The sequence below is a fragment of the Aliiroseovarius sediminis genome (genome assembly GCF_022678485.1).
Taxonomy (GTDB): Bacteria; Pseudomonadota; Alphaproteobacteria; order Rhodobacterales; family Rhodobacteraceae; genus Aliiroseovarius; species Aliiroseovarius sediminis.
This window is the reverse complement of sequence record NZ_JALBYP010000032.1, coordinates 56,621-170,348: the sequence shown is the minus strand read 5'-3', so window position 1 is coordinate 170,348 and position 113,728 is coordinate 56,621. Positions and strand designations below refer to the sequence as shown.

The following is a 113,728-nucleotide window of genomic DNA, read 5'->3' as shown; positions in this document are numbered from 1 at the left end:
ACCCTGTTCGGCAAGGCGCGTCTCTGCCTCGGCCAAGGCGCCGAGCTCCAGCCCTTCGCGCGTCATCAACCGGTCGGCACCGACCAGAATATCGCACCCCGCAACCCGCGCGCTCACGCCATGACCGGTGATCGATTCGAAGCTTTCCACGCCATGCCGCGCCACATTCTCGGTGCGCGCCGCGCGCACAATGGCATCGGCAATGGGATGTTCCGATTGCTCCTCGACCGCCGCGACCAGTGCCAGCACCTCGGCCCGGTCGAATCCATCAGCCAGAACCAGATCCGTCAGTTCAGGCCGGCCTTCGGTCACGGTGCCGGTCTTGTCGACAGCCACAACGGCGACGCCGGACAATTGTTGCAACGCATCGCCCTTGCGAAACAGAACGCCCATCTGCGCCGCACGCCCGGTGCCAACCATGATCGAGGTTGGCGTGGCCAGTCCCATCGCGCAGGGGCAGGCGATGATCAGCACGGACACGCCCGCCACCAGCGCATAGGACAGCACGGGTGAAGGGCCGATGAGCAGCCAGACCAGAACCGTCAGCGCCGCAAATGCCATCACGGCAGGCACGAACCACAGCGTGATCCGGTCCACCATGCCCTGGATGGGCAGCTTGGCGCCCTGCGCCTCTTCCACCATTCGGATAATCTGCGCCAATGTGGTGTCGGCGCCGACGCGGGTCGCACGGAACTGAAAGGATCCAGTGCCATTGACCGTGCCGCCGGTGACCGGATCGCCCGCGGACTTTGCCACCGGGACCGGTTCGCCAGTAATCATGCTTTCATCGACATGGGCGCTGCCATCGGTCACTTCGCCGTCAACGGCAATCCGTTCGCCGGGGCGAACGACCAAGATGTCGCCCGTGCGGATACGTTCGATGGCAACATCCTGCGGCTCCCCATCGACCAAAACCCGGGCGGTGCGCGCCTGAAGCCCCAGCAGTTTCTGGATCGCCGCACCGGTGCGGCCCTTGGCCCGCGCCTCCATCCAGCGGCCCAGCAGGATCAGCACGACGATCACCGCCGCCGCCTCGAAATAGACCGCGCGCGCCGATTGGGGCAGTAAGTCAGGGGCAAAAAGTGCCACCACCGAAAAGAGATAGGCGGCCGAGGTGCCGACCGCGACAAGACTGTTCATGTCTGGCGCGCCCTTGAACAGCGCCGGGAAGCCCTTGGTATAGAAGGCGCGACCAGGCCAGGCCAAAACAACCGTGGTCAGCACAAACTGGATCAGCCAGCTTGTCTCATGCCCGATTGTACGCCCGATCAGATCATGCACCCCCGGCACCATATGTGCGCCCATCTCCAGCAAAAAAACCGGTATGGCAAAGATGGCAGCCAGCGCGGTTTTGCGGGCCATCGCGCGGGCCTCGTCGTATTTTCGGGCACTGCGATCCTCGGTAGCGGTCTCCTCTGCCGGTTCGGCCGGATAGCCCGCCTGCTCGGCTGCCGTTAGCAGATCGGCCAGCGCCAATGCGCCCTCAACATAGGTGACGGTAGCGGTTTCCGAGGCGAGGTTGACATTGACATCTAGAACGCCCGGCAGTGCCGCCAGCGCCTTGTCCACACGCCCCACGCAAGAGGCGCAAGACATCGACGCCACATTCAGACGCACGCTTTGGGTTCGCGCTGGATAGCCTGCCTCGTCAAGCGCCACCATGATGTCGGAAATTCGCTTGGGCTCATCGACCCTCGCCTGCACGGTTTCGCTGGCAAGGTTCACGTTGATGTCATCGACACCTGGCAGTGCAGACAGGGTCCGCTCGACCCGTCCAACACAGGACGCGCAAGACATATTTTGCACCGAAAGCCGAAGGGTGTATGGGGCTGACATGACGGACTCCTTACTGTTGTTAACATGTAGATAGAGGTTCCACCAACTGGAAGGTCAATAATTATCGAAAGATTTTCTTCCTCGCCCCGGAACCTTCCCGCAGGGCGGCCTTACCCAAGGGAGCATTCAAAGAAGACAGACACGACAAAATTGAGCCTTCCTGACATTAACTTAGGTGCATCGCGCGAACACACATCGGATTGTCCGACCCTGACCCCACATAGCGCGGCAGCGTCGGATCGCGCTTGATCATCAAGGACGTCGGGGCGAGTTGGGGCCTGAACCTTGAAAACCACTTCCATATATGCGCGTTCTTGCTTCGATATAACCGCTGTCTGTGTGCGTCTCGTGGTCGACAAGCGGCGCTTCTGATACGTCAAGGCGCACCCGTGATGAATTGGCCGCCCGCAGAATGGCTGGTTCAAGCGTAGCAGGCGCTTTATGCAGGGCAATTCCGTCATTATTGGTGGATCGGTACTGACTTTCCGCTGCTTTGACGGAGCCGGGCCTTATGGGCTAGGAAATCATGACCGTCTGGCTGACTATCGCAACAACGGCTATCCTGCGCGGACGGTTTGAGCTGATCAAGCAGCCGCTTGAATAATTGAAGGAGAAGGAAATGACTTATACCTATGATCGCTCACTCAAAGGTGTGAACATCAACGACGCAGAAACGCGCATTCGTTCCGCTTTGGCGGATCGGGGTTTCGGTGTCCTGACCGAAATCGACGTCACGACAACGATGAAGCAAAAAATCGACGTCGACATGGACGGCTATCGCATCCTTGGCGCCTGCAGCCCGCAAATGGCTTACAAGGCGATTGGGATCGAACCGCGCGTGGGTGCGATGCTGCCGTGCAACGTTATCTTGCGCGAAGTGGACGGCGGCACCGAGATCAGCGCCATCGACCCCGTGGCGTCAATGCAGGCCATTGACAATGACCAACTCCACAAGGTTGCAGGAGAGGTTCGTGACATGCTGTGCCAGGCCGTCGACGCGGCTTGATTTGAGCCCCCTGTTCTTACAATTTCTAAAGGACGAATGCGGCCGGCGCGGCCCTTTTTATGGCTCTTAGCATGGTGATCTTGCTCTATGCACTTGGCGGCACCGCGACTGCCTTCACCTTCAAGCGGCTATACCTGTCGCGCTGGCTGGCCCGGCAGGTCGCGGCGCGGTCACAGATCGCAGTGCTGTATGACGATCTTGGCAAATCAAGCGCATGAGGCAGGCAAGCCGGGAAACTTCCGTCAATGCGCCTGCCACCAGATCAGCAGTGCAGCAAATGCGGTCAGAGCCAAGACGGTGAATGCGAAGAAAGCTACCGCGAACACCAGCGGCCCAGATCTGCCTGGCAGCCTGCGGGAAAGCCCGCCAAGCGTCCCGGAATTCTTGATGGCGGTGACATAGAGCGGCAACGCGCTGACCAACGTCGCGTAGAGATAGGCGCCGGAAATATTTTCGAAAAGAATCGAGCGGGCCAAAGTTGGCGCAACAACACGAAGGGCAGTCGCGCGGCTTCCACCGAAGGATCCAAACAGATCGGCGGAGAGGACGTAAATTACCGCATGCAGTCCGATGAACCCAAAGACGCGAACCGGCAGGTCGACCAGAAGAACAAGTCTGATCCCATAGTTGCTGGCCGGCTTGGCCGCGAGCGTGGCGAACAGAAAGAAGCTCACATAATTCACGACAAAGACGACGGGCAGGCCGTTGGTCGCCACCTGCCTCGCAAATCTGCCAAGCGCGAGGCCGCCACCCAACAGCATGGCTCCGAAGCCCGGGGTCATTATAACGTAGAGCAGGACAACGGGTATCAGGGTAAGGAGACTGACGACGAGCGTATGACTTGCAAACCGCACGGCCGGCATGTCGATGGCAAAGTATCTATTTATCATGTGCGACATCCCATCTCTCTGGTGAGAGGTACTCTCAAGCATTTCGGGCGCAATTTGAACTGGACAGTTCCACCAAGGCGACGGCGATGAAGATGCAGCGGCCCGTCGCAATCGTAACAAAATGGTGCAGAAACCGTTATTCCGCCTGACCTGCCACCGAACATTCTTATGGACAATCCGCACTTCGCTTTATCGTGATCACTTCACTGCCCGCAAGAAGGCCACGGCTGCCCAGGTCAGCAGATGTGTTCCACAACTTCTTTCGCCTTCTTTCTTCTCGTCAGAACCATTAATAAATCGACATGCGATCACAGGGCTTGCAAAATTCGTGCAGCAATTGGCTGAAAGGTTTGCGCGATTGTATGGAACTGGAAAGGTGCAGGATGTCGAAAGATCTGATCAAATTGTTCGAGGCCATGTCCAAGACCGACAACTCTGCGTTCACAGATTGGGCGAACACGATGCTCCGATATCAAAGCGACATGGCAAAGCTTTGGCTCGGCACTGCGCTGCACGGCGAAGCGGCCGCAGAAGATACGCGTGATCGCCGGTTCGGGGCCGACGCGTGGGGCGAAGGCATCTTCCCTATCTTGCGCCATTCCTATGAACTGACGGCTAAAGCGATGGCCGACATGGCTGATAAGGCGGGGTTGCCGGATGACGAGCAGCAAAAGCTCAGCTTTTATGCCCGGGTTGCCGCCGACAATATGGCGCCGTCCAACTTTTTGCTTACTAACCCCGAAGCCCAGCAGTTGGCCCGCGAAACCGGTGGACAAAGCCTGTTTGATGGCTATCAAAACCTGCTGGCGGATTTGCAGAAGGGCTATATCTCGACCACCGATGAAGAGGCGTTCGAGGTTGGCAAGAACCTTGCCACCACCCCCGGCTCGGTCATTTTCCGCAACGAGTTGATCGAGCTGATCCAGTATGAGCCGATGACCGCCAAGACGCGAAAAGCGCCGATCCTGATCGTGCCGCCCTGCGTCAACAAGTTCTATATCTTTGACCTGAACGAAAAGAAGTCGATGATCCGCTATCTGCTGGAACAAGGGCAGAGCGTTTATACAATCGCATGGCGCAATCCGGGGCCAGAGATGGGCGACCATAGTTGGGACGACTATATCGCCGACGGGATTTTTGAGGCGGTGAAAGTCACATCCGCGATCAGCAAATCCAACGCGATCGACATTCTGGGCTGGTGCAACGGTGGCACGATGTTGACGGCGGCCCTTGCGGTAATGCCAAAGGATTTGAAATCCAAGCTGGGCACCGCGACCTTCCTGTCGTCGCTGATCGACTTCTCGGACCCCGGCCAGATCAAAGTGTTTATCGACGAACCACAGGTCAAAGCATATGATCAGCGCCTGAAGGCCGAGAAGCTCGCGCCGGGCCGCGACATCGCAAACGCGATGGCGATGCTGCATGTCAACGAATCGATCTGGAACTTCGTCGTTTCCAATTATCTGATGGGCAAAAGCCCGGCGCCGTTCGATGTTCTGTATTGGAATGCCGATACCTCGAACCTGCCGGCAAAATGGTACAGCTATTTCGTTGAAGAAATGTATATGGCGAACAAGCTGAAGGAACCCGGCGCTCTGACCCTGTGTGGCACGCCTGTCGACACGCACAACATTGACCTGCCGTGCTATTTCTTGGCCGCGGATGGCGACCATATCGTGCCTTGGAAAACGTCTTTCACGGCGACAAAACTTGTGTCCGGCCCGACCGAGTTTGTGCTGACCACCGGCGGCCACGTATCGGGCACGGTGATCAACCACCCCGCCAAGACCCGGCGCAAGTTCTGGACCGGCGGCAAGACGGACAGCGATGCGGACAATTGGCACGATACGGCCAAGTTGACCGACGGTAGCTGGTGGCCGCACTGGCTGGAATGGCTTAATAGTCATAACCCGGCCGACCGCGCACCCAAGCCCAAGACCTTGGGCAACAAAACCTATACGCCACTGGCCCCCGCGCCCGGCACCTATGTGCTGGAGGGCGTGTAGGTTATGAAAGATCTGAACGCCAACAACCCGCACCCTAACGTCACCTTCGCAACCCTGACCATCGGCACGGGTCGGGTGCGGTATTTGCGACGGGACGGCGTGGGGGCAAAACCGCCGCTGCTGATCTGCAACGGCCTTGGACAATCGCTTGAGGTGCTTGTGCCGCTAATCGACGAAATCGCCGACCGGACGGTGATCGCCTTTGACATGCCCGGCATCGGACGTAGCCCGATGATCGAAGGTATTTCAAGTATCCCCGACTACGCAGCACTTGCCATGCAGGTCATGGACGCACAGAAGGTCGACAAATTCGACATTTTGGGCATCTCGTGGGGCGGATCGCTGGCGCAGCAGATGGCATATGACGCACCGGACCGGGTGCGCAAGCTGGTGTTGGCCATCACGTCGGCAGGCGGCATCGGCAGTTGGTGGGGGACGCCCATTGCGCTGTCGGAAATCATGTTCCCCATGCGATACATGAGCAAGGCTTACGGCAACTTGATCGGCCCCCTGATGTATGGCGGCGAGGCGATCTTCGCGCCTGCCGACTTCCGCGACTATTCAAAACACGCCATCGCCCCCAGCCCCGAAGGGTATTTCACCCAAGTGCGCGCAATGTGCAGTTGGACCAGCCTGCCGTGGCTGCGCAGCCTGTCGCAACCTGCTTTGGTCATCGCAGGAAAATATGACGGGCTGATTCCGATCACCAACCAGATTCTGCTGGCCAACATGATGCAGAACGCACGGTTGGAGATGTATTCCGCCGGGCATCTTCTGATGTACACCCAGCGGCACGATGTGGGCGTGACGATCGGGGCATTTCTGGACAGCTAAGAAGCACAGCGCAGACTTGACGCCCCCATCCGCATGAAATATGTCGTCATCCTACTGGGCGGGCGTTGTGTAGTGGTAAGACCTTAGCCTTCCAAGCTAATGACGCGGGTTCGATTCCCGCCGCCCGCTCCAGATCTTCTATTTCCTGAGAAATATCACGCGGCTCGCGCGGCTTCTTCGCGTTTCTCGTCCTGTCTGAAAAAGACGTAATAGAACACAGGTGCAGCTACCAATGTCAGGACCGACGCAAAGGCCAGCCCGCCCATGATCGTCACCGACATCGACTTGAAGAACGCGTCCGACAGCAAGGGCGCCATGCCAAGGATGGTCGTCACCGCCGCCAAAACAACCGGGCGCACCCGTGACGCCGATGCCTCGATCACCGCTTTGCGCAGCGGCACGCCGTCGGCGCGGACAAGGTCGATTTCCTCGACCAGCACGATGCCGTTCTTGATCAACATACCCGACAGGCTCAGCAGCCCCAGAAGGGCGGTGAAGCTGAACGGCAGGCCTGTGCCCAGCAAGCCGATAACCACCCCGTTCACCGACATCGGCACCAGCAGCCAGATGATGATCGGCTGGCGGATCGCATTGAACAACAGGACCGAGATCATGACCATGATCAACACACTCAGCGGTAGCTGCGCGCCAAGGCTGGCTTGCGCCTTGGACGAATCCTCGAACTCGCCGCCCCATTCCAGCGCATAGCCGGACGGAAGTTCGATCGCTTCGACCGCCGAGCGGATTTCTGAATGTGCCTGCGCGGTCGTGACGCCCGTCGCCACATCCGCCCCGACCGAGATGGTTGGCAGCCGGTTGCGCCGCTGGACCAGAGTATCCTCGACCCGGTATTTGAACCCATCGGTCAATTGCTCGATCGGCAGATAAGTCCCCGCGACGGGCGAAAACACCAGCTGATCGGTCAGGTTGAATTCTTCGGGCTGTGGGCGGCGCATGATGATCGGGATTTGCCGTTCGCGTTCGCGATACACGCCCGCGCGCAGGCCATCGGTGGCAAACAAAAGCGAACTGGCAATATCGTCACGGTTTACACCGGCGGTCTGGGCGCGTTGAGTGGCATAGACAGGTTCGATCACCAATTCCTGCTCGCGCCAATCCGTGCGCAGGTTCAGAAGGTTGTCAGACGCACCTGCCATCACTTGCGTCGCCTGATCGGCCAGATCCCGCAGCACCGCCGGATCGCTGCCCGAAAACCGCGCCTGAATGGGATCTCCGCCGCCGGGGCCGAAGACCAGCCGCTGAACGCGGAATTCGGCCTGGGGGAAATTGGCGGCACCGAACGCCTCAAGGCGTGCGTGTAGATCAGGAATTGCGGCCAATTCCTTGGCGCGAATGATCAGATGGCCATAGCTTTGATTGTCCTTGCCACCGTCATAGGTCAGCATGAACCGCACCGCCCCGCGTCCCGCATAGGACGCAACCGAGGTAACGTTTTCCTCGTCCAGCAGCCAATCTTCCATCACCTCCAGATCGCTGGAAACCTGCTGGATCGAACTGCCTTGCGGCAGCTTGTAATAGACAAAGAAAAGCGGCGTGTTCGAGTTGGGGAAGAACTGTTGTTTCACCGAGCCAAACCCGACAAAACAGGCCGCTGTAATCGCAACAAGCCCCACAATCACCGGCCAGCGGAAGGTCAGCGATTTATCCAGAACCTTCTTGTAAATGACGAAAAACCGGCCCGAATAGGCATCATCTGCGCTTTGATTGCCCTGTTTGAACAGGTAATGGCCCAAAAGCGGAGTCACCATCAGCGCCAGCACCCACGATAACAGAAGGGAAATTCCGATCACGGCGAAAAGCGAAAACAGGAATTCGCCCGTCGAATCCGGTGAAAGGCCAATACCGGCAAAGGCCATGATCCCGATGACTGTCGCCCCCAACAGGGGGATCTGGGTCTTCTTCGCTGCATCGTCGGCCGCATCACGCGAATGCCGCCCGCGCAGCATCGACACCTGCATCCCTTCGGCCACCACAATCGCGTTATCAACCAACATGCCCATAGCTATGATCAGCGCACCCAGCGAAATCCGCTCCATCTCGATCGAGAAGATGGACATGAACAAAAGCGTCCCCACAACGGTCAAAAGCAGGGTCGTCCCGATCACAACAGCCGCGCGCCATCCCATGAATGCGCCCAGCACCACGATGACGATGCCGACCGACAGCGCGAGGTTCTTCAGAAAGTCGTTCGAGCTTTGCTCAACCACAACATGCTGTTGATAGATCGGGTGCAGTTTGATCCCGTGAGGGATGTCGTCAGACAGCGCGGCAAGGCGGGCATCGACACGGTGGCCCACTTTCACGATATCCTCAGTATCCAGGCCGGCAACGCCGATGGTGAACGCCTCTTCTCCGTTGAAGCGAATGATTTGATCAGGCGTTGCAACGCGCCCACGGCTCACATTCGCCACGTCGGCGACATTGAACAGCTGACCGTTGACGCCAATGCTGAGTGAGGCAATGTCAGACACTGTTTCTGACCCCTCGGGCGCCTGAAACATGATCCGTGCGCCATCCTTGTTCAGCGCGCCCGCCGATGCCACCGAATTGGCTTTAGACACCGCGCCGATGATGGCGTTGGGCGGGATGCCTTGGTTGACGGCCAGCGTCATGTTGGGTTCGATATAGATCGCCTCTTCCGGGACGCCGGACAGATCGACGCCGGCCACCCCATCAACCGCCAGAAGCTCGCGGCGCAGGAAGGTGCCCAGTTCGTATTTCTCGGCGTCCGAGAAGCCGGGCGCGGTGACGGCATAATACAGGCCGAAAACGTCGCCGAAGCTGTCGTTGACAAAAGGCGGATAGGCATTGTCGGGCAACTGGCGCGACGTGTCACGGACCCGCGCCCGCAAGCGGGTCCAGATATCAGGCAGCGCCTCGGCGGGATAGGTTGATTTCACCTCGACATCAATCCGGCTTTCACCGGGCCGATTGGTCGATGTAATCCTCTCAACCTCTTCCATCTTCTGGATGGCGCTTTCCAGCGGTTCGGACACCTCGGTCGCCACCTGTGATGCGCTTGCACCGGGATATTGGGTGACGATGACGGCTTGCTTGATGGTGAAGGCGGGATCTTCCAAACGGCCAAGGTTGAAGAACCCCCAAATGCCACCCAGAAGCATCGTCAGGATGATCAGCCAAGTGTAAAGAGGCTTCTCGATCGAAGCGCGCGCGATGTTCAGCATGACAGCCCCCTAATTCGTAAAGCCGGTGAAACGGCGCACCCTGTCGCCATCGCGCAGCGCAGTCGCACCGGCGGCGACGATCACATCCCCTTCAGCCAGACCCGACAACAGCCTGAAATCACCGTTTGCGGCAGGTTCAACAGTGATCGGAACCGAGGCAACGATGCCGGTCTCATCGTCGTCTGGCGTAAACCGCATGACCGACAGCGCGCCGTCGGGGGCCGCGACGATTGCTGTGGATGGGATCAGGATGCCGGGGTTGTCGTGCGCCGCCGACACACGCACGTTGACGGACGATCCGGGCAACACCTGCAAATCATCCTGTGCAGCCATGCCCAAGGTCAGCCGATAGGTCTGTGCAGCCTGCGACGCCTCGGCATTGAATTCGCGCACCTCGACGGGCAATGGTTCATCATGGGCGGGAAATTCAGCTGTAAAGGTGACGTTCTTGCCCTTCGAGGCGGTCTGAAACAGGATTTCAGGCACATCGATGGCGATGCGAATTTCGCTCATGTCATGCAGTCGCACGACGGGCGCACCCGGGCTGACGGTCACGTAATTATCGACGTTGCGCGTGGCGACCAACGCATCAAAGGGTGCGTAAAGCGTCGCGTTGTTCAAATTCCGCTCGGCCTGACGAAAGGCGATGTCGGCCAGGTTCAACTGTGTCGTCGCATCATCAAGCGCGACTTGGCTGACGGTATTACCGCGCAGCTTGGTCAAGCGCTCCAGCGTGCGTTCGGCCATATCCTTCTGAACCGCCGCCTGTTCCAGCGCAAGCGAGAACTGCTCTTGCTCCAACTGCGCGATCATGTCGCCTTCGGGCACGCGTTCGCCTTCGATCACTGGCAGCTCTACAACCTGCCCACCCACCTGAAACGCCAGATCGACGCTTTGCCGCGCCACGACCTTGCCAAAAAACACACGGCTGAAGGTTTCGTCATTTGCCGTCACAGACAGAAGTTTGACAGGTTTTATCGCCTCTTGGGCTGTGGCCAAGGGGCTGGCAGCAAACAGGGCGACCAGGGCGGCGGTCAATACGCGCGAAATGAAGGGCATTAGAAATCCTTAACAGGTCGTGTGTTTGTGAATATTGGCCTGAATCTTCAAAGACATTCGGGCAAAATCGTTCAGCTCGTCGACCGACAGGCCCAACGTTTCGCACAGCAAGGTGCGTGCCACGACAACCATCGTTGCCCGCAAATCCTGGCCCGCCGGCGTCAGCCTTAGCAGCCACGCGCGGCGATCGCCGGGATCCCGTTCGCGCACAACCAGACCGCTGCTTTCCAACTGATCGGCCAATGTGGTCATGGTCGAGGGCAGCACATTCATCTCGCGCGCAATCGTGCCGAGGCGCTTGGGGCGATCCAGCCAGATCACGATCTTGCGGTCGATATGCGGCACGTCACTGCCATTGTCGATCTCGTCCATCAGCGATTCGATAAAACAGTGTAGCGAAAAAACACCCAGAAGGGCGCCCAGTTCCGGCTCGATCATGGTGTTGGGGGGCTGGTGGTCTGGTTGGGTCATAGCGCAATTTTTCAGATTATTATGTGCTCCACATAAGTTTCACTTTATGAAATATCCAGAAGAAAAAGTAAGTGCGGTTATTTTCATATATCAAACACCTAAAGTCAGTGCCTTTTGCAAATACTCGACGAGGCACTGGTCATGACGTTCTGCTTGCCACGCCATCGCAAGATGGCATTGCATTTCCAATAGATTTCAAAGCGTAACAAAAGCGGCCGACGAAATCTTCGCCTTTTTATTCGAAAACAAGGGTGGATTTTTCTGTCCCAACACAAGATAACTGTCGGAAACAGGATATAGCATGTCGCTATCCTACCTTGCGAAATGCGGTCAGCTGGTGAACTCTTGCCGCCTGACCAAATAATAATGTGACCAAATGGTCCGCTTACTTACTAGGGAGTCCCTCATGTCCAAAGAACTTGAATATCTATCGAAACGGGTCGTCGCGCGCAAACTGTCGCGCCGTCACTTCATGGGCCGGGCGGCTGCGCTTGGTCTGACCGCCACTGGCGCCAGCACGATGCTGTCGTCGGCAGTTTATGCGCAAGGACCGGTCAAGGGCGGAACGATTCGCGTGGGGGTTCCCGGTGGATCAACCACCGACAGTCTTGATCCAGCAACCACGACCAACCAGACCGGTACGATGATCAACCGTTTTTGGGGCGAACCGCTGGTAGAGCTTGCACCGGAAGGTGGGCTTGAAAACAGGCTGGCAGAGGAGGTTTCGGCCTCGGCAGATGCCAAGGTTTGGACGTTCAAGATCCGCTCGGGCGTCAATTTTTCGAATGGCAAGCCGCTGACCGCCGATGACGTGCTGGCAACGATGGAACGCCACGCAGGCGAAGACACGAAATCAGGCGCGCTGGGCATCATGCGCGGCATCAAAAACATGCGCGCCGAAGGCGACAAGTTTATTGTCGAACTGGATACGGCGAATGCCGACTTGCCATATCTGATGACCGACTATCACCTGATGATCCAACCCAATGGCGGCAAAGATGATCCGGCAGCAGCGATCGGTACCGGCCCCTACATCCTGAAAGAGGTGGATATGGGCGTCCGTTTCGTGGTCGAGAAAAATCCCGATTACTGGGGCGATCTGGGCCATGCCGACACGGTCGAGGTTGTGGTCATCAACGACAACACGGCGCGCATGGCGGCCATTCAGTCCGGCCAGCTTGATATGGTGGGGCGCGTCCCGCCACGGACCGCTGGCCTTGTGGCACGGGCGCCCAACATCAATGTCCATTCGACACCGGGACCGGGCCATTACGTGTTCATCGCACATTGTAACACTGCACCGTTTGACAATAACGATCTGCGCCTGGCGCTGAAATACGGCATGGATCGCGAAGAGATGCTTGAAAAGATTCTGTTCGGCTATGGCTCGATCGGGAACGATACGCCGATCAACAGCTCTTATCCTCTGTTTACCGAGATGGAACAGCGCACCTACGATCCCGACAAGGCCAAATTCCACTTCGAAAAATCGGGCCACGAAGGTCCGATCCTTTTGCGTACCTCGGACAACAGTTTTCCCGGTGCGCCGGACGCGTCTGCACTGTATCAGCAATCGCTTGCCAAGGCGGGCATTGACCTTGAGATCAAGCGCGAACCTAATGACGGATATTGGTCCGAAGTCTGGAACGCCAAGCCGTTCAGCACGAGCTATTGGAGCGGTCGACCCACGCAGGACCAGATGTATTCCACGGCTTACTTGTCGACGGCAGACTGGAACGACACCCGGTTCTTCAATGATCAGTTTGACCAGATGCTTCTGGCCGCACGCGCCGAATTGGATGAGACGAAACGCGCTCAGATTTACGGCGACATGGGGGCGCTCGTTCATGACGAAGGCGGGCTGATCTGCCCGATGTTCAACGACTTCATTGATTGCACAACCAATCGATTGGCGGGCTGGGTCGATAACCACAAAGGTCACGACCTGATGAACTTCTATGCCCCGATGAAAATGTGGGTCGCGGGCTGATATGCCGTTATTTTTAAAACTTCTGGTCCAGCGCATCGCGCTGGGCCTGCTTCTTCTGCTTTTGGTGTCGATGCTGATCTTTTGGGGCACCAACATCCTACCGGGGGATGTGGCGCAATCTATCTTGGGCCAGTCCGCTACGCCTGAAGCTCTTGCCAATATCCGAGCCGAGCTGGGACTGAACGAACCAGCACTTAGCCGTTATTTCGACTGGCTGGGTGGGCTTGTACAGGGCGATCTGGGCACCGCGTTGACATCTGGTAAGGATATCGCGAGCAGTTTGGGCTCGCGCCTGAAAAACACACTTTTCCTGGCCTTCTGGGCTGCGGTGATTGCGGTGCCGCTGGCAATTTTCTTGGGCCTGCTGGCTGTCCGCTACCGCGAACGGTGGCCGGACAAACTGATTTCGGCCGTCACGCTGGCCTCAATTTCCGTACCCGAATTCCTGATCGGCTATATCTTGATGTATTTCGTCGGCGTCAAGCTGGGCTGGGCACCCACCGTTTCGATGATCCATGACGGGCTAAGCCTTGGGCAAAAGCTGAACGCCATCGCCCTGCCGGTCGCCGTGCTGACCATGGTCGTGCTGGCCCATATGATGCGAATGACGCGAGCGGCGATCCTGAATGTGATGCAATCAGCCTATATCGAAACCGCCGAGTTGAAGGGGCTGACGATGTTTACGATCATCTGGCGCCACGCTTTGCCCAACTCGATCGCACCAATTGTCAATGTGGTGATGATCAACCTTGCCTATCTGGTTGTCGGTGTCGTGGTGGTCGAAGTTGTGTTCACCTATCCCGGCATGGGGCAATATCTGGTGGATCACGTATCCAAGCGGGATGTGCCTGTGGTGCAGGCTTGCGGGCTGATTTTCGCCGCAGTCTACATCGTGTTGAACATGGTGGCCGACATCGTGTCGATCCTTGCAAACCCAAGGCTGAGGCATCCGAAATGATAAGAATCCCCCCAGCCGCATTGTTCGGGCTGTTTTTCACTGGCCTGTATTTCCTGATGGCCATCTTCGCCCCTTGGATCGCGCCCTATTCGATGACCGAAGTCGTCGGGGGGGTATGGGAACCTTGGTCATCCAAGCACTGGATCGGCACCGATAATATCGGTCGCGACCTGCTGAGCCGCATGATCTATGGCGGACGCACCACGATCTTTATTGCCACCATGGCCACGATCATCAGCTTCACCACCGGATCAATCCTTGGCTTCACAGCCGCTGTGATTGGTGGATGGATTGACCAATTGCTCAGCCGGTTCGTCGATCTGATCATGTCGATTCCGACCCTGATCTTCGCGCTTGTGGTCCTGTCGGTGATGCCGGTGACGCTGCCAATCCTAATCCTTGTGATGGGGCTTCTGGATTCCACGCGCGTCTATCGTCTGGCCCGTGCGGTCGCGGTGGACATCAACGTGATGGATTTCGTCGAAGCCGCAAAACTGCGTGGTGAAGGCAGGATCTGGGTGATCTTCCGGGAAATCCTGCCCAACGCCCTGTCGCCCTTGGTGGCGGAAATGGGGCTTCGTTTCATTTTTGCCGTGCTGTTCGTCTCGACCCTGTCCTTCCTTGGCCTTGGTGTGCAGCCACCCAACGCCGACTGGGGCGGGATCGTGAAGGAAAACAAAGATGGCATCGTTTATGGCATCCCTGCGGCCCTAGTACCTGCCGTCGCCATCGCGACGCTCGCCATCTCGGTCAACCTTGTGGCCGACTGGGTTTTGAACCGCACCACTAGCCTGAAAGGAGGCCGCGGATGAGCGATAAGCTTTTGACAGTGCGCGACCTGAAGATTGGGGCGCGGGTCTATCCACCCGGTGAAAAACCGCATGACATCGAAATCGTGCACGGCGTGTCGTTCGAATTGGAGAAGGGCAAAGTCCTTGGCCTGATCGGCGAAAGCGGCGCGGGTAAATCGACCATCGGCCTTGCCACTATGGCCTACGGCCGTGGTGGTGTCGAAATTACCGGCGGCGAGGTCTGGGTCAATGGACGTGAAATCCTTGGCACCAGGCTGCGCGATCTGCGCAAATTGCGTGGGACCGAGGTGACATATGTCTCGCAATCCGCCGCCGCCAGCTTCAACCCAGCCAAGAAAATCATGGAACAGGTGATCGAGGCGTCCGTCCACGCCGGCAAATTCTCGAAAAAAGTGGCCGAGGCGCGCGCGGTCGAGCTGTTTGCCAAGCTAGGTCTGCCCGACCCTGAAACCATCGGCAATCGTTATCCGCACCAAGTGTCTGGCGGGCAATTGCAACGCTGCATGACGGCACTTGCGCTTTGCCCTGAACCCGATCTGGTGGTGTTCGATGAACCGACCACCGCGCTGGATGTGACCACACAGATCGACGTTCTTATGGCGATCAAGGACGCCATTCGCGACACCGGCGTTGCCGCACTTTATATCACGCACGATCTGGCGGTCGTGGCGCAGGTGTCTGACGAAATCATGGTGCTGCGCATGGGCGACATGATCGAACATGGCACCACCGATCAGATCATCAACGCCCCGGTCGAAGAATATACCCGCGACCTGGTGTCGGTCCGGTCCCGAGTGCATGACGGGAAGCCGCCAACCGAAAATCCGGTCATGACGATTGAACACATCACCGCCCGCTATAAGGGCACGAATTTCGACGTATTGCACGATGTCTCGATGGAGCTTCACGCAGGCCAGACCCTGGCCGTCGTTGGCGAAAGCGGGTCAGGCAAATCGACCACGGCCCGCGTGATGACCGGGCTTCTGCCCGCGCGTGACGGGCAGATCTGCTTTGACGGACGCACCCTGTCCCCCGATCTGGCGGGACGGGCGCGCGATGACCTGCGCGAAATCCAGATGATCTATCAAATGGCCGATGTGGCGATGAACCCGCGCCAGACGGTTGGCACGATCATCGGCCGTCCGCTCGAGTTCTATTTCGGGATGCGCGGCGCAGAAAAACGCAAACGTATCGAAGAGCTTCTGAACGACATCGAGCTTGGGCCCGAATTCAAGGATCGCTATCCGGCCGAACTGTCCGGCGGGCAAAAACAGCGGGTCTGCATCGCGCGCGCCTTGGCTGCAAATCCCAAAATCATCATCTGTGACGAGGTGACATCGGCGCTGGATCCCTTGGTCGCCGAAGACATCTTGAAACTGCTGCACGAACTGCAGGAACGTGAAAATGTGGCCTATCTTTTCATTACCCACGACATTGCCACGGTGCGCGCCATCGCCGACACCATCGCGGTAATGTATCAAGGCCGCGTCGTGCGTTACGGCACCAAGGCCGAAGTTCTGTCGCCGCCGTTTGATGACTATACCGACCTGCTGCTCGCCTCGGTTCCGGAAATGCGGCTGGGCTGGCTGGAGGAGGTCGTGGAACACCGCAGCATGGAAAGCGCCGGCAACTGAGGGCGGACCGCTAACGGGGCCGGACAACATGAACGGAAAGCTACTGTTAATCATCCTGGACGGCGTGCCCTGGCGCAACTGGCGTCGGCTGTTCGGAAATCTGGAGGGCTGGGTGGACGCAGGCGAGGCACAGCGCTGGAAGATGCGCTCGGTCTTGCCGTCGACATCGGCCAGTTGCTATGCCTCGATCCATACCGGTGTTACGCCGCAGGATCATGGCTGCACGGGCAACAACAATGTATTCCGCCTGTCTCAGCCTGACATCTTCAGCCAAGTGCGCAACGCCGGCGGTGTGACCGGCGCAGTCACCCACAGTTATTGGTCCGAATTTTTCAACCGCGCGCCGTTCGATCTGGTGCGCGACATCGAATATGATGAAGCCGACAGCGCCGCGATCAACCACGGTCGCTTTCATACAATGACGGGCTATGGGCTGATCAACCAGACCACACCCGCGGATGTGGACCTGTTCGCGACGCTCACCATGCTTTGCCAGAGGTTCGGGCTGAACTATGGCATCCTGCACACTTGCACCTTGGACAGCATGGGCCACAGGTTCGGTCATGAATGCCGCGAAATGGACCAAGCCTGCTTTCAAGCCGACGAGCAACTGGCCCTGTTCATCAACCGCTGGCGCGCCGACGGGTACGAGGTGGTCGTGACCGCCGATCACGGCCAGACCGATCGCGGCCATCACGGTGGGCGTGAAGACGTGCAGCAGGATGTTGCGCTATATTACTTCGGCCCTGCCATTGGTCCTGATTTTGACGAACGCCTGTGCCAGTTGCAACTGGCCCCGACCATTCTGTCGCGGCTGGGCGCGCGCATCCCCGACACCATGAAAGCAAAGGTATTTCTGACATGACTTGGGCCATCCCCTGCCCCCTTCAACCTTCCCTGGCCATTGCGGGGTCCGCCGAACGTTTCCCCGTCCGCCGTATCTATTGTGTGGGCCAGAATTATGCCGCTCATGCTCGCGAAATGGGATCGAACCCAGACCGCGAGCCGCCTTTCTTCTTCTCAAAGCCCGCCGATGCGATGGTGCCGGATGGGGCGACCGTGCCCTATCCGCCCGGCACTGAAAACCTGCACCACGAGGTTGAACTGGTCGTTGCCATCGGCGTCGGCGGCACCAACATTTCGGTCGAAACCGCGCTGAATCACGTCTGGGGATACGCCATCGGAAATGACCTGACCCGCCGTGATCTTCAGGCAGAGGCCAAGAAAATCGGCCGGCCTTGGGACATGGCAAAGGGATTTGACTTATCCGCCCCCTGCGGTGATCTGCGTCCTGCTGCGGCAACCGGTCATCCAAGTGCGGGATACATCCGCCTGTCAGTGAATGACAAGACGAGACAATCCTCGGACCTGTCAGACCTGATCTGGTCGGTGCCCGAGGTGATCGCCCATCTGTCCAGTACGATCACACTGGCACCGGGCGATCTGATTTTTACCGGAACGCCCGAAGGTGTCGGTGCCTTGGTGCCCGGTGACACCTGTGTTGCCGAGATTTCTGGTCTTGGCCAATTGACCACCCATATCGGTTCCGCGGCGTCCTGACCCAACCAATCTGCGGACGCGGCGCACCTGACAGACCTAACCCCCGTACAGATCTATTGTCTTGCAGCGATGCAGGGCCGGTTGCCCACCTGAGCATTGGTCACTGGTCCTGCCGCACGATATTCGTAACAAGCACGTCGTGAACGACATTTCCCAGAATACTTGTTGCCACCTCGCGCATGGCGCGGCGAAGGTTGGTTAATCGGCTTGTCTGGGTGAAAACCCCATCAAATCCACCAGTATTTGCATGGTTGAACATGACCTGCAGAAACTCATCTCGGAGTTTTGGTTCAAGCTGATAGACGGCTTCGCGGCTTCCCGCTGTGACCTCTAGACTCAGAGACAAAAGGACCAGCGAAACAACGGCCTCATCGTGAACAACGGGGATGACAAACTGGTTGTTTATTTTGACAAACTCGCTGTCTGGATTAGCCTTTTCGTCTGATTGTCCTGGCGTCGCCGGCGCGGTGTCGGTGGTAGCGTTGCCGCACGGATCTTCGGCTACTGGCACTGGCGCCGGACGCAGGTAATATCCTACGCCACCACCAGCAGCCAAACCAAGCAGGGCCAACAAGATCGGCATCAACTTAACCATGATAAAGCCTTTCAGAACGGTAGAATGATGTCAGTGATTTGCTGGCCATAGCGCGGCTGCTGAACATCTGTGATCTGCCCGCGTCCACCATAAGAAATTCGCGCCGACGCAATCTTGTCATACGAAATCTCGTTCTGACGCGATATATCTTGGGGACGCACGAAGCCCGTCACCAGAAGTTCACGAAGTTCAAAATTCACCCGCACCTCTTGCGTACCCTGTATCTTCAGAACACCGTTGGGCAGCGTACCAATCACGGTGGCAGCGACGCGAAGTTCAAGCTTTTCGTTCCGCTTAACCGAGCCGTTTCCATTGGACGAACTGCTGGACGACAATGACACCGCATTCGCCATCGACGCGCCATCGGTCAGCTCTCGGTCGATCGATTGCGGCAGGCCCAGAAAATTTGGCACGCCCATTTCTTCAGAGCCGCCACGCGCACGTTTTGAGCTGTTCTGAAATTCGGCCTTGTCGTCAATCTCGATCACAACGGTCAGAATATCCCCCGCCGTTTGCGCGCGCCGATCACCAAGCAGAGACTGTCGGCCGCCGCTCCAAAGCGATGCTTTGACCGGCGATCCTGTCGGCGGCGTCGTGCGCGGCAGCGCAGATGCGTTCATAGCGATATGTTCGGGGCTCATCTCAACCGGGTTCAGATCCGGCGCCTTGCCAACCTGGTCCAGCCGTGAACAGGCAGATACGACCAAGATGGCGACAGCAGCTACAATAATCGGGCGCATGTGGCATCCTTCGACTTAAAAACGTGTGTTAGAGACTGATACAGTACCGTCCGCGTCCACAGACCCGGTCACAGTGTTGCGCGAAGACAGGTTCAGGATGCGCACGCGATCGCCCACACCGGCGCGTCCAAGACTGCGACCTTCAGCTAGGATCGTGAGCGGACCGGCGACGTAAGCAAGTGTCACGATCTGATTGCGTTCAACCAGTGCAGGCGGGCCGACATCGTTCACCATGATGGGTCGACCCGCATATAAAACCACGCGCGCTTCTTGCCCCACCACGTCTTCAATGGCTTGAAACCCGCCGGGCATATCCGAGGACACCAGCTCAAGGTCTTCAGCGGTCACGATCACATTTGACCGCATGTTGCGCGCGGCAATCACCGTGTCAGCCGCAGTCGCACCGGCACTTCCAATCAATGCAATAAAGCTAAACAGCTTGATCATCACCGCACCTGTGTCGTCGCGGCAAGCATCTGATCAGCGGCGGTGATGACCTTTGAGTTCAACTCATACCCCCGCTGCGCTTCGATCAATTCGGTTACCTCGCGCACTGCATCGACCGAGCTGTTTTCAAGATAGCCTTGGCGCAACGTCCCGCGCCCATCTTCGCCGGGAGCGCCGACAAAAGCGGGACCCGATGCCGGGGTTTCTCGAAACAGATTCGACCCGATGGCCTCAAGACCCTTTTCATTCGTGAACCCCGCCAAGGTAAAGGCGCCTAATAGTTCAGGTTCGGCCGCATTGTCGAAATAGGCATATACCTCACCTTCAGTATTGATCGAGATTGAGCGCGCATCGCTGGGCACCGTGATTTCGGGCGCGACTGCATGGCCGTCCGAGGTTACGATCAATCCGTCCCCCGACAATTTCAAACCACCATCGCGCGTAAAAGCAGAGGCACCCGAGGGCAGCGTGACCTCGAAATAGCCGTTGCCTTCAATGGCGAGATCCAAGTTGCCATTTGTTTGGGACAGCGTCCCCTGTTGAACCAACATCGACACGGATGCCGGTCGGACACCCAACCCAAGCTGTACTCCCGTGGGCAACGCGGTTCCGTCCGAAGCATTGATCGTTCCTGCGCGGGCTATTTGTTGGTAATGTAGGTCCGCAAACTCTGCCCGCCGCGCGTTGTAACCGGTGGTGGACATATTCGCGAGATTGTTCGAGATCGTCTCGACCCGCATTTGTTGCGCCAACATACCTGTGGCTGCGATATCCAATGCACGCATGTTCTGCCTCCTTTATCGACCGACTGTTTTCAGGACTGCGCGAATGCGTTCGTCCTCTTTTTCAAGAAATTTCTGGCCTAGCTCATAGCTGCGCTGGACCTCGATCATGCGGGCAACTTCGGTGATCGGATTAACGTTGGACCCTTCGATGAAACCCTGCAGGATTGATGCCTCGACCAACGCGGGTTCAACCCCGCCCGGTGCTTCGAAACGCACACCCTCGCGGTGCAAAAGATCGTTCTGATCAACCGGCAAATACAGCCCAATCTGAGCAACCGCGCGGCCATCGACCGACAGTGTCCCATCGCTGGCAACCGACACGGACCGAGCATCGGGTGGCACGAAAACCGGTGCACCGCCACCGTCCAACAGGCGATAGCCGTCAGGGGTTGACAATTCGCCCAGCGCTGAAGGTGTAAATGATCCTGCACGCGTTAGAAATTGTCCGTCAGGGCCATCAACCATGAAGAAACCATCGCCTTCGATGGCAAAGTCAAACGTTCCTCCGGTTTGGGTCAAACCCCCTTGCTGAAGGTCAAGCGCACGCACATTGGCCGTCGCCATCGACAGCGACGGGTCGTCACCGTCAAGCGCACTTACGTACTCTGAAAAAATGATGCCTTCGCGCCGAAAACCAGTTGTGGATGCGTTGGCGATGTTGTTCGCGACGCTCTGCATTTCGCGCATCAGACCGGATTGCCGCGTCAGCGTTGTATATCCAATGTTATCCATTACCTAGCTCCCAGCAATCAACGGAATGACTCGCATTTGGAAGAAACTGACCAGAGTTTCAGTCATGAATCCCATACTTCCCCAGAACACGACCAGAATGGCCAAGAGCTTTGGCACGAAGGTCAGTGTCATCTCCTGAATTGAGGTCAACGCCTGAAAAAGACCGACAATCAAGCCCGACAGAAGTGCGACCGTTAAAATCGGCAACGAAATCATCACCGCGATCCAAAGACCGGCCCGCAGAGTGTCGTAGAAGACAAACTCTTCCATCATCACACCGGCATTCTCAGAATTTCCTGATAAGCTTCGACGACCTTGTTGCGCACTGTGACGGCTGTCTCGACCGCCAGTTCGGTCTGGGCAAGCGCTTGGACCAGCGCGTGCGGATCAGCGTTACCAGACAAGGCCGCCATAGCGGTCTTTTCACCGTGCTGCACGGTTTCTGCAAAGCTGTTGGCAGCAACCGCGAACGGGTTTGTGACTTGTTCGCCGTTCGGCAAAGGCGTCGCCGCCTGACGTGATGCCGCGTATTGCTGCGATGCGAGGGTTGATCTTATGTCCATTGTTTCAAACTCCTATCGACGCAAAAGTTCAAACAGGCTGCGCGACATTTGTCGGGTCTGATCAAACATTTTAAGGTTGGCTTCATAGCTGCGTTGGGCCTCTCGCGCGTCTGCGATTTCGACCACCAGATCAACATTCGACCCCAGGTAATGGCCCGTTGCGTCCGCCATCGGGTGAGACGGATCATATATTTTCGGCAAGGCGGTTTGGTCCAGCGACACATGGCCAGTCCGCACCTCACCGGTGGCGTGACCGCCGTTTATGGCGGCCTCAAAACTAGCGACTTTTCGGCGGTAACCGGGCGTGTCGGCGTTTGCAATGTTCTCAGACACGTGGCGCAGGCGATTGGCCTGGCTGTGCATGCCTGACGCGGCCGCTGCCGATGACGCTTTCAAATCATCCATCTGTGCTTACCTCACCTACGGCCCAAGGCGCTGCGCATGATGCCCAGCGATGTCTTATAGATAGTCAGTGCCAGATCATGATCCCGCTTCGCTTCAGCCGCCGCCATCATCTCGGTCTCAAGCGCGACCGAGTTGCCGTTAGGCGACATAGCGCCTGCGCGATATACCGGCCGCGGATCAATGTCGGCCCGCGCGACATCCGTTCCCGCACCAATATGACGCGCACGCGTCGCCCGCATCGCAGAGGAATCATCCAGTTGGAATGTCTTGGTAAACGACGACACGTCCTTGGCACGGTATCCGGGCGTATCGGCGTTCGCCACGTTCTGCGCGATGACGGCCTGTCGCGCGGCCGAGTGTTTCGCCAGCCCTGCGGCTTTGGCTAAGATATCCGTTTTTTCGAACATCGGGGCTTCTCCCTCGATTGGTTTCAACCAAGGCTTAACCCCGATTCCTTTAAAAACAGTTTCAAAGGATAATTTGGAGTGCCTCATGACTCAGATCGGATTTGAACAGTTGACCGCCGAGGTCTCATCAGTGCGGCCCTTCGCAGACGTAGGGCGCATTGTCCAAATCGGGCGCGGGACACTACAGGTTCAAGGCTTGTCCACGGTCGCAGCACAGGCGGACCTGGTCGAAATTCGCCCCGCAAAGGGACGCGCACGGATGGGTGAAATTTTGAATCTTTCCGCGGAAACAGTCTCGATTCTGCCAGATGGCGACATCGAGGGTTTGCAAATCGGCGATGCGGTTTTTCTGAAGGGTCGTGCAGACATCGCACCAGATGGCAGCTGGATCGGACGGGTCATCGACCCGATGGGCAACGCGTTGGATGATCGGCCAATCCTGCGCGGGCCGCATGTCTCGCCCTTGCGCGGGCATGTGACGAATCCCACCCATCGCCGCGCGCTGGGTGCGCGTCTGGAAACCGGGTTAGCCGCGTTCAACACATTTCTACCGATCGTCAAGGGGCAGCGAATCGGTCTTTTTGCCGGGTCAGGTGTGGGTAAGTCGACCTTGTTGGCTAAACTTGCCCGCGGCGTGCAGGCCGACGTTGTTGTGATTGCCTTGATTGGCGAACGGGGTCGTGAGGTCAGGGAATTCGTTGATCGCGTTCTTGGTCCCGAAGGGATGAAACGCGCGGTCGTCGTCGCCGCTACGTCAGACCAATCGCCAATGGTGCGTCGCCGCTGTGGCTGGTCTGCGATGACGGTCGCCGAACACTTTCGCGACCAAGGCAAACACGTTCTTTTATTAGCCGACAGCGTCACCCGTTATGCCGAGGCGCATCGTGAAATCGCATTGGCGTCAGGCGAAGGGGGCAATCTACGAGGCTTTCCGCCCTCGACCGCGCAGCAAATCACAAACCTCTGCGAACGCGCCGGACCCGGATCAGGCATGGCGGGCGATATCACAGCTATCTTCTCGGTGTTGGTTGCCGGGTCGGATATGGAAGAGCCCGTCGCCGACATTCTGCGCGGTGTCTTGGACGGGCATGTCGTTCTGGACCGGAATATCGCAGAACGCGGACGGTTCCCCGCGATAGACTTGCTGCGCTCAGTGTCACGCGCACTGCCTGAAGCCGCAACGGATGACGAAAACGCGCTGATTTCAAGGGGTCGCAAGCTGTTGGGGCAATACAGCCGGTCAGAGATGATGATACAGTCAGGACTTTACACCACCGGATCAGATCCGGCACTGGACGAGGCGATCGCCGTTTGGCCAGAGCTTGATGCCTTTCTGACCGAGGCGGAGCCCAAGAACAGCGCAGTAAGCTTCCAACGCCTTGCAAAATGCATGGCGACATAGCGAACAGTCGGTCAGTATTGGATTTGTTGAAGAAGGTTCAGCGCGATCGAGCCGCTGGACATCGACGCAGTGCCAGCCGCGATTTGCGACCGGACAAGGAAAAGGCGATTAAGCTCGTCCCTTTTGCCTTGGTCCGTGAATTGATCAACGCTCGTATCGCCGAAATAACGGTCGGCCTTGTCGCGTAACATGGAAAGTTGTTGGTCGATATCTATCGACCCAAACGCTGTCGGCAAGCCAAACGCCGTTTGAAACACCTCTCGCAAAGGGGGATTGCCCATGATCTTGTACCATTTCGTATCATCAGATCCCGAGCCACGAACAATATCTGAAAGCTGATTGTCCAGCGTCATAGCCAGCCGCATCGTGGGGTCTTGCTGTCCCACCGCAATCTCGAACTGCTTGGTTCGGTAAGCCGCCGTGATATCCGCCGCAAAATCCGACATCTGTGTGCGTGGGATGTTGTAATCACCGAAACCAAAGTCCTTCGCGAACTCTAGATATCGCTTATCAGATAGCTTGTTGGCCAGATCTGCCGGATCGAGCGTTCCGTCATCAAGCACCTTATTGATAAAATAGGTGCTGTTCAGATCATCATCCAACCCGTATGCACCCAACGCCACACGCAATAGTCTGCGATCGCCAACCAGATCAGAGCTGGTCTTGACCTCTCCGATATTGCTCTCGAAATATTGTGTGTCACGCTGGATTTGGGGCGACGCATCAAAAGCTTTTTGCTGAGCGGCTTGGGTCCGTTGCAAAAATGCCCATCCAGCTGCGCCACCCATGGGAACGATGGGCTGATAGGTCATGAGACCCGCGCGCCCAACAAGCGTTCTTCGCGCGGCAGCAGCGCACGCAGATGTTTAAGCGCAAGATAGTGCTGACCTTCCAGCACCGCACTCGTGGATTTTGCCAACAATTCACGGCTATCCAAATCGGTCATGACTTGGCTCAGCTGTTCAATCCCTCGCAATAGCTGCATATGTGCATCATTTTTCTCCACATCGCCCGACAATACGAGCTGAGCAATATAGCAGACCCTGCGCACCGGCGTGTTGGCGTGTTCAGGATGGATTGCATCCCGCAGTCTCAGGATATTTGCGTTCGGGGTCATAATCGACAGACGCGACCGGCGATCGCCGTTTTCTATGACAGCGCCATTGATCAAAACCCGTTCTTTTGGGCTAAGTTTTAAGACAAGGCCGCTCATACCGTCCCCTCCGACTGGCGCAAGCCGCGCATGACGGCGGTGTTGATCTCAACCAGAACCGATGCATCTTCACCTTCAGACAAAACCTTCCGACTGTGATCGGCAGTGAACTCGGCTAGATAGAACAGCCGGGCGCGCAGATCGCTGGGAAGTGCATTGTCCTCGTTCGCAACATCGGCGGCCAGAAGGGTCCACAGGCGACGGTTTTCGTGCAAAGCCGCAGCCAGATCCGCAAAACTGGATGTTCGCGCCCGACCCAATTGATGCGTAACCTTTGCAAAGGCTTCATATTCGGTGCCGCGCGACGTGCGCAAGGGCGCGCGAGACGTGGAATTATAGGCCGTTTTGGCCATGGCAACAGCGTTCACGGGGATTTCCTTCCTATGACGGGAACTTCATAAGGTTGGTAAGGGGGCGCCATTTTTGCGCCCCCAGCTTATCTTATCGGAACAGCGATAGGATGCTCTGCGGAGCTTGGTTGGCGATCGACAATGCCTGCGTGCCAAGCTGCTGCTGCACCTGAAGCGCTTGCAGCCGTGCCGATGCGGCTTCCATGTCGGCATCAACCATGGCACCAATGCCGGATTTCAATGAATCCGACAGTTTGCCAACAAAGTCGGATTGGATTTCAATCCGGCCTTCGACAGAACCAAAGCTTGCCGCAGCATCAATCGAGGTCTGAATCATGTTCTCGATTGCCCCAAGGGCAGCATCGGCGCCCGCCGCATTCGACACGTTGATGCTGGCCAATTCAGCCAGACCACCGCTGCCGCGCGTTGCGCTGAACGAGAATGCAGCCGCCGCGTTGGTTTCGTTGGTGATCACAAGATGACCGGTGTTCGTGTCGGCATCCATGCTGAAGCTGTTGCTATCAAGCCCTTGAGATATAAGAGCGTTCTTCATACCAGCAACAAGTGCTTGCGCTGTATCACCTTCCTTGACGACATAGGTGCCTTGGACGCTTCCGATGGTCAGCGACAACTGATCGCCGACAAGTAACCCCGCCGGATCAGCGTTGTTGATACCCGCAGTATCCGGCTTTACGGCCGCCCCACCACCAAGGAATGCGAAGGTATCCATGGTAATCGAATCATTCGTGCCACCATCATTGGCGTCAATCACGCCGGCGGTTCCCGCATCGGTCCCGACCGCAGCCGCCGTCCCAGCCAGTGCCACCCCAGCCGTCAACGACAGGTTTTGTGCATCAACACCAATCGAGCTGGTCACAACCGAACCGTCGGCCTTGCGGTCAAGCGAAGACAGAACATCAATGCCGGAATTCGTATTGACGTTCGTGCCGGTTTGCGACCCATCGACGAGGTTCAAGCCATTGAACTGGGCTGCACCAACCACGGACGTGATCTGGTTGCGCAGAGCAACAATGTCGGTTTGAATCTTGTCGCGATCAACATTGTCTTCCTGCGAGGCGACGATCTTGGATTTGATCTCGGTCAGCAGGTCGGTGACTGTTTCCGAGGCTTGGCGAGCAACGGCGACGGTGCTTTCGCCCAAGGACAAGCTGTCCGAAATGCCTTTGAAGCCTTTCACGTCGGCTTCCATCACCTTCGAAATCGCCCAAACCGCAGCGTTGTCCTTGGCAGATCCGACAGATTTACCGGTCGAGATTTCCGCCTGCGTGCTGGCCAGGTTCGAGTTGATCGATTTCAGTGTCTGAAGCGCAACCATTGCGCTGTTATTTGTCAGAATACTGGACATAGAATATTTCCTTCAGTCTTTGGCGCTTTGCACCAGATTGCATAGCCGCCTATCAGGGCGGGTTTTCCAAGTCATTCTGACCGATGCGATACCGTCTTCATGGTTCGCGCCACCCCATCGGGATGCACTGGCACGATGCCGCCTTTGTTCTAAACAAAACCTGAATCATCACGCCTATCTTGCCTGCAATTTTAGGAAAATCGGCAAATCTTACGCCTTCCGCTCAAGCCGAGGTTGTCGTTCTGCCAAGTCGTAAGCCTGCCCCGCCTGCGTATATGTGCGCAACTCGGTCTGGCCGGATCGCAACGCATCAAGACGTTGCATGACAGCACGAATACCGCGCGCAGTGGCGGTCAGCAGGTTTTGATTGTGATCAGCTATCTGGCGAAGACGATCCAGCGCCGGACCGTCGTCCACGGTCGTCTTTAAGGTACACAAAAGCCGGTCTTTCTGCGCTTCAAGCCGGCCGAGCTTTGCGACCTCGCCAGCCAGAATCAGGTCACGTTCCCGCATTAAAAGACGCTCAAGCGCCTGGATGGGGGAGTCGGGCCTAGCGTGTGCCATGATCTTGCTCCTTCAACGCTTCGAACAGCGACTGCGCCAACCCAATGCCGCCCGCCTTGACCATTTCCTGGGCTTGCGCATCAAGCAGAAACGACGAGAACTGATCTTCACCCGCGCCACCGCCGAAGCTTTCCGGTGATTTTCCAACGCCAGCGGATTTCAACATCTCTGACAGGAAACTGGCTTCCAGCTTGCGCGCGACTTTCATCAACTGCGCGTCGCCCGTCGCCGACGCGCCGCCGGGGGGCATCGGGCTGCCCAACTTGGTCAATCCTACCGAGTCCATGTTCGACCCTTTCCATTCTGAACAATTTTCCCGGTTATCTCATCAAGCGGTAAAGAACTGGTAACTCGCTTCTGCAATGGTCGGATGAACCGAGTCAGAACGTTCGAAAAGATATGCAGATCAGTCAAACCAGAATTTTCACACCACCAAGCGACGCGGAAAACCAGAAGGCCACCCAGTCGAACCGTCGGCCAAACGATGAGTCCGACGGGTCGGGTAATGACGCTGTATTCTCGCTGGGTCAGGCGCAGTCACTCAATGCGCCGCAAACCTCGCGCGGTGGTGATGATAAGAAGCCGGGCACGCCGTCCAAACCCCCGGGCTGTGCAAATGATCTATCAACAGGTGATGCGGCACATTCACGCGATGACGTTTCTTCAGGAACGAAACAGACAACCGACGTTGCCGTACAGAACGCGACCGCCCCACCGGCGTCAAACGATTCTGACCTGACCGAATCGACACAGTTTGATCCATTGCGCCGTGCCGCACCCCCGACAGGGGACGGGCAAGCGCGCACTCCAGCGGTGGAACCGTCTTCAACACGCAGAACGGCTGTGCTGTCGGTTACAAGCGCACTTACAGACGCTCAACCGGGGTTGGCGCGTCAGAGCAGCGACGCGCCTGCGCGGATTAAACCAGGCGGCGGAGCGGAGCGGACAACCGCCAGCGCCGCTGTCGCTGCCTTCGCTACATCAACGCAGCCAGAGCCTTTAACTATAACGGCGAAGGTCGCCGGGGCGCAGGTCAATAGTAACCCGCTTGCGATGCAGGACCTGTTGATCGGGCCAGACGATCAGGCTGCGGAACTTGCCGGATTGTCGGTTCGCGATACACATCAGCCAGCGCAAGCTCAGCGCACGGCAGCGGATATTCCGCGCCTGATCTCGGCGCAGTTGGTCGACGTGGCGCGTGCGCGGCCAGACAAGCCAGTGGAACTGACCCTGAATCCCGAGGAATTGGGGCGCGTGCGGATGACGTTCCAGACCGATTCGTCCTCGATGAATGTTGTCTTGCAGATCGAGCGGCCCGAGACGCTGGATCTGATGCGCCGCCATATCCAACAATTGGCGCAGGATATGCACGCATTGGGCTACGACGATGTCAGCTTCTCGTTCCAGCACAAAGAAGACGGTGCGGCTTCAGACGGCCAGACCGGCAATCAAACCACTTTAAACGGGCCAATCCGCGCACATGGCGAGAAGGGCGAGCCGGCGCCGGGCATCGTACACATCACCGTCGGCGAAGGTGCCGGCCTGGATATAAGATTGTAAAAAGGACAGCAGATGGACGTTACGCAAAATTTGCCCGCCGCGCTGACAGCACCCCCGGCTAAGTACACCCAAGCCACCAAGAACGATGAGACCGTCATCTCATCTGATTTCGAGACATTCCTGAAAATGTTGACTGCACAAATGGAAAATCAGGACCCAATGAACCCGATTGAATCGTCCGACTACGCGGTGCAGCTTGCGACCTTCTCAGGTGTTGAACAGCAGGTGCGCACAAATGACCTATTGGACGGGCTGGGCACTAAACTGGGCTTGATGGGGCTGTCCGACATAGCGGGATGGGTCGGGATGGAGGCGCGCGTTGCCGCTCCTGTCATGTTTGATCAGACCCCCGTCACATTAGTGCCGGAACCCGCAGCAGGGGCAGATGAAACCCGGCTGGTGGTCAGGAACGCAGCGGGCGAGGTGATCGAAAACACCGTCATGCCAATGACAACCGATCCCGTTCAATGGGCGGGGGTGGATCAATCCGGCAACCCTTTCCCGCGCGGGGTTTACACCTTTGAACTGGTCAGCTCGGGCAACGGGCGGCATCTGTCGACTGACCCGGTGCAGGCCTATAGCAAGATTACGGAAACACAGAGTTCCGACGGCCAGCTTTGGCTGGTCCTGGAAAGTGGTCAAAAAATTCAAGCCGACACTGTATCCGCCATTCGCGAGTCCTAAACCGCCCGGTTGCCCTTCCCCGCCCAGCGCCCTAGCGTTACGCCAATTAAAGGGATGTGGGAATGGGCACGGCGACACGGTCACAGCTGCAACAGCTCAAACACGTCTGGGTGGATGCAGGCATCATCCCGGATACCGCCTGCTGGACGGCTTTAACCGGGGGACGGACCAACTTGGCATGGAAAGTCCAAATCAACGCGCGCGCAAGTTTCGTGTGCAAGCTGTTCGTGCCCAACACAGCCACGCCTATTTTCGCTAATAACGCCGTGCGCGAGGTTCTGGCCCTACGCACTTTGTCCGGCAAAAACATCGCACCGAATCTGGTGGCTTTTCAGGACAGTTCCGTGGGCGAATCATTGGTTTATAAGCATCTCACCGGCGGCCCTTGGCGGGATGACGTCACCCCCGTCGCAAAGCTGATGGCGCGATTGCATGAAATCTTGCCTCCCGATGGTTTGCCCACAGGACCAGTCGGTCCAGCCGCCTTGGTCGCAGACGGGCTGGCAATGATCGACCAGATGCCACGTGAAAAATTGCCGTCAGATCTGAGGCAGACTTGCTGCATCCCCGCTGACGCGGATCTTCCTGCCGCCCGGCGCGTTTTTGTGCATGGTGATATCGTTCCAGGTAACATTCTGGACACACCCGACGGGTTGCGGTTGATTGATTGGCAATGTCCCAGCATAGGCGACCCCAGCCTAGACATTGCCATGTTCCTATCGCCTGCCATGCAGGTGCTTTATGGTCATCGTCCGCTAACGATTGACGAGGTTGCCTGTTTTCTGAATGTGTACCAACAGGAAAGCGGCGATGAGCAAACAGTAACCCGCTATCGCGCCTTGGCGCCGCTGTATCATTGGCGCATGGCGATTTATTGTCATTGGAAAGCATCGCGTGGCGATCACGATTATGCCGCTGCCGCTGCCGTCGAAACGGCGCTGTTACAGAAGGCTTGAAACCCACACCGCGACAAGCGCCAATCCGCCCCCCAGCGAGACATAGCCCATTGCGCGGAACGGACGGGCGCGATCCGTTTCCGGCGGAGGCGCGGATTGGTTGATCAAAGCCGCCTCGGCCAGTTCCGGCAGGCGGGGGCCAAAGCGCGCCAATACGCGCGCTGTCCGCACCAGATCACCCAGCAACGCCTTTGGGCCGATTGAGTTCTTGATATAGCTTTCCACCACCGGCTTGGCTGCCTGCCAGATGTTGATATTCGGGCTCAGCGACCGGGCGACACCTTCGACCACTACCATAGTACGTTGCAGCAAAATCAGCTCAGTCCGGGTTTCCATACCGAAATTCTCGGTGACCTCAAACAGATAGGTCAACAGCCGACCCATCGAGATTTGCGTGGCGTCCATACCGAAAATCGGCTCTCCTACCGCGCGCAGGGCACGGGCGAATTCTTCCACATCCCGGTCGGCGGGCACGTAGCCTGCCTCGAAATGCACCTCGGCCACGCGGCGATAGTCGCGGTTGATGAAGCCATACAGAATCTCGGCATAGACGCGGCGAGTGTATTCGTCGATCCGCCCCATGATGCCGAAGTCGATGGCGATGATATCCCCATTTGGCGCAAACTTCAGGTTGCCCTGATGCATGTCACCATGAAACAGCCCATCGCGCAGCGCGTGTGACAGGAACAGTTGCAGCACCCGCACGCCAAGCGCGTCCATATCCAGACCCGATGCGCGGATAGCGGGCAGGTCGTTTGCAGGTATGCCCTCGCCCCAGCCCAGCGTCATCACGGTGCGCCCCGACAGACCCCAATTCACCTTGGGCACCACAAAACCTTCATCGTCCACCGTATTTTCCGCGTATTCGCTGGCCGAAGCGCTTTCCAAACGCAAATCCAACTCGCCCATCACGACGCCTTCGAAATGCTCAACCACATCGGTCGGGCGCAAACGGCGGGTCGAGGGCAACAGGAACTCGATCACTCCAGCCGAAAAATGGAACGCGTCAATATCGGTGCGAAAAGCCCGTTCGATATGCGGGCGCAGAACCTTGACGGCAACATCCTCGCCGGTGCTGGCAATGCGGGCGCGATGCACCTGCGCGATGGATGCGGCGGCGACAGGTTCCGAAAATTCGGAAAATGCCTCGTCAACTTTAACGCCAAGCTCGCGTTCAATCATCTGCCGGGCGACGGCGGACGGGAAAGGCGGCAGTTTGTCTTGCAGATATTGCAACTGCTCGGACAACTCAGCCCCAACCACGTCAGGCCGGGTGGACATGATTTGCCCAAATTTGATGTAGGCCGGGCCGAGCGCTGTGATGGCGCGGGTCAGGGGAGGAAGAGACGTGTCACCCTTTTTGCCCAGCCACGCGAACGGGAAACCAACAATCCGGGCTGCCATGCGAATGATCGGCGGCGCGTTCATGGCGTCCAGCACAACCCCCATCGCACCCGTCCGTTGAAACGTCGCACCAGTGCGGATCAGCCGCCAAATGTTGTGAGGTCCGCGCATCTCAGATTTTCCAACCGGAATGCAGCGCGGCGATGCCCATCGACAGATTGCGATATTTCACGTTCTCAAACCCGGCTTGCCGGATCATGCGCGCAAAGCTTTCCTGATCGGGAAACTTGCGAATCGATTCGACCAAGTATTGATAGCTGTCGGCATCATCTGCGATCAACTTTCCCATGCGGGGAATAACGTTGAAGGAGTAGAGGTCGTAAAGCTTCTGCATTCCGTCATTTGGAAGCTGGCTGAATTCCAGAACCATCAGGCGACCGCCGGGTTTCAGCACGCGATAGGCCTCTGCCAAAGCATCTGGGATGCGCGTTACGTTTCGAATGCCAAAGCTGATCGTGTAGCGGTCGAAGCTGTTATCTTCGAACGGCAGCGCCATAGCATCACCCACCACCCAGTCAAGGTGATCGGCCTTATTGTCGGCATCCGCGCGCTTGCGGCCTTCAACCAGCATCTGCTCGGTCATGTCCAACACAACGGCGGACGCCTCGGGCGCGCGATCCAGAAACCGGAACGAGATATCACCGGTGCCGCCCGCCACATCCAACAGCCTCTGACCGTTGCGTGGGGCCAGCCAATCCATCATCGCGTCTTTCCAGACCCGGTGAATGCCTGCCGACATCACATCGTTCATGATGTCATATTTTGAAGCGACATTTGTGAAAACGCCGTGAACCATCCCGGCTTTTTCGTCTTCGTCCACGGTCTTGAACCCAAAATGGGTTGTTTTTGTCTCGGAGGTGCTCATCAGGGTTGCCCATTCCTTGCGATTGATCCCTCATATCCCGACGAATACCCGCGCACAATGGAGAGGCGAACGACATGCCCGAATTACCCGAGGTCGAGACGGTTCGCCGCGGCCTGTCCCCCGTGGTCGAGGGCGCGCGGATTGCCCGCGCCGACATCCGGCGCGACGGGCTCCGTTGGCCGTTCCCCGAACGGATGGCAGATCGCCTGACCGGCGCACGGGTGCTTCGGCTGGGGCGCCGATCGAAATACCTGCTGGCCGATCTGGACACGGGCGAGACATTGATCATCCATCTGGGCATGTCGGGGCGGATGCTGATTTCGGGCCACCGTTTGGGCGCGTTTCACCACGATCACCCCGCCCCCGCGAAACATGACCATGTGGTACTGGACATGGACAATGGCGCGCGCGTGACGTTCAACGATCCGCGTCGGTTCGGCGCCATGGACCTATGCCCAACCGCCGCGCTTCACGACCACAAGCTGATCCGCGTTCTGGGGCCGGAGCCTTTGGGTAATTCCTTCAACGGCACTTACCTGAATGCGACCCTGTCCCGCCGTAATTCGCCCATAAAGGCGGCGCTACTGGATCAAGGCATCGTCGCCGGGCTTGGCAATATCTATGTCTGTGAAGTGCTTCATCGCGCGGGCATTCACCCAGCTCGAAAAGCCGCCCGCATTGCGCCCGCACGGCGGGCCACGCTGGTGCCCATCATTCGCGATGTGTTGTCCGAAGCCATTGAAAGCGGCGGATCTTCCTTGCGGGATTATCGCCAGGCGGACGGTGATCTGGGGTATTTCCAGCACAGCTTCCGCGTCTACGGCCGCGAGGGCGAACCTTGTGTGACGCAAGGTTGTACTGGAAAAATAAGGCGAATCACGCAATCGGGACGTTCGACTTTCTATTGCGCGCAATGCCAAAGATAACTTGATAGATGGCGCTGTCGGGCTTACGAGTCAGGGTCGACCGCCACGAACATAAGGCAAGGGGAACCATGGCCTATAAGAATATCATCGTTGAGATCGAAGATCACATCTGCCTGATCAAGCTCAATCGACCCGACGCGCTGAATGCGCTCAGCCTTGCTTTGTTGGGCGAATTGGGCGACGCGCTGGACGCCGCTCAAAAGAACGACAAGGTTCGCTGTATCGTCATCACCGGATCGGAAAAGGCATTTGCCGCCGGGGCCGATATCAAAATGATGGCGGACAAAAGCTTCGTCGATGTTTTTGCGGGCGATCTGTTTACCCCGGAAGAACAGGCGGTTTTGCGCGTTCGCAAGCCGATCATCGCCGCCGTGTCCGGTTATGCGCTGGGCGGTGGGTGCGAATTGGCCATGATGTGCGACTTCATCATCGCCGCCGACACCGCCAAGTTCGGCCAGCCCGAGGTGAACCTGGGCGTCATGGCCGGCATCGGTGGCACGCAGCGGCTGACCAAGCTGGTCGGTCGCGCCAAGTCGATGGACATGAACCTGACTGGGCGCTTCATGGATGCCGAAGAAGCAGAACGCGCCGGACTTGTTAGCCGCATCGTCCCCGCCAAGAAACTGATGGAAGAAGCGATGTCCGCCGCCGCCAAGATCGCCGAGAAGTCGATGATCACGGTCATGGCGATCAAGGAAACCGTCAACCGCGCCGAGCAACTGCCGCTCAGCGAAGGTATCTTGTTCGAACGCCGCGTTTTCCATTCGCTTTTTGCGACCGAAGACCAGAAAGAGGGCATGGCGGCCTTCACCGCGAAACGCGAACCGCAGTTTCGCGACAAATAAAGCCGATTACGGGTTCCCTTTGCGAGTGTTTTTCCGTAAAGGGAACGCCATATATGCGCGTGAGGCCCGCTCTGGCCAGAATCACCGGTTCTGAACCCGGTCGGGTGCTGCCGCGCAACTGTTGAACTGTAACACACCCGAAGAAGGGATCAGACATATGGCAAACTCACGCCAATCAAAGAAACGCGCCCGCCAGAATGACGCGCGTTTCACCGTAAACAAAGCCCGCCGCTCGCGCATCCGCACGTTCCTGCGCAAAGTCGAAGAAGCAATCGAATCCGGCGACAAAGAAGCCGCGGCGACTGCCCTAAAAACTGCTCAGCCGGAATTGATGCGCGGCGTGTCAAAAGGCGTTTACCACAAGAACACCGCAGCGCGCAAAGTGTCGCGCCTTGCTGCCCGTGTCAAAGCCCTGGGCTGACTTGCGGGACTGGTCGAAAGGCCGGACTTGAAAAACAAACGGAGCGTGGCCTCAAAAGCACGCTCCGTTTGCGTTTTCAGCGACAAAAATTGCATTAGTACAAGCGGCTTGGGATTCGCCTGCGGAAAGGCAGAGTCAAGCGTGAAGATGTGTTGCGCCGCCTGCTGACAGCTTGCTAGCTTGCATGCAGCGATTCACGTCGCTGACTTGGGACTATGATGCAATCAAGGGTCAAACCCTTGAATAATTAGGTTAAAATCTGACCTGAAGGTTGAATCGGAGCTTTTCCGGTGCGATCAGCGTGAGTTTTTATTCCGACTTGGGGGTCGGGCTAGAGGCAAGCGTTTTAAGTGTTTGTCGGACCGCTTGGCCCGGCAGGCTGCCGTATTGTCATGTCTCCCGGCGCGACACGGCGCTTTGTTTTGTAAGACCTTTGTCTTGCAAGGCGGGCCGTCGTGGGCTTGCAGGCTGCCTGAATAGGTGGTGCGCCCTGTCAAAGTGGATCGTCAGGCGCCTGCGCGCCGAAGTGTTGACGTATTTCGGGCAAACGGACTGCCACTTTGGGGTCCAAGACAAGAATCGGGTCGAGGTGACATGACGAGCGAAGAATGGGGACTTGTTCGAAACAAGTTGCAGAAGTCAGTGGGGCAGAACAATTATACCAACTGGATCGAACCGTTGGAATTTGCCGATCTGGACAATGGCGTCGCCAGGTTCCTTGTGCCAACTAATTTCATGGGCAACTGGGTTGATCGCAACTTTGGCGACAAGATCCTGCGCCAGATGATCGGTGAGGGGCTGAAAGTATCCCGTCTTGAATTTTCGGTTCCTGCCAAAACCGCCAGAATGACACCGCCCCTTCCGACCACATCGCAAACCCCTACTGCGACGCCAACGACCACGCCTTCGTCATCCGACGATCTGCCCGGCGCACCGCTCTATGACCGGTTCACGTTCGACAATTTTGTCGTCGGCAAGCCCAACGAGCTGGCACATGCCGCCGCACGTCGTGTGGCCGAAGGGGGCCCAGTAACGTTCAACCCGCTGTTCCTTTACGGCGGCGTAGGCTTGGGCAAGACGCACCTGATGCACGCCATTGCCCATGAAATGACAACGCGCAATCCTGAACTCCGGGTGGTTTATTTGTCCGCCGAGCAATTCATGTATCGCTTTGTGCAAGCGATCCGTGAAAAACAGATGATGGATTTCAAACAACTGTTCCGCTCGGTCGATGTTCTGATGGTGGATGATGTGCAGTTCATCGCCGGAAAGGACAGCACGCAAGAGGAATTCTTCCACACATTCAATGCGTTGGTGGATCAAAACAAGCAGATTATCATCTCGGCCGACCGCGCGCCGGGCGAGATCAAGGATCTTGAGGACCGCATCAAAAGCCGCCTTCAATGTGGCTTGGTCGTGGACCTTCACCCGACCGATTACGAACTGCGTCTTGGTGTGCTTCAGAACAAGGCCAATGGCTATCGCGAGCAATATAACGGCTTGGTCATCGCCGATGGCGTGCTGGAGTTTCTGGCCCACCGCATTTCGACCAATGTGCGGGTACTAGAGGGCGCGTTGATGCGGCTGTTCGCCTTCGCCTCGCTGGTCGGGCGCGAGATCACGCTGGAATTGGCGCAGGATTGCCTTGGCGATATCCTCCGCGCGTCAGATCGCAAGGTCACGGTCGAGGAAATTCAACGCAAGGTCAGCGAACATTATAACATCCGCCTGTCCGACCTGATTGGACCCAAGCGGGTGCGAACGATCGCCCGCCCGCGTCAGGTGGCGATGTATCTTGCCAAGCACATGACCTCGCGATCCTTGCCGGAAATCGGGCGGCGTTTTGGCGGCCGCGATCACACCACCGTCATGCATGGGGTGAAGCGCATCGACGAGCTAAAGGGCGTGGATGATCAGATCGCCGAAGACCTGGAGCTTCTTCGTCGCACGCTTGAAGCCTGATATTGACACAACAGCGGCGGGTTTTTGGACCCTAAAGCCTTGACCCGCCCGCGAAAGAATCAGACATTCCGAATAATCAATTGAGCCGGGCGGCGAACGTGATATGTTCCCCGCCCCGGTATCTGTCAGGAGTGGGACATGAAGATCAGTATCGAACGCGGCGCGCTTCTTAAGGCCGTGGCACAGGCGCAATCCGTTGTCGAACGCCGCAACACCATTCCCATTCTGGCAAACGTCCTGATCGAGGCCGAAGGCAACAGCGTGTCGTTCCGCGCCACCGACCTGGATATTGAGGTGGTCGACAAGACCGACGCCATGGTCGAACGCGCCGGTGCCACCACCGTATCCGCCGTCACCCTGCACGAGATTGTGCGCAAGTTGCCCGATGGCGCGTTGGTTCAACTGACCGACGACGGTGCAACCGGTCGGCTGACAGTCGAGGCTGGGCGCTCGAACTTCTCGCTTGCCACGCTGCCGAAAGAAGATTTCCCCGTGATGGCGTCGTCCGAATATTCGGCCAATTTCTCGGCCCCCGCGCCGGTTCTGCGCCGCCTGTTCGACAAGTCGAAATTCGCAATTTCGACGGAAGAGACACGATATTACCTGAACGGCGTCTATATGCATGTCTCCGACGCGGAAGGCGGCAAGGTGCTGCGTTGTGTTGCCACCGACGGGCACCGCTTGGCCCGCATTGATGCCGACCTGCCCGCAGGCGCCGAAGACATGCCCGGTGTGATCGTGCCCCGCAAGACGGTGGGCGAACTGCGCAAGCTTCTGGATGATGACGACGCAACCATCGCCGTATCGGTGTCGGAAACTAAGATCCGCTTTGCAACGCCAGCGATCACGCTGACATCCAAAGTGATCGACGGCACCTTCCCCGATTACACCCGCGTTATTCCCACCGGCAACACCCGCAAGCTGGAAGTCGATGCGACCGCCTTTGCACAGGCCGTTGACCGGGTGGCCACGGTGTCCAGCGAACGGTCGCGCGCGGTCAAGCTGCAACTGGACGAAGACCGCTTGATCCTATCCGTGAACGCCCCCGATGCGGGCGCCGCCGAAGAAGAACTGGCCGTGGCCTATGGTGACGAACGGTTGGAAATCGGCTTCAACGCGAAATACTTGCTTGAGATCGCAAGCCAGGTTGACCGTGAAAACGCGGTGTTCATGTTCAACTCGTCCGGCGATCCCACCTTGATGCGCGAAGGCAACGACACCAGCGCCGTCTATGTCGTCATGCCGATGCGTGTTTGACCGGCGCTGCGCCGCAATCTGATGCCCCGACGGGCGTTTTTGCGAGCCGACGCCGACGGGGGGGCGTGATGCTGGCCCTGCGTGACCTGACCCTGAGCCATTTCCGAAGCCACCGCCTTGCGCGACTGTCCTTGGACGGACGGCCCGTGGCGATCCACGGGCGAAACGGGGCGGGCAAGACCAACATCCTTGAAGCTGTGTCGATGCTTTCGCCCGGTCGCGGTCTGCGTCGCGCCACGGTGGACGAGATCACACGCCAACCCGAAGGCCTCGGTTGGAAAGTCACCGCCACCCTGCAAAGTCTGCACCAGATGCACGAGGTCGAAACCTGGCTGGAAGCTGGCGGCGCCCGGCAGGTTCGTATTGACGCTAAAGCCGCCCCGCAAATCGCCCTGGGCCGGATCGCCCGAATGGTTTGGCTGGTGCCGGTGATGGATCGGCTTTGGGTCGAAGGTGCCGATGGGCGCAGGCGGTTTCTGGACCGCATGACCATGAGCTTTGAACCCAGCCACGCCGACGCCGTGCTGACCTATGAAAAGGCGATGCGCGAACGCAATCGTTTGTTGAAGGATGGCCAGCGAGACAGCCATTGGTACGACGCGTTGGAAGCACAGATGGCCCGCGCCGCAACCGAGATTATTGATAACCGTAACACTGCATTGTCGCAGCTGATCACCGCACAGGCCCAGGCTGAAACCGCCTTTCCGACGGCGAATCTGTCTCTAACCCAGCCCGATGACACTTATTTGCCCAACAACGAGGCAGATCTGGCGATGACTTTCGCTGAAAGCCGACCTCGCGACTTCATGGCCGGGCGCACCCTGATTGGGCCTCATCGGTCAGACTTGGCCGCCACCTATGCCGCGAAGGGAATCGCGGCACGGGACTGCTCGACCGGCGAGCAGAAAGCGCTGTTGGTATCGCTGATCCTTGCCAACAGCCGTGCGCTGGCCCGTGATTTTGGGGCACCACCCATCCTGCTTTTGGACGAGGTCGCCGCCCATCTTGACGCGGCTCGCCGCGCGGCGCTCTATGACGAAGTCTGCGCGCTGGGGGCGCAAGCTTTCATGACAGGCACAGGCCCCGAATTGTTTGCAGACCTTGGCGACCGCGCCAGCCATTATGAAGTCAGCGACACCGACGGAACGTCGCATATCAAACAGGTGGCAACATGAAAACCAACCGCGTGACCCTGATCACCCTTGGCGTAAAAGACCTTTCCCGCGCCCGCGCGTTTTACGAAGCAATCGGGTGGGAACCATCCGACGTGCAAGAGCAGGTTGTGTTCTATGACATGAATGGCATGAAGTTCGGCTTCTACACGCTGGACGGGCTGGCGAAAGACACCGGGCGCACGGTTGAAGACCTGAAGACCGGTGCCATGACCCTTGCGCAATGTTTCCCGACCCAGGCCGAGGTGGACGCGGCCTTTGACGCTGCGCTTGCCGCAGGGGCCACCGCCGTCTCCCGACCGGAAAAGGTCTTCTGGGGCGGTTATTCCGGTTATATCGCCGACCCTGATGGCCATCTGTGGGAATACGCCATGAACCCGTTTTGGGACATGGACGAAGACGGACATCTGACGTGACCATTACAGCGTTTGAGCTTGGCTTCTACATCATTGGGCTGCTCATCCTGTTCTTGACCCCCGGCCCCGTCTGGGTGGCGCTGGTGGCGCGGGTTCTGGCCGGTGGGTATTCGCAAGCCTGGCCGCTGGCGATGGGTGTCGCGGTTGGCGACATCTTCTGGTCCGTGCTGGCCGCGCTTGGCATGGGCTGGGTGGCGTCCAGTTTCGGCGGGGCGATGCTGGCCCTGAAGGTGATCGCGGCTTTGTTTTTTGTCTGGCTGGGGGTCACGATTATCCGGTCCGCCGACCACAAGATTACCAAGGATCGCAAACTGACCCATCCCGGCGTCTGGGCGGGGTTTGTCGCCGGGCTGATTGTAATCATCGCCAATCCCAAGGCCATCCTGTTCTATATGGGCGTTCTGCCCGGGTTTTTCGATCTGTCACGCCTGACCATCCCGGATGTCGTGGCCATCGGCGGCGCATCTTTCGTGGTTCCGCTGGTGGGCAACCTTGGCATGGCGTTTTTCATCGACCGCGCTCGTAAATTGCTATCGTCTCCGACGGGATTGCAGCGGATGAATTTCGCGGCCGGCACCATGCTGATTCTGGTCGGTTTCATCATTCCGTTCACCTAAGCGGAAAAGCGGCACCTTTGACACCAAATCTTGTGTCCGCTACGTGACAACCCCCTTAAAAAACACTATATTTTCCGGGACATTGAACAGGAAGGCCCTCATGGCTGATAACGCGCAAAGCGGTGCCGATTACGGCGCCGAATCTATTAAAGTTCTCAAAGGCTTAGAGGCTGTCCGAAAACGCCCCGGCATGTATATCGGTGACACCGATGACGGGTCGGGCCTGCACCATATGGTGTACGAGGTCGTGGACAACGGCATTGACGAGGCTTTGGCGGGCCACGCGGACGCAGTAAGCGTTACGATCCATGCCGATAACTCGGTTTCTGTGTCCGATAACGGGCGTGGTATTCCGACCGATATCCACCATGAAGAAGGTGTGTCGGCGGCCGAGGTCATCATGACCCAGCTTCACGCAGGCGGTAAGTTTGACTCGAACTCTTATAAGGTGTCGGGCGGCTTGCACGGTGTGGGCGTGTCAGTGGTGAACGCGCTGTCTGACTGGCTGGAATTGCGCATTTGGCGAAACGGCAAAGAGCATGTCGCAAGGTTTGAACGCGGTGAAACGGTCGAGCATCTGAAGGTCGTGGGCGATTGCGGCGACCGCACTGGGACCGAGGTGCGGTTCCTTGCCTCAACCCAGACATTCGCGAACCTGGATTACCAGTTCAAGACACTTGAAAACCGCCTGCGCGAGCTAAGCTTCCTGAATTCGGGCGTACGGATTATCATCGAAGACGAACGCCCCGCAGAAAAACTGCATACCGAGCTTCATTACGAAGGCGGCGTCAAGGAATTCGTCAAATACCTTGACCGGTCGAAAACATCGCTGATGGAAGAACCCATTTTCATCAGAGGCGAAAAAGACGGGATCGGGATCGAGGTCGCGATGTGGTGGAACGATGGCTACCACGAAAACGTATTGCCTTTTACCAACAACATCCCCCAACGGGATGGCGGCGCACATTTGGCAGGTTTCCGGGGTGCGTTGACGCGCACGATGAACCTGTATGCGAACTCGACCGGGCTTGCGAAGAAAGAAAAGGTGAATTTCACCGGCGATGACGCGCGCGAAGGCCTGACTTGCGTGCTGTCGGTTAAAGTGCCCGATCCCAAGTTTTCATCGCAGACCAAAGACAAACTGGTCAGTTCCGAAGTGCGGCCCGCGGTTGAAGGGCTGGTGAACGAAAAGTTGCAGGAATGGTTCGACGAAAACCCGAACATCGCCAAGATGATCGTCGGCAAGATTGTCGAAGCCGCACTGGCCCGCGAAGCCGCCCGCAAAGCACGCGAGATGACGCGCAAAAAATCGTCGCTGGATATCGCCTCGCTTCCGGGAAAACTGGCCGATTGTCAGGAACGTGATCCAGCAAAGCGCGAACTTTTCATGGTCGAGGGCGACTCGGCCGGTGGATCGGCAAAACAGGGACGATCGCGCCACAATCAGGCCGTTTTGCCCCTGCGCGGCAAGATCCTGAACGTCGAACGCGCGCGGTTTGACCGGATGCTGTCCAGTCAGGAAATCGGCACCATCATTACTGCTTTGGGCACAGGTATTGGGCGCGATGAATTCGACATATCGAAGCTGCGCTATCACAAGATCATCATCATGACCGATGCGGACGTTGATGGTGCCCACATCCGCACGCTGCTTCTGACCTTCTTCTTCCGCCAGATGCCGGAACTGATCGAAGGCGGATACATCTATATCGCCCAACCGCCACTATACAAAGTCAGTCGCGGCAAGTCCGAAGTCTATGTCAAAGACCAAGCCGAACTAGAGGATTATCTGATCAGCCAAGGTGTCGACGGTTCGGTGTTGCGCCTTACCAACGGGGAAGAGATCGCCGGTGCAGACCTGACCCGCGTGGTCGAAGCCGCGCGGAATTTCCGCCGGATACTTGAAGCTTTTCCCACCCACTACCCGCACAATATTTTAGAGCAAGCCGCCCTTTCAGGCGCCTTTGATCCGGGCCGTGTGGACAGTGACCTGCAAGCTGTCGCAGAAAGCGTCGCGGCGCGTTTGGACAAGGTTGCGGTGGAATATGAACGCGGCTGGCAGGGCCGGATCACACAAGATCACGGCATTCGACTGGCCCGCATCCTTCGCGGCGTGGAAGAAATACGCACGCTTGACGGTGCCGTCCTGCGCTCGGGCGAGGCACGTCGGCTGTCCGAAGTGTCGATGAAAACTCGCGACCTTTATCGCGACAGTTCCAGGCTCGTGCGCAAAGATCGTGAGGTGCTGGTGCAGGGACCGACCGACCTGCTGCAGACCATCCTTTCAGAAGGCGAGCGCGGGCTGACCCTGCAGCGTTACAAGGGGCTCGGCGAAATGAACCCCAACCAGCTTTGGGAAACCACACTGGACCCCGAAGCACGAACGCTGTTGCAGGTGAAAGTCGATGATATGGCCGATGCCGACGACCTGTTTACCAAGCTGATGGGCGATGTGGTCGAACCGAGGCGCGAATTCATCCAGCAAAACGCCCTGTCGGTCGAAAACCTCGATTTCTAACATTCAGAAAGCACGCGAACCGAGGCCTTGTTGACGATGTCGCATATTCATATCGACCTGATTTCTGATACCGCAACGCGGCCTTCACCGGGCATGCTGCGCGCGATGGCTGACGCCCCGACAGGTGACGAACAGCGCGGCGAAGACCCGACCACCTTGCAGCTTTGCGAAAGGGTTGCGGCATTGGTGGGAATGGACGATGCGATCTTTTTGCCGTCCGGCACGATGTGCAACCAGATCGCTTTCTTGGTGCATTGCCGCCCGGGGGATGAAATCATTGCCGCCGCCAATGCCCATATCGTGCGGTCGGAAGGCGCGGGTGCTGCCGCGCTGGCGGGCGCACAGATCAACGCCGTGCCAACGCCCACCGGCATCTTCACCGCCGCAGACGCCGCCCCCATGATCCGCGCCCAACGCGATCGTGCCCCGGTCACGCGCCTGATCAGTGTCGAACAGACCACCAATTTCGGTGGTGGGGCGGTCTGGCCCGTCGATGTACTTCAAGACTTGGCCAAACTGGCCAATGGTCGCAATCTGGCGCTGCATATGGACGGCGCACGGTTGCTGAACGCGGCGGTCGCCAGCGGCCAGCCCGCCAATACCCATTGCAAAGGGTTCGTTAGCACCTGGATCGACTTATCCAAAGGGCTGGGCTGTCCGGTCGGCGCGGTTCTTGCGGGCAGTGCCGACTTCATCGAACGCGCTTGGACTTGGAAGCATCGTCTGGGCGGCGCGATGCGTCAATCCGGCATCTTGGCTGCAGCCGGGCTTTATGCGCTTGATCACAACGTCACGCGCTTAGCCGAGGACCACGAAAACGCAAAGCTTCTGGCGCACGAACTTGTCGGGACACCGGGTGTCAGCGTCGCGCCGGACAAGGTTGAAACCAACATCTTGTTTATCGAAACCTCTGGCACCGGCAAAACAACCCGTCAGATAAACGATGTGCTGGCGGGTGATGGCATCCGCCTTCAGCCGGAATCCCCAACCCGTTTCCGCGCGGTCACACATCTGGACGTGACCCGCGACCAGATCAAGACTGCCGCCGCCGCAATTCGACGCGCCTGCGCTGACTAACGCATGCGGTCCGGGCTGATCTTACTCCGAAAAGCGTGGTGCCGCTGAGAGGACTCGAACCTCCGACCCCATCATTACGAATGACGTGCTCTACCAGCTGAGCTACAGCGGCCCACAATTGGCTGCGCGGTCAAATTGACGTGGCAGCGATCGGGGTTTTAGACGCGGGCCGGACGCTGTGCAAGCACAATTCCAGCCCAACGCGCGTGGATCATCTTTTTTCGGGCTCGTCGCCCTGCGCGTCGTTCCCGTCCACCTTGGCTTCAGGTGTAGCGTCGATCAGTTCGGCCTCGACCACCTTGGGCGTTTCTTCGTCAGTCGGGTCGACCAGCTCGGCTATTTCAGCGGGGTCGTCCGCTTTGCCAACGATCATTGGCAACATCTCGGCCCCCCCGTGCATTGCAGTTTCCGTTTCCGGCACCGAAGTCCACGCCAGCGTATCAAATGCCTTGCAGTTATCGCAAATCGGCGACCAGGCGGCGTGCACATGGTTGCAGTTCTCGCACATCCATTGCGGGCCGCGCGGGGCGGTGACCGCACGGGCCAGAAGCGCGCGCACGGACTGATCATCGGCCCCTTCGCCACGTTCAATGGCAGCCAGAAGCGTCAAGGCGCGCTGGCTTGGCAGTTCATCCGGCAGATCGCCCAGCGCGCGACGGGCTTCGGCGTAATCCTCGGCGGCGATGTTCAGTTCGGTCAGCAGCATCCGGGTTTCGGGGTCGCCATCGCGGTGCTTGGTCAACGCACGGAACCGTTTCAGGCGTTCTGCGGGGGTTTCGTCCGGTACAATCTCGGCAAAGGCGGCGGCGATGTCAGGGTGGGGCTGGGCGCTCCACGCTTTGACCAGTACGCGGGTGGCGTATCGCGGCTTGCCGTTTTCGATATAGGTGCGCGCGGCCATGACCGCGGCGGGGACCAGATCGGGCGACAGGCGGTTTGCCTCGATCGCGGCCTCGCGCGCCTTGATGTCATTGCCTTCGTTCAAGACACCCTTGGCTTCGGAAAGTGCCAGAACAGCGTCGCGCCGTTTGTGCACATCACGCGGCAGCGCGCCGTATTTCAGCTTGGCCCCCAACGTCTTGCGCGCGCCCACCCAATCATTGTGGCGCGCCTGCAACCCCAGAAGCACATCCTGCGTTTCCGTATGGCGCGGCTTCAGGGCAAACGCTTTCTGCGCCAGCTTCATTGCGGTTTCCGTATCGCCTTCGGCCAGCTTGTGTTTCATCAGGCCACGCACACCGACAAACTTCGTGCGCTCATCCCTCAGCAACCGTTTATAGACCTGATCGGCCTTTCGCTTGTCGCCCGTCATCTCGGCCGCCTGCGCGGTCAAAAGGTTGGTCAGTTCCGGGCGGCGCAGATATTTCTCCGCCCGGCTGGCCTTGGACATGGCGGTATTGCCTTCGCCCGACGCCAGCGCGATCATCCCTTCGGACAGGGCCTTGTATCCCTTGCGTTCGCGCGAGCGGTCGAAATAGCGCGAGATCGCCGTTTCATCCCCATTCACGAACCGGATAAAGGCAACCAGCAACCCCAGCAGAACAATCACCACCCAGATTGCAAACACCAGCAGCAACCCGACGATCACAGCCTGCAGGGGTTCCAGATTGAACTCCATCGTGCCAACTGACACGCGAATGCCGCCATCCGTTTCCAGCAAATATCCCGCGCCAAGCGCCAAAAACGCGATGACAACAACGAAAAGAATAATCTTGAAGAGAGACCAAAGCATCGGCGCGTCCTTAATTGCTGTTCACTTGCTGGGCCAGGGCTTGTGCGGCCTCCAGCGCGTTTTTGCGGGCGGTGGCCTGCGTGATCCACACCTCAAGCGCGGGTTGGCCGGCGTCGGGCATGGCCTCAAGCTCGGTCAGGGCAACATCTATCTGACCGTTTTTCAGAGCCGCTTCGGCGCGTGAAAGAACCGCATCGGGATCGTCGCCTTCCTTCGGCTCAAGCGACCGCGCACCCAATTGAGTGCGCAGAAACGCCGTGAACCTTTCCATATGGTCACCCTTGGCGGACGCGCGGATCGACGCATCCAGCGCCACACGCGCCGCTTTTGGGAAACTGTCCTGCAATTGCGCCAGCGTGACGATGCCATCGCTGGCATGTTCCGCCAGTGCCGGGGGGGCGTCCACGCCGGCGTTCTGGGTCACGTCAAACAGCGCGTTGTCATAGGGGCGCCCGGTTTCCAGCGCGTTCAAAACCCGCGACATGGCTGCACGCGCGGCGGCGGCGCGGGCGGTTTCGGCGGCGTTCACCTCAAGCGTTTGGGCTTCGTCCTTGGCGGCTGTGATGCGCTCAAGCTCAGTGTCAAGCATCTGGCGCATCTGTTTCAACTCACGCTCATACGCGGCGGCGGCAGCGGCAGCGGCCTCCATGCCCGAGCCTTCGGGCATCTTCTCGACGCTGTGCAAGCGGTTGTCCAGATCGGTCATTTTCGCTGACATAGTGTCAATCTGGCCACGCAAATCGTCCAGCGTGCCGGTCAGCTCACCGCGAAACTCTTGCAACTGCGCGTCATCTTGCAACGCCGTCAGGCTCGCAGATTGCGATGCGGTTGTGTCTTCCAAGCCAGACAGCCGGTCGCCAAAATCGGTCAGCTTCGCCTCGACCGGATCAACGGACGGTTCGGTGGCGAAAGGCCACTGATCCGGGTAACGTGCTGCACCGAACCCGATCGCGGCCGCAATTGCACCGCCCAGTAACAGCCCAAAAAACCCGGAACCGCCACCCTTGGGTTCAGACGAAGCAGGCTGTGCCGCTGGCGGATCTGCGGGGCCATTGCCCCCTGCGCCCGCATCCACCCGCGGCTCGGCCGGGCCGGACAGGTCCGGAGCGGAGTCGCGCTTGGCATCCGGCGTGTCTTTGATATCGGACGCCTTATCGTCAGCAACCCCGACCTTGGTCTTTTTGGCGTCGGGCTTTGTATCGGTCATTTTATCCGAGTCTAACGTATCAGAAATCCCCTCCTCAGGGGGCGGAGTAGGCTTTTCTTTGACCGCGTTTTTATCCACGGTCGTCTTGGGTTCAGCCTTCTTCGGTTCGTCGACGACAACGGCTTCTTTAACCGTTTCTGGCGTGTCCTTTGCAGGTTTGCGGGATTTGGCCAATTTCGGAACCTCTCGAATCTCTTAGTAAAAAAGCGACGGGTCTGTGTAATTAGCTTAACTTGCCACCCACCGACGCTCAAGCAAGGTCACACATTTAACGCTGCGACAATCCTGTCAAGCATAGCCTCTCCGGTTGGGTCGTCAGTCACCTCGCACGTGCCACCGGTCTGGTCGCGCCATGCTTGGGCGGCGGCATCGCTGATCGCGATGACGTGAAGCTGCTGACCTATGCGCTTTACAGCTTGCCCGACCAGCCGCGCCGAACGGGGCGAATACAAGGGCAGGATCACAGGCGCGTCCCCCTCAATCGCCTCACAGGCGGCTTGGCTAAGGGCTTGCTCCTCTTGCCGGTAAGTCTGTGCGGCGTCGCCCTGAATGGCCAAACCATCCAACGCCGCCGGAATGTCCGTCGCCACGTGCGAGCCACGCAGATAGATGATCGCACCGGGGTCCGGCTGCGTTCGCATCCACTCAATCAATCGCGCAGCATCCAACGCACAATGGCGCACATCCCCACCCGCGCGCGACGCCGCATCCGCCGTCCGCACGCCAACACAATAGACGGGCTTGCCATGCAGGGGGCCTTGTATCGCATGAGATGACGTCGCAATCACCACGTCATAGGGCGACACATCGGGCCAATTCTGCCCCGGCACAATCTTCAGAGCCGGCGACACGATCACCGGCACTGTTTCACCGAACCGGGCCTTGATCTGCGCCAACACCTCAGTGTTGCTGGGATCGGGACGGGTCAGGACAAGGGTCTTTTGAGTGGACATGAGGCGCCTGCCGGGATTGTCTGCTATTATCTGTGGTGTTACCTCGACCCGACCCCTGACCGCAACCAATCCTGCTTGGACGTGACCGCAATGACCGACACCCTTACATTTCTTGGGCTGGAAAGCTCTTGCGACGACACGGCTGCGGCGGTGGTGCGCCACACGCCGGGCGATGCACCACAGATCTTGTCGTCCATCGTCGCGGGGCAAACCGAATTGCACGCCGATTACGGCGGCGTCGTGCCCGAGATTGCCGCCCGCGCCCATGCCGAGAAACTGGATATCTGCGTCGAACAGGCTCTATTGCAGGCCGATCTGACGCTGTCCGACCTTGACGGCATCGCCGTGACGGCCGGTCCCGGCCTGATCGGCGGAGTCGTCGCAGGCGTTATGTGTGCCAAGGGGCTGGCGGCGGGGTCCGGGCTGCCCCTGATCGGGGTGAACCATCTGGCAGGCCACGCCTTGACTCCAAGGCTCACCGATCAGGCGCCGTTTCCCTATCTGATGCTGCTGGTGTCGGGCGGGCACTGCCAGTTCCTGATTGCCAAGGGGCCGGACGACTTCACCCGGCTGGGCGGCACCATCGACGACGCCCCCGGCGAGGCATTCGACAAGACCGCCAAACTTTTGGGCCTGCCGCAACCCGGTGGCCCCACGGTCGAAGAACAGGCGAAGACGGGCGATCCGACGCGCTTCAAGTTCCCGCGCCCCCTTCTGGATCGTCCCGGTTGCGACATGAGCTTTTCCGGTCTGAAAACTGCCCTGCTACGTGAACGCGACCGGCTTATTACTGAGCACGGCGGGCTGCGCCGCACCGACCGCGCCGATCTGTGCGCCGGCTTTCAGGCTGCCATCCGCGACGTGCTGGCCGAGAAGTCGCGCCGCGCGCTGACACAATACATGACCCTTTCGCCCCAGAACCCGACGCTTGCCGTCGCCGGTGGTGTGGCGGCGAATATGGCCATTCGCGGTGCGTTAGAGACTGTTTGTGAAGAAGCAAACGTCACATTCCTTGCCCCGCCCCTGTCGCTGTGCACCGACAACGCCGCCATGATCGCCTGGGCGGGGATCGAGCGGTTTCGCACGGGAGCACGCGACGACATGACATTACAAGCCCGCCCAAGATGGCCACTGGACCAACAGGCCCCAGCCATGCTTGGATCAGGCAAGAAAGGGGCAAAGGCATGAGCATTTCGGTCCTGGGCGCAGGCGCGTTCGGCACGGCCTTGGCGATCTCGATGTCGCGCGACGCACGGCCCGTCACCCTTTGGGCGCGGGACTTGGCCGATATGGCAACGGCGCGCGAGAATACCCGGCGCCTGCCCGGCTTCACCTTTCCCGAAAGACTGATCGTCACCGGCGATCTGACGCAAGCCGCACAGGCTGACATCATCCTGCTCGCCACGCCCATGCAAAGCTTGGCCGGGTTTCTGACCGATTATGCGACGCTCTTGGATGGAAAAACGCTGGTCGCCTGCTGCAAGGGCGTGGACCTGAAATCCGGGCTTGGCCCGGCAGAAATCATCCGCACCACCTGCCCGGGCGCCACCCCTGCGATCCTGTCCGGGCCAAGCTTCGCCGTGGATATCGCCGCCGGGCTTCCAACCGCCCTGACGCTGGCAGCCCACGACGGCACCGCGCTGCAAACCGCGCTATCCACGTCGAACCTGCGACTGTATCGCAGCGACGATCTGGTGGGGGTCGAAATCGGCGGCGCGTTGAAGAACGTGGTCGCCATTGCCTGCGGCATCACCTTGGGCGCGGGGCTGGGGGAAAGCGCGCACGCCGCCCTAATGACCCGCGGCTTTGCCGAAATGCAGCGTTTCGCACTATCACGCGGCGCGCGACGCGACACGCTGTCGGGTCTGTCCGGTCTTGGTGATTTGGCACTGACCTGTTCGTCTGAGAAATCGCGCAACTTTACCTATGGCCTGGCGCTTGGGCGCGGCGACGATCTGCCCCAAGGCACCACGGTCGAAGGGAAGGCGACAGCCAAAGCAGTCTCTAACCATGCGCAAAAGACCGGGTTGGACATGCCCATCGCCGATATGGTCGTGGCTGTTCTGGACAAGCACCTGACCATCAAGGAAGCAGCTGACATGCTGCTGACCCGCCCATTGAAAGAGGAATAACATGCTCATCGCCCTGATCTGCACCGACAAACCCGGCGCGTTGGAGACCCGAAAGGCCAACCGTGACGCGCATCTGGCCTATATCAAAGAAACCGGCGTCGTGGCGCAGGCCGGGCCGTTTCTGGACAGCGACGGCGCGATGTGCGGGTCGTTGGTCATTCTGGATGTCGCCGACCTTGACGCCGCGCACCGCTGGGCGGAACATGACCCCTATGCGAAGGCGGGCCTGTTTCAGGACGTCCGCATCGAGCAATGGAACAAGGTAATCGGCTGATGGCGTATTGGCTTTTTAAATCCGAGGTCTCAACCTGGAGCTGGGACCAACAAGTCGCAAAGGGCGACGAGGGCGAAGAATGGGACGGCGTGCGGAACTATCAGGCGCGCAACTTCATGCGTCAGATGAAGATCGGTGACCTTGGTTTCTTCTATCATTCGCAGAAAGAGAAAGAGATCGTGGGCATCGTCGAGGTCATCGCCGAGAGCCACCCCGACAGTACCACCGATGATGATCGTTGGGATTGCGTGGACGTGAAGGCGGTGCGCCCGTTGAAGAGCCCGGTGACACTGGCGATGTGCAAGGACGATCCGCGACTGGCCGATATGGTTCTGGTCAATAACTCGCGCCTGTCGGTACAACCGGTGACCGAGGACGAATGGAACATCGTTCTGTCATTGGCGGGTGAGGGAAATTAAGTGGACGGCTGGCCAACCGCGCAACAAACCGCACGACATGATCTTCGCATGATGAACAGAAAAAAGGAGGGGCTGACGTCTCGGCCCCTCCTTTCCACCCCACGTGCTCCCCAGCACCACAAGTGTTTTTGAATTTCGGGTCCGGCCATCCTAGCCTTCGAATTCAACCTAGCGCGGGGGATCGCAGACCGCAAGCCTCAAACGCTTACAAAACTATTCAAAATCAGTATGTTAACGGTTCATTAAAAAAGGCGCCGCCAATGTGGCAGCGCCGATGCTCTCCGCCCTGATCGGGATCAGGCGTAGACGGATTCTTTGCCGAAATGCTTGACCAGCATGTAATATACAACGGCGCGGTACTTGTTGCGCTCGGATCGGCCATAGGTGTCGATGACAGAGTTGATTGCATCCATCAGCTGCGGACCATCAGCCAGACCTAGCTTTTTAACCAGGAAATTGTCTTTCACGGTCTCAAGCTCGCTTTCCTGCCCGGCAGCGACAGTTGACGCGTCGGCATTGTAAATCGCGGGGCCGCAGCCAATGGTCACCTTGGTCAGAAGGTCCATATCCGGCGTGATGCCACATTTCGATTTCAGGTCTTCTGCATATTTCGCAATCAGATCGTCGCGCTTACCCATTTTCATCTCCCATAATTAACCAACTGGCCGAAGCCCAATGCGAGCGGAAGACTAGGCCCGATTCGCCATTCTTCAAAGGAAAACTTTACGCCATCTTTCCCCGTCACAATGCCGCACCAATCCGCCTGGAACACTCACAGAACTTGGCTCAGCGCGGGTCTGACTTCCCGGCCCGTGTTTGTCGGTGGTGGAAAGCTGAAATTTTGTCGCAGATAAAGCAAATTTACCTTGTGGCAGGTGCCAAGTCGCGGTCTGATCGCGGTAAATGTAAGTAAGGATCTGACACAAGATGGCATCATACCTGAAGTCCACCCCCACCCGTGACGGCATGTTTGGCGACTATGGCGGCGCAATGTTACCACCCCCGCTTGAGCCGCATTTCAAAGAAATCCGCGAGGCGTATGACCGCATCTCGAAATCAGCAGACTTCATTGCCGAGCTGCGCCATATCCGCAAACATTTCCAAGGGCGGCCCACGCCGGTTTCGTATCTGAAGAACCTGTCCAACCTGTCGGATGGGGCGCAGATCTATGCCAAGCGCGAGGATCTGAACCACACCGGCGCGCACAAGCTGAACCATTGCATGGGCGAAGGTCTGTTGGCCAAGTTCATGGGCAAGAAAAAGCTGATGGCTGAAACCGGTGCAGGGCAACACGGGGTCGCGCTGGCAACCGCTGCGGCCTATTTCGGATTGGAATGCGAAATCCACATGGGCGAAATCGACATCGCGAAAGAGGCCCCCAATGTCACCCGCATGAAGCTGTTGGGCGCTAAAGTTGTGCCCGTCGGCTTCGGCGGACGGTCGCTGAAAGAGGCCGTGGACAGCTGTTTCGGCAGCTACATGGAGCAGGCCGACCAAGCCCTTTTCGCCATTGGGTCAGTTGTCGGCCCCCATCCTTTCCCGCTGATTGTGCGCGATTTCCAGCACATCGTCGGAATTGAATCGCGCGAACAATTCCTTGAGATGACCGGCGAGCTGCCCGACATGGTGGCCGCCTGCGTGGGTGGCGGATCAAACGCGATGGGCCTGTTTTCGGGCTTCATCGACGACGAGGACGTCGCGCTTTATGGCGTCGAGCCGCTGGGAACGTCGTCCAAGCTGGGCGATCACGCGGCGACCATCACCTATGGCGAAGACGGCGACATCCATGGGTTCCGCACCATGATTCTGAAGGACGAGCATGGCGAACCGGCACCGGTGCACACCGTGGCCTCGGGCCTCGATTACCCTGGCGTCGGGCCGGAGCACGCGCATTTGCACCGCACGGGCCGTGCCAATTACACCGCCGCCAATGACAAGGAGGCGCTGGACGCCTTCTATGCGCTCAGCCGCCACGAAGGGATTATTCCAGCCTTGGAAAGCGCCCATGCGGTTGCCTTCGCGATGCGTGAAGCGCCAAAGAACCCCGGCAAGTCGATTCTGATCAACCTGTCAGGACGGGGTGACAAGGATATTGACTATGTCACCGAAACCTTCGGGTTTGGTGACTAATCGAACCGGCCCCGTGCCCGCGACGGTGCGGGGCCACCCTACCGGCAAAAGCCCCAGCCGGTGTTTTCCAAGTGAAAATGATCGGCGTGAAGCTGGTTGTAATCAGGGCCAAGCACCAGCCGGAACCAATCGCACGACCCGCGCCAAATCTTGCGCAGAAATGCTGCCTCGGGGTCGTCGCCATCCCAATCTTTCAGCAGTGACAGTCGGCGACCATCGGCCAACCGCATACCCGTGATGTCGATGGCGTTGGCTTTTGCATGACTGCTCCACCGCCCGTCTGATCCGCGACTGGTGCGCATCTTGCGGCAGTTATAGCTGCCGATTTGCGTAATCGAGGACACCGATGTTCCAAGCAGGTCTTGCGCAGCGGGTTGCACGACGTGATGTTCCCACATTGCCAGCCTCAGCACAGTGGCACAGCGGGTTTCGACCCTATTCAACCGCGAATTGGCCAATTTGGACAGTTGTCCTCGTCCCGCAATGCCGCAATTCTCGTCCACTTCAAGGTCATTCATCGGTGCAAATGCGACACCCGCTTGGTCCAGCACTGCGCGGCATTCCGCGACATCGCCCAGCGCGCGCATCATCTGAAAGCGGGTGACGATCGTCACAGGGGCGGCGACCGTCAGTCGTTTCGTCGGGTTCCAATGGTCCGGCAATGGCCCGTCGGGACGCAACAACAACCACAAGCCCAAAAGACCGAACAGAGCAGCAGAGGATATCGCCGACAAAACGGAAAGCGCCGCCCAACGTAAAACGGGGCGGCGCTGTTTTTCTTCGCTCATGGCGCGGGATCAATACCGATAATGCTCGGGCTTGAACGGCCCTTCGGGTGTGACGCCGATATAGGACGCTTGTTCGCTGCTCAGCTTCGACAGCTTCACGCCGATTCGGTCCAGATGCAGGCGGGCGACTTTTTCGTCCAGATGCTTGGGCAGGATATAGACATCATTGTTGTATTCGTCACCTTTGGTCCACAGTTCAATCTGCGCCAACACTTGGTTGGTGAAGGACGCCGACATCACGAAAGACGGGTGGCCGGTGGCGTTGCCAAGGTTCAGCAGACGACCTTCAGACAGCAGGATGATGCGGTTGCCCGATGGCATCTCGATCATGTCCACCTGTTCCTTGATGTTGGTCCATTTATGGTTCTTCAGGTTCGCGACCTGAATTTCATTGTCGAAGTGGCCGATATTGCCAACGATCGCCATGTCCTTCATCGCACGCATATGCTCGATGCGGATCACGTCTTTGTTGCCCGTGGTGGTGATGAAGATGTCAGCATCCGCCACGGCGTCTTCCAGAGTGACCACCTCGAACCCGTCCATCGCGGCTTGCAGTGCACAAATAGGGTCGATTTCGGTCACTTTCACACGGGCGCCAGCCCCGCTGAGCGATGCGGCCGAGCCTTTGCCCACATCGCCATAACCACAGACAACGGCGACTTTGCCGGCCATCATGGTGTCGGTCGCGCGGCGAATGCCGTCGACCAGCGATTCTTTACAGCCATACTTGTTGTCGAATTTAGACTTGGTGACCGAGTCATTCACGTTAATCGCGGGGAACGGCAACTGGCCTTGCTTCACCAGATCATACAGGCGGTGAACGCCAGTGGTCGTTTCCTCGGACACGCCTTTGATCTGGTCACGCATCTTGGTGAACCAGCCCGGGCTGGCCTTCATACGCTTCTTGATCTGCGCGAAAACCGCCACTTCCTCTTCCGAGGTGGGCGTTTCGATCAGGTCTGTTTCGCCGTTCTCAACACGCGCACCCAGCAGGATATACAATGTGGCATCCCCGCCATCATCCAAGATCAGGTTGGGGCCCTCAGGGAACATGAACGAGCGGTCCAGATAATCCCAATGCTCTTCCAGCGACTGACCTTTGATCGCAAAAACAGGAGTTCCACCGGCGGCAATCGCAGCAGCCGCATGATCTTGGGTCGAAAAGATATTGCACGACGCCCAGCGCACATCAGCGCCCAACGCCACAAGCGTTTCGATCAGCACGGCGGTTTGAATGGTCATGTGCAGCGACCCGACGATGCGCGACCCTTTCAGGGGCTTCGTATCGCCATATTCGTCGCGCAGCGCCATCAGGCCCGGCATTTCAGTTTCGGCAATGTCCAGTTCCTTGCGTCCAAATTCAGCAAGGTTGATGTCTTTTACGATATAGTCAGTGGTCACGGTGTCTCTCCGATACGGAACCCAATGCGTTTGCAGGTGCCGTAGCATCCTATGCGCAGGCTGGCAATCAAGCCTGATTGACACGGGGGTCAAAAACACCAGAGTGCGCCCCTGAACACGCGAGGAGACCACCAAATGCCCAAACAACCCCGCGCATGGCAACGGATGCTCTCCGGCCGTCGTCTGGACCTGCTGGACCCGACCCCGATGGACATCGAGATCGAGGATATCGCCCATGGCTTGGCCTTCGTGGCGCGCTGGAACGGGCAGACCTTCGGAGATTTTCCCTATTCGGTGGCTGAACATTCACTGCTGGTCGAAGAATTGTTTACCCGCATGAACCCCAAGGCGCCCGTCAAATGGAGGATGGCAGCACTTCTTCACGACGCGCCCGAATATGTGATTGGCGACATGATCTCTCCGGTCAAGTCAGCGGTCGGCCCGGCTTACAGCGAGCTTGATGACCGGTTGACAGCAGCCATTCACATCAAGTTCGGGCTGCCTGCCAAGCTGCCGGAGACGATCAAGAAGGCGATCAAGAAAGCAGACCGGATTTCCGCGTGGCTTGAGGCCACTCAGATCGCTGGCTTCACCGTTGAAGAATCCAACAAGTTTTTCGGCACGCCGGACCCGAACCAAATTGCGGGCATGTCCATTACGCTTCGCCCGCCCGCAGATGTGCGGCGCGACTTCACCGCCCGCCACAAAGCGTTGTTGAAGGAAATCTGATGATCGTCACCCGTCCTACACAAACTTCAGATGCCAACGGGATGAGCGCTCTGATCACCCCAATCTTGGCGGGTTGAGGCAGTACACGATCCCGTGACGCGGAACACATGCGGACCAATTATATCCAGAATCCAGACAATGTCCGCTGTTCGGTCGCCGAAGATGAAGTTGGGCGAATGGTAAGGTTTCAGTCTCTAATCCTGCCCAAAATCAATAACCCATACGGCACGCCGGACGGTTGGGGAGAAATCGGAACTTATGTGGCGCTGGATGCTGGACGGCGTGGGATCGGGCCCTTGCGGTTCGCAGACAGCGTGGCTGCCGCGCGTGACGCAGGGATCAAGAAGATCGAAGCATCAATTGGTCGGGATAATCCATTGGGAATTGCGTATTACGAGGCGACGGGATTCAAGACGCACGAGCTGACCGACACGCTTGATCGAAAATGCTTTGTAGTCAGCCAGTAGCAGGGCAAGTCGTACCCGACGATGCTCCACCATCTTTCCACCCCACAAATCGTTCCCGCGTGAAGGTCAGCACCAGATCGTCCCATTGCAACTGCTGCACAACGCCCGCCGGACAACCGTCAAGCGGCAGCGCCTTGTGGCGCCCCACCTCGCGATCCAGCGCTGGCACAACGCCTTTGGGCGAACGTCCGAAGTCGATCCGCTTGTTCACCGGGTCAACCTGAAGCCCGGCGGCATCGGGGCGAATGACAACAGAACTGCGCGTGGGCGCGGGTGACATGCAGGCCGTCAGACCGGCCAACACCGCAAGTAGGGCCAGCAGGCGCATCACTTCGGGCTGCGCTTCGCCAGAATGCGCTGCAAGGTGCGCCGGTGCATGTTCAACCGCCGCGCCGTTTCGGACACGTTGCGGTCGCACAGCTCGTAAACACGCTGGATATGTTCCCACCGAACGCGGTCCGCGCTCATTGGGTTGTCGGGGGGCGGGGGAAGTTCATCGGATTTCGCCAGCAAGGCGTTCATGATATCGTTGGCGTCGGCGGGCTTTGACAGATAATCATTTGCCCCCAGCTTCACCGCGGAAACAGCCGTCGCAATCGCGCCGTATCCGGTCAGCACGACGATGCGGGCATCCGGGCGGCGTTCGCGAATGGTCTCGACCACATCCAGACCGTTGCCATCTTCAAGCCGCAAATCAACCACCGCATAGGCGGGTGGACGAGCGGTTGCGATGGCGTTCCCGGCGGCCACGGACCCGGCAGTTTCCGGCGCGAAGCCGCGTTTTTCCATCGCCCGGGCAAGGCGGCGCAGGAATGGCTCGTCGTCATCCAACAACAGCAGGCTCGGATCGTCGCCAATTGCTTCTTGTTCCTGTGCCGTCATGGGCCGCCCTCCAGTTCGCGTCTTATTCAACTTTATCTATGCATTAAGCACAGTAAGGTCAATTTCAACGCGGCGGTAGCGGTTAATTTGCGGCCGCATCAATGAAACATGCCACACGGTCGGCCATGGCATCGGGTGTTTCATCACGTTTGAAAAAGTCGGCAAAGCCCAATTCGGGGAACATCAGGTAGGTGAAGGTCGAGTGATCGACGAGGTAATAATCCTCTTGCCCCTCTTCCGGTTCATGCTTGCGGTAATATGTCTTGTAAGCCTGACTTGCGGCCTTCACCTGCTGAGGCGTGCCGGTCAGGCCGATCATATCTTCGTGCATATAGCTTGTGAAATCAGCCAATTGTTCTGGCGTGTCGCGTTCGGGATCGACTGAGATAAAGACCGACTGCACATCGTATCCGCGGTCCTGCAACATGCGCATGGCCTCGGCATTGCGCGCATTGTCCAGCGGGCAGACATCGGGGCAAAATGTATAGCCGAAATAAACCAGCGTCGGTTTTGTAATAACATCCGTGTCCGTCACAACCTTGCCGGTTTCATTCATCAACTCGAATGGCCCACCGATTGACGCCGCCCCAGTTCCGACTGCACCCGCGCGACATTGTGCAAACTTGTCCGCGTCACCGGTGGTGACATACCATGTAACACCCGCCAATACGGCGATGGCAACGGCACCAACAACGACATATATACGGCTCATCGGCTTTCTCCTGACTGTAGTGTCGGCATTGATCCGACTTTTGCGCAGAACTAACAAGGGCTCACAATGACGCAACCCGAAACAAGCAGACCATCGATCACATGAGCGACAGCGCCCAAGGCTTGATCGAGCATCAGCCCACGCCCACTGCACCGGATATCCTAAGGGGCCGCTGGGTGCGGCTGCGCACGCTTGTGGCGTTGCGATGGGCAGCTGTTTTCGGTCAGATTGCTGCAATTATCGTGTCGATCACGCTTTTTTCGCTTGAGATCAATATTGGGCTTGCGGCAGTCGCGATCGGCCTTGCCGTGATCGCCAACCTCGTGTCGATCACGGTCTTCCCCAAAAACGCGCGTCTGAACGAACGAAACGCCATCGCAATGCTCTTGTTTGATACGTTGCAACTGGCGTTCATGGTGTTTCTGACCGGGGGGCTTCACAACCCGTTCATGGTGCTGATCGTGGCGCCGGTAACCGTCGCCGCCACCGCTCTGTCGACCCGCGCCACCGTGATTGTCGGCAGCGTTGCCATTGCCGCGACCACTGCCGTTGCCGATTTCAACATCCCCCTGCATACGCAAGGCGGTGAAACGTTAGTCATGCCCGATGTGTTCGTGTTCGGCATCTGGGTCGCGGTCGTCACCTCGATCGGCTTCTTGGGGCTTTATACGCGCCGAATCTCGTCCGAGTTGCAATCGATGTCCGAGGCGCTTCTGGCCACCCAAATGGCCCTGTCGCGCGAACAGAAGCTGACCGATCTCGGTGGTGTCGTGGCCGCCGCCGCGCACGAGCTTGGCACGCCCCTTGCCACGATCAAGCTGGTCGCATCCGAGCTCGTGGACGAACTGGACGCCAACGCCGATTTGCGCGATGACGCCACGCTGATTGGTCAGCAGGCCGACCGCTGCCGCGACATTCTTCAATCGATGGGGCGCGCGGGCAAGGATGACATGCTGATGAAAAGCGTGCCACTGGTCACCTTGGTTGAAGAAGCCGCCGAGCCACACGCGAATCGCGGCAAGACACTTGAAATCGCTGTCGTGTCGAAGTTGAACGACCCCTCGGATGAACCCATCGTCGCCCGCCGGCCCGAGGTTATTCACGGCCTGCGCAACCTGATCCAGAACGCCGTTGATTATGCCGCCACGACCGTCTGGATCGAGATCGACTGGACCCCGGACGACATCAAGCTGCGCATCATAGACGACGGGCGCGGGTATCCACCACAATTGATCGGCTGGATTGGTGACCCGTTCATCCGTGGCAGGAAATCCCAACAGGACAAGGGCCAGCGGCGCGAATACAAAGGGATGGGCCTTGGCTTGTTCATCGCAAAGACCTTGCTGGAACGCACAGGCGCAACTTTGAGTTTCGCCAATGGCACCGAACCTTACACCGGGCGCCCGCACCCGCGCGAAAAGTCGGGCGCCATTGCTCAGGTCCTCTGGCTGCGCGACGACGATGGCATCGAACAAGCCCCCGCCAAGGGCGGGTTGGGTGAAAACCTGTTGTTCGGATAGCGCGCCTGTGCCCCCTGAAGGATGGTTAAACCTTCATTAACCATCGCTTGTTTACGGTAGGCCCCACTGCCAGCAACGGCGCGACGGGCGCGCCACAGTGAAAAAGGGGCGCAGATGTATAATACATTCCTGTCAGTCGGCATCGTTCTGGTCGCATTCCTGACGGCCCTGACCGCACTTCTGGCCCTGTCTGTGGTCGAAAACCGGCGCCGGAAAAGCTTGCGCGATGATGCGGGCACGGCGGATGGGGCAATGATTTTCCTGTTCGATGACGAAACGATCTGCGACGCCACACCGGCAGCCCGTCAAATGATGCTGGCGGGCCAGAACAGCGACACGTATTCCGACTGGCAGCGCTTCGCGCAGCTGTTGCGCACACGTTTTCCGCACTTGGTAGACCGGATGCGCGACCTTGCGGATTTGGGGACATTGACCCTGACCTCGCTTGATGGGGGCAATGTGTTGAAAGCCGGATGGTGCGACGGGCTGGCCCGGATCGAATTGATCGACAACGAAAGCCACCTCACCACCACCGCAATGGACCGGCTGAGCCTTGAGGCGATGCAGCAGGAACTGGACAGCCTGCGCGCGACCTCGGCACATGTGCCGCTTATGGTATGGCGCGAAGATGAGGGTGGGGCGATCACATGGGCGAACAAGGCCTATCTTGATCTGGCGGCCAAGATGGACGCCGACGACGACATCGCCACATGGCCCCCGCGGAAAATCTTTCACCGCGGCCAATTGGTCGAGGCAAAAGACCTGACCCAGCCCGGCCGCGTCGCCATTCAGTTTCCCGGTGACGAAACGCGCCACTGGTTTGACCTGCACGAGGCATCGCTTGGCAAGGAACGACTGATCTCAGCCGTGCCCGCCGACGACATCGTTAGGGCCGAAACATCGCGCACCGAATTCATCACGACCCTGACCAAGACCTTCGCACACTTGCCCATCGGGCTGGCAATCTTCGACCGCAAGCGACAATTGACCCTGTTCAACCCCGCCCTGACCGATCTGTTGGCGCTGCCCGTGGGCTTTCTTGTCGGCAGGCCCACTCTGTCCAGTTTTCTGGACCGGCTGCGGGAAAAACGGATGATGCCAGAGCCAAAAGACTATGTCTCATGGCGGCAACAGATGTCTGATTTAGAGGCCGCGGCGGTCAATGGCACCTATGAAGAAACATGGGCATTGCCGACCGGCCAGACCTATCGCGTAACCGGGCGCCCGCATCCTGATGGCGCCGTGGCGTTTCTGTTCGAAGATATCAGCTCGGAAATCTCGTTGACCCGCCGCTTCCGGTCCGAGCTTGAGATGGGTCAAGCCGCACTGGATTGCATCGACGACGCCATCGCGATCTTCTCGGCGGGGGGGGTGCTGTCACTGTCAAACAAGGCCTACAGCCAACTTTGGGGCAACGATCCGTCAACCACGCTGGGTGACGTGCATCTGGGCGACGCAGTGAAGACCTGGCGCCAGATCAGCGGCGATACGTCGGTTTGGCAACACCTCAAGGAATTCGTCGCGAAGAATGGCGAACGGGTAGCGTGGGACCGCCTTATTTCGCTGACCGATGGACGCAGGCTGACCTGCACCGTCACCCCCATGATGCGTGGCGCGACGATGGTGCGATTCGGCCCAGCGACGCAGGAACAGCAATCGCTTGGCCCACAGGCCTCGCTGCAGGCGGCGGACGCGTGAACAACGGGCTTGCGTCACCCTGACAGGCAGCTACAACTCCTGTCATGTTGCAGGCGTTTTGTCATCAGTTCCACTCTTCCTCACCAGACCAGACCAGCCGGTTTGCCGTTAACCTGTCTGCCCGGCTGACGAAGGGCGATGTGCTATTGCTGGAAGGTGGGATCGGCGCGGGAAAGACGCATTTTGCGCGGTCGCTGATTCAGCACCGAATGGCCCAACATGGCGCGGTTGAAGATGTCCCGTCACCCACCTTCACCTTGGTCCAGACCTACAACGCCGGGCCGGTCGAGCTCTGGCACGCGGACCTCTATCGCCTGACCCACCCCGACGAGGTTGAGGAGCTGGGCCTGACGCAAGCCTTTGACGACGCCATTTGCCTTGTCGAATGGCCCGACCGCCTGGGTGACTTGCGCCCCGAAACAGCGCTGACGCTATCGTTTGCGACCAGCGACGATACGGGTGCCGAGGACGAGCGTGTGATCACAATCACCGGCGATGCCGATATCTGGCAAGATCGCGTGATGAAGGCCATGCAAGCATGATGGCGCGCGCTGACATAGGTTCGCAGTTCCTGATCGCCGCAGGTTGGGCAAGCGCCACTTGCAGACCCATCGCAGGCGATGCCTCTGCCCGGTCGTATCAGAGACTATTTCGCCCGGAAACAGGCCAAAAAGCCATCTTGATGGATGCGCCTCCCGATCGCGCCGGGTCCAGTGCGCCTTTCGTGGCCGTGGCAAAGCATCTTCGCGCGGCGGGCCTGTCGGCCCCGGCCATTTTTGCGACAGATCTTGATCACGGCTTCTTGCTGCTTGAGGATCTGGGGGACCGGGTGTTTGCCAATGTGATCACAAACAACCCCGACTCAGAAGCACCTCTTTACGAAGCTGCGATGCGTGTCATCGGAATTGTGCAGGATCACCCAAATCCCGATTTGCCGCGCTATGATGCGGCGCGGATGGCCCGTGCGACCGATCTGGTCTTTCTACACTACCGCGCCGCGCCGGTGGCTGATCTGGACGACCGCGCCCACGACGTGATCGGCTGGATACATGATCACCTGTCCCAGCTTGACGATTTCGGCCATGTCGCCCTGCGCGATTATCACGCCGAGAACCTGATCTGGTTGCCCGACCGGACGGGTGAAGCCCGTGTCGGGTTGCTGGATTTTCAGGACGCGGTGCAAACTCACCCCGCTTATGACCTGATGTCTCTGGTCCGCGACGCGCGACGCGATGTGTCGCCGGACCTTGCCGACCACTTGATTGGTTTGTTTTGCCAGATGAGGGGATTTGACGAAGCCACCTTCCGGGCCGAGGCCGCCCTGATTTCCGCCCAGCGCAATCTGCGCATTCTGGGCATCTTCGCCCGGCTGTCACGTGATATGAACAAGCCCCAATATATTGACCTGATCCCGCGCGTTTGGGGCCATCTGCAAACCGACCTTGCACATCCGTCGCTTGCGGAACTGCGCGACATGCTGACCGCCGCTTTGCCCAAACCTACCCCCGATTTCCTAAACCAGCTCAGGACGCCATGCCCAACGAAGCGATGATATTTGCGGCCGGTCGCGGCACCCGGATGGGCGCCCTGACACAGACCTTGCCGAAACCTCTGATCCCGGTCGCGGGCAAGCCATTGATCGACCACGCACTTGCGTTGATCGACGACAGCACAATTGAGCAAACCATCGTCAACCTGCACCATCTGGGTGATCAGTTGATCGATCACCTTGCAGATCGGGATATCACGTTTTCAGATGAAACGCCGCGGCTTCTTGAGACCGGGGGCGGGCTGAAACAGGCTCTAGCCCTGCTGGATGGCGATGATCTGGTCACGCTGAACTCTGACGCGGTGTGGACCGGACCGAACCCGGTGACTGTGCTGCTGAATGCATGGAACCCTGACCGTATGGACGCGCTGCTGATGCTGATCGCACCGGAAAACGCGGTTGGGCACAAAGGCCAGGGCGATTTCCTGATGGGGCCAGACGGGTCGCTTCGCCGGGGCGCGGGGCTGACCTATACTGGCTGCCAGATCATCAAGACCGCCGCCGTCGCAGGTGTCGCCCAGGACGTCTTTTCCCTGAATGTCGTGTGGGATCGGCTGCTGGCCGATGGCCGCGTGTTTGGCATAGAACATGGCGGGCGCTGGTGCGATGTGGGCCATCCCGAGGGGATTACCCTGGCCGAAACAATGCTGAGGGCAACCGATGTTTGACCCCTCTGACACCCCCCGTATTTTCGCCACGCCGCTGGGTGTCGATTTCCCGCAAGCCCTGGTTGATGGCCTGCTAAGCCGCACCACAGGCGCCAGCCCGGATGCCTTGGCCCGGGTCGACGTTTTCGTGAACACCAGCCGGATGCGCACACGGGTGCAAAGCCTGTTTGACGGTCAGACCCGGTTCCTGCCGCGCATCCGGTTGATCACCGATCTGGCTCGCGACCCTGCGCTGCACGAGGTGCCACCTCCGGTCGCCCCGCTGCGTCGCCGTCTTGAGCTGCGCCAGTTGATTGCCGCCCTGATCGCGCGCGAACCAGACCTTGCGCCCAAGGCCGCCGCGTTCGATCTGGCTGACAGCCTTGCCGATCTGATGGACGAAATGCACAGCGAAGGCGTCCACCCGCGGGCGCTGCAATCGCTTGATGTCGGGGACATGTCCGAACACTGGGCGCGCAGCCTGAAGTTCATCGCACTCGTCGAACAGTATTTCGAGGACGACGCCCGCGAAAGCCCCGATATCGAGACCCGTCAGCGCATGGTGATTGAAGCGACGATTGCCAAATGGCGCGACACGCCGCCTGATCATCCGATCCTGATCGCAGGTTCCACCGGGTCGCGCGGCACCACCGCGCTGTTGATGGACGCGGTCGCGACGCTACCGCAAGGCGCGGTGATCTTGCCCGGTTTCGACACGGATATGCCCGCGCGGACGTGGGGCGAGCTTAACGATGCCATGACCGCCGAGGATCACCCCCAATACCGTTTTGCCAAGCTCCTGAAACGTGCGGGGGTCGGGCCAACCGAGGTGCAGATGTGGACGAACTCATCCCCGCCAGCGCCCGACCGCAACCGCCTTGTGTCGCTTGCCCTGCGCCCGGCCCCCGTCACCGACCAATGGCAGACCGAAGGCAAGGCATTTCAAGGGATCACGACCGCCACTGACGACCTGACCCTGATCGAAACCCGCACCCCACGGGACGAGGCTCTGGCCATCGCAGCCGTTCTGCGACGATCGGTCGAAGACGGTGTGCCAATCGCGTTGATCACGCCCGATCGGAACCTGACACGGCAGGTTACGGCGGCGCTGGATCGCTGGCGGATTGAACCTGACGACAGCGCCGGCCGCCCGCTGGCCTTGTCCGCGCCGGGTCGTTTCCTGCGCCAGACCGCCCAGCTTTTGTGCGACGACACCAGCGCCGAAGTTTTGCTTGCGCTTCTGAAGCACCCCCTGACCCACAGCACCCCGGGCAGCCGTGGCGACCACCTGCGCTGGACGCGTGATCTGGAACTTCAGGTGTTGCGCGGCCGTTACGCGCCGCCCAGCGCCGAAGCGATTACGGAATGGGCCGACAGGTTTGCAGAAGAACCCGCCCGCGCCGCTTGGGCGCTTTGGGTGGGCGAAACCTTCCTGAACCAGACACAGCCCGGCGAGCGTGATTTGACCGCATTGGTGGACGCGCATCTGGCCTTGTCGCAACGCATCGCACAAGGCACCACGGCTGAGGGAACAGGCGAGTTGTGGGAAAAAACCGCAGGACGCAAAGCGCTGGAAACAGTCACTGATCTGGCGGAAAATGCCCGATACGGGGGTATCCTAACCGCATCGGCCTATCGCGACCTGCTGCTGTCGGTCCTCAACTCCGGCGTAGTGCGCGATCCCGTGACGCCGCATCCCGGCGTGATGTTTTGGGGCACGCTCGAGGCGCGGGTGCAAGGCGCAGATCGGGTCATCCTTGCCGGTCTGAATGACGGCACATGGCCCGAACTGCCGGGGGCCGACCCTTGGCTGAACCGCAAGATGCGGCTGGATGCCGGGCTGTTGCTGCCCGAACGCCGCATCGGTCTGGCCGCACATGATTTCCAACAAGCCATCGCGACGAAACAGGTCTTTCTGTCCCGCGCCACCCGCGATGAAGATAGTGAAACGATCCCGTCACGTTGGCTGAACCGGCTGTGTAACCTGCTCGGCGGCATGTCGGCAGAAGGCAAGCAGGCGCTGGATGATATGCGTGCGCGTGGGGCGGTCTGGGCCGATTTGGCAACCCGGCTGGATGCGCCAACCAAGGTGATCCAGCCCGAGCCGCGCCCGTCCCCCGCGCCGCCTGTGTCGGCGCGCCCGAACACGCTTTCCGTAACCGGCGTGACCAAGCTGATCCGCGATCCTTATGCGGTTTATGCTGACAAAGTGCTGCATCTCAGACCGCTGGACCCGGTGCGCCTGCAAGCGGATGCGCGTATTCGCGGCACCGTCCTGCACGCGGTCTTTGAACGCTATGTAAGCAACGCAGACCCGACCGCAGACCCGACATTCGAAGTCGCCCGCCTGATGGATATCGCAACCGAGGTGCTGGAAGAAAATGTCCCGTGGCCCGCCACGCGCATCCTTTGGCACGCCCGGATTGGCCGGGTTGCCGATTGGTTCGTGGCCGAAGAACGCACCCGCCGCGCCACCGCCGACAATCTTGCCAACGAGGTCTGGGGTGAGGTCACGTTTGATGACCCCGGCTTCACCCTGCGCGCCAAGGCCGACCGCATCGACCGCCAACATGACGGGCTGCTTGCGATCTATGACTACAAGTCCGGCGAACCCCCCAGCGACAAGATGCAGAAACACTATGACAAACAGCTTCTGCTTGAAGCGGTTATCGCCAAGTTGGGCGGGTTTAGAGACATATCTGCAAGTCCGGTGGCAAGCATCGCCTATATCGGTCTGACGCCGAAAAAGACGATGCAAGTCGCGCTAACTGCTCCGGATGTTGACGCCGTGCAGGCCGAGTTGCTGGACCTGATCCGCGCCTATCACGCCCCCGATCAGGGCTTCACAGCGCGGCGGGCCGTGCACAAGCAGCGGTTTGACGGAGACTATGACCACCTGGCCCGTTTCGGGGAATGGGACGACAGCGCAGAACCTGTAACGGTGAGGGTGGGCCAATGACACGCGACGACGCATCCGAAAGCCAAATTCGCGCGGCGGACCCCGGCAACTCGACGTGGTTGTCGGCCAATGCTGGGTCGGGCAAGACACGCGTTCTGACGGACCGGGTCGCGCGGCTGCTTCTGGACGGGGTATCGCCGCAGAACATCCTGTGCCTGACCTATACCAAAGCCGCGGCAAGCGAGATGCAGAACCGCCTGTTCCAACGCCTTGGTGAATGGGCGATGAAGGACGATGACGACCTGATCGCCGCGCTGAACAAGCTGGGGCTTGAGGGACCGCGCGACCTGTCGCTGGCCCGGCAGCTGTTCGCCCGCGCGATTGAAACCCCGGGTGGGCTGAAGATCCAGACCATTCACGCCTATGCCGCATCCCTTCTGCGCCGCTTCCCGATGGAGGCGGGCGTCTCGCCCCAATTCAAGGAAATGGACGACCGCGCCGCGACCGATCTGCGCGCCGACATCCTTGACCGGATGAGCGAAGGGCCGCTGGCGCATCACGTGATCGCGCTGTCACAGCATTTCACCGGCGAGGATCTGGACCGCCTGACCGCCGAGGTCACGGGCAACCGGACGCTGTTCGTCGATCAACCCTCGGACGCGGACATCGCAGGCTGGTTCGGCACCTTGCCCACAATGGACGAACGTACCATTCTGGACGCGCTGTTCCATCCGGGCGATCTGGACATGCTGGCCAAGCTGGCCGAGATTCTGAAAACCGGCAGCAGCACAGAACAGAAAGCGGCAGGGCACCTTGCGGGGGGCGACTTCACGACCCCCTCGCTTGACCTTCTGTCGCGCTGTTGTCGGTTCATGATCCTGCAGTCTTCGCCGTTTTCCGCAAAGATAGGGTCTTTTCCCACCAAGGCGACACGCGAAGGGGCCTGCGCTGCGATCATGCCCCAACTTGATGCCTTCATGCAGCGGGTCGAAGACGCCCGCAAGACCCGTATCGCCCTTGCCAATTTCGAACGCACCCGTGCCCTGCATCGCTTCGCGTATCACTTCGTGCGGCTGTATGAGGATGCAAAGCTTGACCGCGGCTGGCTGGATTTCGACGATCTGATCCTGAAGGCCGGCGCGATTCTGACCGACCCTTCCATCGCTGCGTGGGTGCTGTTTCGGCTCGACGGTGGCATCGACCACATCCTTGTCGACGAAGCGCAGGACACCAGCCCCGCGCAATGGCGCATTGTCGATAATCTGGCGCGGGAATTCACCAGCGGGCTCGGCGCGCGCGACGGGGTCGAGCGCACAATCTTCGTGGTTGGTGATCCGAAACAGTCGATCTATTCCTTTCAGGGGGCCGAGCCTGCTGCGTTCGATCGAATGCGCAACACCTTCGCCGACCGCTTGTCGCAAGTGGGGCGTAATCTGGTGCAGATGCCGCTTGAATACTCGTTCCGGTCGTCGCGCGCGATTTTGGCGTTCGTCGACCAAGCCCTTAAGGCGCGCGATGGGTTGGGCGGCGATTTCCTTCATCACGCCTATTTCGACGAAAAACCAGGGCGCGTCGATCTGTGGCCGGAGATTGAACCGGTGACGCATGACGAAGACCGCGACTGGAATGATCCCGTCGACCTGCCGTCGCCCCGCGATCACCGCGTACAGCTCGCCGAGCGTATCGCAGACGACATTGATCGCATGATCAGAACCGAGACTATTCCAACGGAAAATGGCACCCAACGCCCGGTTCAGGCGGGCGATATTCTGGTGCTTGTCCGGTCGCGCAAGGAACTGTTTCACGAGGTGATCCGCGCCTGCAAGGCCCGCGCAATCCCGATTGCTGGCGCGGATCAGTTGAAAATCGGGGCCGAGCTTGCGGTAAAGGATCTGACCGCGCTTCTGTCCTTTCTTGCCACGCCCGAAGACGACCTGTCGCTGGCCGCCGCCTTACGCTCGCCGCTTTTTGGTTGGTCCGAGGATGCTTTGTTCCGGCTGGCCCATCCACGCAGCAAGGGCAAATTCCTGTGGCGCGCGCTGTCTGAACACGCCGACACCGCGCCCGACACGCTGCGTATGTTGCAAGACCTGCGCGATTCCGCCGATTTCCTGCGCCCCTATGAACTGCTGGAACGTGCGCTGACCCGCCACGGGGGGCGCAAGAAACTGCTGGCCCGCCTGGGGCACGAGGCCGAGGACGGTATCGACGCGTTGTTGGCGCAGGCTATGGCGTACGAAGTGACCGGCACACCCAGCCTGACCGGCTTTCTGACCTGGCTGCAATCAGACGAGGTCACGATCAAACGGCGGATGGATTCGGTGGGCAATCAGGTGCGGGTGATGACCGTGCATGGCTCGAAGGGGCTTGAGGCGCCGATCGTGATTCTGCCCGACCTGGCCCAGCGCAAGGCGTCCTCGATGCCATCGGTGGCAAAACTGCCCGAGGGGCAAGCATTCTTTTCGCCCAACAAAGAAGACCGCACCGAGGCGATAGAAGAGGTCGCCGACACCACACGGCAGGCCGAGATCGAAGAACGCACCCGGCTGCTGTATGTCGCGATGACGCGGGCCGAACAATGGCTGATTCTGGCCGCTGCCGGGGATGTCGGAAAGCCGGAATCAGACGTATGGTATCGGATTTGCGAAGCGGCCATGGCCAAGGTTGGAAGCGTCGATTGCGAAATGCCTACCGGACCAGGCAAGCGGTATCAAGTCGGCGACTGGCCTGCTCCTGCCACGAACGCACCAGAAATAGACTCTGATATGGCCCAACCCTTACCCGATTGGCTTCAGACCCGCGCAGGCCCCCCAGTGGTTGCGGCCAAGGCGATCACCCCATCCGATCTGGGCGGCGCCAAGGCTCTGCCCGGCGAGGCCGCATTCGGCGACCTTGATGACGCTCTGAAACGGGGACGGCAGATCCATTTGCTGTTGGAGCATCTGCCGCTGATCCCGCCCGACCGCTGGGCCGATACGGCCCGGTTCCTTCTGTCAACGGGTGAAGATGGGACCAGTGAGTCCGAACAAACCGAGCTTCTGAACGAAGCAAGCGCGGTGCTGACCACCCCTGCGCTGGCCTCGATTTTCGCCAATGCGGATCTGGCCGAAGTGCCGGTAACGGCAACGCTTGACCAATTCGACGGGCGGGTGCTGCATGGCGTCATCGACCGGCTGATTGTCACCGACGACGACATTCTAGCGGTGGATTTCAAGACGAACCGCGTCGTCCCGGCCAGTCCCGACAAAACACCTGATGGCCTGTTGCGGCAGTTGGGTGCCTATCGCGCGGTGCTTGGGCAAATATATCCAGATCGAACCGTGCGCACCGCGATCCTTTGGACACAAACCCGTGAATTGATGGAATTCCCCGGTGCATTGGTCGGTGAGGCCTTCGGTCGCCTTGACGCAACCCGCCTGCCTACCTAGGTTCACCACAACATATAGTTTTCAGGAGAACACAACATGGCAACCGTAGCTGTCACCGATGCCACCTTCGAACAGGAAGTGCGTCAGTCCGACCTTCCCGTGATCGTCGATTTCTGGGCCGAATGGTGTGGTCCTTGCAAGCAGATCGGTCCGGCATTGGAAGAATTGTCGGCCGAATACGAAGGCAAGATCAAGATCGTGAAGGTCAATGTGGACGAAAACCCGAATTCACCCGCGCAGATGGGCGTTCGTGGCATCCCCGCACTGTTCATGTTCAAAGACGGTCAGGTTGTGTCCAACAAGGTTGGCGCCGCCCCCAAGGCCGCGCTCCAGTCGTGGATCGATGAAGCCGTCTGATCCTGCCAAAGTTGAACAAAAAAGCCCCGCCGAAACTGGCGGGGCTTTTTTTGTTGCCTTTGTGCCGCTGTGGTCTGCGATCAGATCAACAGAACCTGCGTGCCATTCTTGGCATAGCTGAACAGCTCGGCGATGTGCCTATTATACAGACCGATACACCCGTTAGACGACTGGCGCCCGATCTTGCGCGTGTCATGCGTGCCGTGGATACGATAGTATTTCCAGCTAAGATACAGCGCATGAGTGCCCATCGGATTATCCGGGCCCGGACCGACGAAGGGCGGCCATTCCGGGTTGCGCTTGCGCATCGCCGGTGTTGGCGCCCAAGACGGGCCTTCAACCTTGCGAACGACGCTGGTGCGGCCCAGCCGGGTTAGATCTTCGCTCAGCGGAACCGAGCTTGGATACAGCCGATAAAGTGATTGATCTTCGGACCAGTAATGCAAACAGCGCGAGCTTGTGTCGACCAGAATTGCCCCATTGCGCGTGTTGCTGAAATAGGGCCGCCAATCTAACGAACGGAAGCTTGAAATATTGCGCTTGACCACCTCGGTCAGATCGCGTTCGCCTTCGGTCGTATCTTCAAACTGCGCAAGCGCAGGTGTTGCCAGACCACTTGCTGCCGCTATCGTTCCGCCAATGAATGCGCGCCTGCCCAGCAGGGCTTCAGTTTTTTTCCGCATTGCTCATCTCCAAAAGATTCACGTGTTGTGTACATATATATGGCGCTTTAGCACCAGTCGCAAATCAAACGGCATTGATCAGCCCATTCTCGCACTACCGTCATTTGCTACTTTGCGCCACTCACGATATGCAGGCCCGATTATAAAGGTTCTTGAACGAGAGAAAGACAATGCGTGTATTTTTGATTGCGATCGCCGCGACTGTTGCCTTGGCAGCCTGTGATCCGGGGATGACCGGCACCGGTGGTGGCGTGAATATCTATAAAATCTCGTCGTCGCAGACGTCGAAGATTCAGTACCGGATGCTGGACAGCATTAATGAACTGCGTCAGGCCGCAGGCGCGCCGCCATTGCAGCTGAATTCGCAACTGAACGCCGCCGCGCAGACCCATGCACGCGACATGTCGGTGCAAAACCGCCCGTGGCATTTCGGCTCTGACGGCTCATCACCGATCGACCGGGCACGCCGAGCAGGGTATTCAGGCCTGTATCTGGGGGAAAATATCTCGGAAACTTTTGAAACCGAACTTCAGACCCTATCGGCCTGGATGGGTAAGCCTGACACACGGCGCATCATCCTTGATCCGCGCGCGCGAAACTTGGGCTTTGCGTGGCATCAAGAACGCAACGGCAAGATCTGGTGGGTGATGGAGATGGGAGGCTAAGCCCCTATCCCCACGCACTTTTACGGGTTGATGTCGATCACGGTGCCCAGCCGGACCATCGTGAAAATCTCGCGCATCTCACGATCCTTGACCGAGATACATCCAGCCGTCCAATCAGGCCGCTTGGGATCCTGCGGTCGCCTGCCGCCGTGGATGAAGATGTCACCACCGGGTTTGCGCCCTGCGGCGCGAGCCGTCTCGACATTCTGTCGGTTGGGGTACGACACGCCAATTGACAGATAGAACGCGCTTTTCGGATTGCGGCGGTCGATCACATACCGCCCCTCGGGCGTTTTGCCGTCGCCTTCATATTTCTTGCGGCCGTTGGGCGCGAATCCAAGGTCGATTCGATAGCTTTTAAGGATCTCGTTTCCGTGCATCAGATACATCTTGCGCGCGCCCTTGTTAACGATGATCTGTGTCACCTCTGGCCCATCATAGCTGTATTGCTTGGGGGCACAGGACGCGACAAAGACCAAGGACAGGACCGCGAGGATCGTTAAGTAGAGTCTCATTTCTGGTGTCCACACTGCTCGTTTTTTTAGCATCGTAGATCAGAATGCGCGCAACTCAAACCCATTTGCTTAGCAGTCGCGTTATTGGCGAAACCGTTCAGGTTTGGGTAAAGCTGGCCACCTGTTCGATATGGGTCGACCACCGGAACTGGTCCACGACCTGCACCCAATCCAGCGTATACCCCGCATCGACCAGCGTCTTGGCATCCCGCGCAAACGTGACTGCACTGCAAGACACCATCGCGATTCGCGCGATATCCGACACGGCAAGCTGTTCGATCTGTGCCTCGGCGCCCGCGCGGGGCGGATCAATCACTGCGGCGTCGAAACCAGTCAGATCGTCGGCCATCAACGGGTTGCGAAACAGATCGCGCACCTCGGTCTTCACGTGACGCAAGCCCTGCGTCTGACGCCAACCCAGCGCAAGCGCATCTGCCATGGCGGCGTGTCCTTCGACCGCCAGAACGTCAGCCGATTGGGCAAGCGGCAGGGCGAAAGTGCCACAGCCCGCAAACAGATCAACAACGGATTTCGCGGGCCCGACAACCTCGCGTACGGCATCAAGCAGCGCGGCTTCGCCTTCGCGGGTGGCTTGTAGAAACGCGCCCGAGGGTGGCACCACGGCGGCGGCTCCGAACATCTGCGCAGGTGGCGTTTCGGTCGCAATCACCTCGCCATTCCAGGCAAGTCGCGCAAAGCCGAATTTGTGCAGGGCTTGCGCCAGATCAGTCTCTAATTCGCGGTCAAGTGGCTTTCCGCCCGTGACAGCGACATCCAGCCCAGCCGCAGATTGCACGACATTGATCGACAATTCACCCTTGCGCGACGCACCGAACATCGCCAATTCGCCCAGCGCCGGAAGCGCCTGCAAAATGTTCGGGTGCAACAGGTGGCAATGTTCGATCCCGGTGATCGCACCCGACTTGCGCCCATGAAACCCGATGATCGCCCCTTTCTTTGCGCGCTTAGCAGAAAGCACCGCGCGGCGGCGCGAGCGTGGGGGCGAGGTCTGGATCGGCCGAAAGTCAGGCGACAACCCATGCGCCGCAAGCGCCGTGCGGACGACATCGGTTTTCCAATCGGCCACAAACGCATCCGAGGCATGAAGCAACGCACACCCGCCGCAGGCATTGTAATGCGGGCACGACGCCTTCACCCGATCAGGCGAGGGGGTGATGATGCGCGGCGCTTCGATGCGCCCATCCACGACCTCGCCGGTGATGGTTTCGCCGGGCAGGCAGCGCGGTGCGAACACTGGCCCCGGCGCAATGCCATCGCCCAGATGCCCCAAGCGCTCGATCAGATATGTGCCGGTCACGTCAGCAGATCCTTTCGTTGCAATTCAAACCCCGACGCGATCCAGCGCGCTTCTATGCGGCGCAACTGTGCGCCCAGTTCAGGGCCGTTGAGCGCGGGCATCAGGTCGGCGGGCTGCACGGGAAACGTGGCCTGCGCACCTTTCGCGATGTCGTCCCAAATACACGCATCCAACGGCGCACCCATCTGCGCGGAACGAAGCAGCACCACGTCTGTGGCAAGATCGGCACCGTGGCGATAGGCCAGTTCCCCCGCCGGCATGACCGAGCCCATCCCCTCCCGAATGACCGCCAACTGCTTCCGGTCACGTTTGGACAGGCGCAGGCGGTCGGGCACGTCCTGGCCCCCCAAAGCAGCAAGGCGGCGGATCGGGTCTGGGGGACAGTCGCCCTCCAGATGGATCAGGGACGGGAGGCCACTGGCATCTGCCCCCGGCAGAACAATTCCAAGCACGCCGGTCTGCGCCATCGTCGCAACCGCACGGGCCGGATCAGGTGCGGCTAGCAGCTTCAGCATCTCGGCACCGACACGTTCGCGGGAAAGCGTCTCTAACCCAGCCAAATTTGAGGCAATCCCTGCCAGTGCGTCCGCGTCCATTCCGCCAGCGGGGTCGCCATACCAAGCATGAAACCGAAAAAACCGAAGCGTGCGCAGATAGTCTTCGCGAATACGCGCGCCTGCGTTGTCGATGAACCGAACCCGCCGCGCCCGCAGGTCATGCAGCCCGCCCAGCGGGTCGCAAATGGCGCCGTCGGGCGTCGCATAAAGCGCATTCATCGTGAAATCACGCCGATGGGCGTCGTCTTCCAGCCGATCCGAAAACGCGACCACGGCGCGCCGCCCGTCTGTTTCAACGTCCTTGCGGAAGGTCGTGACCTCCAGCCCTTCGCCATCGGCAACAACAGTGACGGTGCCGTGATCAATGCCTGTCGGCACAGCACGCAGCCCAGCGTCGACCGCAATTCGCATCACCCGATCAGGCAGCGCGTCGGTGGATAAATCAAGGTCCGAGATCGGCGCACCCAACAGATCGTTGCGCACACACCCGCCGACGAAGAACACCTGATGTCCCGCGGCCTCAATGGCGCGACTCACGGCCTGCGCGGCGGGCGCATTGATCCAATCGCCCCGCACACGAGTCATTGCGGCAACCTTTCAGCCAGCCCGCGCAACATTCGCGCGGTGGCGCCCCAGATATAATAAGGCCCGAACGGCACGGTTTCATACATCCGCATATGACCCTGCCAATACCGCCCTTGCTGGCTGTATCGGGCAAGTTTCGTCACGTGTTTCAGGGGAACCAGAAACACCTCTTCCACCTCGCCAACCTCGGCGATAATGTCGAAATGCCGCGTTATATGCCCCACGATGGGCGTCACGGAAAAACCCGTCACGGTCTCATGCGACGGCAATTTACCGATGATATCGACCAAGTCCGAAGGCAGACCGACCTCTTCCTGTGCTTCGCGCAGTGCAGCCGCAGTGGCATCGGCGTCGCCCGGATCAACCTTGCCGCCGGGAAACGCGATCTGGCCGGGGTGATGCTTCAAAGCTGAAGAGCGCTTTGTCAGGATCAACTGAAGTTCGTCTTCGCGCCACAGAAGCGGAACCAGAACACCCGCAGGACGCAGCTTGCGCCCTGCGGGCAGTTGAATATCCGGGTTCAGATCGAAATCCGAACTGGCCCGGCCCGGTTGGGCAAGGGCACGCCGGATCATGTCGATCATGTCAGTCACCGGCATCATCCGGGTCAATCGCGTCCTTGCCCAATGTGGCTGGGTCAAGGTCGTAATGCGCGCCACAGAACTGGCAACTTGCCGTCACCCGGCCATCGTCGGTGGTCATATGACGCAAATCGCGGGCTGAATAGATCGACAGGCTTTCGCGCACGCGGGCCTCTGAACACGGGCACCCGAAGCTGACGGCTTGCGGCTCAAACACGCGCGGTTCCTCTTCGTGAAACAGCCGCACCAACAGATCCGTCGGCTGAACCGAGGGGCCAACCAGCTCAAGTTCCTCCACCGAGCTGAGCAGGATATTCGCCCGGTTCCAGTTTTCGGCATCATCATCCGACATCAGATCTTGCGCAGCCAGCAGGCCACCTTCACCAGAACCGCCTTCGCCTGTGACATGCGGCGATGCCTTGGGCAAATGTTGCAGCATCACCCCACCTGCGCGCCAGCTTTCTTCGCCGCCGGTCCAGGTCGATTTGCCGAATGTCAGGTGAAATCGGGTGGGCAACTGTTCAGACTGCGCAAAATAGGCCTGCGCGCAATCGGACAGGGAATTGCCGGCAAGCGGCGTCATTCCGGTATAAGGCTTCTGTTCGCTGCCCTGATGAATCAAGACCGCGAAATACCCCTTGCCGATCTGCGCAAACCCCGGCCCATTCGCGTCCAGTCGGTCGGCGTCATAGCTGGCATAGGCGCGAATGGTGGCGGGTTCGCCCTCTTTCTCGGGGGCATAATAATCGGTTGCGATCAGCCGCGCCGGCCCATCACCGCGCACTTGCAACGACAGCTTCCATTGCATCTTGATGGTCTGGCCGATCATTGCAGTCAACATGGCGGCTTCTGCGACCAACGCCTCGATTGCGGGGGGATAGTCGTGCTGCGACAGGATGGTGTCCAGGGTTCCGTCCAGCCGCAACACCCGGCCGCGAATGTCACTTCGGTCCAATTGAAAAGGCAGGATGGTATCATCCCAGGCAATTTGGGTTCCAAGGGTCATGGGGTTTCCTATCGGCGTTCAGCTTGGCATACCGCGTCTATATGGTGTCGGCAACCGAAGGAAAAAGGGCAGATGCGTAGATTTGGCTCGCAACGGCAGTTTGGTCGCAAATACGTGCTGCGCCCCGGCGCCTATGCAATCCTGATCGCCGGGCGCGATATGTTGATCACCCATCAGGCCGAACCGTTTGACGAATTTCAATTACCGGGTGGCGGCATTGAGCCAGACGAGCGCGGCCCGGTCGCGCTGCACCGCGAGGTGCTGGAAGAGACAGGCTGGAAAATCACCAAACCCCGGCATTTGGGTGCCTATCGACGGTTCACATATATGCCCGATTATCAGATCTGGGCGGAAAAGATCTGCCACATCTATGCCGCCCGGCCGACACGTCAGATCGGACCACCACAGGAGCCAGGCCATAGCGCGATTTGGACCGGACCAAAGGCGGCACTGCGCCTTCTATACAATGACGGAGACCGGTATTTCGTCCGGCGTTACGCCCTTTCTGGGCGGTAGGTGACCATCACGCAAGACAGGTCATCGCCCAAATCCCGGCCGTTAGAGAACGCATCAAGATCCCACACTAACGCGTCGAACAGTGCTTCGTTGGTCACGTTGCTATTTTCCTCAAGAATTCGGGCAAACCCATCTTCGTCCAGCATGGTACCTGTGTCATCCACACATTCCGTGAAACCGTCGGAATAAAAGAGCAGCCGATCACCCGGCGCCAGCATAAGGTGTTGCCGTTCAAACTGCGCGTCCTCGATCAAGCCGACGGGCAAGCCACCTTCACCAACGAACCGCACACGGTTATCAGAAAGCAGCACCCCGTTCGGGTGGCCGCATTGCGCCATCTGGACGGCGCCGGTTTGCAGGTTCAGATAACCGAACAGCATGGTGAAATAATGTTCGGACCGCAGATCGTTCAACAGAAGCTGGTTCAAGTCTCGCGCTACATCCTCGGGCGGGCGACAGACGTAATCACCATTTGGCGTCACATCCAACGCAATGTTATGCGTAGGCGACCCATCAGAGAGATAGGATGCCAGCCGCGCTGTCAGAAGCGCCGAGGCAATCCCATGCCCGGACACATCAATCGAATAAAAGGCCAGCATGTCGCGACCTGCATCGAAAAACCCGACCAGATCGCCCCCCACATGGCCGCAGGGCTTCAGCATCAGCGACACTTCCGCCTTGCCGAAATCCCTGTATTTCTCGCGCACCAGCGATTGCTGCATCTTCCGCGCTTCGACAAGGTCACGATCCAGAGAGTCATAAAGCGCCCGGATCTCGGCCAGCGTGGCGGTGACAAGCCGGTTCTTGTCCTGCAGTTCACGTGTCATCGACAAAACCCGTCCGCCTGCATTGATTCGCGCGCGCAACTCGTCTGCGTTGACCGGCTTGGCAAGAAAGTCATCCGCCCCCACGTCCAACCCCTGCGCAACCGCCCCCTTGTCGGTTTTCGCGGTCAGCAGGATAAAATAAACATAGCTACCATGTGACAGTTCACGGAAGGCCTTGCACAGTGCCAAGCCGTCCATGCCGGGCATCATCCAGTCACTCAGGATCAGGTCAAACCGTTCGGTCTGACAGATTTCCAACGCCTCACCACCGGTGCCGGCTTCGATCACTTCATACCCCTGCCGGGTCAGGGACGATGTCAAAATGCGGCGCTGCGCCCGACTATCGTCAACGACCAGGATACGGCGCACCGGATTGTCGGTCACTGGCAAAGGCGTTGCCGGTTGGGTGGGTGCATCACAACCTATATATGCAGATGCGGCGTTCAATCGGCGTCCTCGACCTTGGATTCGGTTCTGTTGACGATGGTTAGCCATCATCGTTTAACAGGCCTTTAATACGAAATTTTTATCAAAAAGCAGCCACTTACTGGTTGTTAACGAATGATCACTACTGTGAAGGCGTAAGTGTCGGAGGTTTTGATGATCAATTGGGATCGCGTAAACGATTTAAAGGCCGAAATCGGCGATGACGATTTTGCCGAGGTGGCAGAGTTGTTCCTGGAAGAAGTGGAGGAGGTGATTTACCGCCTCAAGTCTGCGCCCAAACCCGCATTATTTGAACAGGACATGCACTTTTTGAAAAGTTCGTCCCTGAATCTGGGCTTCGACGCCTTGTCGAAGCTCTGTGGCGAGGGTGAGCGTGAGGCGGCTGCGGGCAATTATGATGCGGTTCCATTGGCCCCGGTGTTTAAGACCTATGACGAATCGAAAACCGCTTTCTTGCTGGGGGATTAGACAATGAACTCCGCAACAGTTTCGTCGTTGGTGATATCGGAATAAACAAAGCCGCGGTCATCCAACCGGGAAAACAGTGTCTCGAAATTCTGTGGGCTGCTTGATTCGATACCGATCAGAACCGACCCGAAATTGCGCGCGCTTTTCTTCATGTATTCAAACCGCGCAATATTGTCGTCAGGACCAAGAAGTTGAAGAAAATCACGTAAGGCACCCGGTCGCTGGGGCAAGCGCAGCAGAAAATATTTCTTCACGCCCGCGTAGCGTTGGCTGCGTTCCTTCACTTCGGGCAGCCGTTCGAAATCGAAATTCCCGCCCGAGGTCACGCAGACCACGGTTTTTCCCTTTATCTCGTCGCGCAGATCTTTCAGGGCATCGACGGACAAAGCGCCGGCGGGCTCCAGCACCACACCTTCGACATTCAGCATCTCGATGATCGTGGCGCAGATGCGATCTTCGGGCGCGGTCAGGACGTGGTCGGAGGGCACCGATTTCAGCACATCAAATGTCATCCGCCCGATCTGTGCCACCGCCGCGCCATCGACAAAGTTATCCACATGATCAATCTTGACCGGCTGCCCGGCGTTCAGCGCGGCCCGCAAACTGGCGCCGCCTGCTGGTTCGACATACCTGATGTCAGTCTGGGGTGCGACGTCGCGCAAATATTGCGTGATTCCCGCCGATAACCCCCCACCCCCCACAGGCAGCACGATCATGTCCGGCGCGCGGCGCAGTTGTTCGACAATCTCGGCGGCGACGCTGGCTTGACCTTCGATTACATCCAGATCGTCGAAGGGTGACAGAAAGTGCCCACCGGCGTCAGAACAATACCGCTTTGCCTCGGCCAGTGTGTCGTCGAAATAGTCACCAACCATGCGGATTTCCACATTATCGCCACCGAACATGCGCGTCTTGGCGATTTTTTGACGCGGCGTGGTAACAGGCATGAAAATCACGCCCTGAACATCGAAATGCCGGCAGACAAAAGCCACACCCTGCGCATGATTTCCGGCCGACGCACAAACGAACACCCCTGTCCCGGGACTGCGCGCACGCACCTTCGCCATCGCATTCAGCGCGCCGCGGATTTTATAGCTGCGCACCGGGCTGAGGTCCTCGCGCTTCAGCCAGATATCGGCGTCATAGAGACCCGACAGGTGATCGTTTCGTTGCAAGGGCGTGGCCGCAAACAGCGTTCGCATCAGATGCTCGGCGCTGTGGGCTTTGTCTGTAAAGCTGGTCATAACCCAGCTTTTGCCTGAAACGGCCACCGGTTCAAGCCCTGCATCGCTGGACCCGACCAATCGCGGGGCGACGATCCTTGCTCTTGCCAACAAAAAAAGGTAACTGCGCGCAGAACACATGTAGGAGAATATGATGTCAGCACCCAAAAAAGTTGTTCTTGCCTATTCCGGTGGTCTTGATACCTCGATCATTCTGAAATGGCTGCAAACCGAATACGGGTGCGAGGTGATCACGTTCACCGCTGATCTGGGTCAGGGTGAAGAACTGGAACCGGCCCGCAAAAAAGCCGAGATGCTGGGCATCAAGCCAGAAAACATCCACATCGAAGACCTGCGCGAAGAATTTGTGCGCGACTATGTATTCCCGATGTTCCGCGCCAATGCAGTGTACGAGGGTCTGTATCTGCTTGGCACCTCGATTGCGCGGCCCCTGATTTCGAAACGGCTGGTCGAGATTGCCGAAGAACATGGTGGTGATGCGGTCAGCCACGGCGCCACCGGCAAGGGCAACGACCAAGTGCGGTTTGAATTGGCATGTTACGCGCTGAACCCCGATATTCAGGTCATCGCGCCGTGGCGTGAATGGGATCTGGGGTCACGGACGCGCCTGCTGGAGTTCGCCGAGCAACACCAGATTCCGGTCGCCAAAGACAAACGCGGCGAGGCGCCATTTTCGGTCGACGCAAACCTTCTGCACACCTCGTCCGAAGGGAAATCGCTGGAAGATCCCGCCGAGGAAGCGCCCGATTACGTGTATCAGCGCACCGTGCATCCCGAAGACGCGCCCGACACGCCCGAATATATCGAGATCGGCTTTGAAAAGGGCGATGCCGTGTCGATCAACGGGGTCGAGATGTCGCCAGCAACGCTTCTGACCGCGCTGAATGACTATGGTGGCAAGCACGGGATTGGGCGCATTGACCTTGTCGAAGGGCGCTATGTGGGCATGAAGTCGCGCGGCATCTATGAAACACCGGGCGGTACGATCCTTCTGGACGCCCATCGCGGGATCGAATCGATCACCATGGACCGCGGCGCGATGCACCTGAAAGACGAGTTGATGCCGAAATACGCCGAGCTGATCTATAACGGCTATTGGTTCAGCCCCGAGCGCGAAATGCTGCAAGCCGCCATCGACGCCAGCCAGGACCATGTGACCGGCACCGTCCGCATGAAGCTTTACAAAGGTTTAGCCCGTGTGGTGGGCCGCTGGTCGGACCATTCACTTTACTCGGAAGAACACGTAACGTTCGAAGAGGATATGGGCGCATATGACCAAACCGACGCGGCGGGGTTCATTCAGCTCAGCGCCCTGCGCCTGAAACTGATCGCTATGCGCAACAAACGTTTTGAAAAGTGACTTACGACGACGATTTCGACGATGATGAACTGGAGATGTTCATCGAAGCTCAGGACACCGTTTGGAGCGATGTCCTGAGCGAGTTGCAGGCCGGGGAAAAGACCAGTCACTGGATGTGGTTCGTATTTCCGCAGCTGGCCGAATTGGGCCAGTCGGACATGTCCCAGCTTTACGGGCTTGAGGGGCTGGAAGAAGCGACCGCCTATCTGGCACATGACGAATTGAAACGTCGGCTGGTTATCACCTCGTCCCTGCTGCTGGAACATACTGGGACGGACCCAGTTGCGATATTGGGCAAGATAGACGCGAAAAAATTGCAATCCAGCATGACGCTTTTCGCCGCAGTGCCGGATGCGCCATCCGTCTTTGAACAGGTGTTGGACGCTTTTTATAACGGCGCCCCGTGCCCGCGCACCGTGGTGGCTTTGGACCGAACCTGACGTCAGCCGCCCTTTGGTCAATCTTGTCTTCCCGCTTCGCCGCCCTTATCGCTGACGAAAAGGGGAAACAAGATGCCACTTCAAAAAATCGCCGAGGGGATTCAGGCCGGTCTTGATGGGCGCGGCTTCGACGGGTCGCTTAAATTCGATTGCGGGCCAGACGGGGTGATCGTGTTGGCCGACAATCACGCCAGCACGCAAGATCGCGATACCGATTGCGCGCTGCGTCTGTCGACCGAGCACCTGCAACAGCTTCTTGCCGGGAAACTGAACCCGATGACCGCCGTGATGATGGGCAAAATCAAGATCTCGGGCGATGTGCCGACCGCGCTGAAACTGGCAAGGCTGCTGGGTTAGAGCCTTTCGGCCAAGAAATCCACAACCTCGTCTGCGCGCGGCATAACCTCGGACGTGCCTTCACGCGTGACCTGAATGGCAGATGCGGCCGAGGCTTTCAGAAGCGCGGTCTTGACCCCGTGCCCCTGATCTAGAGCCGCCGCAAAATTACCGATGAAACAATCCCCGGCGCCAGTCGTGTCGACAGGATCGACGCGAAAGGCGGGGGCGTTGACCTCGGTGCCCTTAACCTGATCGCGCCATACTGCCCCATCAGCCCCGCGCGTGATCAGCACGGCAGGCACATTGATATCCTCGATTGCAACGCCCAGCGCCTGCGACAGCTGATCGGCTTCGACCTGGTTCAACGCAAGAAGATCACAGAAGGGCAGCACCGCCTGAACCGCCTTTGGCTCGAACGGGGCGGCGGAATAGATCACGCGCATCTCTTGGGCGCGTCCTGTTTCGGCGGCGCGCTGCACATGGTCGGTTTCGTTCTGTAACAGCAATATGTCGCCTGCGGTCGCCGCTTCGATCGCCGCGCGAACCGCATCCCATTCCATCGCTCGATTGGCGCCGGGCAGCAGCACGATCTGGTTCTCAGCCGCCCGGTCGACATAAATGTTCGCATGTCCTGTAGGTGCGGTCAGCGACTGAACATGCCGCGTATCGACGCCCGCTGCGTCCAGCGTATCACGACACCATCCACCATTTTCGCCGACCGCACCGATATGGATCACAGCACTGCCCGCCCGCGCTGCGGCAACCGATTGGTTGGCGCCCTTCCCGCCCATCTGCTGCACGTAGCGGTCAGAGCTAAGTGTCTCGCCCGGTTGCGGCAGGTGCGGCAGGTAGTAGAAATTGTCGATATTGATCGAGCCGAAATTGAAGATGGGCATGGTCCCCCCTTATTGCCGAAACCCTAGTCTTTGACACGGCCACCGCAAGCTGAAATCTTGATATCCGCACGATGCGACCGACGTTTCATTCCGCTTTATGGATGTGACTTTGTGGTTGTATTCCATTGTATACCGACTATACGAGGGCCAGAATTCAGGTTTCTCGCAACAAGGGACAATCCGCCATGACCACTCAGATCGACGCCACCTTGATCCCCGGCGATGGGATCGGCCCAGAAATCACCGAAGCCGTGACCGCCATCCTTGACCACATGGGCGCGCCCTTCAAATGGGATGTGCAGCAAGCGGGCATGGCAGGCATTGACGCATCTGGCGTACCCCTTCCGCAAGAAACAATCGATAGCATCCGCCGCACCAAGCTGGCGCTGAAAGGTCCCCTGACCACCCCGGTTGGCGGTGGCTTCACGTCGATCAACCTGCAACTTCGGCAGGAGTTTGAGCTTTTTGCCAACGTGCGTCCCACCAAGACCATCAAGACCGATGGCCGGTATGACAATGTCGACATGGTGATCTTTCGCGAGAACCTTGAAGGGTACTACATCGCCGACGAAGGATACATGGAACATAACGGCGACCCGCAAGGCAAAGTCTACTCCACCGGTTACAACACCAAAGATGAAGCGCGGCGGATCACCCGCGCTGCATTCGAATACGCTGTCGCCAACGGGCGCAAGAAAGTCTCGATCGTTCACAAGGCCAACATCCTGAAACTGCTGTCCGGCATGTTTCTTGAAGAAGCGCGCGACGTGGCGAAAGAATACGAGGGCCGCGTGGAATGGGATGACCGCATCGTTGATGCCTGCGCCATGCAGATGGTCATGTATCCCGATGCCTTCGACGTGATCGTCACCACCAACCTGTTCGGCGACATCCTGTCCGACCTTGCCGCCGGGCTGGTCGGCGGTCTGGGGCTGGCCCCCGGCGCCAATATCGGCAAAGACGCCGCAATTTTCGAGGCTGTCCATGGATCGGCCCCCGACATTGCCGGCCAGCAGAAAGCGAACCCCTGCGCCTTCCTGATGGGTGCCGGTCTGATGCTGGAACATGTAGGCCTGAACGGCGACGCGGACCGTCTGAAAAAGGCCGTGATAGACACTGTTCAAGCGAAAGACCGGGTTACGCCCGATTTGGGTGGCACCGGCAACACCATGTCGATCGCCGAAGCGATTATGGATCGGCTTTAGGCCCGTTTGACGCGCCTCAAAGACAACTCAGATAAATCATGCGAGCCTGCACGAAAGAGGCTCGCATGACAGACTTGATCACCGTCACAAATGATACCGTCGAAAAGCACGGTTTCTTCTGCAAGATGAGCGCACGCAAGACCAGCGCTTGGAAGCGGAAGCGCGCGTGGCTGGCTGACCGGTTTTCAGAAGGGATGCAGCTGCGCCTGCTGGGCGACAGCGAGCGCGGGTTTGTCGAATTCATCCCAGCCAAGTACGCTTGGCGCGGTATCGAAAACGCCGATGATCTTGTTGCCATTCACTGCCTTTGGGTTGTCGGCAAAAGCCAGGGCAAAGGCCACGCCAAACAACTGCTGGACGAAGTTGAGGCTTGGGCGCGTGATAACGGCTATCGCGGCGTGACCGCCCTGACCCGCAAAGGCAATTGGTTGATCGACAAGAAAATCCTGGCGGCGCGTGGCTATGATCCTGTCGATCAGTCAGACCCTGACTTTGATCTGATGCTAAAGGCATTTGGCGACGTTCCATTGCCGCGCATTGTCGGCGGTTTTGACCAGAAAGCCACCGCCTGTGGCCCCGGCTTGAGCGTGTTTCACAGTGCGCAGTGCCCGTATCTGGAAGACGCTACCAGCAACGCAAAAGATGCGGCGCACGACGCAGGCATTCCCTTTCGCGCCATCGAAGTCACATCCGCAAAGCAGCTGCGTCAGCAGGTTCCGAACCCTTATGGCGTATTTTCCATCGTCCATGATGGGCGCGAGATTGCCAGCCACTATCTGTTGAAGAAACAGATCATGCCGCTGCTTGCGTTATCATAGCCGAAAACCGCCCCTTCTGCGCGCAAGTCCCTTTTTTTTCGTGGCAATCTTGTGTATGTGGGTGGGGAAATCTCACCTTTCGCCATTCGGGGCGTTGACCCCTCGGCGAAGCTCTCCACGAAAAAAGAGGTGTCCTGACATGACCGATACATCGCAACCTGATATTCTGTATACCATTGTAGACGAAGCGCCCGAGCTGGCCAGCGCGTCGTTCCTGCCCATCATCAAACGCTTTGCGTCCGCCGCCGGCGTGACCGTTGGCACCAAGGATATCTCGCTTGCGGCGCGCATCTTGGCGGCTTTTCCCGAGAAGCTGACCGAAGAACAACGCCAGACGGACGATCTGGCCGAACTTGGCAAACTGGTGAAAACACCCGATGCCAACGTGATCAAATTGCCGAACATCTCGGCCTCGGTGCCGCAACTCATGGCAGCGGTAGAAGAGCTGCAGGCGCAAGGCTACAAGCTTCCTGACTATCCGGAAGAGCCCAAGACAGACGACGAAAAAGCCATCCGCGCGCGCTATGATGCGATCAAGGGCTCGGCGGTGAACCCGGTTCTGCGCGAAGGCAACTCGGACCGTCGCGCGGCAAAAGCTGTGAAGAACTTCGCCCAAAATAACCCGCATTCAATGGGGGATTGGTCGGCTGACAGCAAAACCAAAGTATCGTCCATGCCCGACAATGATTTCTATGCGAACGAGAAGGCAGCCACGATCACCGCAGATCAGGCAGGTGACGCAAAGATCGAATTCGTCGGCAAAGACGGCGACGTTACCGTTCTGAAAGACGGCTGGATGCTGGATGAAGGCACCATTGCGGACGCAACCTTCATGTCGGCCAAAGCCCTTGGCGCCTTCTTGGCGGATGCCATCCAGGATACCAAGGCCGACGGCACCATGTTCTCGCTTCACCTGAAAGCGACCATGATGAAAGTCTCGGACCCGATCATTTTCGGTCACGCCGTGAAAGCCTGGCTGGCCCCAGTGTTCGAAAAATATGGCAAGAAACTAGAGGCGCTGGGCGTTAGCCCGAACTCGGGCATGGGCGACTTGCTGGAACGTGTGAAAGGCGACGCCGAGATCATGGCCGCCATTGACGCCGTTCGCGCCGAACGCCCCGCTATGTATATGGTCGACAGTGACAAAGGCATCACCAACCTGCACGTGCCGTCAGATGTGATCATCGACGCCTCGATGCCCGCCGTGATCCGCGCGGGCGGCAAGGGCTGGGACGCCGACGGCAATAAAGGTGATACCAATTGCGTGATCCCCGACCGCTGCTATGCGACCGTCTATGACGAGACGATCAACTTCTTCAAGGAAAACGGCAAGCTGGACGTGACCACTGCCGGTGCTGTCGCAAATGTGGGTCTAATGGCGCAGAAAGCCGAAGAATACGGCTCGCACCCCACCACGTTCGAAGCGCCCGCCGATGGCACCATTCGCGTCGTTCTGGCAAATGGTGACACGCTTCATTCGCACGACGTTGAAGCTGGGGATATCTGGCGCGCTTGCACCGTGAAGAAAGCACCGATCGAAAACTGGATCGAGCTTGCGATAGACCGTCAACGCCTGACCGGGTCGGAAGCGATCTTCTGGCTGGACGCAAACCGCGCCCATGACGCCGAGCTGATCAAATATGTGAAGCCAGCGTTGAAAGAAGCCGGTGTCGCCGACAAGTTCCAGATTATGGCCCCGCGTGAAGCAACCCGCCAATCGTTGAAAACCATCACGGCGGGCAAGGATTCGATTGCCATCACCGGCAACGTGCTGCGCGATTATCTGACGGACCTGTTCCCGATTCTGGAGCTTGGCACCTCGGCCAAGATGCTGTCGATCGTGAAGCTGATGAATGGTGGCGGGCTGTTTGAAACCGGTGCCGGTGGCTCGGCCCCTAAACACGTTCAGCAGTTAGTCCAGGAAAACCACCTGCGCTGGGACTCGATGGGCGAATTCTGCGCGCTGGGCGAAAGCCTGAACTTCTTGGCAGATCAGAAGGGCAACACCAAGGCGGGCGTTCTGGGTCGTGCGGCTGAGGATGCGACGCAGGGTATTCTGGACAACAACCGTTCGCCCTCGCGCAAGGTCGGGGAGCCGGACAACCGCGCCAGCCACTATTGGTTTGCGCGCTATTGGGCGGAAGCTCTGGCTGCCCAAAACGACGACGCCGAGATCGCGGCAGAATTTGCCCCCGTAGCAAAAGCACTGGCTGACAATGAAGACGCCATTCTGGGCGAGCTTGCCGCTGTTCAAGGCCCGACGGCCGATATCGGCGGCTATTACCACCCGAGCGCAGAGAAGAAAGCCAATGTGATGCGGCCCAGCACGACGCTGAACGACATCATCAGCTAATCTGTCCGCAGGGTTAACCGCACGCCCCGTCAGTTGTCTGGCGGGGCGTTTTCGTTTTGATAAGGCGTCGTTAAATGCGCTTAGCGTTCGCCCAACCGGGCCGCGGCCAAGACCGCCATGTTCAGAATGTCGTTTGACGTCGAGTTGGTCGAGCAAATCTGGATTGGTTGATCAATACCCGACAGGATCGGACCAATCACCGTCGCGCCTGCCAGTTCCTGCATCATCTTGACCGAAATTGACGCCGAATGCCGCGCCGGCACCACCAGAATATTCGCGGGGGCCGACAGGCGACAGAACGGATATTGCGCCAGCACGTCTGCGTTCAGGGCAACATCAGCTGTCATCTCGCCATCAAATTCGAAATCCGCGCCGCGGGCCTCCAGAATGGCGGGCGCTTCGTGCATCTTTTCGGCACGTTCCGACACCGGATACCCGAAGGTCGAGAAGCTGACGAATGCCACCCGCGGTTCAAGCCCCAAGCCACGCGCCACCCCTGCGGTGCGTTCGGCGATGTTTGCCAAATCCTCGGCGTCGGGCCACTCATGAACCAGCGTATCGGCAATCAGAACGATGCGCCCCCTGTGCAAAAGCGCGGTCACACCAACCGCACCATCGGTGGCGCGCGCATCGAACACATGGTTGATCCGGTCCAGCACATAGGCGGATTTGCGGGTGGCCCCCGTGACCAGCCCATCGCCATGCCCGTGCGCCAACATCAGGGACGCGAACACATGCCGGTCGCGCGACGCCAGCCGCCGGATATCGTGGTGATCAAACCCGGTCCTTTGAAGACGGTTGTACAAAAAATCCTTATAGGCAGGCAGATGCTCGGTATTGGCGGCATTCACGACGCGCAGTTCACGCACGGCGTCACCCAGCCCTTCGGCTTGCAACTTGGATTTCACGTCCTCTTCTCGGCCAATGACCAAAGCGCGGCCATATCCGTTGCGCTGATACTGCACGGCGGCGCGAAGAACCTGCGGCGTGTCACCTTCTGCAAAGATCATCGTCGCCTGATTTTTCCGCGCCCGCGCCGTGATCCCGCGCAGGATCGAGGCAGTCGGGTCCATCCGCGCCTTCAAGCTAAGCTCATACCCATCCATGTCTATGATGGGGCGACGTGCGACGCCCGTATCCATGCCCGCCCGCGCAACGGCGGGGGGAATGACGTGGATAAGACGCGGATCAAAGGGGGTCGGGATAATATAATCGCGCCCAAAGGTCAGTTTCTTACCATATGCCAGCGCGACCTCGTCCGGCACATCCTCGCGCGCCAATTCGGCCAGGGCACGGGCGCAGGCGATCTTCATTTCGTCATTGATGGCGCGGGCATTGATGTCCAGCGCGCCGCGAAAAAGATAGGGAAAGCCCAGCACGTTATTTACCTGGTTGGGGTAATCTGATCGCCCCGTGGCGACGATCGCGTCGTTGCGCACCTCGTGGGCTTCTTCCGGAGTGATTTCCGGGTCGGGGTTTGCCATCGCGAAAATCACCGGGTTATCGGCCATCGAGGCGACCATGTCCTGCGTCACCGCGCCCTTGGCAGACACGCCCAAAAACACGTCAGCACCTTCCATCGCGTCTTCCAGCGTGCGCAGGTCGGTGTTGGCGGCGTGGGCAGATTTCCACTGGTTCATGCCTTCCTTGCGCCCCTGATAGATCACGCCTTTCGTATCGCAAAGGATACAATTGTCGTGCTTGGCGCCCATCGCCTTGATCAATTCAACGCATGCGATGCCCGCCGCCCCCGCGCCATTGGCGACGATCCGGCAATCTTCGATCTTCTTACCCGACAGGTGCAGCGCGTTCATCAAGCCCGCCGCACAGATCACCGCTGTTCCATGCTGATCGTCATGGAAAACGGGAATATCCATTTCTTCTTTCAGGCGCTGTTCGATGATGAAGCACTCGGGCGCCTTGATATCTTCAAGGTTGATGCCACCAAAGGTCGGGCCCATCAGCTTGACCGCGTCGATGAAGGCGTCGGGATCTTCGGTATCAAGCTCAATGTCGATCGAGTTCACGTCCGCAAACCGCTTGAACAGCACCGCCTTGCCTTCCATCACCGGCTTTGACGCGAGCGCACCCAAATTGCCCAACCCCAAAACCGCCGTCCCGTTCGAGATAACGGCGACCAGATTGCCCTTGTTCGTATAGTCATACGCCGTTTGCGGATCGGCCGCGATCGACTCGCACGGGACCGCCACGCCAGGGCTATAGGCCAGCGACAAATCGCGCTGCGTCGTCATGGGGACCGAAGGCGTGACCTCGAACTTGCCGGGCATCGGGTCCAGGTGGAAGGCAAGCGCCTCTTCTGACGTGATCTTGGCTTTGGGCATTGCGGCGGCCTTTTGTAAATGATCGTTGTGGGGCAAAGCCTTACAGGGGGTCGGCGGCGGCCTCAACCACTATTGACGTAATTTTATGTCTTGATATCGTTTTTAGACGTAATTTTAATGCGCTCTGCTCGCTGACCTTCGCAATAACAGCAATTTCGGTTTCGTCGTCGCGCCGTCATCATTCATTCGTGCCTTTTGGCCCGATCCGGCCTATACCTCGGCCAATGGTCAAGAGGTTTCATGTGGTACAGAAGATCTTACTAACGGGCGGCGCGGGGTTCATTGGCTCGCATACCTATGTCGCCCTGAAAGACGCAGGTTATGACGCAATCATCCTGGACAATTTCTCGAACGCCCGGCGCAATGTCACCGACCGGCTAGAGGTCATCACCGGCGCGCCCGTCACCTGCATCGAAGGCGACGTGCTGGACGAAGCCCTGCTTGACCGCATCTTTGCCGACCACGACATCGCCGCCGTCATTCACTTCGCTGCGCTGAAAGCGGTGGGCGAAAGCGTCGAGAAACCGCTGGATTATCTGAACACGAACATCGCGGGGCTGTATGCGCTGCTGCGCTCGATGCAGCGCGCCGACCTGTTCACGTTGGTCTTTTCGTCCTCGGCCACCGTCTATGGCCAGCCTGACGAATTGCCGGTCAGCGAGGCCGCGCCGCGCAGCTTTAACAACCCCTATGGGTTCACCAAGCTGGCCTGCGAACAATCTCTGGAGCAGATTGCCGCATCGGACAACCGCTGGACCTTCGGCGTATTGCGGTATTTCAACCCCGTGGGTGCGCATGACACCGGACTGATCGGCGAAGACCCGAACGACATTCCGAACAACCTTATGCCCTATATCGCCAAAGTTGCCACCGACGAATTGGAGCAGCTTTCGGTCTGGGGCGACGATTACGACACGCCCGACGGCACCGGCGTACGCGACTATATCCATGTGATCGACCTGGCGCGGGGGCATGTGCAATCGCTGGATGCACTGTTGAAATCTGGCAAGGGGCATGTGGTGAACCTTGGCACGGGCACCGGCTATTCTGTGCTTGAGGTGCTGCGCGCCTATGAACGTGCCGCCGGACGCACACTGCCTTACCGCATCGCGCCGCGCCGCGCCGGAGATGTCGCCTGCGTCTATGGTGACACGCGTCTGGCGAAGGAAATTCTGGGCTTCAAGGCGGAATTGGGTCTGGATCAGATGTGCGCCTCAAGCTGGAACTGGATCTCGCGGCGCAAAAACACCTGATGGGTCTTTCGCCCCGCCAGCGAACGCCATAGTCTGTCGCAAACCGGATCACGGGGGACCGAAGGTGAGCGACAAGACAGCCAAAGTCACGCCGATGATGGCGCAGTTTCTTGAGATCAAGAAAGACTATCCCGACGCGCTTTTGTTCTATCGCATGGGCGACTTTTACGAGCTGTTCTTTGACGACGCCGTCGCCGCTGCCGCCGCGCTGGACATTGCGCTGACGAAACGCGGAAAACATCTTGATCAGGACATTCCGATGTGCGGCGTGCCCGTGCATTCTGCCGAAGGCTATCTGCTGACCCTGATCCGCAAAGGGTTTCGTGTCGCCGTCTGCGAACAGATGGAAGACCCGGCCGAGGCCAAGAAGCGTGGGTCGAAATCGGTGGTGAAGCGCGACGTCGTCCGGCTGGTCACGCCCGGTACGCTGACCGAAGAAAGCCTGCTGGACGCCCGCCGCCACAACTTCCTTGCCGCCTACAACGAGGTGCGCGATGACGCGGCGCTGGCGTGGGTCGATATCTCGACCGGTGCTTTTCGCGTAATGCCCTGCACCCGCACGCGGCTTTCGCCCGAAATGGCCCGGCTGGCCCCGCGTGAACTGGTATTCTGCGATGATCTTTTTTTGGATTTGGGTGAATTAGTCTCTGAATCCGGCGCTTCCGGCACCGAGCTTGGGCGCGCCGCCTTTGACAGCACAGGCGCGGAAAAGCGGCTGCTGGACTTGTTCAAGGTCGGATCACTGGATGCGTTCGGCACCTTCACGCGCGCCGAGCTTGGTGCGATGGGCGCGATCGTTGAATATCTTGAGATCACACAGAAGGGCAAACTACCGCTGCTGCGCCCTCCGGTCCGGGAAATGGCACATGGCACGATGCAGATCGACGCCGCAACAAGGCGCAATCTGGAGTTGACGCACAGCCTGTCAGGCGGACGCGACGGATCGCTTTTGTCGGTGATTGACCGCACCACGACCGCAGGCGGCGGGCGGCTGTTGGAACGGCGTCTGTCCAGCCCATCCTGCGACCTTGCCGAAATTCATGACCGACTTGCCACCGTCACGTTCTTCAAGGACGCCCCCCGACTGGCCGAGGATATGCGCGCCGCCCTGCGCAAAGTGCCCGACATGGATCGCGCACTGTCGCGGCTTGGACTTGATCGCGGCGGTCCGCGGGATCTGGCCGCCATTCGCAGCGGCATCGCGGCGGCGGCAGATATTGCGCAGATGCTGGCAGGCCAAGACCCTCCCGCTCGCATCACCGATGCGGCAGTCGCGCTGACCGGGCATGACGACCTGTCGAACCTGCTGGAAGACGCCTTGGTTGCCGAACCGCCTCTGCTGGCGCGCGATGGTGGATTTATCGCACCGGGCTATGACGCCGAATTGGACGAGGCCCGTAAGCTGCGTGACGAGGGGCGCGGCGTGATTGCCGGGATGCAGGCGCAATATGCCGACCATACCGGCATCGGCAGCCTGAAGATAAAGCACAATAACGTGCTTGGCTATTTCATCGAAACCACCGCCACCCACGCGGAAAAGATGCTGAGCGCGCCCCTGTCCGAGCATTACATCCACCGCCAAACCACCGCCAACGCCGTGCGCTTCACGACCGTTGCGCTGAGCGATATGGAGACCAAAATCCTGAATGCGGGAAACCGGGCGTTGGAAATCGAAAAGCGGCTCTATTCCGCCTTGGTTTCGCATATTTTGGATCAAGCCGCGCAGGTCGCCAACACCGCCCGCGCCCTGGCTGAACTGGATGTCGCCAGTGCCTTTGCCGATCTTGCCCGGTCCGAAGGCTGGTCCGCACCCAAGGTCGATGACAGCCGCATGTTCGACGTTCAGGCGGGGCGCCACCCGGTGGTCGAGGCATCGCTGAAGCGAACCGGCGACCCCTTTGTCGCCAACGATTGCGACCTGTCGGACGCCGCGTCGGCGGCCAGCATCTGGCTGCTGACCGGCCCCAACATGGCAGGCAAGTCGACTTTCCTTCGGCAAAATGCGCTGATCGCGCTGCTGGCGCAAAGTGGCAGTTATGTGCCCGCCAAATCTGCGCATATCGGGATTGTTTCACAACTGTTCAGCCGGGTCGGGGCTTCGGACGATCTGGCGCGTGGGCGGTCCACCTTTATGGTCGAAATGGTCGAGACCGCCGCAATCCTGAACCAGGCTGACGACCGCGCCTTGGTCATTCTGGATGAAATCGGACGCGGCACTGCGACCTATGACGGCCTGTCCATCGCCTGGGCCACGTTGGAACACCTTCACGACGTCAATCGCTGCCGCGCCCTGTTCGCCACGCATTATCACGAGATGACACAGCTTGCCGCCAAGCTGGACGGCGTCGAAAACGCCACGATTGCGGTCAAGGAATGGGAAGGCGATGTGGTGTTCCTGCATGAGGTGCGCAAAGGCGCGGCCGACCGGTCTTACGGCGTGCAAGTCGCCAAGCTTGCGGGCCTGCCCGACAGCGTGATCGCGCGGGCGAACGTCGTGCTGACTGCGCTGGAGAAAGGCGAACGTGAAGGCACCGGCCAGAAGGCGGTCATCGACGATCTGCCCTTGTTTGCCGCGACGCCGCCGCCCGCGCAGACAAAACCGACTGGACCGTCCGAGATCGAACAGACCCTGGCCGAAATCCAGCCCGACAGCCTGCGCCCGATCGAAGCGCTGAACCTGCTGTATGAGCTTAGGGAAAAGTTGGGCCAGAAATGAAAACGCCCCCGAAGAAAACGGGGGCGCTGTTCTGACCAGTTACACTTACTTCGGGGTGGACGAGACTCCCACTTGTGCCGGGCGCAGCAGGCGGTCATGCAGCATGAACCCTTCGTTCATCACCTGAATGATGTCGCCTGCCTTCGTGCCGGGCAGCGGGGCTTCGAACATCGCCTCGTGCACCTCGGGGTCGAATTTCTCGCCCAATTCGGGGGACAGCAGACGAATGCCGTGCTTCTCAAAAATGTTCAGCAATGATCGCATGGTCAGCTCGACACCTTCGACCAGCGCCTTTGCGCCATCGCCTGCGTCGCCCGCCGCTTCCAAAGCGCGCTTCATGTTGTCGTAAACGGGCAGCATGTCCCGGGCCAGTTTCGATCCGCCATATTGCTCGGCTTCGCGTCGATCCCGTTCGCCCCGCTTGCGGGTGTTTTCGGCATCCGCCAAGGCCCGCATGAAACGGTCCTTGAATTCATCGCGCTCGGCCCGCAGGGCGGCCAGTTCATCGACCGGCGGCTGTTCGTCGGTCAGGTCAACATCCACTTCTTCGGTCATCAGCTCGTCGATCGCTGATTCCAGGTCTTCTACTGCATTTTTCTTAGCGTCAGCCATCTGTTCGCCTTTATCTTCGATCCGAGATCATCTTACCGATCAATTGAGCGGTATAGTCCACGATGGGGACGATCCTTCCATAATTCAAACGCGTGGGGCCAATGACCCCAACCGCGCCAATGATCTTTCGATCAGAGTTCATATATGGTGAAACCACCAAAGAGCTACCCGAAAGTGAGAAAAGTTTGTTCTCGGACCCAATAAAAATGCGAACGCCTTCGCCCTGATCGGCCAATTCAAGGAATTCGGCGATGTCGCGCTTGCGTTCAAGGTCGTCAAACAGCGTTTTAATCTTTTCAATGTCAGCGGCTTCGGCATCTTCGGCCAACAGATTCGACCGCCCGCGCACGATCAGCCGTTCATAGGGCTGTCCTTCGTTCTCCCAAAGCGCGGCTCCACTTTCGACAAGATCCTGCGCCAGAACATCCAGTTCCTGCCGTCGCGTCTTGATTTCATGCGTTACGATGGTCTGTAGCTCAGAGATTGTGCGCCCCTCAGCCAGCGCGTTCAGAAAATTCGCCGCTTCGCGCATCGAAGATGGGGTTTGTCCAACCGGCGGCGTGAACACGCGGTTTTCCACATGTCCGTCCGCAAAGACCAAAACGACCAAAGCGCGATCGCCGCCCAATGACACGAATTCAATATGTTTGATCGGGGCTTCGTGTTTCGGGGTCAATACAAGACTGGCACCAGCAGTGATACCAGACAAGGCAGACCCAACCCGATCCATAATCGTATTGATATTATTGTCGGTTTTCCCAACGGTCGCATCAATTTTCTGCCGGTCGCCCTGATCCAGATCCGACACTTCCAACAATCCATCCACGAACATCCGCAAACCAAGTTCGGTCGGGATACGTCCGGCTGAAACGTGCGGGCTGTCCAGCAGGCCCATGAACTCTAGATCCTGCATTACGTTGCGAATGGTCGCGGCGCTGACCTTTTCGGTCAGGGCGCGGGTCAAGGTGCGCGACCCAACAGGCGCACCGGTGTTCAGATAGCCTTCGACCACGCTTCGAAATACCTCGCGCGAGCGGGCGTTCATGTCATTCATCAGATCGGGGCCGTCTTCCATACGCAATCGCCTTGCTTTTTCGCCAGCGCCATGGGTATCACGACTTTGAATATGAAACAAAGGGGAAGCCCATGCGTCCGTCAGGTCGGAATCTAGATCAAATGCGCCCGATTTCAATCGAGACCGGAGTCACAAAACATGCCGAAGGCTCGTGCATGATCAAACTGGGCGACACCCATGTGCTGTGCACCGCGTCCCTTGAAGCACGTGTGCCACCATTTCTGCGCAATTCCGGCAAGGGCTGGGTGACGGCGGAATACGGTATGCTGCCCCGCTCCACCGGGTCGCGGATGCGTCGCGAGGCGACCGCGGGAAAACAAGGCGGACGGACGGTCGAAATTCAACGCCTTATTGGGCGGTCCCTGCGCGCAGGTATCGACCTTGTGGCGTTGGGCGAACGCCAGATCACCGTTGATTGTGATGTGATCCAGGCCGACGGCGGGACCCGTTGCGCTGCGATCACTGGCGGCTGGGTTGCGCTGCGGCTGGCGGTTAACAAACTGCTAAAGGCCGGTGACGTCACCACTGACCCGCTGATGGACCCGGTTGCCGCCGTATCCTGTGGTATCTATGGGGGCCAGCCTATCCTTGATCTGGATTATCCCGAGGATTCAGAGGCTGGCGTTGACGGTAATTTCGTTCTTTGCGGTCCAAAACTGATTGAGGTTCAGATGTCCGCCGAAGGCTCGACCTTTACCCGTGACCAAATGAACGAGTTGATGGATCTGGCCGACAAAGGCATTTCCGAGCTGGTCACCGCCCAGATCGGGGCCACCGCCTAATGCGCAAGTTCACGGACACAAAACTGGTCATCGCGACCCATAACGAAGGCAAATTACGCGAGATTTCGGCCTTGTTAGAGCCTTTTGGCGTGTCCGTGACCTCTGCCGGCGCCCTTGGGCTGGATGAGCCGGACGAGACCGAGGATACCTTTGTCGGCAACGCCCGCATCAAAGCGCATTTCGCCGCCAAGGCATCCGGCCTGCCCGCCCTGTCCGATGACAGCGGCATCATGGTCGACGCGCTTGACGGCGCGCCCGGCGTTTACACAGCAGATTGGGCCGAAACGCCCAATGGCCGTGATTTTCCGATGGCGATGGAAAAAACGTGGAACCTGCTTGAGGACAAGAACGCCCCCCATCCCCGCAAAGCGCAGTTCTGCTGCACGCTTTGCCTAGCCTGGCCCGACGGACATGACGAGGTCTTCGAAGGCACGGTGAAAGGCCATCTGACATGGCCCATGCGTGGCGATCAGGGGTTCGGCTATGATCCGATCTTCGTGCCCGATGGCCATGACATCACTTTCGGGGAAATGGACCCAGACAAGAAACACGCAATCAGCCACCGCGCCGACGCCTTTGCCAAGCTTGTGCGGGGCGCCTTTGCTTGAGAACTGGCAAATCGGCGGCTTCGGGCTTTATGTCCACTGGCCGTTTTGCCAATCCAAATGCCCCTATTGTGATTTCAACAGCCATGTCGTCGCGTCGATTGATCATGACGCGTGGCTGAACGCCTATGTCGCCGAGCTTGACAGATACGGCGCTGAAACCCCGGATCGCGTGCTTGGCTCGATCTATTTCGGCGGCGGCACACCCAGCCTGATGGAACCCGCCACCGTCGCCGCGATCATCGAACGCGCAGCGCAGCATTGGACCTTCGCGAACGACATTGAAATCACGCTGGAGGCCAATCCCGGCTCGATCGAAGCGCGCAATTTCGCGGGCTACAAGGCTGCCGGGGTCAATCGGATCTCCATCGGAATTCAAGCGTTGGACAATGCAGACCTTGGGCGGTTGGGCCGGCTTCATTCCGTGGATGAGGCGAAACAGGCTTTGGCCGTCGCGCGGTCGCTGTTTGATCGGGTCAGCTTCGACCTGATCTATGCGCGACAGGATCAAACGCTGGATGCGTGGCAGGCAGAGTTGGCCGAGGCGCTGACCTACGGCCCTGATCATCTGTCGCTCTATCAACTGACCATCGAGCCGGGCACTGCCTTTGGCGCACGGTTTGATGCGGGCAAGCTGCGCGGCCTGCCGGACGAGGATTTGGCGACCGACATGTATTTCCTGACGCAGTCGATCTGCGACGCCGCCGGCCTGCCCGCTTACGAGGTGTCAAACCACGCGCGGCCCGGTCAGGAGAGTCAGCACAATCTGATCTATTGGCGGTCAGGCGATTGGGTCGGCATCGGCCCCGGCGCACATGGGCGAATCAGCATTGGCGGCAAACGATTTGCAACCGAAACCGCCCTTGCCCCGACCAACTGGCTGCGCGCCGCCAGCCAGTCGAAAGGCGAGAGTGCGCGGTCGGTCATCGGGCTTGATGAACAGGTGACCGAGCTTTTGCTGATGGGGCTTCGCACCGTCGAAGGTATTGATCTGAAACACCTTCAAAAACGACTCGGCACCTCATTAAATACCAATACAATCAATGACTTAAAAGATATTGGCTTGATCCAGATAACCGACGACCGCCTTGCAACAACAGGCAAGGGACGGCCTGTTCTGAACGCCATTCTGCGCGAATTGGCACCTGATTAAGACGATAGCTTTCCGCACAATGTATCAAGATCGTCGAGCGATTTATAACGCACCGTGACAGTCCCGCTTTCCCCATCCGCACCGTGGTCGATCTGCACCTTCATGCCCAAGGCGGCAGACAGGTCGCCCTCAAGCGCGCGGGTGTCGGCGTCTTTTTCGGCTTTCGGGCGCGCGGGCTTCGGGGCGGTTGACTTGGGTGACTTCGCCAGCGCCTCGGCCGCGCGAACGGACAGGCCTTTGGCGATGATCTGCCGGGCCAGCGCGACCGGGTTTTCCGCCGTGACCAACGTGCGCGCATGACCTGCGCTTAGCTTGCCCTCACGGACAAAGCCCTGCACTTCGTCGGGCAGGTTCAATAGGCGCAGAAGGTTTGCAATGTGGCTGCGGCTTTTGCCCAACGCTTCGGATACCCTCTCTTGCGTATGTCCAAACCGGTTCATCAGGTCGCGATAACCGGCGGCCTCTTCTATCGCGTTCAGGTCGGCGCGTTGGATGTTTTCGATGATCGCAACCTCAAGCGCCTCGGTGTCGCTGTAGTCCCGAACGATGACAGGAAGATCGTGCAATTGCGCCATCTGCGACGCGCGCCAGCGGCGTTCACCTGCGACGATCTCGTATTCCCCCTCCGCGCCGGGTTTGGGGCGCACGATCAACGGCTGGATCACGCCCTTCTCGCGGATTGATGCAGCCAGATCGTTCAACTGATCTTCGGTAAACTGACGTCGCGGCTGTTCCGGATTGGGCGAAATCTTGTCGACCGGGATAATCAGGTCAGCGCGGCGCGGCGCATCCACGGTTGTTTTTTCTTCGGTGGTGACATCGGCCATCAACGCTGACAGACCGCGGCCCAGACCGCGTTGCTTTTGATTCTTGCTCATATCAGCCTCTTACTTTGCGTTTGGACAGCTCGGTTGCCAGCTTGCGATAGGCCTGACTGCCTTTTGATGTCGGATCATAATGCAAAACCGGCAACGCGAACGAGGGCGCTTCACTAACCCGAACGTTACGCGGAATCATGGTTTTGAACACCAAATCACCCAGATTGTCGCGCGCGTCGGCTTCGACCTGCCGCGATAGGTTGTTCCGGGTGTCGAACATGGTCAGGACGATCCCCTCGATCCGCAGATTCGGATTTGCAGTCTGGCGCACCTCGCGAATGGTCAACATCAACTGCGACAGCCCCTCTAGCGCGAAAAACTCGCTCTGTAACGGGATCAAAACGCTGTCCGCTGCGACCAAAGCATTTACCGTCAACAGGTTCAGCGAAGGCGGACAGTCGATCAAGACATAATCCAACCCCAGATGACCCAACCCGGTCGCGCGCACCGCATCATGAAGGAGGTGACTGCGCTTTTCGTTCGATACCAGCTCGATATCTGCAGAGGACAAATCCGTTGTTGCCGGAGCAATGAAAAGGTTGTCGACCTCGGTTTCCTGCAACACATCTGTCAGCGGCGCTTCTTCCAGAAGAAGGTCATATGTTGTTAGTTTCCTATCTGCGACCTCAACACCTAGGCCTGTTGACGCGTTTCCCTGAGGATCAAGGTCAATCAAAAGCACACGGAATCCGATCTCGGCCAGTGCTGCGCCCAAGTTTATTGTCGTTGTTGTTTTACCCACCCCACCCTTCTGATTGGTGATCGCGATGATCTTAGGGTTTGGGCCACTGAACATATCAGGCACGTCTTAGATCTCCGATCTTCAAAACAACGGCGTCGGGGTTTGTCTTGCTGGGATATGTATCAAGCGCAAACTGCCAGGTTTCAAGCGCTTCTTCCACCTCACTCCGGTAATTCTCACCCTTCAGGAAGATGCAATGCCCCTGCGGCGATAAATGGCGATCTGCATAGCCTAGCAAGTCCTTCAATGGCGCAAGAGCACGAGCAGAAACGATATCGGCTTCCTGCGGCTCGGCACCCTCAATCCGTTTCGACAGAATCATCGCGTTTACGCCAGTCTCGCGCGCCACGGTGCGTAGGAAAGTGGCCTTCCTTAGATCGCTTTCGATACAAACGGTCTGGCGCTCCGGGTCGCTTTCCTTTGCAAGGATCGCGATAATCAAGCCGGGGAAGCCCCCGCCCGTGCCCATGTCACACCACTTCGTAACCTTTTCGGGTGCCAAGCTAAAAATCTGAATGGAATCAAGGAAGTGACGCGACCACAATGCGTCAATGGTCGATGGTGCCACCAGATTTATTGCTGGATTCCACTTTTTTAGAAGCTGAGCGTAGCGCTCTAGCCGCTCCATTGTTTCACGTGAAACATCGTAGTCCGCCAGCAGATCTCTGCCTTTCATGCCGATCGTTTCCGCATCTCGCGGCGAAGCCGGGCGAGAATCAAGGTCAACGCGGCCGGTGTCATCCCCTCGACGCGCCCCGCTTGGGCAAGCGTTCGGGGTCGCACCCGGCTAAGTTTATCTGCGAGCTCATTCGACAATCCAACCAAATCTTCATATCGAAAATCATCAGGAATGCGTTGTGCTTCGTCACGCTGCAACGCCTCGACATCGCGGGCCTGTCGTTCGATATAATTGGCATACATGGCGTCTCGGCTGATCTGGGTCTGAATATCGGTCGAAATATCCGCGAATGATGGGTCAAGCTCGACGATTTTCGCGTAATCCATACCGGGGAAGGCTAAAAGTTCGAACGCTGTCCGCTTGGTGCCATCTTTGCGGACGGTCAGTCCCAGCTTCTCAAGGTCTTGGGGTGTGAATGTTCTTGCGGTCAAAGCTACCTTCGCTGTTTCTAGCGCCGCCCCTTTTCGTTCGAAAAACGCTCGCCGAGTTTGCCCGACGCATCCCAACGCAATTCCAAGCGGGGTCAAGCGTTGGTCGGCGTTATCGGCGCGCAAAGACAGCCGATATTCCGCGCGGGACGTGAACATCCGATAGGGTTCCGTCACACCGCGAGTGATCAGATCATCGACCATAACGCCCATATACGAACTCGAGCGTGAAAAAATGATTGGATCGCGGTCTTGCGATGCCAGTGCCGCGTTCAGACCGGCGATCAGACCTTGTGCGGCAGCCTCTTCATATCCCGTTGTGCCATTGATCTGCCCGGCAAGATACAGTCCTGGTACGTCGCGCAATTGAAGCGTTTCGGTCAAGGACCGCGGATCGACATAGTCATACTCGATGGCATAACCAGGCTGCAAAATTTCTGCGCGCGCCAACCCGGTGATCGAGCGGACGTAGGCCTCTTGCACCTCGATGGGCAGCGATGTGCTTATGCCATTGGGATAGACCGTGTGATCATCCAACCCCTCTGGCTCCAAGAAGATTTGATGCGATTCCTTATCCGCAAAACGAACGATCTTATCTTCAATCGATGGGCAGTAGCGCGGCCCCACGCCATCAATCTGCCCACCATACATCGCAGACTGATCGATGTTTTCTCGAATGATATCATGCGTTTGCGTATTTGTGTGGGTGATCCCACAGCAAATTTGTCGGGCAACGGGCTTGGTATTGAGAAAAGAGAACAGAACCGGGTCATCATCGCCCGGCTGTTGCTCAAGATGATCCCAGTCGATGGTCCGACCATCCAAGCGTGGCGGCGTTCCTGTCTTGAGGCGCCCAAGCGGCAGGCCAAAGCTGTCGATCCGTTCGGCCAACTTGATTGACGGGCGATCCCCCATCCTTCCGCCCGACGACCGTTTGTCGCCGACATGAATAACACCGCGCAGAAATGTACCGGTCGTCAAGATCACTGAAGAGGCGCGCAAGCTGCTGCCATCGTGCAGTCTGACGCCAGATACGCGGTCGCCATCCATCAATAAGTCAACCGCTTCGCCTTCAATGACGCTCAGGTTCTGCGTTTTTGCAATTTCCTGCTGCATGGCGGCGCGGTACAGCTTACGGTCGGCCTGCGCACGCGGCCCTTGTACAGCGGGACCCTTGCGTCGGTTTAACAAACGAAACTGGATGCCTGCCTGATCGGCCACCCGTCCCATCAAGCCGTCCATTGCATCGATTTCGCGTACCAGATGCCCTTTTCCAAGCCCGCCGATTGCAGGGTTGCAGGACATGACGCCCAGATCCTCTTTTCGAAGCGTTATCAGGGCGGTACGAGCGTTCAGCCGGGCTGAGGCATGTGCAGCGTCTGCACCTGCGTGGCCACCGCCAACGACGATCACATCAAAGTCACGATGTTTCACGTGAAACACTCCACTTCATTTCGCACAGCTATTTCCGGCTGCTATTTTCCAAGGCAAAAGCTCGCGAAGATTTCATCCAGCAAATGCTCTACATCAACACGACCAACCAAGCTATCAAGAGCCCGAATCGCGGTTCTGATTTCTTCTGCGGCAAATTCGGCACGCCCCGGCCCGTGTTGTACCTCGATTCGAGCGTCTTCCAAAGCGCTCTGCGCGATCTGCATCGCAATCCGATGGCGCGCGCGCGTGGCAACCCCGACACCTTTAACACGATTTTCCAATTGGTCGGCGATTCGCGCAACCAGTTGGTCAACACCTTGTCCGGTCAGGCCCGACACCGCCAGACCCTTCGTCTTGCTTAAGTCGGCCTTTGCCTGCACCGTAATATCACCCGGTGATGCCTTCAGAGGCAGCACTTCATCGCCTTGGCTCTGCAAGAAAACCCGAAGATCTGCGGCGCGCGCGCGGGCCAACGCCCTCTCGACACCGATCGCCTCGACCTTATCCTGTGCCGTGCGCAAGCCTGCCGTATCCAGCACCGTGACGGCAAGCCCCGCAAGTTCCATCTGCACCTCGATCACATCCCGCGTGGTGCCCGCAATCTCGGATGTGATCGCCGCGTCACGTCCTGCCAGCGCATTCAGAAGCGTAGATTTTCCGGCATTGGGCGCGCCGACAATCGCAACTTCGAAGCCATCGCGAATGCGTTCAGCGATGCGTGTCCCGGCGGTTTCTGCGGCCAGTGTCGTCAGAACGCCATCAAGCAACCCGTTGACTTCAGGTGAGACATCGACGGGCACGTCTTCGTCGGCAAAATCAATCGTGGCTTCCAGCAACGCCGCCGCGCGAATCAGGTCATGACGCCAGTTCTCTGCCAAGTCGCCCAACGCACCGGACAGAATCGTCACCGCCTGCCGCCGCTGCGCCTCGGTCTCGGCGTCCAGAAGATCGGCCAGTCCTTCAACTTGTGCCAGATCGAGCCGGTCATTTTCCAATGCGCGGCGTGTGAACTCGCCCGGTTCAGCCAGACGCAAATCTGGATAGGTGGACAGGGTGTCCAAAACTGCGCGCACCACGGCGGTCGAGCCGTGAAGCTGTAGTTCGACAACCGATTCACCGGTGAAACTGGCACCATCGTCGAAACACAGGACCAGAGCCTCGTCTAACAACTGCCCATCAGTCCCCATCAACCGGCGCAATCCAGCCTTGCGAATAGCGGGCAAAGACCCAGCCAACCCGCGCGCAGCCGAAAACGCATATGGCCCGGAGATCCGGACCACTGCGACACCCGCTTTTCCACGGGCACTGGCAAGAGAGTAGATTGTATCCATATCTAACCCATTGTTTTATAACAATAAGTTACGTATTCATCGAGTCGAAGAAATCCGAATTCGTCTTGGTCTGCTTCAACTTCGAGATCAAGAATTCAATGGCATCCGTGGTGCCCATCGGGTTCAAAATCCGTCGCAAGACATAGGTCTTCTGCAAGTCTTTTGCATCGACCAACAGCTCTTCTTTCCGTGTGCCGGATTTCAGGATGTCGATGGCCGGGAACACGCGCTTGTCGGCGACCTTGCGATCCAGCACAATTTCGCTGTTGCCCGTGCCTTTGAATTCCTCAAAGATCACTTCGTCCATCCGCGACCCGGTGTCGATCAGCGCGGTCGAGATGATGGTCAGCGATCCGCCTTCTTCGATATTCCGCGCGGCACCAAAGAACCGTTTGGGCCGTTGCAAGGCGTTGGCGTCCACACCACCCGTCAGAACTTTACCTGACGATGGCACGGTCGTGTTAAAGGCGCGCCCCAAACGGGTGATCGAGTCGAGCAAGATTACCACGTCACGTTTGTGTTCCACTAACCGCTTGGCTTTCTCGATCACCATTTCGGCCACGGCAACGTGACGTGTGGCCGGTTCATCAAAAGTCGAGGATACAACCTCGCCTTTTACCGAACGTTGCATGTCCGTGACCTCTTCAGGCCGTTCGTCGATCAACAGGACGATCAAATAGCATTCGGGGTGATTGGTCTCGATGGAATTGGCGATATTCTGCAACAGAACGGTTTTACCCGTCCGCGGAGGAGCCACGATCAGCGCCCGCTGTCCCTTACCGATGGGCGACACCAGATCGATGATCCGGGCCGAACGGTCTTTGATCGTGGGGTCTTCGATTTCCATCTTCAGGCGTTCATCGGGGTAAAGCGGCGTCAGGTTATCAAAGGCAACCTTGTGCTTCGCTGCTTCTGGAGCGCCAAAATTGATTTCTTCGACCTTGGTGATGGCAAAATAGTTCTCGTTCTCGCCCGGTGCCTGGATGATGCCTTCAATCGTATCACCCGTGCGCAATGAATATTGACGGATCACATCGGGCGAGACGTATATATCGTCAGGCCCGGACAAATAGTTCGCCTCGGGTGAGCGTAGAAAGCCAAAGCCGTCTTGCACGACCTCAAGCACGCCATCACCGCCGATGATCCATTCATCCTCGGCCAGCTCTTTCAGGATCGAGAACATCATCTCGCCTTTGCGCATTGTGGATGCGTTTTCGATTTCTAGTTCTTCAGCCATGTTCACAAGCTCTTTCGGGCTTTTGGCTTTCAGATCGGCAAGGTTCAAACGGTTATCAGACATAAGGATACTCTGGGATGGCCTCAGGACGGCATGCGCACGGGCGCTGCGGTCAATATGAAGAATGGGAAACAAGCGTGACCGGATGGCCCGCGTTTCAGGTCAAATACGCCTGTTGGCGACGCGAGTCAATCTTCTTAGAATTTCAGAACAACGGAAAAGACGATGACCAGCATTAAAAGCGTAGGCACTTCGTTCATGATGCGATAGCGCCGACCCGCCAGCGTGTTGGTTCCCGCAACAAATTCCTTGCGTCGGGCCGCCAGCCACATATGAAACCACGTCATTGCAATAATGGACACAGCCTTGGTCCACGGCCAGATCATCATCCAATCGACAATCCCCGGTGTCATCACAAGCAGCAGGCCAAACAGCCATGTGCTGATCATGGCTGGGTTCATGATCGCCTTCAGCAACCGACGTTCCATCGTCTGAAACAGATCGTCCGTTTCATTGCCAGATCCTACCACTTCGACGTGATAGACAAACAGACGGGGAAGGTAAAAAATCCCCGCCATCCACGCAATCACAGACACGATATGCAGGGATTTCGTCCAGAAATAAATATCCGCCAGAAACTCACCCATTCTTCGCACTCCTATCGGTCAATCACGTCCATCCCTTCTTAAAATAATAAAGAAGAAGAAAGAAAGATGATGTTTTAGTAGGGGCTGTGAATAATGGGGATTAAACAGTTATACCAGCCGTTACCCACAAGTGGATAAAGATTGTTTCCTGGGCGGAAAAAATCGGTTATATATATGAAAAACATACAGAAATTTCTGTTTGGCTTGGGGATAAGTGATCGGATAAACAAGGCCGTGTTGCGTCTGCGACACCGCGGCCAGAAGACGGTTTCCACAGTGGAAGAACTTTGGAAACTGGCTTAGAAAAGGGGTGAGTTTTCCCCGCGTCTTGTTGCGTGCTGCGTTGTCCACTTTTGATGGCACTAGAACAAACAGAGATTATCCACAGGGTTATCAGATGACCGCCTCTTTGATTCTTGCTTCGGCATCGCAGATTCGCGCGGAGCTTTTGCGAAATGCGGCTGTTGGTATCGACGTTCATCCTGCCCGGATTGATGAAGAAACGATCCACGCCTCGCTGACCGCTGAAGGTGCCAGCCCGCGTGATCTGGCAGACGCGCTGGCCGAATTCAAAGCGCGCAAGATAAGCGAAAAGTTCCCCGGCCGTCTGGTTCTTGGCTGCGATCAGGTTGCCGAATTGGCGGGCGAGGTTCTGTCAAAGCCCCGCGATATGGACGAGGCTATTGCCCAACTAACGGCCTTGTCCGGTCAGACCCATCGCCTGCTATCTGCCGCCGTTCTGTATCAGGACGCCAAACCGCTTTGGCGCCACATCGGCGTGGTTCGTTTGCGGATGCGTGATTTGTCGCCCGCCTATATCGAAGATTACGTCACCCGGAACTGGGACAGCATCCGGCATGCGGTGGGCGCTTATAAGCTAGAGGAGGAAGGCGTGCGGTTGTTTGCGAAAGTTGATGGCGATTATTTCAATGTTTTGGGTTTGCCGCTGACAGAGCTGCTGTCATACCTGATTATGCGAGGAGATCTTGATATATGAGCGAACAACGTATCCCCTTGGCGGGCGTGATTGGTGACCCGATTGAACATTCGTTATCCCCACGGCTGCACGGACATTGGCTTCGGGCGAATGCGATCGTCGGACATTACATTCCCATGCGTGTGGTTAACGGAGATCTAGAGCATGTCATCCGCACCCTGCCCAAGGCTGGGTTCGTTGGCGTGAACGTTACCATTCCGCATAAGGAATCGGTGCTTAGGATCGCCGACACCGTGACCGATCGCGCCGCCCTTATTGGTGCGGCGAATACGTTGATCTTTCGCCCCGATGGCAAGATCTACGCTGACAATACGGATGGGTATGGTTTTGTCGAAAACCTGCGTCAGGGCGCCCCCGATTGGGCGCCCGACACCGGCCCCACCGCTGTCTTCGGTGCAGGGGGTGCGGCGCGCGCCATCGTCGCGTCCCTGATCGAGGTGGGCGTGCCTGAAATCCGCCTGTCCAACCGCACCCGCGCGCGGGCTGATGCGTTGCGGGCCGAGTTTGGTCCTCGGATCAAGGTGTTTGATTGGACGCAGGCCGCCAACATGCTGGATGGCGCGGTCACGGCAGTCAACACAACCTCGCTTGGGATGGTTGGAAAGCCCGATTTCCGTGTGCCGCTGGATGGTTTCAAGCCGGGTATGGTGGTGACGGATCTGGTCTATACCCCCTTACGCACCCATTTTCTGGACGAGGCAGACAACGCAGGCTGCATCACCGTGGATGGGCTTGGAATGCTGTTGCATCAAGCGGTGCCGGGGTTTGAACGTTGGTTTGGTATGCGCCCGGTTGTCGATGACGCGCTGCGCCAGGCGGTGCTGGGGCCATGAGCCGACCGTTCGTCATAGGGCTGACCGGCTCGATCGGGATGGGGAAGACCACGACCGCGCAAATGTTCGCAGCCGAAGGTGTGCCGGTCTGGGATGCGGACGCCGCCGTTCACCGCATCTATGCGCCCGGCGGCGCGGCGGTCGAGCCGCTTCGCGCGATCTGCCCCAATGCTATTGTCGACGGTGCGGTTGACCGCAATGTGTTGAAGAACTGGCTGGCAAAAGACGACACGGCTCTGAAGCAGATCGAGGCCGTCGTTCACCCGCTGGTCGCCCAAGACCGCGCGCGGTTTTTGCGCGACACGGACGTACCGGTGGTTCTTCTGGACATTCCGCTGCTGTTTGAAACAGGCGCGGATGCGCAGATGGATTTGGTCGCTGTTGTTTCCACCTCGTCTGAGGCGCAGCGCGAACGGGTCCTAGCGCGCGGCACGATGACCCCGGATCAGTTCGATGCAATCCTTGCAAAACAGATGCCGGACGAAGAAAAACGAACCCGTGCGGATGTCGTTATCCCCACCGATACCATCGAAGGCGCGCAAGCCGCCGTGAAACAGGTGCTTGCCCAAGTGAAGGAGCGTTCGTCCCATGCGTGAGATCGTGCTGGACACCGAAACCACGGGCTTCGACCCCGAAAGCGGCGATCGCATCGTCGAAATCGGCTGCCTTGAGCTTTACAACCATATGCCGACGGGCAAGACCTATCACCAATATATCAACCCCGAACGCGACATGCCGGACGAGGCGTTCGGCGTGCACGGCATCGGCCCCGACCTTCTGACTGTCCCACGCCCTCCGAAACCCGGCGAGGTGACGCTGCGCGACAAGCCGGTGTTCAAGCTGGTCGGGCAAGCCTTCCTTGATTTCATCGGTGACGCCCGGCTGGTCATTCACAATGCCAGCTTCGACATGAAATTCCTGAATGCCGAGCTGAAATGGATGGGCTTGCCCAACATTCCGTGGGAGCAGGCAACCGACACTCTGGCAATCGCTCGTACCAAATTTCCCGGTTCGCCCGCGTCTTTGGATGCGCTGTGCCGCCGGTTCAGCATCGACAATTCCTCACGCACCCTGCACGGCGCGCTTCTGGACAGTGAAATTCTGGCCGAGGTTTATCTGGAACTGATCGGCGGGCGACAGCCGGATCTGGTTTTGGCGCCCGATCTCGATACATCGTCGAGTGGGGGCAGCAGCGGCGCATGGCGCCCCTATCCGCGCCCCAATCCCCTGTCTGGACGGATCACGGAAAAAGAAGCCGCAGCCCATGATGCTTTCGTGGAAAAGCTGGGCTGCGGCGCGCTTTGGAAAGATCTTAAGTAAGTCTTTCGGCTTAGATCAGTTAACCGGCGCGTCACCCTGTTCGGCGGCCATGCGGCGTTCGATTTCGTGACGATACAGTGCAAGGAAGTCGACCGTATCCAGATTAAGCGCCGGGAAACCGCCGTCGCGGGTCACGTCGGCCACGATGCGGCGCACGAAGGGGAACAACATGCGGGGGCATTCGATCATCAGGAACGGGTGCATCTGATCTTCGGGCACGTTTTCGACCTGAAAGATACCGGCATATTCCAGTTCCATCAGGAACAGTTGCTCTCCGCCGTTCTTGTTCTTGGACCCGATTGTGAATTTCGTGATGACCTCGAACTGGTTGTCGGTGGGGCGTTTCTTGGCGTCCAGCGCGACTTCGACATTGATGTCCGGCTGGACTTCGCCTTGAACGCCTTTTTGCGCCAAGATGTTTTCAAATGACATGTCGCGGATGAACTGGCCCAGAACCTGCATCTTGGGCTGAACGGGGGTGGCTTGTGTATTGGCTTCGTCGGCCATTCTTGTCTCCTTCGGGAAAAACTGTTGGGAAGTGCTTAGCACCTTGCCCTCGCGCCCTCAACAAGGGGTTTTATCGAGTGGGCATAGAGGTTATCTGACGGTTATGGCAGACATGATCCCCGCCTGGATTGACGGCACCCTGACCCCGGTTGAGAAATTGCAGGCTCATATAGATGGGTTACGGCACAAGGCTGTGTCGGTGTTTTTGTTTCACGCGGATAAGGTGCTGATCCAGCAACGCGCGGCGGGCAAATATCACACGCCGGGCAAATGGGCGAACACCTGCTGCACCCATCCCCACTGGGACGAGCCGCCGATGGATTGCGCCATTCGCCGGTTGGACGAAGAATTGGGCATCACCGGTCTGACCCCCAAATGGGTTGAGACATTGGAATACCGCGCCGATGTGGGCAGCGGGCTGACAGAGCACGAGGTTGTCGACCTTTTCATCATTCACGCCGACACCTTACCGCAAATAACCCTGAACCCGACCGAGGTTCAGGCGGTCGACTGGCTGACGCGCGCCGCGTTGGACGACCGAATTGCCCACATGCCCGAGATCTTCACGCCGTGGCTGAAAATCTATATGGAAAAACACGCAAGCTCAGTGTTTGGTCCAGCCTGACGGACCTTCGACGCCGGGATGCGTGGGCCGCTTCTCGGGCGTGACATCCTCAAAGTCGCCGTCGATTACGTCATCCTTGGGGTTATGCGGATGCGGCCTGCGCGGATCGTTTGGATCTTGCGGCCCCATCGTGAAGGTCTGAACCTGCACCCGCGCACGCACCCAGTGATACACCGCCCGGCGCACGGCGGGGATCAGCAGCGCAAAGCCAACGAAATCGGTGAAAAATCCGGGCGTCAAAAGCAGCGCGCCGGAAAACAGGATCATTGCCCCATGCGCCAACGGCTCGGTCGGGTCGTTCAACTGACCGAAGCTTTCACGCAGTTGTGACATCGCCAAAGCGCCCTGCGCGCGCATCAGTTGCGTGCCCACAATCGCGGTCAAAACGACGATCGCAAGCGTGGGCCACAGGCCGATCGCACCCCCGACTTGTATGAACAGGGCGATCTCGATCAGCGGAACCGCGATAAACAGCGCAAAAAGCCACATTGGGCAGGTCTCCTTTTCGTTTCGAACGGTGGACTTGGCCCCGCTCAGCACCTACATATGACTCCGGTCGACGCGTTTCCATATCGCGCTTGAAAAGAGGTATATATGAGCTCATCCCTGATCCAGCTTCTGGTGCTTGCCGGAATTGCCCTGTTTCTGATCTTGCGCCTGCGCGATGTGCTTGGCACGCGCGAGGGGTTTGAAAAACCTGTGGTCGCCAAGAAAGACGATCGCCGCCTGTCGCGCGACCAGTTCGAGGTCATCCAGGGCGGTCCCGACAGCGATATCACGGACCATGTGCCCGAGGGAAGCCCTGCAGCCCAAGCTCTGGCCGCCATGAAAGGGGCCGAGCCGTCTTTCAATGTCAGCGAATTCCTGGGCGGCGCGCGCGGCGCATATGAAATGATCCTGATGGGGTTCGAAGCTGGCGATCTGGCCCAGATCAAGCCATTTCTGGCCGACGACGTTTATGAAACATTTGCGACGGTGATCGAATCGCGTGAGAAAAAAGGCCTTTCGGTCGACGCACATTTTGTCGGCCTGCGAGAGCTGAAGCTGGTGGATGCCCAATTTGATGCTGCGACCCGCGAAGGCGAAGTGACGGTGCGGTTTGTTGGTGAATTGACATCTGTGGTGCGCGACAAGGCCGGCGACATCATTGAAGGCAATCCCAACGAAGTGAAACGTCAGAAGGACGTCTGGAGCTTCGCCCGCATCATGGGGTCTGACAACCCGAACTGGCAGCTTGTTGCCACGGGTGGATGATGCTGCGCGGGCTGGCATGTGCGCTGGCCCTTTTGGGCAGCCCGGTTCAAGCCGGTCTGGAGGATGCAGAGGTTTCGATTCTGTCCTTCGACGAACTTGAAGGGTGGGATCAGGATGACCACCAAGCGGCGCTGGGCGTCTTTCTGGACACCTGCCGCGATCTGGACGACCCGCAATGGCGCCCGATCTGCGCGCTGGCCGCCGAACAAGATGACGGCAAGACCTTCTTCGAGCTGTTCTTCCGCCCCGTCCTGATCCGTGATGGAAACGACCCCCTGTTCACCGCCTATTACGAGCCGGAAATCCGCGGCTCGCGCACGGAATCCCTTCGCTATCGCTATCCCGTCTATCGCACCCCGCCTGAGGTCAAAGCAGGCCATGTCTGGCTATCCCGCCGCAATATCGAGGATGAAGAGGCGCTGAGCGGTCGTGGTCTGGAAATCGCTTGGGTCGAAGACCCGGTCGAGCTTCAATTCCTGCAAATTCAAGGCTCTGGCCGCATTCGGCTGGCCGAAGGCGGTACGATCCGTTTGGGCTATGGCGGGTCGAACGGGCACAGCTTTATGTCGTTGGGCAACGAACTGGTGCGGCAGGGTGTGTACGAGCCACATCAGGTCTCGCAAAAGGTGATCCAGAACTGGGTCAAGCGAAACCCCGATGAAGGGCGCGAGTTGTTGTTGAAGAATCCCTCTTATGTGTTTTTCCGCGAGATTGGCAAAGTCTCGGCCGACAAGGGACCTCTGGGCGCGATGAACAGGTCCATTACAGCGCATCGGTCGGTGGCGATTGACCCGAAATACACACCGCTAGGCGCGCCGGTGTGGCTTGAAAAAAAGGGTGCCGAGCCGTTTAACCGCCTGATGATCGCGCAAGATACCGGGTCACGCGTGAAGGGCGCGCAACGGGCAGATATTTTCTGGGGCACGGGCGCACGCGCCGGGCGGCTTGCGGGCAAAATCCGTGATGCGGGTCGTATGGTTGTGCTGCTGCCTATCCAACGCGCCTTCGCCATCCTGCCCGAGGAGTGACTATGGCGCGCCGGCCAAGACATTTAAGCGCCGAGGACAAAGCGCTATGGAAAAAGGTTGCTGACAGCACCGAACGGCTGCATCCGGCCCGACCGTGCGCGCCTGCCCTGCCTGCAAAACCTGCCAAACCGACGACGCCACCTTCGCCGTCGGCCCCAACCCGCAAAAGCTTTCGATTGGGCGAGAAAACCGTGCAGAAGGCGCGCACCCATGATTTTGCACCTAACCTATCAGACAGTGTTGCCCGACAGCCGCTGTCGATGGACCGCAAGACCTTCGGCAAAATGAAAAAGGGCCGGATGTCGCCAGAGGGGCGGCTTGATCTTCACGGTATGACCATCGCGCAGGCCCATCCACGGCTGACCCGGTTCATCCTGGACGCCGCCGCGCAGGATCGGCGGCTGGTTTTGGTCATCACCGGCAAAGGAAAACACCGTGACGATGGCGGCCCGATCCCGGTGCGCCACGGCGTGTTGCGCCATCAGGTGCCGCATTGGTTGCGTTCGATGCCGCTTAGCCAATATGTGATGCAGGTGGAGCAAGCACATCTGAAACATGGCGGTCACGGTGCCTATTACGTTTATCTTCGGCGGCGAAAATAGACGCTATTGCGCGACATTCGGGATGATCAGGCGGGTCGCGTTCTGCACCACCAGCACCGTGCCGGGCAACAGCCCGACCCGCGTCGAAGGGTCCGTGCCATAGGCAATGCCAAGGTCCGGCATGCTGCGAAGCAAGCGCAGGAACGACGCCGAGGCAAACGCGGTCATGTGATCGTTCTTTCCATCGCTGAAGGCCGAGATGTCCACCATCGTCACGTTCAGTTCGGCGAGTTGCTCGACATCCGCAGTGTTGCCCAACCGCGCGGACTGTCCGGTCAGACCCGCCGATAGACGCAGCGCCACGTCGTGTGTCGACGTGAAAATGAAGAATGGCTGCGGTAAGTCTCCGATACGGTCAGCCTGTGCACGAAAAACGTCGATGTCGATATCGGGCGACAAAAGAACGACGCCGCCGATCTTGCGCAAACCCCGTTGACCATCGGCAATGGTCATCTGGCGAAGAGTTTCCATCGTCAAAAGGGCACCCATGGAATGGCCGACCAACAAGATTTCGTCTACGCCTGATCGCGAGACTGCGCGAATGACCGTCTCCAACCCATCGCGTGCAATCAGCATCGAGTCCCGGTCATACCCGTAGCCAAGCGGATGCCCCGCACTGGGCCACGAGTAATGAATCGGAATGAACGGCAGGGCCAGGTCATCGGTCAGCTGCGCAAATCGGTACAGCCCTTCGGCGAAGTTGTTGTTGAAGCCATGAACAAAAACAATGGCCGTGCGCTGTTCTGACTGACGCGTACGAAGCTCTTGTTGCACGGCGGCCTGAAACTCGGTCTGCGTCTTGAGCGGCGAGTAATTGTCGAGAAGGAAGTGTTTTTTCGGGTCAGGGGTGCGCCGCCGCGGCCATTCGATGCTGCCCGGTTCACGATCTGGCGGAACCGACACATCAAATCGGCCGAAGATCAGGTCGCGGCTACGTTCGCCGCTGGGAAAACCCATCTCGTCTATTTCGCGCGTGGTGCCGACATAGATGCGTTGCAGTTCACCCGTTTCGCCAGCACCCGCGTACAAGGTAATTTTCCCGCGCGGCGCGCAAGAGGCAAGCAGCAGGATAAGGGCCAGATAAGGGATGAAACGCACGCGGGGCTCCTAGATTTGGTCACTGGATAGCCCATGAAACCCCGCCTGCCTAGCCGTTACAGCATATAGCGGCTTATATCTGTCGACGTCATCAATTCACCCAGGTTCTGATCGACGAATGCCTTGTCGACGACAATTGTTTCGCCGCCGCGATCGGGCGCGGTGAAGCTGAGTTCTTCGAACACCCGCTCCAGCACTGTGTAAAGTCGCCGCGCGCCGATGTTCTCGACGCTTTGATTGACCTCGGCGGCGATGGCGGCCAGCGCGGCAATGCCGTTTTCCGTGAACTCGA

General features: G+C 58.6%; 115 protein-coding genes and 2 tRNA genes (2 of these 117 cut by a window edge). 62 read left to right on the top strand and 55 right to left on the bottom strand.

Going from position 1 to position 113,728, the window contains the following annotated elements; translation table 11 throughout:
- Positions 1-1,836: the 5' portion of a heavy metal translocating P-type ATPase gene (locus tag MN186_RS09860; protein ID WP_242114203.1), read on the bottom strand. The gene continues 672 nt to the left of window position 1, outside the view; 1,836 of the gene's 2,508 nt are visible here — the first part of the coding sequence; the start codon lies at positions 1,834-1,836; its stop codon lies beyond the left edge, outside the window.
- Between the two features lie 619 nt (positions 1,837-2,455).
- Here MN186_RS09860 and MN186_RS09855 point away from each other — a divergent pair.
- Both MN186_RS09855 and MN186_RS09850 read left to right on the top strand, forming a co-directional pair.
- The gene (locus MN186_RS09855) at positions 2,456-2,842 is read left to right on the top strand and encodes a DUF302 domain-containing protein (RefSeq protein WP_242114202.1); all 387 of its coding nucleotides are present in this window, start codon (positions 2,456-2,458) and stop codon (positions 2,840-2,842) included.
- A 59-nt stretch (positions 2,843-2,901) separates the two neighbouring features.
- A complete protein-coding gene (locus tag MN186_RS09850; protein WP_242114201.1) occupies positions 2,902-3,060 on the top strand; it encodes a hypothetical protein in 159 nt (52 codons plus the stop codon).
- A gap of 24 nt (positions 3,061-3,084) precedes the next feature.
- Here the strand turns inward: MN186_RS09850 and MN186_RS09845 are convergent, their stop codons facing one another.
- Positions 3,085-3,624 (bottom strand): hypothetical protein, encoded by a 540-nt coding sequence (locus MN186_RS09845; RefSeq protein ID WP_242114200.1) that lies wholly within the window; start codon positions 3,622-3,624, stop codon positions 3,085-3,087.
- A gap of 491 nt (positions 3,625-4,115) precedes the next feature.
- Here MN186_RS09845 and MN186_RS09840 point away from each other — a divergent pair, with 491 nt between their 5' ends.
- The 3 genes from MN186_RS09840 (at position 4,116) to MN186_RS09830 (ending at position 6,704) form a co-directional block, all read left to right on the top strand.
- Positions 4,116-5,738, top strand: coding sequence for a PHA/PHB synthase family protein (locus MN186_RS09840; RefSeq protein WP_242114199.1), 1,623 nt, complete (start codon positions 4,116-4,118; stop codon positions 5,736-5,738).
- Positions 5,739-5,741: 3 nt separating this feature from the next.
- On the top strand, positions 5,742-6,572 hold the full coding sequence (locus MN186_RS09835) for an alpha/beta fold hydrolase (RefSeq protein WP_242114198.1): 831 nt from the start codon (positions 5,742-5,744) through the stop codon (positions 6,570-6,572).
- Positions 6,573-6,630: 58 nt separating this feature from the next.
- Positions 6,631-6,704: transfer RNA gene (locus MN186_RS09830), tRNA-Gly, on the top strand.
- A 23-nt stretch (positions 6,705-6,727) separates the two neighbouring features.
- On the opposite strand, the gene MN186_RS09825 is transcribed toward MN186_RS09830, so the two are convergent.
- From MN186_RS09825 to MN186_RS09815, 3 genes are read right to left on the bottom strand one after another with little or no spacing between them, the layout of a single operon-like run.
- Positions 6,728-9,775, bottom strand: coding sequence for an efflux RND transporter permease subunit (locus MN186_RS09825; protein WP_242114328.1), 3,048 nt, complete (start codon positions 9,773-9,775; stop codon positions 6,728-6,730).
- Between the two features lie 12 nt (positions 9,776-9,787).
- Positions 9,788-10,837 (bottom strand): efflux RND transporter periplasmic adaptor subunit, encoded by a 1,050-nt coding sequence (locus MN186_RS09820; protein WP_242114197.1) that lies wholly within the window; start codon positions 10,835-10,837, stop codon positions 9,788-9,790.
- Between the two features lie 9 nt (positions 10,838-10,846).
- Positions 10,847-11,308 carry a MarR family winged helix-turn-helix transcriptional regulator gene (locus tag MN186_RS09815; RefSeq protein ID WP_242114196.1) on the bottom strand — a complete coding sequence of 154 codons (462 nt, stop codon included), beginning with the start codon at positions 11,306-11,308 and terminating at the stop codon, positions 10,847-10,849.
- 406 nt (positions 11,309-11,714) lie between these two features.
- Here MN186_RS09815 and MN186_RS09810 point away from each other — a divergent pair, with 406 nt between their 5' ends.
- Genes MN186_RS09810 through MN186_RS09785 form a run of 6 tightly spaced genes read left to right on the top strand, consistent with a single transcriptional unit; the run spans position 11,715 to position 18,262 of the window.
- The gene (locus MN186_RS09810) at positions 11,715-13,298 is read left to right on the top strand and encodes an ABC transporter substrate-binding protein (RefSeq protein WP_242114195.1); all 1,584 of its coding nucleotides are present in this window, start codon (positions 11,715-11,717) and stop codon (positions 13,296-13,298) included.
- A gap of 1 nt (position 13,299) precedes the next feature.
- Positions 13,300-14,256: an ABC transporter permease gene (locus MN186_RS09805; protein WP_242114194.1), complete on the top strand. Its 957-nt coding sequence runs from the start codon at positions 13,300-13,302 to the stop codon at positions 14,254-14,256.
- Positions 14,253-15,068, top strand: a complete 816-nt coding sequence (locus MN186_RS09800) for an ABC transporter permease (protein ID WP_242114193.1) — start codon at positions 14,253-14,255, stop codon at positions 15,066-15,068. The genes MN186_RS09805 and MN186_RS09800 overlap by 4 nt, the downstream gene beginning before the upstream one ends.
- Positions 15,065-16,702, top strand: a complete 1,638-nt coding sequence (locus MN186_RS09795) for an ABC transporter ATP-binding protein (RefSeq protein ID WP_242114192.1) — start codon at positions 15,065-15,067, stop codon at positions 16,700-16,702. Before MN186_RS09800 ends, MN186_RS09795 begins: the two co-directional genes overlap by 4 nt.
- A 28-nt stretch (positions 16,703-16,730) precedes the next feature.
- The gene (locus MN186_RS09790) at positions 16,731-17,567 is read left to right on the top strand and encodes an alkaline phosphatase family protein (protein WP_242114191.1); all 837 of its coding nucleotides are present in this window, start codon (positions 16,731-16,733) and stop codon (positions 17,565-17,567) included.
- Positions 17,564-18,262, top strand: a complete 699-nt coding sequence (locus MN186_RS09785; RefSeq protein ID WP_242114190.1) for a fumarylacetoacetate hydrolase family protein — start codon at positions 17,564-17,566, stop codon at positions 18,260-18,262. Before MN186_RS09790 ends, MN186_RS09785 begins: the two co-directional genes overlap by 4 nt.
- 100 nt (positions 18,263-18,362) lie before the next feature.
- Here MN186_RS09785 and MN186_RS09780 read toward each other — a convergent pair whose 3' ends face one another.
- From MN186_RS09780 to MN186_RS09740, 9 genes are read right to left on the bottom strand one after another with little or no spacing between them, the layout of a single operon-like run.
- Positions 18,363-18,857 carry a flagellar basal body-associated protein FliL gene (locus MN186_RS09780; protein ID WP_242114189.1) on the bottom strand — a complete coding sequence of 165 codons (495 nt, stop codon included), beginning with the start codon at positions 18,855-18,857 and terminating at the stop codon, positions 18,363-18,365.
- An 11-nt stretch (positions 18,858-18,868) separates the two neighbouring features.
- Positions 18,869-19,597 (bottom strand): flagellar basal body L-ring protein FlgH, encoded by a 729-nt coding sequence (gene flgH, locus MN186_RS09775; protein ID WP_242114188.1) that lies wholly within the window; start codon positions 19,595-19,597, stop codon positions 18,869-18,871.
- A gap of 15 nt (positions 19,598-19,612) precedes the next feature.
- On the bottom strand, positions 19,613-20,044 hold the full coding sequence (gene flgA / locus MN186_RS09770) for a flagellar basal body P-ring formation chaperone FlgA (protein WP_242114187.1): 432 nt from the start codon (positions 20,042-20,044) through the stop codon (positions 19,613-19,615).
- Positions 20,044-20,829 (bottom strand): flagellar basal-body rod protein FlgG, encoded by a 786-nt coding sequence (flgG, locus tag MN186_RS09765; RefSeq protein ID WP_242114186.1) that lies wholly within the window; start codon positions 20,827-20,829, stop codon positions 20,044-20,046. Before flgG ends, flgA begins: the two co-directional genes overlap by 1 nt.
- 12 nt (positions 20,830-20,841) lie before the next feature.
- Positions 20,842-21,561, bottom strand: coding sequence for a flagellar hook-basal body complex protein (locus MN186_RS09760; RefSeq protein ID WP_242114185.1), 720 nt, complete (start codon positions 21,559-21,561; stop codon positions 20,842-20,844).
- 3 nt (positions 21,562-21,564) lie between these two features.
- Entirely contained in the window at positions 21,565-21,834 is a 270-nt protein-coding gene (locus MN186_RS09755) for a flagellar biosynthetic protein FliQ (RefSeq protein ID WP_242114184.1), read from the bottom strand.
- On the bottom strand, positions 21,834-22,124 hold the full coding sequence (fliE, locus tag MN186_RS09750; RefSeq protein WP_242114183.1) for a flagellar hook-basal body complex protein FliE: 291 nt from the start codon (positions 22,122-22,124) through the stop codon (positions 21,834-21,836). Before fliE ends, MN186_RS09755 begins: the two co-directional genes overlap by 1 nt.
- Before the next feature lie 12 nt (positions 22,125-22,136).
- Positions 22,137-22,529, bottom strand: coding sequence for a flagellar basal body rod protein FlgC (flgC, locus tag MN186_RS09745; RefSeq protein WP_242114182.1), 393 nt, complete (start codon positions 22,527-22,529; stop codon positions 22,137-22,139).
- A gap of 11 nt (positions 22,530-22,540) precedes the next feature.
- Entirely contained in the window at positions 22,541-22,936 is a 396-nt protein-coding gene (locus tag MN186_RS09740; RefSeq protein WP_242114181.1) for a FlgB family protein, read from the bottom strand.
- A gap of 85 nt (positions 22,937-23,021) precedes the next feature.
- On the opposite strand from MN186_RS09740, the gene MN186_RS09735 reads away from it, so the two are divergent.
- Complete coding sequence (locus tag MN186_RS09735; RefSeq protein ID WP_242114180.1) at positions 23,022-24,338, top strand: FliI/YscN family ATPase; 1,317 nt, start codon at positions 23,022-23,024, stop codon at positions 24,336-24,338.
- An 11-nt stretch (positions 24,339-24,349) separates the two neighbouring features.
- Here the strand turns inward: MN186_RS09735 and MN186_RS09730 are convergent, their stop codons facing one another.
- The 6 genes from MN186_RS09730 to MN186_RS09700 all read right to left on the bottom strand — a co-directional run bounded on the left by MN186_RS09730 (position 24,350) and on the right by MN186_RS09700 (position 28,117).
- Positions 24,350-25,150, bottom strand: coding sequence for a DUF1217 domain-containing protein (locus MN186_RS09730; RefSeq protein ID WP_242114178.1), 801 nt, complete (start codon positions 25,148-25,150; stop codon positions 24,350-24,352).
- Positions 25,147-25,551, bottom strand: coding sequence for a flagellar biosynthesis repressor FlbT (flbT, locus tag MN186_RS09725; protein ID WP_242114177.1), 405 nt, complete (start codon positions 25,549-25,551; stop codon positions 25,147-25,149). The genes MN186_RS09730 and flbT overlap by 4 nt, the downstream gene beginning before the upstream one ends.
- Positions 25,548-25,919 (bottom strand): flagellar biosynthesis regulator FlaF, encoded by a 372-nt coding sequence (flaF, locus tag MN186_RS09720; protein WP_242114176.1) that lies wholly within the window; start codon positions 25,917-25,919, stop codon positions 25,548-25,550. Before flaF ends, flbT begins: the two co-directional genes overlap by 4 nt.
- A gap of 73 nt (positions 25,920-25,992) precedes the next feature.
- Positions 25,993-27,267: a flagellin gene (locus MN186_RS16515; protein WP_275066124.1), complete on the bottom strand. Its 1,275-nt coding sequence runs from the start codon at positions 27,265-27,267 to the stop codon at positions 25,993-25,995.
- Between the two features lie 210 nt (positions 27,268-27,477).
- Positions 27,478-27,831 carry a hypothetical protein gene (locus MN186_RS09705; RefSeq protein WP_242114175.1) on the bottom strand — a complete coding sequence of 118 codons (354 nt, stop codon included), beginning with the start codon at positions 27,829-27,831 and terminating at the stop codon, positions 27,478-27,480.
- Positions 27,818-28,117 (bottom strand): rod-binding protein, encoded by a 300-nt coding sequence (locus tag MN186_RS09700; protein WP_420838922.1) that lies wholly within the window; start codon positions 28,115-28,117, stop codon positions 27,818-27,820. Before MN186_RS09700 ends, MN186_RS09705 begins: the two co-directional genes overlap by 14 nt.
- A 767-nt stretch (positions 28,118-28,884) precedes the next feature.
- Between MN186_RS09700 and fliK the strand changes: the two genes are divergently transcribed.
- From fliK to MN186_RS09685, 3 genes are all read left to right on the top strand, one after another.
- Positions 28,885-29,391, top strand: a complete 507-nt coding sequence (gene fliK, locus MN186_RS09695; protein WP_242114174.1) for a flagellar hook-length control protein FliK — start codon at positions 28,885-28,887, stop codon at positions 29,389-29,391.
- A 12-nt stretch (positions 29,392-29,403) separates the two neighbouring features.
- Positions 29,404-30,075 carry a flagellar hook capping FlgD N-terminal domain-containing protein gene (locus MN186_RS09690; RefSeq protein ID WP_242114173.1) on the top strand — a complete coding sequence of 224 codons (672 nt, stop codon included), beginning with the start codon at positions 29,404-29,406 and terminating at the stop codon, positions 30,073-30,075.
- 62 nt (positions 30,076-30,137) lie between these two features.
- A complete protein-coding gene (locus MN186_RS09685; protein WP_242114172.1) occupies positions 30,138-31,031 on the top strand; it encodes a phosphotransferase in 894 nt (297 codons plus the stop codon).
- Here MN186_RS09685 and ubiB read toward each other — a convergent pair.
- Entirely contained in the window at positions 31,017-32,546 is a 1,530-nt protein-coding gene (gene ubiB / locus MN186_RS09680; protein ID WP_242114171.1) for a 2-polyprenylphenol 6-hydroxylase, read from the bottom strand. The two genes, MN186_RS09685 and ubiB, sit on opposite strands and share 15 nt — an antisense overlap.
- 1 nt (position 32,547) lies before the next feature.
- A complete protein-coding gene (gene ubiE / locus MN186_RS09675) occupies positions 32,548-33,300 on the bottom strand; it encodes a bifunctional demethylmenaquinone methyltransferase/2-methoxy-6-polyprenyl-1,4-benzoquinol methylase UbiE (RefSeq protein WP_242114170.1) in 753 nt (250 codons plus the stop codon).
- Positions 33,301-33,374: 74 nt separating this feature from the next.
- Here ubiE and mutM point away from each other — a divergent pair, with 74 nt between their 5' ends.
- The 10 genes from mutM (at position 33,375) to MN186_RS09625 (ending at position 44,511) form a co-directional block, all read left to right on the top strand.
- Entirely contained in the window at positions 33,375-34,226 is an 852-nt protein-coding gene (mutM, locus tag MN186_RS09670; protein ID WP_242114169.1) for a bifunctional DNA-formamidopyrimidine glycosylase/DNA-(apurinic or apyrimidinic site) lyase, read from the top strand.
- Between the two features lie 68 nt (positions 34,227-34,294).
- Positions 34,295-35,071, top strand: coding sequence for an enoyl-CoA hydratase (locus MN186_RS09665; protein WP_242114168.1), 777 nt, complete (start codon positions 34,295-34,297; stop codon positions 35,069-35,071).
- A gap of 157 nt (positions 35,072-35,228) precedes the next feature.
- Complete coding sequence (rpsT, locus tag MN186_RS09660) at positions 35,229-35,492, top strand: 30S ribosomal protein S20 (RefSeq protein ID WP_242114167.1); 264 nt, start codon at positions 35,229-35,231, stop codon at positions 35,490-35,492.
- A gap of 594 nt (positions 35,493-36,086) precedes the next feature.
- Entirely contained in the window at positions 36,087-37,454 is a 1,368-nt protein-coding gene (gene dnaA, locus MN186_RS09655) for a chromosomal replication initiator protein DnaA (protein WP_242114166.1), read from the top strand.
- A gap of 138 nt (positions 37,455-37,592) precedes the next feature.
- Entirely contained in the window at positions 37,593-38,711 is a 1,119-nt protein-coding gene (dnaN, locus tag MN186_RS09650; protein ID WP_242114165.1) for a DNA polymerase III subunit beta, read from the top strand.
- Between the two features lie 68 nt (positions 38,712-38,779).
- On the top strand, positions 38,780-39,886 hold the full coding sequence (gene recF, locus MN186_RS09645) for a DNA replication/repair protein RecF (RefSeq protein ID WP_242114164.1): 1,107 nt from the start codon (positions 38,780-38,782) through the stop codon (positions 39,884-39,886).
- Positions 39,883-40,299 carry a VOC family protein gene (locus tag MN186_RS09640; protein WP_242114163.1) on the top strand — a complete coding sequence of 139 codons (417 nt, stop codon included), beginning with the start codon at positions 39,883-39,885 and terminating at the stop codon, positions 40,297-40,299. Before recF ends, MN186_RS09640 begins: the two co-directional genes overlap by 4 nt.
- Complete coding sequence (locus MN186_RS09635; RefSeq protein WP_242114162.1) at positions 40,296-40,916, top strand: LysE family translocator; 621 nt, start codon at positions 40,296-40,298, stop codon at positions 40,914-40,916. The genes MN186_RS09640 and MN186_RS09635 overlap by 4 nt, the downstream gene beginning before the upstream one ends.
- Positions 40,917-41,016: 100 nt before the next feature.
- Complete coding sequence (gyrB, locus tag MN186_RS09630; protein WP_242114161.1) at positions 41,017-43,434, top strand: DNA topoisomerase (ATP-hydrolyzing) subunit B; 2,418 nt, start codon at positions 41,017-41,019, stop codon at positions 43,432-43,434.
- A gap of 36 nt (positions 43,435-43,470) precedes the next feature.
- Entirely contained in the window at positions 43,471-44,511 is a 1,041-nt protein-coding gene (locus tag MN186_RS09625; RefSeq protein WP_242114160.1) for a threonine aldolase family protein, read from the top strand.
- A gap of 36 nt (positions 44,512-44,547) precedes the next feature.
- Here MN186_RS09625 and MN186_RS09620 read toward each other — a convergent pair.
- From MN186_RS09620 to MN186_RS09605, 4 genes are all read right to left on the bottom strand, one after another.
- Positions 44,548-44,623: transfer RNA gene (locus tag MN186_RS09620), tRNA-Thr, on the bottom strand.
- A 99-nt stretch (positions 44,624-44,722) separates the two neighbouring features.
- A complete protein-coding gene (locus tag MN186_RS09615; RefSeq protein WP_242114159.1) occupies positions 44,723-46,243 on the bottom strand; it encodes a heme biosynthesis protein HemY in 1,521 nt (506 codons plus the stop codon).
- 10 nt (positions 46,244-46,253) lie between these two features.
- Positions 46,254-47,450, bottom strand: a complete 1,197-nt coding sequence (locus MN186_RS09610) for a COG4223 family protein (protein WP_242114158.1) — start codon at positions 47,448-47,450, stop codon at positions 46,254-46,256.
- Between the two features lie 260 nt (positions 47,451-47,710).
- Positions 47,711-48,403, bottom strand: a complete 693-nt coding sequence (locus MN186_RS09605) for a uroporphyrinogen-III synthase (RefSeq protein WP_242114157.1) — start codon at positions 48,401-48,403, stop codon at positions 47,711-47,713.
- Positions 48,404-48,493: 90 nt separating this feature from the next.
- On the opposite strand from MN186_RS09605, the gene tsaD reads away from it, so the two are divergent.
- The 4 genes from tsaD to MN186_RS09585 are packed head-to-tail and all read left to right on the top strand — an operon-like array spanning position 48,494 to position 51,228.
- Positions 48,494-49,591 carry a tRNA (adenosine(37)-N6)-threonylcarbamoyltransferase complex transferase subunit TsaD gene (gene tsaD, locus MN186_RS09600; RefSeq protein WP_242114156.1) on the top strand — a complete coding sequence of 366 codons (1,098 nt, stop codon included), beginning with the start codon at positions 48,494-48,496 and terminating at the stop codon, positions 49,589-49,591.
- Positions 49,588-50,535 carry an NAD(P)H-dependent glycerol-3-phosphate dehydrogenase gene (locus MN186_RS09595; protein WP_242114155.1) on the top strand — a complete coding sequence of 316 codons (948 nt, stop codon included), beginning with the start codon at positions 49,588-49,590 and terminating at the stop codon, positions 50,533-50,535. Before tsaD ends, MN186_RS09595 begins: the two co-directional genes overlap by 4 nt.
- Before the next feature lies 1 nt (position 50,536).
- A complete protein-coding gene (locus MN186_RS09590; protein WP_242114154.1) occupies positions 50,537-50,809 on the top strand; it encodes a YciI family protein in 273 nt (90 codons plus the stop codon).
- Positions 50,809-51,228 carry an EVE domain-containing protein gene (locus MN186_RS09585; RefSeq protein ID WP_242114153.1) on the top strand — a complete coding sequence of 140 codons (420 nt, stop codon included), beginning with the start codon at positions 50,809-50,811 and terminating at the stop codon, positions 51,226-51,228. The genes MN186_RS09590 and MN186_RS09585 overlap by 1 nt, the downstream gene beginning before the upstream one ends.
- Before the next feature lie 296 nt (positions 51,229-51,524).
- Here the strand turns inward: MN186_RS09585 and MN186_RS09580 are convergent, their stop codons facing one another.
- The gene (locus MN186_RS09580) at positions 51,525-51,866 is read right to left on the bottom strand and encodes a DUF2853 family protein (protein WP_242114152.1); all 342 of its coding nucleotides are present in this window, start codon (positions 51,864-51,866) and stop codon (positions 51,525-51,527) included.
- 289 nt (positions 51,867-52,155) lie between these two features.
- Here MN186_RS09580 and trpB point away from each other — a divergent pair, with 289 nt between their 5' ends.
- Positions 52,156-53,358: a tryptophan synthase subunit beta gene (trpB, locus tag MN186_RS09575; RefSeq protein WP_242114151.1), complete on the top strand. Its 1,203-nt coding sequence runs from the start codon at positions 52,156-52,158 to the stop codon at positions 53,356-53,358.
- Between the two features lie 38 nt (positions 53,359-53,396).
- Here trpB and MN186_RS09570 read toward each other — a convergent pair whose 3' ends face one another.
- Complete coding sequence (locus MN186_RS09570) at positions 53,397-54,146, bottom strand: extensin-like domain-containing protein (protein WP_242114150.1); 750 nt, start codon at positions 54,144-54,146, stop codon at positions 53,397-53,399.
- Between the two features lie 9 nt (positions 54,147-54,155).
- The gene (ahcY, locus tag MN186_RS09565; RefSeq protein WP_242114149.1) at positions 54,156-55,547 is read right to left on the bottom strand and encodes an adenosylhomocysteinase; all 1,392 of its coding nucleotides are present in this window, start codon (positions 55,545-55,547) and stop codon (positions 54,156-54,158) included.
- Between the two features lie 135 nt (positions 55,548-55,682).
- Here ahcY and MN186_RS09560 point away from each other — a divergent pair, with 135 nt between their 5' ends.
- A complete protein-coding gene (locus MN186_RS09560; RefSeq protein WP_242114148.1) occupies positions 55,683-56,276 on the top strand; it encodes an HD domain-containing protein in 594 nt (197 codons plus the stop codon).
- 107 nt (positions 56,277-56,383) lie between these two features.
- On the top strand, positions 56,384-56,743 hold the full coding sequence (locus MN186_RS09555) for a GNAT family N-acetyltransferase (RefSeq protein WP_242114147.1): 360 nt from the start codon (positions 56,384-56,386) through the stop codon (positions 56,741-56,743).
- Here MN186_RS09555 and MN186_RS09550 read toward each other — a convergent pair.
- From MN186_RS09550 to MN186_RS09540, 3 genes are all read right to left on the bottom strand, one after another.
- Positions 56,733-57,071 (bottom strand): hypothetical protein, encoded by a 339-nt coding sequence (locus tag MN186_RS09550; RefSeq protein WP_242114146.1) that lies wholly within the window; start codon positions 57,069-57,071, stop codon positions 56,733-56,735. The two genes, MN186_RS09555 and MN186_RS09550, sit on opposite strands and share 11 nt — an antisense overlap.
- Entirely contained in the window at positions 57,071-57,625 is a 555-nt protein-coding gene (locus tag MN186_RS09545; RefSeq protein ID WP_242114145.1) for an ActR/PrrA/RegA family redox response regulator transcription factor, read from the bottom strand. The genes MN186_RS09550 and MN186_RS09545 overlap by 1 nt, the downstream gene beginning before the upstream one ends.
- A gap of 82 nt (positions 57,626-57,707) precedes the next feature.
- A complete protein-coding gene (locus MN186_RS09540; RefSeq protein ID WP_242114144.1) occupies positions 57,708-58,337 on the bottom strand; it encodes an SCO family protein in 630 nt (209 codons plus the stop codon).
- Positions 58,338-58,438: 101 nt separating this feature from the next.
- Between MN186_RS09540 and regB the strand changes: the two genes are divergently transcribed.
- From regB to trxA, 8 genes are all read left to right on the top strand, one after another.
- Positions 58,439-59,857: a sensor histidine kinase RegB gene (regB, locus tag MN186_RS09535; RefSeq protein ID WP_242114143.1), complete on the top strand. Its 1,419-nt coding sequence runs from the start codon at positions 58,439-58,441 to the stop codon at positions 59,855-59,857.
- Positions 59,858-59,971: 114 nt separating this feature from the next.
- On the top strand, positions 59,972-61,555 hold the full coding sequence (locus MN186_RS09530) for a PAS-domain containing protein (protein ID WP_242114142.1): 1,584 nt from the start codon (positions 59,972-59,974) through the stop codon (positions 61,553-61,555).
- A gap of 44 nt (positions 61,556-61,599) precedes the next feature.
- Entirely contained in the window at positions 61,600-62,097 is a 498-nt protein-coding gene (gene tsaE / locus MN186_RS09525; protein WP_242114141.1) for a tRNA (adenosine(37)-N6)-threonylcarbamoyltransferase complex ATPase subunit type 1 TsaE, read from the top strand.
- On the top strand, positions 62,094-63,107 hold the full coding sequence (locus MN186_RS09520) for an aminoglycoside phosphotransferase family protein (protein ID WP_338024986.1): 1,014 nt from the start codon (positions 62,094-62,096) through the stop codon (positions 63,105-63,107). Before tsaE ends, MN186_RS09520 begins: the two co-directional genes overlap by 4 nt.
- On the top strand, positions 63,089-63,772 hold the full coding sequence (locus tag MN186_RS09515; protein ID WP_242114139.1) for a nucleotidyltransferase family protein: 684 nt from the start codon (positions 63,089-63,091) through the stop codon (positions 63,770-63,772). The genes MN186_RS09520 and MN186_RS09515 overlap by 19 nt, the downstream gene beginning before the upstream one ends.
- Positions 63,765-66,710, top strand: coding sequence for a double-strand break repair protein AddB (gene addB, locus MN186_RS09510; RefSeq protein WP_242114138.1), 2,946 nt, complete (start codon positions 63,765-63,767; stop codon positions 66,708-66,710). Before MN186_RS09515 ends, addB begins: the two co-directional genes overlap by 8 nt.
- The gene (gene addA / locus MN186_RS09505) at positions 66,707-70,078 is read left to right on the top strand and encodes a double-strand break repair helicase AddA (RefSeq protein ID WP_242114137.1); all 3,372 of its coding nucleotides are present in this window, start codon (positions 66,707-66,709) and stop codon (positions 70,076-70,078) included. Before addB ends, addA begins: the two co-directional genes overlap by 4 nt.
- Before the next feature lie 36 nt (positions 70,079-70,114).
- On the top strand, positions 70,115-70,435 hold the full coding sequence (trxA, locus tag MN186_RS09500; RefSeq protein WP_242114136.1) for a thioredoxin: 321 nt from the start codon (positions 70,115-70,117) through the stop codon (positions 70,433-70,435).
- A gap of 80 nt (positions 70,436-70,515) precedes the next feature.
- On the opposite strand, the gene MN186_RS09495 is transcribed toward trxA, so the two are convergent.
- On the bottom strand, positions 70,516-71,118 hold the full coding sequence (locus tag MN186_RS09495) for a L,D-transpeptidase (RefSeq protein WP_242114135.1): 603 nt from the start codon (positions 71,116-71,118) through the stop codon (positions 70,516-70,518).
- 170 nt (positions 71,119-71,288) lie between these two features.
- On the opposite strand from MN186_RS09495, the gene dalA reads away from it, so the two are divergent.
- Entirely contained in the window at positions 71,289-71,783 is a 495-nt protein-coding gene (dalA, locus tag MN186_RS09490) for a divisome-associated lipoprotein DalA (RefSeq protein WP_242114134.1), read from the top strand.
- A 20-nt stretch (positions 71,784-71,803) separates the two neighbouring features.
- Here dalA and MN186_RS09485 read toward each other — a convergent pair whose 3' ends face one another.
- The 5 genes from MN186_RS09485 to hslO all read right to left on the bottom strand — a co-directional run bounded on the left by MN186_RS09485 (position 71,804) and on the right by hslO (position 76,345).
- Positions 71,804-72,298 (bottom strand): L,D-transpeptidase family protein, encoded by a 495-nt coding sequence (locus MN186_RS09485; protein WP_242114133.1) that lies wholly within the window; start codon positions 72,296-72,298, stop codon positions 71,804-71,806.
- Between the two features lie 97 nt (positions 72,299-72,395).
- Positions 72,396-73,616: a class I SAM-dependent RNA methyltransferase gene (locus tag MN186_RS09480; RefSeq protein WP_242114132.1), complete on the bottom strand. Its 1,221-nt coding sequence runs from the start codon at positions 73,614-73,616 to the stop codon at positions 72,396-72,398.
- A complete protein-coding gene (locus MN186_RS09475) occupies positions 73,613-74,758 on the bottom strand; it encodes a CCA tRNA nucleotidyltransferase (protein WP_242114131.1) in 1,146 nt (381 codons plus the stop codon). The genes MN186_RS09480 and MN186_RS09475 overlap by 4 nt, the downstream gene beginning before the upstream one ends.
- Positions 74,755-75,357 carry a CoA pyrophosphatase gene (locus MN186_RS09470; protein ID WP_420838926.1) on the bottom strand — a complete coding sequence of 201 codons (603 nt, stop codon included), beginning with the start codon at positions 75,355-75,357 and terminating at the stop codon, positions 74,755-74,757. Before MN186_RS09470 ends, MN186_RS09475 begins: the two co-directional genes overlap by 4 nt.
- On the bottom strand, positions 75,344-76,345 hold the full coding sequence (hslO, locus tag MN186_RS09465) for an Hsp33 family molecular chaperone HslO (protein WP_242114130.1): 1,002 nt from the start codon (positions 76,343-76,345) through the stop codon (positions 75,344-75,346). Before hslO ends, MN186_RS09470 begins: the two co-directional genes overlap by 14 nt.
- A gap of 72 nt (positions 76,346-76,417) precedes the next feature.
- Here hslO and MN186_RS09460 point away from each other — a divergent pair, with 72 nt between their 5' ends.
- Positions 76,418-76,861: an NUDIX domain-containing protein gene (locus MN186_RS09460; protein WP_242114129.1), complete on the top strand. Its 444-nt coding sequence runs from the start codon at positions 76,418-76,420 to the stop codon at positions 76,859-76,861.
- On the opposite strand, the gene MN186_RS09455 is transcribed toward MN186_RS09460, so the two are convergent.
- Complete coding sequence (locus MN186_RS09455; RefSeq protein WP_242114128.1) at positions 76,840-78,072, bottom strand: PP2C family protein-serine/threonine phosphatase; 1,233 nt, start codon at positions 78,070-78,072, stop codon at positions 76,840-76,842. The two genes, MN186_RS09460 and MN186_RS09455, sit on opposite strands and share 22 nt — an antisense overlap.
- 216 nt (positions 78,073-78,288) lie before the next feature.
- On the opposite strand from MN186_RS09455, the gene MN186_RS09450 reads away from it, so the two are divergent.
- Positions 78,289-78,603 (top strand): Hpt domain-containing protein, encoded by a 315-nt coding sequence (locus tag MN186_RS09450; protein WP_242114127.1) that lies wholly within the window; start codon positions 78,289-78,291, stop codon positions 78,601-78,603.
- Here MN186_RS09450 and ilvA read toward each other — a convergent pair.
- Positions 78,600-79,847: a threonine ammonia-lyase IlvA gene (ilvA, locus tag MN186_RS09445; protein WP_242114126.1), complete on the bottom strand. Its 1,248-nt coding sequence runs from the start codon at positions 79,845-79,847 to the stop codon at positions 78,600-78,602. The two genes, MN186_RS09450 and ilvA, sit on opposite strands and share 4 nt — an antisense overlap.
- Positions 79,848-79,980: 133 nt before the next feature.
- On the opposite strand from ilvA, the gene MN186_RS09440 reads away from it, so the two are divergent.
- From MN186_RS09440 to MN186_RS09430, 3 genes are all read left to right on the top strand, one after another.
- Complete coding sequence (locus MN186_RS09440; protein ID WP_242114125.1) at positions 79,981-81,207, top strand: argininosuccinate synthase; 1,227 nt, start codon at positions 79,981-79,983, stop codon at positions 81,205-81,207.
- A gap of 35 nt (positions 81,208-81,242) precedes the next feature.
- Positions 81,243-81,647 (top strand): DUF1810 domain-containing protein, encoded by a 405-nt coding sequence (locus MN186_RS09435; protein WP_242114324.1) that lies wholly within the window; start codon positions 81,243-81,245, stop codon positions 81,645-81,647.
- Between the two features lie 72 nt (positions 81,648-81,719).
- The gene (locus tag MN186_RS09430) at positions 81,720-82,004 is read left to right on the top strand and encodes an SCP2 sterol-binding domain-containing protein (protein ID WP_242114124.1); all 285 of its coding nucleotides are present in this window, start codon (positions 81,720-81,722) and stop codon (positions 82,002-82,004) included.
- Here the strand turns inward: MN186_RS09430 and MN186_RS09425 are convergent.
- On the bottom strand, positions 82,001-82,882 hold the full coding sequence (locus tag MN186_RS09425) for a ribokinase (RefSeq protein ID WP_242114123.1): 882 nt from the start codon (positions 82,880-82,882) through the stop codon (positions 82,001-82,003). The two genes, MN186_RS09430 and MN186_RS09425, sit on opposite strands and share 4 nt — an antisense overlap.
- A gap of 185 nt (positions 82,883-83,067) precedes the next feature.
- Between MN186_RS09425 and MN186_RS09420 the strand changes: the two genes are divergently transcribed.
- The 3 genes from MN186_RS09420 to MN186_RS09410 all read left to right on the top strand — a co-directional run bounded on the left by MN186_RS09420 (position 83,068) and on the right by MN186_RS09410 (position 87,258).
- The gene (locus tag MN186_RS09420; RefSeq protein ID WP_242114122.1) at positions 83,068-84,087 is read left to right on the top strand and encodes an isocitrate/isopropylmalate dehydrogenase family protein; all 1,020 of its coding nucleotides are present in this window, start codon (positions 83,068-83,070) and stop codon (positions 84,085-84,087) included.
- Positions 84,088-84,152: 65 nt separating this feature from the next.
- Positions 84,153-84,905 carry a GNAT family N-acetyltransferase gene (locus tag MN186_RS09415; RefSeq protein ID WP_242114121.1) on the top strand — a complete coding sequence of 251 codons (753 nt, stop codon included), beginning with the start codon at positions 84,153-84,155 and terminating at the stop codon, positions 84,903-84,905.
- Positions 84,906-85,044: 139 nt separating this feature from the next.
- Positions 85,045-87,258, top strand: a complete 2,214-nt coding sequence (locus MN186_RS09410; protein ID WP_242114120.1) for an NADP-dependent isocitrate dehydrogenase — start codon at positions 85,045-85,047, stop codon at positions 87,256-87,258.
- Between the two features lie 80 nt (positions 87,259-87,338).
- On the opposite strand, the gene MN186_RS09405 is transcribed toward MN186_RS09410, so the two are convergent.
- Positions 87,339-89,600 carry an NADP-dependent malic enzyme gene (locus MN186_RS09405; protein WP_242114119.1) on the bottom strand — a complete coding sequence of 754 codons (2,262 nt, stop codon included), beginning with the start codon at positions 89,598-89,600 and terminating at the stop codon, positions 87,339-87,341.
- A gap of 242 nt (positions 89,601-89,842) precedes the next feature.
- On the opposite strand from MN186_RS09405, the gene galE reads away from it, so the two are divergent.
- Both galE and mutS read left to right on the top strand, forming a co-directional pair.
- On the top strand, positions 89,843-90,853 hold the full coding sequence (gene galE, locus MN186_RS09400) for a UDP-glucose 4-epimerase GalE (protein ID WP_242114118.1): 1,011 nt from the start codon (positions 89,843-89,845) through the stop codon (positions 90,851-90,853).
- A gap of 94 nt (positions 90,854-90,947) precedes the next feature.
- Positions 90,948-93,569, top strand: a complete 2,622-nt coding sequence (mutS, locus tag MN186_RS09395) for a DNA mismatch repair protein MutS (RefSeq protein WP_242114323.1) — start codon at positions 90,948-90,950, stop codon at positions 93,567-93,569.
- Positions 93,570-93,614: 45 nt separating this feature from the next.
- Here the strand turns inward: mutS and MN186_RS09390 are convergent, their stop codons facing one another.
- A complete protein-coding gene (locus MN186_RS09390) occupies positions 93,615-94,124 on the bottom strand; it encodes a nucleotide exchange factor GrpE (protein ID WP_242114322.1) in 510 nt (169 codons plus the stop codon).
- 67 nt (positions 94,125-94,191) lie between these two features.
- Positions 94,192-95,256: a heat-inducible transcriptional repressor HrcA gene (gene hrcA, locus MN186_RS09385; RefSeq protein ID WP_242114117.1), complete on the bottom strand. Its 1,065-nt coding sequence runs from the start codon at positions 95,254-95,256 to the stop codon at positions 94,192-94,194.
- A 71-nt stretch (positions 95,257-95,327) separates the two neighbouring features.
- On the opposite strand from hrcA, the gene rph reads away from it, so the two are divergent.
- From rph to hemW, 3 genes are read left to right on the top strand one after another with little or no spacing between them, the layout of a single operon-like run.
- Positions 95,328-96,038, top strand: a complete 711-nt coding sequence (gene rph, locus MN186_RS09380; protein WP_242114116.1) for a ribonuclease PH — start codon at positions 95,328-95,330, stop codon at positions 96,036-96,038.
- Positions 96,038-96,646 (top strand): RdgB/HAM1 family non-canonical purine NTP pyrophosphatase, encoded by a 609-nt coding sequence (gene rdgB, locus MN186_RS09375; RefSeq protein WP_242114115.1) that lies wholly within the window; start codon positions 96,038-96,040, stop codon positions 96,644-96,646. The genes rph and rdgB overlap by 1 nt, the downstream gene beginning before the upstream one ends.
- The gene (hemW, locus tag MN186_RS09370) at positions 96,639-97,796 is read left to right on the top strand and encodes a radical SAM family heme chaperone HemW (protein ID WP_242114114.1); all 1,158 of its coding nucleotides are present in this window, start codon (positions 96,639-96,641) and stop codon (positions 97,794-97,796) included. The genes rdgB and hemW overlap by 8 nt, the downstream gene beginning before the upstream one ends.
- On the opposite strand, the gene MN186_RS09365 is transcribed toward hemW, so the two are convergent.
- From MN186_RS09365 to MN186_RS09335, 7 genes are all read right to left on the bottom strand, one after another.
- Positions 97,793-98,674 (bottom strand): ParB/RepB/Spo0J family partition protein, encoded by an 882-nt coding sequence (locus MN186_RS09365; protein ID WP_242114113.1) that lies wholly within the window; start codon positions 98,672-98,674, stop codon positions 97,793-97,795. The genes hemW and MN186_RS09365 overlap by 4 nt on opposite strands.
- 1 nt (position 98,675) lies before the next feature.
- Entirely contained in the window at positions 98,676-99,470 is a 795-nt protein-coding gene (locus MN186_RS09360) for a ParA family protein (RefSeq protein WP_242114112.1), read from the bottom strand.
- Position 99,471: 1 nt separating this feature from the next.
- Entirely contained in the window at positions 99,472-100,092 is a 621-nt protein-coding gene (gene rsmG, locus MN186_RS09355; protein ID WP_242114111.1) for a 16S rRNA (guanine(527)-N(7))-methyltransferase RsmG, read from the bottom strand.
- Positions 100,089-101,966 carry a tRNA uridine-5-carboxymethylaminomethyl(34) synthesis enzyme MnmG gene (gene mnmG, locus MN186_RS09350; protein WP_242114110.1) on the bottom strand — a complete coding sequence of 626 codons (1,878 nt, stop codon included), beginning with the start codon at positions 101,964-101,966 and terminating at the stop codon, positions 100,089-100,091. Before mnmG ends, rsmG begins: the two co-directional genes overlap by 4 nt.
- 32 nt (positions 101,967-101,998) lie before the next feature.
- Positions 101,999-103,288, bottom strand: coding sequence for a tRNA uridine-5-carboxymethylaminomethyl(34) synthesis GTPase MnmE (mnmE, locus tag MN186_RS09345; protein ID WP_242114109.1), 1,290 nt, complete (start codon positions 103,286-103,288; stop codon positions 101,999-102,001).
- Between the two features lie 28 nt (positions 103,289-103,316).
- Entirely contained in the window at positions 103,317-104,588 is a 1,272-nt protein-coding gene (gene rho, locus MN186_RS09340; RefSeq protein WP_242114108.1) for a transcription termination factor Rho, read from the bottom strand.
- A gap of 134 nt (positions 104,589-104,722) precedes the next feature.
- Positions 104,723-105,172, bottom strand: coding sequence for a CopD family protein (locus MN186_RS09335; RefSeq protein ID WP_242114107.1), 450 nt, complete (start codon positions 105,170-105,172; stop codon positions 104,723-104,725).
- A 397-nt stretch (positions 105,173-105,569) separates the two neighbouring features.
- Between MN186_RS09335 and MN186_RS09330 the strand changes: the two genes are divergently transcribed.
- The 4 genes from MN186_RS09330 to dnaQ are packed head-to-tail and all read left to right on the top strand — an operon-like array spanning position 105,570 to position 108,322.
- Positions 105,570-106,169 carry a Maf family protein gene (locus MN186_RS09330; protein WP_242114106.1) on the top strand — a complete coding sequence of 200 codons (600 nt, stop codon included), beginning with the start codon at positions 105,570-105,572 and terminating at the stop codon, positions 106,167-106,169.
- Positions 106,166-107,002: a shikimate dehydrogenase gene (locus tag MN186_RS09325; RefSeq protein WP_242114105.1), complete on the top strand. Its 837-nt coding sequence runs from the start codon at positions 106,166-106,168 to the stop codon at positions 107,000-107,002. The genes MN186_RS09330 and MN186_RS09325 overlap by 4 nt, the downstream gene beginning before the upstream one ends.
- Positions 106,999-107,598 carry a dephospho-CoA kinase gene (gene coaE / locus MN186_RS09320; RefSeq protein WP_242114104.1) on the top strand — a complete coding sequence of 200 codons (600 nt, stop codon included), beginning with the start codon at positions 106,999-107,001 and terminating at the stop codon, positions 107,596-107,598. Before MN186_RS09325 ends, coaE begins: the two co-directional genes overlap by 4 nt.
- Positions 107,591-108,322: a DNA polymerase III subunit epsilon gene (gene dnaQ, locus MN186_RS09315; RefSeq protein WP_242114103.1), complete on the top strand. Its 732-nt coding sequence runs from the start codon at positions 107,591-107,593 to the stop codon at positions 108,320-108,322. The genes coaE and dnaQ overlap by 8 nt, the downstream gene beginning before the upstream one ends.
- A 15-nt stretch (positions 108,323-108,337) precedes the next feature.
- Here the strand turns inward: dnaQ and secB are convergent, their stop codons facing one another.
- Positions 108,338-108,829 carry a protein-export chaperone SecB gene (gene secB / locus MN186_RS09310; protein ID WP_242114102.1) on the bottom strand — a complete coding sequence of 164 codons (492 nt, stop codon included), beginning with the start codon at positions 108,827-108,829 and terminating at the stop codon, positions 108,338-108,340.
- Between the two features lie 103 nt (positions 108,830-108,932).
- Here secB and idi point away from each other — a divergent pair, with 103 nt between their 5' ends.
- A complete protein-coding gene (gene idi / locus MN186_RS09305) occupies positions 108,933-109,454 on the top strand; it encodes an isopentenyl-diphosphate delta-isomerase (protein ID WP_242114101.1) in 522 nt (173 codons plus the stop codon).
- On the opposite strand, the gene MN186_RS09300 is transcribed toward idi, so the two are convergent.
- Positions 109,434-109,943 (bottom strand): FxsA family protein, encoded by a 510-nt coding sequence (locus tag MN186_RS09300; RefSeq protein WP_242114100.1) that lies wholly within the window; start codon positions 109,941-109,943, stop codon positions 109,434-109,436. The genes idi and MN186_RS09300 overlap by 21 nt on opposite strands.
- 105 nt (positions 109,944-110,048) lie before the next feature.
- On the opposite strand from MN186_RS09300, the gene MN186_RS09295 reads away from it, so the two are divergent.
- The 3 genes from MN186_RS09295 to MN186_RS09285 are packed head-to-tail and all read left to right on the top strand — an operon-like array spanning position 110,049 to position 112,338.
- Positions 110,049-110,708 carry a Tim44/TimA family putative adaptor protein gene (locus tag MN186_RS09295; RefSeq protein ID WP_242114099.1) on the top strand — a complete coding sequence of 220 codons (660 nt, stop codon included), beginning with the start codon at positions 110,049-110,051 and terminating at the stop codon, positions 110,706-110,708.
- The gene (gene mltA / locus MN186_RS09290; protein ID WP_242114321.1) at positions 110,708-111,736 is read left to right on the top strand and encodes a murein transglycosylase A; all 1,029 of its coding nucleotides are present in this window, start codon (positions 110,708-110,710) and stop codon (positions 111,734-111,736) included. The genes MN186_RS09295 and mltA overlap by 1 nt, the downstream gene beginning before the upstream one ends.
- Positions 111,737-111,738: 2 nt before the next feature.
- Positions 111,739-112,338, top strand: a complete 600-nt coding sequence (locus MN186_RS09285) for a Smr/MutS family protein (RefSeq protein WP_242114098.1) — start codon at positions 111,739-111,741, stop codon at positions 112,336-112,338.
- A gap of 3 nt (positions 112,339-112,341) precedes the next feature.
- Here MN186_RS09285 and MN186_RS09280 read toward each other — a convergent pair whose 3' ends face one another.
- Positions 112,342-113,436, bottom strand: a complete 1,095-nt coding sequence (locus MN186_RS09280; RefSeq protein ID WP_242114097.1) for an alpha/beta hydrolase — start codon at positions 113,434-113,436, stop codon at positions 112,342-112,344.
- A gap of 56 nt (positions 113,437-113,492) precedes the next feature.
- A protein-coding gene (gene hslU, locus MN186_RS09275) for an ATP-dependent protease ATPase subunit HslU (RefSeq protein WP_242114096.1) crosses the window boundary here: on the bottom strand, positions 113,493-113,728 show its end. It continues 1,072 nt past the right edge of the window; the window shows 236 of its 1,308 coding nt (coding positions 1,073-1,308); its start codon lies beyond the right edge, outside the window; its stop codon occupies positions 113,493-113,495.

Coding starts and splice junctions, on each gene's coding strand:
- MN186_RS09740 (WP_242114181.1), bottom strand. CDS start 22,936: ATGTTCGAAAAAACGGATATCTTAGCCAAAGCCGCAGGGCTGGCGAAA.
- MN186_RS09580 (WP_242114152.1), bottom strand. CDS start 51,866: ATGGGTAAGCGCGACGATCTGATTGCGAAATATGCAGAAGACCTGAAA.
- flgG (WP_242114186.1), bottom strand. CDS start 20,829: ATGCGTGCATTGGATATCGCAGCCACAGGTATGTTGGCGCAACAAATG.
- MN186_RS09595 (WP_242114155.1), top strand. CDS start 49,588: ATGAGCATTTCGGTCCTGGGCGCAGGCGCGTTCGGCACGGCCTTGGCG.
- MN186_RS09690 (WP_242114173.1), top strand. CDS start 29,404: ATGGACGTTACGCAAAATTTGCCCGCCGCGCTGACAGCACCCCCGGCT.
- idi (WP_242114101.1), top strand. CDS start 108,933: ATGGCAGACATGATCCCCGCCTGGATTGACGGCACCCTGACCCCGGTT.
- MN186_RS09800 (WP_242114193.1), top strand. CDS start 14,253: ATGATAAGAATCCCCCCAGCCGCATTGTTCGGGCTGTTTTTCACTGGC.
- MN186_RS09625 (WP_242114160.1), top strand. CDS start 43,471: ATGTCGCATATTCATATCGACCTGATTTCTGATACCGCAACGCGGCCT.
- MN186_RS09330 (WP_242114106.1), top strand. CDS start 105,570: ATGACCGCCTCTTTGATTCTTGCTTCGGCATCGCAGATTCGCGCGGAG.
- MN186_RS09530 (WP_242114142.1), top strand. CDS start 59,972: ATGTATAATACATTCCTGTCAGTCGGCATCGTTCTGGTCGCATTCCTG.
- MN186_RS09405 (WP_242114119.1), bottom strand. CDS start 89,600: ATGCCCAAAGCCAAGATCACGTCAGAAGAGGCGCTTGCCTTCCACCTG.
- flbT (WP_242114177.1), bottom strand. CDS start 25,551: ATGAGCGGCCTTGTCTTAAAACTTAGCCCAAAAGAACGGGTTTTGATC.
- MN186_RS09760 (WP_242114185.1), bottom strand. CDS start 21,561: ATGGATAACATTGGATATACAACGCTGACGCGGCAATCCGGTCTGATG.
- ubiB (WP_242114171.1), bottom strand. CDS start 32,546: ATGCGCGGACCTCACAACATTTGGCGGCTGATCCGCACTGGTGCGACG.
- recF (WP_242114164.1), top strand. CDS start 38,780: ATGCTGGCCCTGCGTGACCTGACCCTGAGCCATTTCCGAAGCCACCGC.
- MN186_RS09325 (WP_242114105.1), top strand. CDS start 106,166: ATGAGCGAACAACGTATCCCCTTGGCGGGCGTGATTGGTGACCCGATT.
- MN186_RS09845 (WP_242114200.1), bottom strand. CDS start 3,624: ATGACCCCGGGCTTCGGAGCCATGCTGTTGGGTGGCGGCCTCGCGCTT.
- flgC (WP_242114182.1), bottom strand. CDS start 22,529: ATGGATGATTTGAAAGCGTCATCGGCAGCGGCCGCGTCAGGCATGCAC.
- MN186_RS09390 (WP_242114322.1), bottom strand. CDS start 94,124: ATGACCGAAGAAGTGGATGTTGACCTGACCGACGAACAGCCGCCGGTC.
- tsaD (WP_242114156.1), top strand. CDS start 48,494: ATGACCGACACCCTTACATTTCTTGGGCTGGAAAGCTCTTGCGACGAC.
- MN186_RS09430 (WP_242114124.1), top strand. CDS start 81,720: ATGCCACTTCAAAAAATCGCCGAGGGGATTCAGGCCGGTCTTGATGGG.
- addA (WP_242114137.1), top strand. CDS start 66,707: ATGACACGCGACGACGCATCCGAAAGCCAAATTCGCGCGGCGGACCCC.
- MN186_RS09795 (WP_242114192.1), top strand. CDS start 15,065: ATGAGCGATAAGCTTTTGACAGTGCGCGACCTGAAGATTGGGGCGCGG.
- mltA (WP_242114321.1), top strand. CDS start 110,708: ATGCTGCGCGGGCTGGCATGTGCGCTGGCCCTTTTGGGCAGCCCGGTT.
- rpsT (WP_242114167.1), top strand. CDS start 35,229: ATGGCAAACTCACGCCAATCAAAGAAACGCGCCCGCCAGAATGACGCG.
- addB (WP_242114138.1), top strand. CDS start 63,765: ATGTTTGACCCCTCTGACACCCCCCGTATTTTCGCCACGCCGCTGGGT.
- MN186_RS09550 (WP_242114146.1), bottom strand. CDS start 57,071: ATGCGCCTGCTGGCCCTACTTGCGGTGTTGGCCGGTCTGACGGCCTGC.
- MN186_RS09785 (WP_242114190.1), top strand. CDS start 17,564: ATGACTTGGGCCATCCCCTGCCCCCTTCAACCTTCCCTGGCCATTGCG.
- rsmG (WP_242114111.1), bottom strand. CDS start 100,092: ATGAAAGGCAGAGATCTGCTGGCGGACTACGATGTTTCACGTGAAACA.
- MN186_RS09815 (WP_242114196.1), bottom strand. CDS start 11,308: ATGACCCAACCAGACCACCAGCCCCCCAACACCATGATCGAGCCGGAA.
- MN186_RS09460 (WP_242114129.1), top strand. CDS start 76,418: ATGCGTAGATTTGGCTCGCAACGGCAGTTTGGTCGCAAATACGTGCTG.
- rdgB (WP_242114115.1), top strand. CDS start 96,038: ATGCGCAAGTTCACGGACACAAAACTGGTCATCGCGACCCATAACGAA.
- MN186_RS09585 (WP_242114153.1), top strand. CDS start 50,809: ATGGCGTATTGGCTTTTTAAATCCGAGGTCTCAACCTGGAGCTGGGAC.
- MN186_RS09520 (WP_338024986.1), top strand. CDS start 62,094: ATGATGGCGCGCGCTGACATAGGTTCGCAGTTCCTGATCGCCGCAGGT.
- secB (WP_242114102.1), bottom strand. CDS start 108,829: ATGGCCGACGAAGCCAATACACAAGCCACCCCCGTTCAGCCCAAGATG.
- MN186_RS09450 (WP_242114127.1), top strand. CDS start 78,289: ATGATCAATTGGGATCGCGTAAACGATTTAAAGGCCGAAATCGGCGAT.
- MN186_RS09475 (WP_242114131.1), bottom strand. CDS start 74,758: ATGACTCGTGTGCGGGGCGATTGGATCAATGCGCCCGCCGCGCAGGCC.
- MN186_RS09415 (WP_242114121.1), top strand. CDS start 84,153: ATGACAGACTTGATCACCGTCACAAATGATACCGTCGAAAAGCACGGT.
- dnaN (WP_242114165.1), top strand. CDS start 37,593: ATGAAGATCAGTATCGAACGCGGCGCGCTTCTTAAGGCCGTGGCACAG.
- MN186_RS09640 (WP_242114163.1), top strand. CDS start 39,883: ATGAAAACCAACCGCGTGACCCTGATCACCCTTGGCGTAAAAGACCTT.
- MN186_RS09470 (WP_420838926.1), bottom strand. CDS start 75,357: ATGCCGGTGACTGACATGATCGACATGATCCGGCGTGCCCTTGCCCAA.
- ubiE (WP_242114170.1), bottom strand. CDS start 33,300: ATGAGCACCTCCGAGACAAAAACAACCCATTTTGGGTTCAAGACCGTG.
- MN186_RS09805 (WP_242114194.1), top strand. CDS start 13,300: ATGCCGTTATTTTTAAAACTTCTGGTCCAGCGCATCGCGCTGGGCCTG.
- MN186_RS09665 (WP_242114168.1), top strand. CDS start 34,295: ATGGCCTATAAGAATATCATCGTTGAGATCGAAGATCACATCTGCCTG.
- gyrB (WP_242114161.1), top strand. CDS start 41,017: ATGGCTGATAACGCGCAAAGCGGTGCCGATTACGGCGCCGAATCTATT.
- MN186_RS09495 (WP_242114135.1), bottom strand. CDS start 71,118: ATGCGGAAAAAAACTGAAGCCCTGCTGGGCAGGCGCGCATTCATTGGC.
- MN186_RS09545 (WP_242114145.1), bottom strand. CDS start 57,625: ATGACGGCACAGGAACAAGAAGCAATTGGCGACGATCCGAGCCTGCTG.
- MN186_RS09410 (WP_242114120.1), top strand. CDS start 85,045: ATGACCGATACATCGCAACCTGATATTCTGTATACCATTGTAGACGAA.
- flgA (WP_242114187.1), bottom strand. CDS start 20,044: ATGATCAAGCTGTTTAGCTTTATTGCATTGATTGGAAGTGCCGGTGCG.
- MN186_RS09435 (WP_242114324.1), top strand. CDS start 81,243: ATGTTCATCGAAGCTCAGGACACCGTTTGGAGCGATGTCCTGAGCGAG.
- MN186_RS09560 (WP_242114148.1), top strand. CDS start 55,683: ATGCCCAAACAACCCCGCGCATGGCAACGGATGCTCTCCGGCCGTCGT.
- hslO (WP_242114130.1), bottom strand. CDS start 76,345: ATGACCCTTGGAACCCAAATTGCCTGGGATGATACCATCCTGCCTTTT.
- MN186_RS09700 (WP_420838922.1), bottom strand. CDS start 28,117: ATGGACTCGGTAGGATTGACCAAGTTGGGCAGCCCGATGCCCCCCGGC.
- MN186_RS09755 (WP_242114184.1), bottom strand. CDS start 21,834: ATGATGGAAGAGTTTGTCTTCTACGACACTCTGCGGGCCGGTCTTTGG.
- MN186_RS09590 (WP_242114154.1), top strand. CDS start 50,537: ATGCTCATCGCCCTGATCTGCACCGACAAACCCGGCGCGTTGGAGACC.
- MN186_RS09285 (WP_242114098.1), top strand. CDS start 111,739: ATGGCGCGCCGGCCAAGACATTTAAGCGCCGAGGACAAAGCGCTATGG.
- MN186_RS09735 (WP_242114180.1), top strand. CDS start 23,022: ATGACTCAGATCGGATTTGAACAGTTGACCGCCGAGGTCTCATCAGTG.
- MN186_RS09420 (WP_242114122.1), top strand. CDS start 83,068: ATGACCACTCAGATCGACGCCACCTTGATCCCCGGCGATGGGATCGGC.
- tsaE (WP_242114141.1), top strand. CDS start 61,600: ATGTTGCAGGCGTTTTGTCATCAGTTCCACTCTTCCTCACCAGACCAG.
- MN186_RS09440 (WP_242114125.1), top strand. CDS start 79,981: ATGTCAGCACCCAAAAAAGTTGTTCTTGCCTATTCCGGTGGTCTTGAT.
- MN186_RS09840 (WP_242114199.1), top strand. CDS start 4,116: ATGTCGAAAGATCTGATCAAATTGTTCGAGGCCATGTCCAAGACCGAC.
- mnmE (WP_242114109.1), bottom strand. CDS start 103,288: ATGGATACAATCTACTCTCTTGCCAGTGCCCGTGGAAAAGCGGGTGTC.
- mutM (WP_242114169.1), top strand. CDS start 33,375: ATGCCCGAATTACCCGAGGTCGAGACGGTTCGCCGCGGCCTGTCCCCC.
- MN186_RS09685 (WP_242114172.1), top strand. CDS start 30,138: ATGGGCACGGCGACACGGTCACAGCTGCAACAGCTCAAACACGTCTGG.
- MN186_RS09610 (WP_242114158.1), bottom strand. CDS start 47,450: ATGACCGATACAAAGCCCGACGCCAAAAAGACCAAGGTCGGGGTTGCT.
- fliK (WP_242114174.1), top strand. CDS start 28,885: ATGCAGGACCTGTTGATCGGGCCAGACGATCAGGCTGCGGAACTTGCC.
- MN186_RS09705 (WP_242114175.1), bottom strand. CDS start 27,831: ATGGCACACGCTAGGCCCGACTCCCCCATCCAGGCGCTTGAGCGTCTT.
- MN186_RS09850 (WP_242114201.1), top strand. CDS start 2,902: ATGGCTCTTAGCATGGTGATCTTGCTCTATGCACTTGGCGGCACCGCG.
- MN186_RS09820 (WP_242114197.1), bottom strand. CDS start 10,837: ATGCCCTTCATTTCGCGCGTATTGACCGCCGCCCTGGTCGCCCTGTTT.
- MN186_RS09540 (WP_242114144.1), bottom strand. CDS start 58,337: ATGAGCCGTATATATGTCGTTGTTGGTGCCGTTGCCATCGCCGTATTG.
- MN186_RS09515 (WP_242114139.1), top strand. CDS start 63,089: ATGCCCAACGAAGCGATGATATTTGCGGCCGGTCGCGGCACCCGGATG.
- dnaQ (WP_242114103.1), top strand. CDS start 107,591: ATGCGTGAGATCGTGCTGGACACCGAAACCACGGGCTTCGACCCCGAA.
- MN186_RS09485 (WP_242114133.1), bottom strand. CDS start 72,298: ATGAGACTCTACTTAACGATCCTCGCGGTCCTGTCCTTGGTCTTTGTC.
- flgH (WP_242114188.1), bottom strand. CDS start 19,597: ATGCGCCCGATTATTGTAGCTGCTGTCGCCATCTTGGTCGTATCTGCC.
- MN186_RS09615 (WP_242114159.1), bottom strand. CDS start 46,243: ATGCTTTGGTCTCTCTTCAAGATTATTCTTTTCGTTGTTGTCATCGCG.
- MN186_RS09780 (WP_242114189.1), bottom strand. CDS start 18,857: ATGGTTAAGTTGATGCCGATCTTGTTGGCCCTGCTTGGTTTGGCTGCT.
- dnaA (WP_242114166.1), top strand. CDS start 36,087: ATGACGAGCGAAGAATGGGGACTTGTTCGAAACAAGTTGCAGAAGTCA.
- MN186_RS09605 (WP_242114157.1), bottom strand. CDS start 48,403: ATGTCCACTCAAAAGACCCTTGTCCTGACCCGTCCCGATCCCAGCAAC.
- MN186_RS09730 (WP_242114178.1), bottom strand. CDS start 25,150: ATGACCTATCAGCCCATCGTTCCCATGGGTGGCGCAGCTGGATGGGCA.
- MN186_RS09300 (WP_242114100.1), bottom strand. CDS start 109,943: ATGTGGCTTTTTGCGCTGTTTATCGCGGTTCCGCTGATCGAGATCGCC.
- coaE (WP_242114104.1), top strand. CDS start 106,999: ATGAGCCGACCGTTCGTCATAGGGCTGACCGGCTCGATCGGGATGGGG.
- hrcA (WP_242114117.1), bottom strand. CDS start 95,256: ATGGAAGACGGCCCCGATCTGATGAATGACATGAACGCCCGCTCGCGC.
- MN186_RS09570 (WP_242114150.1), bottom strand. CDS start 54,146: ATGAGCGAAGAAAAACAGCGCCGCCCCGTTTTACGTTGGGCGGCGCTT.
- MN186_RS09855 (WP_242114202.1), top strand. CDS start 2,456: ATGACTTATACCTATGATCGCTCACTCAAAGGTGTGAACATCAACGAC.
- trxA (WP_242114136.1), top strand. CDS start 70,115: ATGGCAACCGTAGCTGTCACCGATGCCACCTTCGAACAGGAAGTGCGT.
- MN186_RS09365 (WP_242114113.1), bottom strand. CDS start 98,674: ATGAGCAAGAATCAAAAGCAACGCGGTCTGGGCCGCGGTCTGTCAGCG.
- MN186_RS09810 (WP_242114195.1), top strand. CDS start 11,715: ATGTCCAAAGAACTTGAATATCTATCGAAACGGGTCGTCGCGCGCAAA.
- MN186_RS09790 (WP_242114191.1), top strand. CDS start 16,731: ATGAACGGAAAGCTACTGTTAATCATCCTGGACGGCGTGCCCTGGCGC.
- MN186_RS09555 (WP_242114147.1), top strand. CDS start 56,384: ATGCGGACCAATTATATCCAGAATCCAGACAATGTCCGCTGTTCGGTC.
- MN186_RS16515 (WP_275066124.1), bottom strand. CDS start 27,267: ATGTCCAGTATTCTGACAAATAACAGCGCAATGGTTGCGCTTCAGACA.
- rho (WP_242114108.1), bottom strand. CDS start 104,588: ATGTCTGATAACCGTTTGAACCTTGCCGATCTGAAAGCCAAAAGCCCG.
- ilvA (WP_242114126.1), bottom strand. CDS start 79,847: ATGACCAGCTTTACAGACAAAGCCCACAGCGCCGAGCATCTGATGCGA.
- MN186_RS09835 (WP_242114198.1), top strand. CDS start 5,742: ATGAAAGATCTGAACGCCAACAACCCGCACCCTAACGTCACCTTCGCA.
- MN186_RS09425 (WP_242114123.1), bottom strand. CDS start 82,882: ATGCCCATCTTCAATTTCGGCTCGATCAATATCGACAATTTCTACTAC.
- dalA (WP_242114134.1), top strand. CDS start 71,289: ATGCGTGTATTTTTGATTGCGATCGCCGCGACTGTTGCCTTGGCAGCC.
- regB (WP_242114143.1), top strand. CDS start 58,439: ATGAGCGACAGCGCCCAAGGCTTGATCGAGCATCAGCCCACGCCCACT.
- trpB (WP_242114151.1), top strand. CDS start 52,156: ATGGCATCATACCTGAAGTCCACCCCCACCCGTGACGGCATGTTTGGC.
- MN186_RS09360 (WP_242114112.1), bottom strand. CDS start 99,470: ATGTTCAGTGGCCCAAACCCTAAGATCATCGCGATCACCAATCAGAAG.
- MN186_RS09335 (WP_242114107.1), bottom strand. CDS start 105,172: ATGGGTGAGTTTCTGGCGGATATTTATTTCTGGACGAAATCCCTGCAT.
- fliE (WP_242114183.1), bottom strand. CDS start 22,124: ATGGACATAAGATCAACCCTCGCATCGCAGCAATACGCGGCATCACGT.
- mutS (WP_242114323.1), top strand. CDS start 90,948: ATGATGGCGCAGTTTCTTGAGATCAAGAAAGACTATCCCGACGCGCTT.
- rph (WP_242114116.1), top strand. CDS start 95,328: ATGCGTCCGTCAGGTCGGAATCTAGATCAAATGCGCCCGATTTCAATC.
- MN186_RS09295 (WP_242114099.1), top strand. CDS start 110,049: ATGAGCTCATCCCTGATCCAGCTTCTGGTGCTTGCCGGAATTGCCCTG.